The organism is Streptomyces sp. NBC_01471 (assembly GCF_041438865.1).
Taxonomy (GTDB): domain Bacteria; phylum Actinomycetota; class Actinomycetes; order Streptomycetales; family Streptomycetaceae; genus Streptomyces.
In genome coordinates this window covers 5,875,532-5,990,874 of the sequence record NZ_CP109450.1, presented here as the reverse complement: position 1 = coordinate 5,990,874, position 115,343 = coordinate 5,875,532, and the positions used below count along the sequence as shown (strand labels likewise).

Genomic DNA, 115,343 nt, shown 5'->3' with positions numbered 1-115,343 from the left:
TTTCCACACCTGCCGCAAGGACATCACCGACTACACCAACCGTGAGAACGTCCAGACCTGCGAACTGGTCGGGCTGGCCGACCTCGACACAGGCAGCGACTACGTGCGGTCCACCATCGCGGCCTACCTCACCGGACTGCGGAAGACGGGCGTCGACGGGTTCCGTATCGACGCGGCGAAGCACATGGCCGCCGCCGACATGCAGGGCATCAAGAGCAAGATGGCCGACCCCGGGTTCTGGGTCTCCGAGGTCATCTACGGCAGCGGCGAGGCGGTGCAGCCCGAGGAGTACACGGGTCTCGGCGACGTCGACGAGTTCCGCTACGGCACCCACCTCAAGAGCGCCTTCCAGGGAGGCGACCTCGGCGGTCTGCAGAACGTCTCCGACGGAAAGCTGGCCGGCGACAAGGCCACCACGTTCGTCGACAACTGGGACACCGAGCGCAACGGTTCGACACTCAGCTACAAGGACGGCGACACCTACAAGCTCGCCAACGCCTTCATGCTGGCGCACCCCTACGGCTCGCCGAACGTCTTCTCCGGCTACGAGTGGTCCGACAAGGACGCGGGACCGCCCAGCGGCAGCGACGGCTGGACCAATATGCACGCCGACCCCGAGATCACCGGAATGGTCGGATTCCACAACGCCGTTGGCGACGCGGCAGTCACCGACTGGTGGTCGCAGGGCAGCGCCATCGCCTTCGGACGCGGCGCCAAGGGCTTCGTCGCCCTCAACAACGGTGACGGCGACCTCCAGCAGACGTTCGCCACGTCACTGCCCGGCGGCACGTACTGCAACGTCGCCAAGGCGACACCGGACAACTGCGCGGGCAACACCGTGACGGTCGGCGACGACGGCAAGGTCACCGCGACGGTCCCGGCCAAGGGCGTGCTCGCCCTGGACACCGCCGCCACGTCGTAGGCCACAACAGGGCGGCGCGACCGGTGCGGCATGAGCGGCCGGGGCGCCGCCTCCGTCGCCGCCTTCGTCCAGAGACCGGCCAGGGGCCAGGGGCTGGGGAGCCGGCAGTCCGCTCATGTACTGTTGCCCCTCCCCACGCCCGTGGACCGTACCGAGGAGGTGAGCCCCATTACCGCTGCAGCAGGCCGGGCGCTCCCCCTCACGACCGTACGGTTCATCTGACCCCAGGTGACCGAGGGAGCCCCACAGGTATCCCGAAAGGCTCACATGCCGGTCCCACCGTCACATCAGTCACCACCGTCACATCAGTCACCGCTGTCACACCAGTCACCGCTGTCACACCAATTGCCTCTGCCGCTCTCCGCCGTCGTCACCCGGCTGCGGGCCGCGGGCTGTGTCTTCGCCGAGGACGAGGCGGAGCTCCTTGTCTCCGCCTCGTGCGACTCCGCCGAGCTGGCCGCCATGGTCGACCGCCGTGTCGCGGGTCTCCCGCTCGAACACGTGCTGGGCTGGGCCGAGTTCTGCGGCCTGCGCATCGCTGTGGACGCCGGTGTCTTCGTACCCCGCCGGCGCACCGAGTTCCTGGTCGAGCAGGCCGTCGCCCTCGCTCCGCCGCGGGCCGTCGTGGTCGACCTGTGCTGCGGCTCCGGGGCCCTGGGCGCCGCGCTCGCCTCCGCGCTGGACGGAGCCGAGCTGCACGCGGCCGATGTCGACCCCGCCGCGGTGCGCTGCGCCCGCCGCAACGTCGGCGGTGCCGGGGGGCGGGTGTACGAGGGCGATCTGTACGGCCCGCTGCCGCGATCACTGCGCGGACGCGTCGACATCCTGCTGGCCAATGTGCCGTACGTCCCCACCGAGGAGATCGAACTGCTGCCCGCCGAGGCCCGGGTGCACGAGGCGCGCCTCGCGCTCGACGGTGGTGCGGACGGCCTCGACGTACTGCGGCGGGTCACCGCGGCCGCGCTGCCCTGGCTGGCGCCGGGCGGGCACCTGCTGTTCGAGACGAGTGAACGGCAGGCGCCCGCGGCCGTACGGACGGTCACCCGGGACGGGTTGTCCGCGCGGGTGGCCGGCTGCGCGGAGCGGTACGCCACGGTGGTCATCGGAACGCGCGAGACCGGCTCACGCGAGATCGGGACCCGCGAGATCGGGACCAGCGGCGCCCGCTGATGGGCGGGCCGGGGTGCGGGGCCCGGATCCGCGTCCCGGGCCCCGCTCGGCAGGTCGGTTCTCCTGGTGGGACGGGGTGCTCAGCGCCCGAAGCGGATCAGGACGCGGACCATCCGGCAGGTGGCGTCGGACGGCGGGTGGATGCCCGCGAGGGCGGCTGTGGAGCGTATCTTCCGGTTCGGTGCCTGATCGGGACGGTAGACACCGGTGTCGAGCAGGGCGATGGCCAGGCGCATCGCCTTCAGCCTGCGGTTGTGCGAGACGTACCAGTCACGTGGCTTTCCTGCGGGCAGCGGCTTCTTGACCAGGGACTCCGTCGGGAACACGGCTACGGCCATCGGCGACCTCCAGATGCTGGTGACGGGGCCCTCGCGGACCCTCACGAACTGCCTCCATTTTACTGCCGGGCACTGACAGAAGACCTGGCCAGAAGGGGTCCGGACCGCCTCTCACGTACCTTTGGCCCCATGGAGATCTGGATCAATCCCGCGTGCTCGAAGTGCCGGAGCGCGGTGGCCCTGCTGGACGCGGAAGGTGCTTCGTACACCGTCCGCAGGTACCTGGAGGACGTGCCGGGTGAGGACGAGATCCGGGCGGTGCTCGGCCGGCTCGGGCTCGAACCGTGGGACATCACCCGGACCCAGGAGCCGGACGCGAAGGCGCTCGGGCTGAAGGAGTGGCCGCGCGACGCTGAGGCGCGGGACCGGTGGATCACCGCGCTCGCCGGGCATCCGAAGCTGATCCAGCGGCCCGTCATCACGGCGGACGACGGCACGGCGGTGGTGGCGCGTACGGAGGAAGCCGTACGGGACGCTCTCGGACGGTGAGTTCCCCGGCCCACCGGGCGGCGCGGTCAGCGGTGCGGTGACCGGGCGCCGCGGAGCGCCGTCCGGTCAGTCGTCTCCCTGCCTCCGCCCGGCCAGTTGCCTCTCCGCCTCGGCCAGGATCTCGGTCAGCCGCAGACCGAACCGCACGTCGCACGGGTGCGGTTCACCGGTCCTTACGGCCGCGAGCAGCGCGTCGACCGCTGCGGCGAACGGCGCCCCCGCACCGCCGCCACGGCCCTCCGGCAGCACCGCCACCCCGTGGGCGCCGCGGAACTCGACGGTCGCGCCGGCCGCTGCGGCGGGGGCGCTCAGGCTGAGCGTCGCCGAACTGGAAGCGCCCGAGGTGTGGCGCAGGGCGAGGTGGACGGTGTCCTCGGCGCCACCGGCCGCGGTGACCTCCGTCGCGTCCCCGAGCACCGGCAGCAGAACGGAGAGCGCGTGCGGCCCCACGTCCCACAGCCCGCCCTTCTCCCTGCGCCACGGGGACGCCGCGTACGGGCTGTCCGCTCCGGGTGAGAAGAGCGCTCCGAGCCACTCCGCCCGGCCGGTGAACCAGCCTTCCGTCGCGGCCTGTCGGGCGGTCCACGCGGCCACCCCGGGGGTGAAGCGCAGCGTGCAGAAGACCACGGACGCGACGCCGGAGCGCTCGGCTGCGGCCACGACCTCGTGCGCGCCGGCGACCGTCGTGGCGACCGGTTTGTCGAGCAGCAGATGGCATCCGGCCGCCGCGGCACGGGCCGCGAGCGGTGCCTGGATGTCCGGCGGCAGAGCGACCGCGACCGCGTCGCTCGCCGCGAACAGCGCGTCCGCATCGTCGTACGCGGTCGTCCCGTGCTCGGCGGCGAGCGCGGCCGCCGCCTCGGGCCGTCTGCCCCAGACCCCGCTGAACTCGATGTCCGGGTGGGCGGCGAGCGCCGGTGCGTGGGTGGACCGCGCCCAGGGGCCGGTGCCGAGCAGACCGATGCGCGGCTTCGTACGGGATGGTTTCGTCATACCGAACAGTGTCGGCCACCGGATCCGAGCACGGGGGTGCGCCGCTCCAGCGCGGTCCCACGGGGGGCGTCCGCCGCACCGGCCGGTGCCTCCTGGTCCGTTCCTTTGCCGGCAGCCCCTGCTGCTGCCCCGCCGCATCTGGTTCAATGGGCACATGGCCCGCCATCAGAACACCTCGACCGGTCGCTTCGACCTCGAACCGTTCTGGCCGTCCCGTCAGCATCACGACTTCGACCGAGTGTGTTGCCGTGCGACACAGGCGCCGGCCCTCTAACGCCTCTCCGTTTCGAAGCCTTCGGCCGGCGCGCACGACGTACGTCCCTCGACGACCTCTCCGCGCGAAAGAGCTGACCACTCATGGCTGACACCCGTTCCTTCTCCGCCGCGACCGCATCGACCACCACGCCTCTCCCTTCCCACCGGCACCGGCTGCGGTCCGTGGACCGTGACGAGGTGGTCCCGGTCGCGGACTTCCTGCCGCCGGGGGCCACCTGGCTGCCCGCGCCCCAGCACACCCTGCCCACCGTGCCGGGCCAGCCGCCGATGATCGGCTATCTGGTGCTCGTGCCCGCCGACCACCGGCCGGGTGCGGTACCGGCCCCCGCCGCTCCCGAGGGGGCGGTGCAGATCGACAGCGAACAGCGCACCGCTTCGGTGGACGGCCGGGCGCTGGATCTGACGTATCTGGAGTTCGAGCTGCTCGCGCATCTCGTCGCGCACCCCCACCGCGTGCACAGCCGCGATCAGTTGGTGACCACCGTGTGGGGGTACGGGCATGTGGGCGACGGCCGGACCGTCGATGTCCATGTGGCCCGGCTGCGCCGCAAGCTGGGCGCCGAGCACCGGCACACGATCCGTACGGTACGACGCGTCGGGTACAAGTACGCGCCCTGATGCGCACGGAGCGCCCTCCCCGGCTGTCCCCACGGCCCGGGAGGGCGCCGCGCTGTCGTGTCCGGTCGCGTGCGGTCGTGCGCGTACGGTCGGATGCCTGCCGGGGACCGTCGGCGCAGCGTCGTGAGCGAGGCCGGGCAACCGGGAAAGCCCCCTGGGCGTAAGCCAGTTGCGCTCGCCCAGCAGTGTCAGCACGGCGGGCAGCAGCACCATCCGCACCACGGTCGCGTCCAGCGGGACCGCCACCGCGAGGCCGGCGCCCCGCCCATCTGCCGCGTGTCCTGCGTCGAGAGGGAGCCGGAGACCGAGAACACCGCGACCATGGTCACGGCTGCGCCGGTCACCGCGCCGGAGCCGTAGGGCGAGAGGCGCGGGGTGGTGCCAGGTACACCCCGGGCCGGGTGCGGAACCCAGTGTGGCGGCAACCGGTCGCCGCCACACTGGTGTCCAGGCCGGCGGTCACCCGGCCAGGGACGAGAGGGACGTCAATGATTGCGACGAAGGCACGCGACGCGGGGGTGGCGGCCGTACGGGGCCTGGCGCTGGCCGGGATGTCGCTCATCGGCTCGATCACGCTCTTCACGCTGGCAGTCACATCGATCGCGCTGATCCCGGCCGGGGTCGGTGTCTTCACCACACCGGCGCTGCTGGACCTGGTCCGCTCGCACGCCGACCGGCGCAGGCTGCTGGCGGCCAAGTGGGCGGGTGTCCGCATTCCGGTGGCGCGCCGGCCGCACCCGCGGTACCCGAGGTCCGGCCTGGCCGGTCAGGTGGAGCGCTGCGCGGTGCTGGTGAAGTCCCCCGCGACCTGGCGCGACATACGCTGGCTGCTGGTCGACATGACGGCGGGCACGATCACCGCGCTGCTGCCGCTGTCGCTGCTCGCCGAGGGGCTCTTCGGCATCCTGCTGCTGCTCGGTTTGTGGAAGCCGGTCGTCCGGGCGGGCGGCGGGTACTGGTACGAGTTCGTCCGGGTCGACAGCTGGACCACCGCGGCGTGCGCGGCCCTGGTCGGCGTCTGCTGGCTCGCGGTCGGGCTGCGTTTCGGACCGGCTCTGATCCGCGGCCACTTCACCCTCACCGGGGCGGCGCTGGCCCCCACCAGGGAGGCCCGGCTGGGCGAGCGGATCGACCGGCTCACCGAGACCCGGCACGACGCCGTGGACAGCTCGGCCGCCGAACTGCGCCGCATCGAGCGCGATCTGCACGACGGCGCGCAGGCCAGGCTAGTGGCGATGGGCATGAATCTGTCCACCATCGAGATGCTCATCGAGAAGGACCCGGCGCAGGCGAAGAGGATGCTGTCGATGGCCCGCGAGTCGTCGGCGGAAGCCCTCACGGAGCTGCGGGACCTGGTGCGCGGTATCCACCCACCGGTACTCGCCGAGCGCGGACTCGGCGACGCGGTCAGGGCCCTGGCCCTGCGGCTGCCGGTGTCGGCCGAGGTCGAGGTGGACATGGCGGGCCGCACGGAGGCCCCGGTCGAGTCGGCGGCGTACTTCGCGGTCAGTGAAGTCCTGACGAACGCCGTCAAGCACGCGGGGGCGGACCGGATCTGGGTCGACATCCACCATGCCGGTGGGATGCTGCGGATGTCGGTCACCGACGACGGCCGCGGGGGTGCGTCGGCGGACAAGGGTTCGGGGCTGAGCGGAATCGAACGCAGGCTGGGTACATTCGACGGCGTACTGGCCGTCAACAGCCCCGTGGGCGGCCCGACCATGGTGACGATGGAGATTCCGTGCGCGTTGTCCTCGCCGAAGACCTCTTCCTTCTGAGAGACGGCCTGGTCCGGATGCTGGAGGCGTACGACTTCGAGATCGCCGCAGCGGTCGAGACCGGACCCGAACTGACGCGGGCCTTCGCCGAATTGCAGCCGGACGTCGCCGTGGTCGACGTCCGGCTGCCGCCGTCCCACACGGACGAGGGCCTCCAGTGCGCGCTCGCCGCCCGCCGTGCCCGCCCCGGGCTGCCGGTCCTGGTCCTGTCGCAGCACGTGGAGCAGTTGTACGCGCGTGAGCTGCTGGCGGACGGCACGGGCGGGGTGGGATACCTGCTGAAGGACCGGGTGTTCGACGCCGACCAGTTCATCGACGCGGTACGCCGGGTGGCGGCGGGCGGCACCGCGATGGACCCGCAGGTGATCCAGCAGCTGCTGTCGCGGCGCTCCCGGGACAAGCCGGTGGGCAGCCTCACCCCGCGCGAGCTGGAGGTCATGGAGCTGATGGCGCAGGGGCGTTCCAATGCCGCCATCGCGGGCCAGCTCGTGGTGACGGAGCGGGCGGTGGCGAAGCACACGTCGAACATCTTCGGCAAGCTGGGCCTGCCGGTGTCGGACGACGACAACCGGCGGGTGCTCGCAGTGCTCGCCTATCTCGACCGGGGGTAGGGCCGCCTGTCTCGACCGGGCCGCCGCCGATCCCTACCGCTGCCGCCGGGCGACCCGTACTCCGGTGACTCCCAGCAGCCCGGCCAGCGGGACCCGGGCCGACGTCTGGTCCGGGTCCACCGCGAAGTCGCCGGCCCGCAGCAGATCGAGCAGGCGCTCGGCCAGGGGCATGACCATGTGCCGTCCCCAGCAGCGCTCGTTGGCGTGGCCGAAGGGGAGATATCCCGGGTGGTCGTCGGGGTCGGCCCCGGCCCACCGGTCCGGGCGGAACGTGTCGGGGTCCTCCCAGATCGCGGGAGAGCGGTGGGTCAGCAGGGGCAGCATCAGCACGTCGTCGCGCTCGCCGATCCGCTCGTCCAGCGCGGCGAACTCCGGGGACGCCACCCGCAGCAGGTTCCAGGACGGCGGCAGCAGCCGGAGGGTCTCCAGCAGGATGTCCCGGTTGGACACGTCGTCGCCGAAGGGCGAGCCGAGCCAGAGGGCGTTGGCGACGAGCGTGGACACCGTGAAGCAGACGGGCGCCGCCGCACGCCGGTACATGCCCATGGCGTGGCGCCGCTCCGCGTAGGTCCCGGCTTCCGCGGTGAGCGCGGCCAGACGGGAGACCGGCGCACCGGGGCCCGGACTGCCGGGCAGCGCGGCGCCCGTTCCGATGACGGTCCAGGTCATCGCGGTCGTCCACTCAAGCCTGCGGTCCATGAGGACGCGGTACCGGCGGGGATCGGAACCGAAAACGAGATCCCGCAGATAAGCATGGCCGACCTGCGGCCATTCTCCGGAGAGATCGACCTTTTCCGGATCCGTCTTTTTCAGTGCGACTTTGACATCCTGGGAAACAGCACGCATGAGCGCGGACGATTCCGGACGCGTGATGGACCGTCCTTTGAGCGGCTTGAATGTGGGCCGTTCGAATTCATTGGCCGGTCTGCTGCGCAGTATTTCGTCGATCAGTTCGGGCCCTGCGACGCCCACGGTTCCGGGATCCAGACGAAATGCGTCCGCGCCGCGGTGCGTGCGCAGCAGATCGTCGATTCTCGGTGTGAAGACCGTGGTCCGGGCACCCCTGTCCGTACCGGAAATGTTCATCGGAGATCTCCCAGAGCAAGAGGCCCGGCGCCCGGCGGGACCGCTGAACGGTCCCACCGGGAACGGGGTGAACAATTCGCAGGTCAGTACCAGATGTACCAGGCGTACGACTTCAGGCTCTTCTCGGGCCTGATCTTGTTCTTGATGGAATGAATGAGCTTCATGACAGCACCTCCGATTGACGGCGAACTGACCGAGCCGGACATAAAGACCCGGCGGCAGAAGTGAAACCCAGCAGAAAAGGTACGTCAATGTAATGCAGATCACGCACCGGTCGGCCACTTTACATGTTTCATCGGCCACGTACCCCGAACAACGGCTGACAGAACGAAATCAGCCCGTTTAGGACCGCCGTGATACCCAGATCCGCAGGCCGCCAATCCTGGAGTCGGGCGGGCCGAAAGGTGGAACCGGGCCCCTTTTGCGCAGACATACCTGTGCGCCCCATTGCTCCGCATCCTCCGCGTCATTACCGTGCGCATCGCACGCATCTGTCATCGCACGGACCGTCAGCAGCAGTGACGCGCAACACGAGGAGTGCCGATGCACGAGCTGTCCAGACGTACCCTGCTCAGCACCGCGGGCGTGATCGGCGCCGGGGCCGTGATCGGCGCGCAGACCCCGGCCGCAGCGGCCGGCGGACCGGCCGCCCCCCTCCGGAGCCTCTCCGCCGCCGCACCGGAGCCACTCGACGCCGGACCGGCCCGCGCGGCGCTGAAGCGTCTGCTGCCTTCGCACGCCGACCAGTTCACCCTCACGCCCCTCACCGGCAGGGAACGCTTCCGGGTCACCGGCTCCGCGGGCCGGATCGAGGTCGCCGCCACCGGCCCGGCCGTGGCACTGACCGGCGTCCACTGGTACCTCAAGTACGTCTGCCGGGCGCACATCTCGTGGAACACCTCGCAGCTCGACCTTCCCCGGCGGCTGCCCGCCCCCGGCAGGGCCGTCCAGCAGTCGGCGACCGTCCCGCACCGCTTCGCGCTCAACGACACCCACGACGGCTACACCGCGCCGTACGCGGACTGGCCGCACTGGGAGCGGACGATCGACGTCCTGGCCCTGCACGGCTGCAACGAAGTCCTCATCACGACCGGTCAGGAAGCCGTCTACCACCGGCTGCTCCAGGACTTCGGGTACTCGGACACCGAGGCCCGCACCTGGCTGCCCGCCCCCTCCCACCAGCCGTGGTGGCTCCTCCAGAACATGAGCGGGTACGGCGGCCCGCTGTCCACCGCGCTGATCGACCGGCGTGCGGCGCTGGGCCGGCGGATCGCCGACCGGCTGCGCGAGCTGGGCATGCACCCGGTGTTCCCCGGCTACTTCGGGACCGTCCCGGACGGGTTCCCCGACCGCAACCCCGGCGCCGACGTCGTCCCGCAGGGCACCTGGAACGGGCTGCGGCGCCCCGACTGGCTCGACCCGAGGTCCGAGGTGTTCGACCGGGTCGCCGCGGCCTTCTACCGGCACCAGTCCGAACTCCTGGGCGATGCCGCCCACTTCAAGATGGACCTGCTCCATGAGGGCGGCACCCCGGGCGACGTCCCGGTCGCGGACGCCGCCCGCGCCGTCGAGACCTCGCTGCACACCGCACACCCCGACGCGACCTGGGTCATCCTCGGCTGGGGCGTCAACCCGCGCGCCGAGTTGCTCCGGGCGGTCGACACCGACCGGGTGCTGATCGTCGACGGACTCTCCGACATCGACACCGTCACCGACCGCGAGAAGGACTGGGGCGGCGTCCCGTACGCCTTCGGTTCGATCCCCGACTTCGGCGGCCGTACGACCATCGGCGCCGACACCGACCGCTGGACGGCGAAGTTCACGGCCTGGCGCGACAAGCCGGGCAGCGCGCTGGCCGGCACCGCGTACATGCCCGAGGCCGCCGAGCGCGATCCGGCCGCCTTCGAGCTCTTCAGTGAACTGGCCTGGCGCACCGAGAAGATCGACCGTGCCGCGTGGTTCACCGGCTACGCCGGGGTGCGCTACGGCGGCGAGGACCGCGCCGCGCGGACGGCGTTCGCCGCGCTCGCCACGACCGCCTACCAGCTGACCACCACCGACGGCCGCCCGGTCGACTCGCTCTTCGCCCGCCGCCCCAGCCTCACCGCGTCGGTGAAGTCCGCCTTCGACACCGCCGGTTTCGACACCGCCTTCGCCGCGCTGCTGGACGTCGGCGCGCCGCTGCGCGGATCGGACGCGTACCGCTACGACCTCGTCGATCTCGCCCGGCAGGCGCTCGCCGACCGGGGCCGGATCCTGCTGCCGCAGCTGCGCGCCGCCTACACCGGCAAGGACGCGGCCGCCCTCAGGACGCTGTCCGTGCTCTGGCTGAAGCTGATGCGGCTCGCCGACAGCCTGGCCGGCTGCCACCGGGCGTTCCTGCTGGGCCCGTGGCTGGAGGAGGCCAAGCGTTTCGCCACCAGCCCGGCCGAGGTGGTGCAGCTGGAGTGGACGGCCCGCACCCTCATCACGACGTGGGGCGACCGCGCCGCCGCCGACCACCTCAGCAACTACGCGAACCGCGACTGGCACGGGCTGCTCAGTGACGTCCACCTCCCGCAGTGGCAGGCGTTCCTGGACGAACTGGCGGCCGCGCTCGCCGACGGCCGGGACGCCAAGACCTTCGACTGGTACCCGGACGAGGAGGCCTGGACCCGCCGGACGGACGCGTATCCCGTGGCAGCGACCGGCGACGCGTACCGCATCGCGCAGCGGGTGCACGACACCCTGGCCACCGCCCCGTACCAGGGCGCCGCCACCGTCTCCGCCCAGCCCGTGGCCTTCACCCCCGGCAGCACCGGCACGGTCACGGCCGGGTTCCGCAACCTCAACGGGCTGCGCGCGACCGGCCAGGTCGATTTCACGCTGACCGGCCTGACCGCGGCGCCGAAGGGCGCCACCTCTCTGAAGAGTGTCGGCCCGGGTGCGTCGGGCTCGGTCTCCTGGCAGGTCACCGCCCCCTCCGAACCGCTGACCACGCCGCTGCGCCCGATGCCGTACACCCTCGTGACCCGGTTCGGGCCGCAGGGCGAGAAGCAGGTGGACCTACGGGAGCGGAGCTCGGTGTACGTGGCCGCCCCGCTCGCCGCCGGGTGGCGTACGTACACCGGCAACGACGCCGTGTTCGGTCAGCTGGACGGGCGGCTGGCGATCAACGGCGGCGGACAGGACCTGTGGAAGGGCACCACCCAGTTCGGCACCGCGTTCCGCGCCGGGGCGATGACGGACGGCACGACGGCGACCGTACGGGTGGACTCGCAGGAGAACACCGGGAGCTGGGCCCGGTGCGGGATCGCCGTGCGCAACAGCCTGGCGACCCCGGGCTCGGCCGGCTTCCTGAACCTGGCGGTGACACCGGGCCAGGGCGTCGTCCTCTCGTACGACACGAACGGCGACGGAGCGCTGGACACCTACAAGCGCGTCACCGGGGTCAAGGCGCCGGTGGTGCTGCGCCTCTCCCGGGCGGGCACCGCGTACACGGGGTCCTTCTCGACGGACGGCGGGACCAGTTGGCGCACGGTCGCCACCGTCACCGTGCCGAGCGCGGCGGGCAGCCAGGACACGGGGATCTTCATGAGTGCGACGAACGGCGGGAACGGAGTGCGCGGGACCGTGGACTTCAGTGAGTGGTCCCTGGGCTGAGCGGTGCCCGGGCCCCGCCGCGGTGTACGGAGCTGCGGGGCCCCGGGTGACCATGCCACCATTCGCTCGTTCTGCTGAATGTGCCGTCAAAGGATCTCACCCGCCGCTCCGTGCCCGACTCCGCTGCCGATGTCGATGCCGGGCAGGCCGGGGCCGCGCTCGTCGAGCACTACCCCCGGCTGGTCCGGCTGGCGTATCTGATCCTGCCGCCCTCGCTCGGCCGCAACCGCCGGGTGCTGACCGCCCACTCGCTCGCACAGCGGGCGCTGCCGCGCGGACGCCGGTCCGGGGCGGCCGAGTCCCTTCCGTCGCCCCGCCGGGCGGACGGCTGCGACCCGGCCTACGCCTATGTGCGGGGCCGGGTGGTCGCGGCGGCGCTGGAGGTCGCACGGCCCCGGCGGTGGAACGCCTGGCCCCGCCGCTCCCAGCTGCCGCCGCTGCTGCCCCAGGTCTGGGGGCTGCGGCTCTTCCCACGGTCCGGGGGCGCCGATGAACTCGCCCTGGACCAGCGGCTCTCCGCCCTCTCCGGACCCGCCCGCGCGGCGTACGCGCTGCGCGGGCTCGAAGGGCTCGACGACACCCGGGTACGGCGGGTGCTGGAGGCCGCCGGAGTGGCCGACCCCCGGACGGCGCTCGACCGGGCGGACGGGCCGTCGGCGCAGTACGGGCTGCTCGCGTCCGCCGCGTTCGACCCCTGCTCGCTCCAGGCCAGGCCGACCGACCTGCTGCGGCGCAGGCGCCGCGGCAGGGGCGTGCTGGCCGCGGCGGCCGCCGTTCTGGTGTGCGGGGCCCTGCTGGCGCTGCCGGACGGCGGCCTGCGCTCCGGGCCGGCCGCGGCGCCCGCGCACACCGGCAATCCGGTGTCCGAACAGGCCCTGAATCCCGCGAAGCTGACCCGGGTCGCGGGGAGCGCGTGGCACGCGTCGGCCCGTACCGACTTCTCCGTGTGGCCGGTGCGCGGCGACCGCACGGGCGACACGGCGCTGCTGCGGCGCGCGCTCGCCGTCTGGGCCCTCCCCGGCGATTCCGTACAGGTCTCGGCGACCCCGGGCACGCCCGCCGGGCCGCCGATGGGTGCGCCGCAACTGCTCTACGCGGGCACGGTGGACGACGCCGTGGTCGTGCTGTTCTACGACGGTCTGCGGGTGGTGCGGTACGCCGAGGCGAAGGACGGCGGCGGAGGCGCCGCACTGGATTTCGCGCGGGTGGACGGTGCGGACGAGGCCGCTTCGGACGCGGTGGTCGTCGGCAGGACCGACGGCAACGTCCGCTATCTGACGGCGCCCTGGGTGCACGGCGCCGGTGTGCGGGACCTGCTCGCCCCGACGGCCGGGTCGCGGCCGCTGGCCCGCTCGGCCGACGGCGTCACCGACCCGGTGCCGGGCCCCGGTGTCTCCCGCGCCTGCACCTCCTGGAACGCGCTCGCGCTGCGCGACGGCTCGGGCGCCCGACTGCTGACCGACCTGGGTGAGCTGACCCCGGCCCGGCTGCTCGCGGGTCCGCCGACCGGTCCGCACGACGCGAGGGGCGCGGCGGACCTGGCGGGCTGGGCGCACACCGCCTGTCTGCTCCCCGCGGTCCGCTCGCACGGCGTACGCGCGGTGAACTCCTGGCAGTTCGCCTCCCAGCAGCTGCCCGCGGAGGGCGGCCGGGCGGCCTGGGTCTGCACCCGCGCGGAGACCTGGCGCGGCGCCGGGGGCCTGGTGCTCGCGCAGTTCCGGGCCCCGGTGCCGGGCGACGGGCCCCGGCCGGATCCCGACACGGTGGTGGCCCGCGCGGAGAACTCACCGGCCTGCGGGAAGCGGCAGCCGCGGGTGCTCGCGGGAGTGCTGTGGAAGTCGCGCGGCGGGCAGTGGTACGTGCTGGCGGCGGGCAGTACGCAGTTCGCCTCGCTGGCCACGACGGGCGGGGTGACGGGCAGCGCGACCGGTCCGCTGCTCGCCGTGCCCGCGAAGCAGGGGGCGAAGGCGCGGCTGACCGGACGGCTGGGGGACGGGACCCGCGTCGGCGCACTGCGGTGACCGGGAGAGCGCTGCGGTAACGGGGACCGACAGCTGCGGCCTCGGCGCCCGCGCCCGGTCGAACAGCTGCGTGCAAGGGCCTGTTCCTCGGGCGTACCCGTCGGTACATTGACGCCATGTCTAATACGCAGCCCGCCCCGGTGGCTTCGGAGCACATAGCACTCAAGGCCCGCAAGGTCTCCTTCGACTGGGCGGACACCCCGCTGCACTGGGTGCCCGGTGACCCGTTCACCACGCACACCATCAATGTGCTGCATCTGCTGCTCCCGGCAGGGGAACGCTGGTTCGTGCACGTCTACAAGCAGGTACTGCCGCTGATCCGGGACGAGCGGCTGCGCGAGGACGTCATCGGGTTCATCGGCCAGGAGGCGATGCACTCACAGGCGCACGACGACGTGCTTCCCCATCTCGCGGCGCAGGGGCTCGACCCGGCCCCGTACACCGCCCAGGTCGACTGGCTCTTCGAGAAGCTGCTCGGCGACCGGACGCTGCCGCCCGGCCGGGCGAGCCGCTGGTGGCTCAGGGAGCGGGTCGCGACGATCGCCGCGATCGAGCACTACACGGCGTTCCTCGGGAACTGGGTGCTCAACGCGGAGGCCCTCGACCGGCGCGGGGCCGACCCCACCATGCTGGATCTGCTGCGGTGGCACGGCGCCGAGGAGGTCGAGCACCGGTCGGTCGCCTTCGAGGTCTTCCAGCACATCGACGGCGGGTACCGCCGCAGGGTCCGCACCTGGGCGACCGCCTTCTCCGCGCTGGTCTTCCTCTGGCAGCGCGGTGTCCGGTTCTTCATGGAGAACGATCCGCTGCTGGTGGACGGCCGGGCGACCCTGCGGGCGTACCACCGGCGCGGCAAGCAGGGGCTGCTGCCCACGACCGGGGCCATCGCCCGGTCCGTACCCGGCTACCTGAGCCGTACGTACCACCCGTCGCAGGAGGGCAGCACAGCGCAGGCCGTGGCCTACCTGGCGAACTCCCCCGCCGCGAACTCCGCCCCCTCGGACCACCCCACCGCGAACGGAGCCCACTGAGATGGGCCCTTCCCTGCCCCGCGTCCGTACGGTCGTCCTGGTCGCCGGCGCGGCCCTGCTGGCCAAGCGGGCCCTGCACCGGCGCATCTCCGCGTCCCCGCTCTGGCCACTGCCCGCGCTGGAGACCCCGGTCTCCGGCCGTGGCCGCCACCGGACGGTCAGCCGGCGGTTGTTGATCACCGAGCGCACCCCGGAGGCCGACGGCGTGGTGCGGCTCCGGCTGGAGAGCGCGTCCGGCGAGCGGCTCGACGCCTGGACACCGGGCGCCCATCTGGATCTGGTGCTGCCGTCCGGTCTGGTCCGCCAGTACTCGCTGTGCGGAGACCCGGCCGACCGGGAGGCGTACACGGTCGCCACCCGGCTGATCGAGGACGGCCGGGGCGGCTCCCGCGAGGTCCACGAACAGCTCCACGCGGGCGCGGAGATCGAGGTCCGCGGGCCCCGCAACCGCTTCCCGCTGGTCGAAGCCGCCTCGTACGTCTTCGTCGCGGGCGGCATCGGGATCACCCCGGTCCTGCCGATGCTCCGGGCGGCCGAAGCGGCGGGCGCGCGGTGGCGGCTGGTGTACTGCGGGCGTACGCGCGCCTCGATGCCGTTCCTGGCGGAGGCCGTGGAGCTGGGTGGCGGTGACGCCGGCCGTGTGACGGTGGTCCCGCAGGACGAACTGGGCCACCCGGAGCTCGATTTCGGGGCCGACCCGCCGGGGACCGTGTACTACTGCTGCGGCCCGGAAGGGCTGCTCGGAGCGGTGTCGGCGGCGCTCCCGGACGGCGGCGCGCTCCATCTGGAACGATTCGCACCGCAGACCGGTACGGCGGACTCGGCGAGCTTCGACGTCGAACTGCGCCGCTCCGGGCGGACGGTGACGGTCGCGCCCGGCGCGACGGTACTGGCCGCCGTCCGCGCGGAGGTGGCGAACGTGCCGTACTCCTGCGAGCAGGGATTCTGCGGGACCTGCCAACAGCGCGTCGTCGAAGGCGAGATAGACCACCGGGACGAGCTGCTGACGGACGCAGAGCGGGGCGACTCGATGCTGATCTGCGTGTCGCGGGCGCGGGGCGGGCGGCTGGTCCTCGACCTCTAGGGATCTCCAGGGTTTCCAGGCCTCTCCAGGGCATTCCCGGGCTTTCCGTCCGGATCGGGCCGGGCCCGCGCGGTCCGCGGAGCCTTGACACCCCGGACCGGCAGGAGGAGCATCCTCACGTCGTTGACAACGTTGTCTGACGGCGCGTCGCCCCGGAGTGGTCAACGGCGCTCCCGTTTCCGGCACGTTGGCCGTCCGTCACACACGAAGGGCAGGAACGGGTGTCAGACACGCACAACCGTCGGACGCGCACCGGGACGAGAGCGCTCAGCTCCGTCGTGGTGACCACCATGGCCGCCCTGGGGATGGCGGCCACCGCCGCCCCCTCCTCGGCCGCATCCCCGCACGGCACCGTGAAGGATCCGGTGGCGTACGTCCACCCGCTGATCGGTTCCGCCAACGCGGGCAACACCTACCCGGGCGCGGTGCAGCCCTTCGGGATGCTGGCCTGGAGCCCGCAGAACTCCAAGGGCAAGCAGGTCTCCACGCCCGCGCCCGGCGGCTATCAGTACGACGCCACGAAGATCCGCGGATTCAGCCTGACCCACCTCAACGGGGTGGGCTGCTCGGGTGCGAACGGCGACATCCCGATCATGCCGTACACGGGTGACGTCGACTCGTCGCCCAGCGCGGACACCACCGACGCCAAGTACGCCAGCACCTTCTCGCACGCCAACGAGAGTGCCTCGCCCGGCTATTACAAGGTGGGTCTGGACAGCGGCGCGTCCGCCGCGCTCACCACGACGGCACGGACCGGCTCCGGGCAGTTCGGCTTCCCCAAGGGCAAGCCCGCCAGCATGCTGTTCCGCACCTCGAACTCGGAGAGCGGCAGCACGGACGCCACCGTGAAGATCGACAAGAAGGCCCGGACCGTGACGGGCTCCGTCACCGCGGGCAACTTCTGCGGCCCGCAGAGCGCGAACAACCGGCACGACCTGTACACGCTGTACTTCACCGCGCACTTCGACAAGGCCTTCGCCAAGGTCGGCACCTGGAAGGACAGCACGGTCAGCCCCGGCTCCACCTCGGCATCCGGCGGTACGGGCTACAGCTCGTCCGGCAACGCCGTGGAGGGCAAGGGCTCGGGCGCGTACATCACCTTCGCCGACGGGACCACGAAGGCGCAGGCCAAGGTCGCCGTCTCCTACGTCAGCCCGCGGAACGCCGAGGCCAACCTCCGTGCCGAGAACGCGCCCCGCAAGAGCTTCGGCTCCGTGAAGTCGCAGGCGGCCAGGGCCTGGAACAAGGTGCTGAAGTCCGTCGAGGTGGGCGGCGGCACCGACGCCCAGCGCTCGACCTTCTACACCGCGCTCTACCACTCCATGCTGGAGCCCACGCTCACCAGCGACACCGACGGCCGCTATCTGGGCGCCGACCGCAGGACGCACCGGCTGGCCAAGGGGCAGAAGGCTCAGTACGGCACCTTCTCCGGCTGGGACCAGTACCGCGCCCAGGTGCAGCTGATGACGCTGCTCAACCCCCGGGCGGGCAGCGACTACGCGCAGTCGCTCTACAACTACGCGGGTCAGCGCGGCGGCGAGTGGGACCGCTGGCTGCTTGAGAACGGCAAGACGAGCGTCATGTCGGGCGACCCGTCCGACGCCGCGCTCGCCGGGATCTACGCGTTCGGCGGTCATGACTTCGACGTCAAGGGCGCGCTGAAGTCGCTGGTCAAGGCGGCGACCGTACCGACGGCGAACGACTCGGACAGCGCGGGCTGCAACGTCGAGTGCGTGGGCCAGCGCCCCGCGCTCGACAAGTACCTGGACCTCGGTTACGTACCGTCCGACAACTGCCACTGCTGGGGCGGCGCGGCCGAGACGCTGGAGGACGCGGCGGCCGACTACGGTCTTTCCGAGCTGTCCCGGCAGGCCGGGAAGAGCGCCGACGCGAAGAAGTTCCTGGACCGCTCGGGGAACTGGACGAACGTCTTCGACGCCAACGCCACCCCGCAGGGCGGCTACATCCGCGACCGCAAGGCGGACGGCACCTGGGCGGGCACCTTCACGCCCGGCACCGGCAGTGGCTTCGTCGAGGGCACCAGCGCCCGCTACACCTGGATGGTGTACTCGGACGTGGCGGGCCTCGCCTCCGCGATGGGCGGCGACGACACCGCGGTGAAGCGGCTCGACGCCTTCTTCCGCACGCCGGACGGCAAGTTCGACTTCTCGGCGAAGGACGACACACGCTACGACGCGACCAACGAGCCGGACATCAACACGCCCTATCTGTACGACTACCTGGGCGCCCCGTACAAGACGCAGGAGACCGTCCGCGCGGAGATGGACCAGCTGTGGACCGACGCCCCGGGCGGCATTCCCGGCAACGACGACGCCGGGACCATGTCGTCCTGGTACGTCTTCTCGGCGCTCGGCATGTACCCGCAGAACCCCAGCCGCGCCGACATGACACTGTCGGCCCCCCTGTTCCCGCACGCGGTGGTGCACACCGGGCGCGGGCGGACCATCACGGTCAACGCTCCCGCCGCGTCGGCGGACAACACCTACATCCAGGGCCTGAAGGTCAACGGCCGGACATCCGGCAAGCCCTGGGTCCCCGCCTCACTGGTCACCCGCGGCGGCACCCTCGACTACACCCTGGGCGCCAAGGCGGACACCTCGTGGGGCAGCGCGGCGGCCGACGCCCCGCCGTCCTTCCCGGGCGGCGGCGTGAAGTACTTCACCGGCGCCACCCCCGAGCAGCTGAAGATCGAGCCCGGCTCGGCCGGTGCGGACACCACGGTCAAGGTGCAGACGCTGGAGAAGAAGCCGACCACGGTGCACTGGACGGCGACGCCGCCGGCCGGTGTCACGGTGGAGCCCGCGCAGGGCGACTTCACGGTCCCGGCGGGCGGTGCGGTGAGCGCGAAGCTCTCCGTGTCGGCCGCCTCCGGTACGGCGGAGGGCCGCTACACGGTCCCGGTCACGCTGAAGTCGTCCACCGGCACGGAGCTTCCGAAGACGTCGGTCGCCGTGACCGTCGCGGCGAAGAACAGCATGCTCTGGAACCGGAACAGCACGGCCATCTCCACCGACGACGACAACCCGCAGGCCAATTTCGACGGCGAGGGATGGAGTTACTCGGGCAAGGCGCTGGCCGCCGCGGGCGCGGCGCCGGGCGGCACGGTCTCGTCCGGCGGCTTCGACTTCACCTGGCCGAAGGTGACCGCCGGTGACCCCGACAACATCGAGGTGGCCGGGGACACCCCGCAGGTGCTGAACGTCCCGGCGGCGCGGGGTGCCACGAAGCTCGGCCTGCTGGGCAGCGCGGCGGAGGGTTCGGCCAGCGGCACGGCGACGCTGACGTACACCGACGGCACCACGCAGAAGGCGGACATCGGCTTCAGCGACTGGACGCTGGGCGGCGGAGCGGACAAGCCGTCGTTCGGCAACACGGTCGCGGTCCACACCGCGTACCGCGATGTCCAGGGCGGCGGCACGGACCCGGTCGGCACGGAGGTCTTCGCGACCGCGCCGATCACGCTCCAGGCCGGCAAGCAGCTGGCGAGCGTGACGCTGCCCTCCACCACGGACGGCGGCGTACTGCACGTCTTCGCGGTGGCCACCGGCTGATCCGGATCAGCCTGCCGGGCGGGCCGCCGGGGCACGGATTCCGTGCCGCGGCGGCCCGTTCGCCGTCCCCACTCCGCCGGGCGGGACCGCGGCGACCGGTTTCCGGCAGACTGCTCCGATGAACGCCGACCTCCAACGGTTGCCGCACGAGCGAGCCATCCGCCATGTGGCGTCCCTCTCCGCCGGACCGCCTGTCGACCCCGCCCTGCGCGTGACGCTCAACTTCCACCCCGACCGCCCTGTGGGAGGCGGCCCCCTCCTCCGGGCGCTCGCCAGTGACGGCGTCTACTACTCGCAGTTCGTCACCGGCACGAGCAACGGGGGCCTCACCGCCCATCCCGGTGGTGACAGGTGGCGGTGGGAGAGCCGGATCTTCGGGGGAGTCTACGACGACGCGCATCCCCGGCAGCGGCCCGTGTACGGAGCACTGAACTACCGGCGCCACCTCATCGGCGGTGCTCCACGATTCGGCTCCGCGCATCTGCGGCTGGTACCCCGGGCACTGCCACGTATCACCTTCTGCTATCCGGACAGCGCTCTGGAACCCGCTCACTTCGGCGTCGCCGGTGCGCTCGACCTGGTCGGGCGGGCCGAGGCCGAGGGGGCGGACCCGCTCGACGACTGCGTCGAGGCGCATGTGCACGGGCCCCTCGTGCTGGGCCGGGACGTCGAGGCGCTGGTCCTCGACCCCAGCTTCCGTGGCACGGCGGTGGAGGAGGCAGCCGCGCGGCTGCCGTTCGCCGTCGAGTGGCACCCGGGCTTCCGGCTGCCGGTCGACGAACTGCGGCGGCACCCGGAGTACCGCGGCCCCGAACATGTCGCGCTGGGAGCCGAGATCGCACGGGACGGGCTGCTCACACCCCGGATCATCGGCGAGGCCGTACGCACGGGCGGCCACGATCCCCAGGCGCTCAAGCGAGTGTGGCACTGCCTCGCCCGGTTCGGGTGGGACTTCGGGCCGTGACCACCCGGGTACCCGCAGGCGGGACACCGTACCGGATCGCTGTGTGACGCAGCCGACCCCGGTACGGCCAACGCCCGGCGGCGACGCAGTCGGTACGCTGTTGCCATGACGACCGGGGTACGCCGCAGGATGGGCGTCGAAGAGCGCAGGCAGCAGCTGATCAGCGTCGCCCTCGAACTGTTCAGCCACCGCTCCCCCGACGACGTCTCCATCGACGAGATAGCCGCGGCCGCCGGCATTTCGCGGCCGCTCGTCTACCACTACTTCCCCGGCAAGCAGAGTCTGTACGAGGCGGCGCTGCGCCGCGCTGCCGACGAGCTCGCCGAGCGGTTCGTCGAGCCGCACGAAGGGCCGCTGGGGGCGCGGCTGCTGCGGGTGATGGAGCGGTTCTTCGGCTTCGTCGAGGAACACGGACCCGGCTTCTCGGCGCTGATGCGCGGCGGCCCGGCCGTGGGTTCCACCACCACCAACGCGATGATCGACGAGGTCCGCACCGCCGCGTATCTCCAGATCCTGTCCCACCTGGACGTCCAGGAGCCGCCCGTCAGGCTCCAGTTGGTCGTCAGGTCGTGGGTGTCGCTCGCCGAGTCGACCGCCCTCATCTGGCTCGACGGGCGGAGCATTCCGCGGGCCGAGCTGGAGCTGCAGCTGGTGCACGACTTCGCCGCGCTGGCCGCGGTGAGCGCCGCCTACGACACGGAGATGGCGGCGGTCGTGCGGCGGATACTGGCCGAGGAGCCCGCCGACGGGCCGTTCGGGGACCTGGTCGGCAGGCTGCTCTCGCTCGCGCCGCTGCCCGCGACGGAACTCCCCGCCCAGCGGACCGGCTGACGGTCGCCCGGGGGGGGTGGGGGCCGACGGGCTGGGGGGCTGGCTGAAGGCACCGGCTGCGGGCGCCGCCTCAGGAGGTTCCGTAGACCACCGTGACCTGCTTGAACCCCAGCGAGTGCAGCAGCCCCTGGAGCATCGCGGTGGTGTTCTTCTCCGCGCGTGCCACCAGCCCGCTGTCCTTGGCCGCCTCACCGATGTGCTGCGCCGCGAGCTTCTGCACCGCGTGCTCGTTGTTGGGGTTGTCCGAGAAGAAATCGCCGAGCCGGTCCAGCAGTCCGCGCTGCTTCGAGACGGCGTACGAGCGGTCCGGGTCGATGGCGGGCTTGGCGAGCACCGCGTGCGGCAGCCGCAGGGTGGCAGCGGTGCGGTCCTTGTTCACGGTCACGCCGCCCTTGCCGGTCCTGCCGAGGTCGACGTAGGAGCCGACCGTGCCCGCTCCGACGTACAGCATCCGGGAGCCGCGGATCGCGTCCGGCAGGAACTTGGTGTCCTTCTCCAGGTCGACGACGACCTGGAAGTTCCCCGAGGCGGCCTCGTACCGGCTCATGTCCTGGATCGACTTGAGGAGTGCGGGGCCCGACCGGTCCTGGGTCTTCTCGCCGAACACGTCACCGAGGCCCGGCAGCAGGTCGAGCCTGCTGCCGAGCAGCAGCAGCGCCAGTACCAGGACCAGGCCCACCGGCGCTTTGATCCACCAGGAGCGACGGGGGTTCCGGCGCTCCTGCTTCACCTCTGCTTCGGTCAGCGTCATGGGGTCCGGATGCCCCCGTATGCCATGAACACTCGGGCGTGGCACGGCCGTTGCTCAGCCCTTGCGGTAGGAGGCGTCCAGATCGCGGATCTCGGCGGAGAGGTGCACCGTGCTCCCGGCGGGCTTCAGATGCTGCCGGACGACGTCGAGCACCGCCTCGCTCAGCCGCGCCTTCGCCTCGTCGGTACGGCCGGCCAGCAGCGCGATCTCCACGTGCACCACGGCGTCGTCGCCCGCGCCGTCGCCCGCGACGAACCCGGCCGTCCTGACGAAGCGCGTCTTGCAGGCGGGCAGCCCGGCGGAGACCGTCTCCACGACGACCGGGTGCAGGCCGAGCGCGAAGCCCCTGCGGTCGAAGGCGTCCTCCAGGGACTCGGAGTAGTCGACGGTGATCTGCGGCATGGCGGTGTCCTCCCGGCGGGCTTCTGGTCCGGAACGGACGGCGTCCGCTCCGGTCGGCAGGGCGGAGCGGCGCGCTGCCACCGCTCAGCCTCGCACGCCGGTGCCGCGACCGGTCGGCGGGGAGCGGTCCCGCCGCTGGTCAGCCGGTATGGCGGGCCGTGGAGCCGCGTACCACCAGTTCCGGCTGGAAGACGAACTCGGTGCGCTGGACCGGGTTCCCGCCGATCTCCTCCAGGAGCGCGCCCACCGCCGCCGCGGCCATCGCCTGGACCGGCTGGCGGACCGTGGTCAGCGGCGGGCTGGTGAAGGCGATCAGCTGCGAGTCGTCGAAGCCGACCACCGAGACGTCGTCGGGGACTTCGAGGCCGCGTTCGCGGGCCGCCCGGACGACACCCAGCGCCATCATGTCGCTGCCGCAGACCACGGCGGTGCACCCCTGGTCCAACAGCGCGCCCGCCGCGGCCCGGCCGCCCTCGACGCTGAACAGGGTGTGCTGGACCAGGGCCCCGGCCTCCTCCGCGGACTGGCCCAGCCGGCCCGCCACCGCCTCGATGAACCCCTCGCGCTTGCGGCGCGAGGGCACATAGCGGGGCGGGCCGACCGCCAGACCGATCCTGCGGTGCCCGAGGTCCGAGAGATGGCGCACGGCCATGTGGACCGCCGCATGGTCGTCGGGCGAGACGAAGGGCGCGCTGATCCGTTCGTTGTAGCCGTTGATCAGGACGAACGGCACCCCGCGCTCAGTGAGACCGGCGTACCGCGCGGGGTCGGACGAGGTGTCGGCGTGCAGCCCGGAGAGGAAGACGATGCCGCCCACCCCGCGCTCCACCAGCTGCTCGACCAGTTCGTCCTCGGTGGCGCCGCCCGGCATCTGCGTACACAGGACCGGGGTGTAGCCGTGGCCCGCGAGCACCTGCTCCACCGCCTGGGCGAAGGCCGGGAAGATGGGGTTGGTCAGCTCGGGGGTCACCAGGCCGATCAGGCCCGCGCTGCGCTGGCGGAGCCGTACCGGCCGCTCGTAGCCGAGGACGTCGAGCGCCGCGAGCACCCGCTGGCGCGTGGTGTCCGCGACGCCCGGCTTACCGTTGAGCACCCGGCTCACGGTGGCCTCGCTGACGGCGGCCTGCGCGGCGATGTGCGCGAGCCGGGGAGGTGCGGTCACACCGACCACCAGACGGTGCTGTCCGCAGGCAGCTCGAACTCGGCCTGTTCCACGCTGACTTCGGCGCTGGCCAGCACCGGCCGGCCCGGCACGGGCAGCCGTACGGCGCGGCCGGTGGTGTTGACCGTGCAGCGGAAGCCGGGCCGGGCGAAGGCCAGCACTCCGCCCGGGGTGCCGGGGAGCCATTCGACGGAGTCCCCGGCGCCCAGGCCCGGCAGCTCCCGCCGTACGGAGAGCGCGGCGCGGTACAGCTCCAGGGTGGAGGCGGGGTCGCCGGTCTGCGTCTCGACGCTCAGCGCGCCCCAGTCCGCGGGCTGCGGGAGCCAGCTGCCACCGCTCCCGAAGCCGTACGAGGAGCCGTCCGCGGTCCACGGGATCGGCACCCGGCAGCCGTCGCGGAACCCGTCCTGGCCGGCCGCGCGGAAGAACGACGGGTCCTGCCTGACCTCGTCGGGCAGGTCGGTGACGTCCGGGAGGCCGAGTTCCTCGCCCTGGTAGAGGTAGGCGGAGCCGGGCAGCGCCAGCATCAGCAGCGTCGCCGCGCGGGCCCGCCGCAGGCCCAGCTCCCGGTCGCCGGGGGTGCGGATCTGCGTGCCGGCGGGCGGGTTGCCGAAGCGGGTCGTGTGCCGGGTGACGTCGTGGTTGGAGAGCACCCAGGTCGCGGGCGCGCCCACCGGACGCATCGCGGCCAGCGAGACGTCGATGACCTCGCGCAGCTCGGCCGCGTCCCAGTGGGTCGCCAGGTACTGGAAGTTGAACGCCTGGTGCAGCTCGTCGGGGCGTACGTAGTGGGCGGTGCGCTGCACGGTCGGCGTCCACGCCTCGGCGACGGCTATCCGCTCGCCCGGGTACTCGTCGAGGATCGTGCGCCAGGACCGGTAGATCTCGTGGACACCGTCCTGGTCGAAGAACGGCATGACGTCATTGCCGAGCAGCCGCAGCTGGTCGGTGCCGCCGAGGTCGGGCAGGCCGGGCGCCTTGACGAGGCCGTGGGCGACGTCGACCCGGAATCCGTCGACTCCCATGTCCAGCCAGAACCGCAGGATCGAGCGGAACTCGTCGGCGACGGCCGGGTTCTCCCAGTTCAGGTCCGGCTGCTCGGGGGCGAAGAGGTGGAGGTACCAGGCGCCGTCGGCGACCCGGGTCCAGGCGGGGCCGCCGAAGATGGACTCCCAGTCGTTGGGCGGGAGTTCGCCGTTCTCGCCCTTCCCCTCGCGGAAGTGGTAGCGGTCACGCAGCGGTGAGGCCGGGCCGTCGCCGATGGCTCGCTTGAACCACTCGTACTGGTCGGACGTGTGGTTGGGCACCACGTCCACGATGATCCGCAGGCCCAGGCCGTGGGCGTCGCGGATCAGCGCGTCGGCGTCCAGGAGCGTGCCGAACATGGGGTCGATGGCCCGGTAGTCGGCGACGTCGTACCCGGCGTCGGCCTGCGGGGACGCGTAGAACGGCGAGAGCCAGACGGCGTCGACCCCGAGGTCGCGCAGGTACGGCAGCCGGCTGCGGACACCTTCGATGTCCCCCATGCCGTCGCCGTTGCTGTCGGCGAAGCTGCGCGGATAGACCTGGTAGATCACCGCGTCCCGCCACCAGCCGGTGCGGGCGGCGGCCGACGGGGCGCCGGCGTGGTCGGCGGGGGCGGCGGAGTGCTGAGTCATGTCTTCCCTGGATGTGTCAGATGCGTCATGGGACATACGGAAGCGGGTGCGGCGCTCAGCCCTTCGTCCCGCCCGCCGTCAAGCCTGTGACCAGGTGCTTCTGCACCAGGTAGAAGATGACGGAGACGGGGATGGCGATGAGGACGGCGGTGGCCGCCATGTAGTTCCACTGGGCGTCGTGTTCGCTGACGAAGCTGGAGAGGCCCACCGCGAGGGTGTACTTGCTGTCGTCGAGCATGAACGTCGAGGCGAAGGCGACCTCGCCCCAGGCGGTCAGGCAGGTGTAGAAGCCGGCCACCGCGAGACCGGGCCTGGCGAGCGGCAGGATGAGCCGCCAGAAGGTGCCGAAGGGGCTGAGCCCGTCGACGCGCCCCGCCTCGTCGATCTCGTACGGGATGGTGTCGAAGTACCCCTTGAGCATCCAGGCGCAGTACGGCACGGCGGTGGAGCAGTACACGAGGATCAGGGCGCCGAAGGTGTCGATGAGGCCGAGGTCCGCGAGGATCACGTACATCGGCACCATCAGGACGGCGACCGGGAACATCTGGGTGACCAGCAGCAGCCACATCAGCTTCTTGTGCCCGGGGAACCTCATCCGGGAGACCGCGTAGCCGGCGGTGGCGGCCATGAACACCCCGATGACGCTGGTCGCGACGGCGATCAGGGCGGTGTTGCCGAGCCAGGTGAAGAAGCGGGTGTGCTCCAGGACGAACGAGTAGTTGGCGAACGAGATCTTGGACCAGATCCGGCCCGGGTGCAGATAGTCGCTCTTGTCGGGGCCGAGCGAGAGGAAGGCCAGCCACGCGATCGGGAAGAGCGCGATCAGGCTGGCGATGCTCAGCGCGGTGTGCGAGAGCACGGTGGCCCTGCGGCCGGGCCGGTCGCGGCGGACCGGTCGGGCGGGCCGCCGTGCGGCCGGCGGGGTTTGCTCGGCGGGTGAGGTCCCGGTGGTGAGGGTCATCGGGGTAGTCGGTGTCGACGGGGTCGTCGGGGTCGTCATCTGGGGTTCTTCCTGCCTTCGTGCCTTCTGGTTGCCGGCCGGTCTCAGCTGTTGGCCTTCTCGCTACGGGCCAGCCAGCGCCGGTAGAAGGAGGTGAAGACGATCAGGATGGAGAGCAGCAGCACGCCGTACGCGGCGGACTGGGCGTAGTCCCTGGGCTGCTGGCCGAAGCCGAGGCGGTAGGCCCAGGTGACGAGGATCTGGGCGTCCGGTGCGCCGTTGCCGAACAGCAGGAAGATGATGGCGAACTGGTTGAACGTCCAGATGATGCCGAGCAGGACGACGGTGGAGCTCACCGAACGCAGACCGGGCAGGGTGACGTTGAGGAAGCGCTGCCAGGGGCCGGCGCCGTCCATCTCGGCGGCCTCGTACAGGTCGGCGGAGATCGACTGGAGTCCGCCGAGCAGCGACACCATCATGAAGGGCACGCCGCACCAGGTGTTGACGATGATCGCGGCGAGCTGCTGGAAGTGCGGCTCCTCCAGCCAGGCGGGCTGGGGCAGATGAAGGCTGCCGAGCACCGAGTTCACGATGCCGGAGTCGCCGAGCATGATCCGCCAGGAGAAGACGGTGACGAACGTCGGGACCGCCCAGGGCAGGATCAGGAGCATCCGGTAGAAGGTCCGGCCGCGCAGCTTCTGGTTGAGCAGCAGGGCCAGGCCGAGGCCGATGCAGTAGTGCAGGGCCACACAGGCGGCGGTCCAGACGACGGTCCAGAGGAAGTGCGACCAGAAGCGGTCCCAGGCGGTCGGCCCCCAGAGGATGTCCGCGTAGTTGTGCAGACCGATGAACTTGTAGGTGGCGGCGATGTGGTTGACGCCGATGGTGCGGGCCGAGTTGAGGCTGTTCGCGTCGGTCAGGGTGAGGTAGAGGCCCTGGACCAGCGGGTAGCCGACCAGGACGCCGAGGACGACGACGACCGGGGCCGCCATCGCGTAGGCGTACCAGTGCTTCTGCCAGGACTGCTTGAAGCGCTGCGCCGGCCCACGACGCTTCGGGCCCGCGCCTGCGACGGCAACGGTCATCTTGACACCTTTTCGGGGGAGTTCGGTGGTACGCACGACGACCGGCCGCCGGGTCCGCGGTGCGCGGGCCCGGCGGCCCGCTGATCACTTGGTGAAGTCGGGGACCAGCTTGGCCATGGCCTCGTTCAGGGCCTTGACGCCGTCCTGGAGCGATTCCTTGCCGTCGGCGACCTTGGGCAGCTCGGTGTCCATCGGACCCCAGAGCGAGCTGTACTCGGGCAGCTCCGGCCGCGGCTGCGAGGCGCCGAGCACCTTCTGGAACCCGGCGATACCGGGGTCGGCCGTGACCTTGGCGGTGTAGGCGTCGGAGCGGGTCGGCAGCGTGGAGTTCCGGAGCGCGATCTGCTCCTGGCTCTTCGCCGAGGTCATGAACTTCAGGAACTTCAGCGACGCGGCCTGGTGCGCCTTGTCCGAACCCGCGTAGACGGCGAGGTTGTGGCCGCCGGTCGGGGCGCCCGCCCTGCCGGTGGAGCCGGCCGGGACGGTGGCGATGCCCAGGTTCTTCTTGTCCTTGAAGGCCGAGCCCTTGTAGAAGTTCGTGATCTCCCAGGGTCCCTGGATGATCGAGGCGACCTTGCCGTTGACGAACGCGTCCTGCTGGTGGGCGTAGGCGTCGGCGGTGGTGTCCGCCGTGTGCAGACCGGGGCCGCTGAAGAGGCCCTTCCAGGTCTGCAGGCCCTTGACCGCCGGGGCGCCCGCGATGGTGACCTTCTTGTGCGCGAGGTCGACGGTGTCGGTGCCCTCGCCGTACAGGAAGGGCTGCGCGTAGTACCCGGCGGTGCTCGCCCAGTAGCCGTCGACCTTCGCCTTCGACTTGACCGCGGCCGCGTCGCTCTTCAGCTCGCCCCAGGTGGCGGGGGCCTTGGTGATGCCGGCCCTGGCGAAGAGCGCCTTGTTGTAGACGAAGGCGAGGGTGTCGGTGACCAGCGGGACACCGTAGGTCTTGCCGTCGAACCGCGCCTGCTTCAGCAGGTTGGGCTCGAAGTGCGCCTTGTCGGTGAGGGCTTCGGTGCCGTCCAGCGGGAGGAAGTAGCCCTTCTTGGCGAAGGCGGGGGTCCAGCCGACCTCGGAGCGCAGCACGTCCGGGGCGCCCTTGGCCCCGGCGGCGGTGTCGAACTTGTTCTGCGCCTGGTCGAAGGGGACGTTGACGTAGGTGACCTTGATGCCCTTGTTGGCCGCTTCGAACTGCTTGACCAGCGCCCGGTAGGTCGGGGCCTCATTGGTGGCGTTCGAGGTGTCCCACCAGGTGATGGTGGTGGGGCCGTCCGCCTTGCCACTGCCGCTGTCGCCGCCGCAGGCCGTCGCCGCGAGCGCCAGGGCCGCAACCAGGGCGGTGGCCGCTATGCCACGTCGCATGTGAACTCCTTCGAGGGGTGCCGTTCCATCACGGCTCCGGGTCGTCGAGGAACGTAACAAGGATGAAAGAAGACCGAAAGACCTTGCGGAGATTTTCTGCAAGGAGCGGTCTTCGTTACCTCGACGTGTCCGCACGGTTGCCGTGATGACCCTTGTCAAACGGGTCATTGAGGCTCACCGGGACCCGGCGCCGGGGCATCGGCGGCCTTCGCAAGCCCTTGCAAGGCTGTTACTTTCGGGGTGCACCGGCGTTGTTCCCGTACATTGCAGGACTTCCGAAAGGGATCACCCCATGACGCAGCAGCTCACCGGCGTGGCCACCGCATCCGGGGCGGGTACCCGATGGTGGCGGGACGCCGTCATCTACCAGGTGTACGTGCGGTCCTTCGCGGACAGCGACGGTGACGGCATCGGCGATCTGCGGGGCATCGAGGAGCGGCTGCCGTACCTCGCGGAGCTGGGCGCCGACGCGGTCTGGCTCACCCCCTTCTACGCGTCGCCGCAGGCGGACGGCGGCTACGACGTCGCCGACTACCGGGTCGTGGACCCGCTGTTCGGGACACTGGCCGACGCCGAGTCGCTGCTGCGCACCGCGCACCGGCTGGGACTGCGGGTGATCGTGGACGTGGTTCCCAACCACACGTCGGACCGGCACGTGTGGTTCGCGGACGCACTGGCCGGCGGACCGGCCCGCGCGCGCTACCACTTCCGGCCCGGACGGGGCGCCGAGGGTGAACTGCCGCCCAACGACTGGCAGTCGGTGTTCGGCGGCCCGGCCTGGACCCGGGTGCCCGACGGCTCCTGGTACCTCCACCTCTTCGCCCCCGAACAGCCCGACCTCAACTGGGAGAACCCGGAGGTGCGCGCGGAGTTCGAGTCGGTCCTGCGGTTCTGGCTGGAGCTCGGCGGGCGCGGTGTGGACGGATTCCGGGTCGATGTGGCACACGGCATGGTCAAGGCCGCGGGGCTGCCCGACATCGGCACCGACGAGCAGGTGCGGATGATCGGCTCCCAGACGCTCCCCTTCTTCGACCAGGACGGGGTGCACGAGATCCACCGCTCCTGGCGGAAGTTGCTCGACTCCTACCCGGGCGAGCGCATCGGCGTCGCGGAGGCATGGGCCCCGTCCGCCGGGCGCCTGGCCCTGTACGTGCGCCCCGACGAGCTGCACCAGGCCTTCAACTTCCAGTTCCTGCGGTGTCCCTGGGACGCGGCGGCGATGCGCATGGTGGTGGACGAGTCGCTGGCGGCGACGGCCTCGGTGGGGGCGCCCACCACCTGGGTCCTCTCCAACCACGATGTCGTACGCCATGCGACGCGGTACGGGGGCGGCGCGGCCGGGCTGCGCAGGGCCCGCGCCGCCGCGCTGCTGATGCTGGCGCTGCCCGGCTCCGCCTACCTCTACCAGGGCGAGGAGCTCGGGCTGCCCGAAGTCACCGACCTCCCCGACGAGCTGCGCGAGGACCCGTCGTTCTTCCGCGGCGCCGGACAGGACGGGCTGCGGGACGGCTGCCGGGTACCGATCCCCTGGGCGGGTGAGGGCCCGTCGTACGGATTCGGCCCCGGCCCGGGATGGCTGCCGCAGCCGGAGAGCTGGGGGGAGCGTTCCGTGGAGGCGCAGACCGGGGACCCGGGATCGACACTGGAGCTGTACCGTGCCGCGCTCGCGCTGCGGCGCCGGCTGGACGGCCTGGGCGACGGCCCGATGAGCTGGCTCGAAGGGCCCCCAGGAGTACTCGCCTTCACCCGGCCGGGTTTCGTCTGCACCGTCAACACCCTGCCGGGCACAGTCGAACTGCCCGTACCGGGAAGGCCGCTGCTCTCGTCGGCGGCCCCGGACATCTCCGGTGAATCGGTGCGCATTCCCGGCGATTCCTGCACCTGGTGGGCAATCTGACACGCGCCCGGTACAGTCCCTTCCCATGACCGCACGGCTTGCCGACATCGCAACCCAGGCGGGGGTCAGCGAAGCGACGGTCAGCCGGGTCCTCAACGGCAAGCCGGGGGTAGCGGCGGCCACCCGCGAGTCCGTACTCGCCGCACTCGACGTACTCGGCTACGAACGTCCGGTACGGCTGCGCCGCCGCAGCGCCGGTCTCGTCGGTCTGATCACGCCCGAGCTGGAGAACCCGATCTTCCCGGCGCTGGCGCAGGTCATCGGCCAGGCCCTGACCCGGCAGGGGTACACACCGGTCCTGGCCACCCAGACGCCCGGCGGCTCCACCGAGGACGAACTCACCGAGATGCTGGTGGAGCGCGGGGTCGCGGGCATCATCTTCGTCTCGGGACTGCACGCGGACACCACGGCCGACATGCGGCGCTACGAGCAGCTACGCGCCCAGGGCGTGCCGTACGTCCTGGTCAACGGCTTCTCACCGAAGGTGCAGGCGGCCTTCATCTCGCCCGACGACCGCGCGGCGATGCGGCTCGCCGTCACCCACCTCGCCTCGCTCGGCCACACCCGGATCGGGCTCGCGCTCGGGCCGCGGCGGTTCGTGCCGGTGCTGCGCAAGACGGAGGGCTTCCAAGCCGAGATGCGGGCCCGGTTCGGGCTGCCGGAGGCGGAGAGCGCGAAACTGATCCAGCACTCGCTGTACACGCTGGAGGGCGGCCAGGCGGCGGCGTCCGAGCTCATCGCGTCGGGCTGCACGGCGGTGGTGTGCGCCAGCGACATGATGGCACTCGGTGCCATCAGGGCCGCCCGCCAGCTGGGTTTCGACGTTCCGCGCGACATCTCGGTGGTCGGCTTCGACGACTCCCCGCTCATAGCGTTCACCGACCCCCCGATGACCACCATCAGGCAGCCGGTCACCGCCATGGGGCAGGCAGCCGTCCGCACCCTGCTCGAAGAGATCGGCGGCACCCCCGCACCGCACAGCGAATTCGTCTTTATGACCGAGCTGGTGGTCCGTGGTTCCACCGCCGCCGGTCCGGGATCCGCGCCCGGCCCGGTATCCCGGGCCGGGGACGTCAACAAGGCGTAGCGGGTGCGGGCGCGTCCCTCCCGAGGGATGATCTGGGGGAAGCCGAGTTTCTGGCAGACTCTTCCCCTATGGGTGAAACGACCGTGAAGACACTGGACGGCCATCAGGCCACCGCGTCACCCGTCGTGGCCAAGAAACCTCACATCTCAGTCATCGGGCGTCTGCGTGCACCCCGACGCCCCCGCATCTGGTTCGAAGTACTGCTGATCGCGGTGAGTTACTGGGGTTACTCCCTGATCCGCAACGCGGTGCCCGAGCAGAAGGCGGAGGCGCTGCGCAACGCGGACTGGATCTGGCGCGCCGAGAACTTTCTCGGTATCTCGGTCGAGCAGAACATCAACCACGCCGTGAATTCGGTGACATGGCTGATCGTCGGGATGAACTACTACTACGCGACGCTGCACTTCATCATGACCATCGGCGTCCTGGTCTGGCTGTTCCACTTCCATCCGGGGCGCTACGCGGCGGCCCGCCTGGCGCTCTTCGCGACGACCGCGGTGGCGCTGGCCGGCTACTACCTGTTCCCGCTGGCACCGCCGCGCCTGATGAACAACAGCCACTTCATCGACACCGTGCTGGTGCACCAGACCTGGGGTTCGATGGCCTCGGGCAACCTGAAGAACATGTCGAACCAGTACGCGGCGATGCCGTCGATGCACATCGGCTGGTCGCTCTGGTGCGGCCTGATCATCTTCGCGCTGGCCCGCGCCCCCTGGGTGCGGATCCTGGGCCTGCTGTACCCCGCCCTGACGCTCCTGGTGATCGTCTCGACGGCGAACCACTTCTGGCTGGACGCGGTGGGCGGGGTGCTCTGCCTGGCCTTCGGGACAGGTCTCTCGTACGCCTGGTACGGGGCACTGCCGCACAAGCTGCCCCGGGTCCCGGAGAAGGTCAGAGCGGGCGGCACGTTCACACAGGGCATCCACGGCACGCTGAAGCCGGTACCCGCGACCCCGGCCCCGTCGCCCGCACCAGGCCCCCCGACCGCTCCGGCCCGAAGTTCAAGCCGGTCCGGCGACTGAGGACCGGGGTCCGGGGCGGAGCCCCGTGCGGACGGCACGCGGCACACCGCACCGGGACCACGCCGGGCGACCACCCCGCTACCCCCCGTAGAACCGCTCCTCCATGACCCCGCGGGCCCGCCTGGTCGCGCGCCGGTAGTCGTCCAGCATGTCCCCCACGTGCCCGGTCTCGTACCCCAGGTACCGCGCCATCGCGGCCAGCTCCCGCCCGTCCGACGGAAACGTGTCACCGGCCCTCCCCCGCACCAGCATCACCGCGTTGCGCACCCGCGAAGCCAGCACCCACGCCTCGTCCAGCGTCTGCGTGTCCTCGGTCGAGAGCAGCTCCGCCTCGTGCGCGGCGGCCAGCGCGGTCCGGGTGCGGGTGGTCCGCAGCCCCGGCACCTCCCAGGCGTGCTGCATCTGCAACAGCTGCACGGTCCACTCCACGTCGCTGAGCCCGCCCCGGCCCAGCTTCGCGTGGAGCGTCGGGTCGGCCCCGCGCGGCATCCGCTCGGACTCCATCCGCGCCTTGAGACGGCGGATCTCGCGTACGGCGTCCTCACCGATGCCCTCGGGGGGATACCGCAGCGGATCGACGAGCTCGATGAAGCTGCGACCCAGCTCCGCGTCGCCCGCCATCGGCTCGGCGCGCAGCAGCGCCTGGCTCTCCCAGACGCCCGACCAGCGCCGGTAGTACGCGGCGTACGAGGCCAGCGTCCGCACCAGGGGGCCGCTCTTGCCCTCGGGCCGCAGATCGGCGTCGATCAGCAGCGGCGGGTCCGCGGTCGGGAGCTGGAGGAGCCTGCGCATCTCGGCCACGACGGCGTTCGCGGCACGGGCCGCCTCCTGGTCGTCCACGCCGTCGCGCGGCGCGTGCAGGAAGAGCACGTCGGCGTCCGAGCCGTAGCTCAGCTCGTGGCCCCCGAAGCGGCCCATGCCGATGACCGCGAACCGGGTGGGCAGGGTGTCGCCCCACTGTGCCCGTACGGCGGCCCGCAGCGCGCCCGCGATGGTGGCGGCGTTCAGATCGGTGACGGCGTTGCCGACCCGGTCGACCAGCGCCCCGGGGTCGGACTCCGCCGGGTTGTCCTCGGTGCCGTACGAGCCGATGAGGTCGGCGGCCGCGGTACGGAACAGTTCACGGCGGCGCACCCCGCGCGCGGACGTGACGGCGCCCTCGGGGGTCTCGGCGCGGCCGACGGCCGACAGGACCTCCTGCTCCAGGATCTCGCGGGGGCGCGGTTCGAGCCCGCCGCGGGCGCCGAGCAGCGCGACCGCCTCCGGGGCACGCAGCAGCAGGTCGGGGGCGAGCCGGCCGGCCGAGAGGACCCGGGCCAGATTCTCGGCGGCGGCGCCCTCGTCCCGCAGCAGCCGCAGGTACCAGGGGGTCTTGCCCAGCGCGTCGGAGACCTTGCGGAAGCCGAGCAGCCCCGCGTCCGGGTCGGCGGAGTCCGCGAACCAGCCGAGCAGCACGGGCAGCAGGGTGCGCTGGATGGCGGCCTTCCTGGAGACCCCGGAGGACAGCGCCTCCAGATGCCGCAGGGCGCCGGCCGGGTCGGCGTAGCCGAGTGCTTCGAGGCGCTGGCCGGCCGCCCGCGGGCTGAGCCGGATCTCGCCGGGCGCCAGCTGGGCGACGGCGTCGAGGAGCGGCCGGTAGAAGAGCTTCTCGTGCAGCCGCCTGACGACCGTCGCGTGCCGCTTCCACGCCTTGGTGAGCTCGGCGACGGGCTCGGTGCGCAGTCCCAGCGAACGTCCGAGCCTGCGCAGGTCCGCCGGGTCGTCCGGCACCAGGTGGGTGCGGCGGAGCCGGTACAGCTGGATCCGGTGCTCCATGGCCCGCAGGAAGCGGTAGGCCGCGTCGAGCTGCGCCGCGTCGGTCCTGCCCACGTAGCCGCCGGCCGCCAGGGCCTCCAGGGCCTCCAGGGTGTTGCCGCTGCGCAGGGTCGCGTCGTTGCGGCCGTGCACGAGCTGGAGCAGCTGGACGGCGAACTCCACGTCCCGCAGCCCGCCGGGCCCGAGTTTCAGCTCGCGCTCGACGAGGGCCGGGGGGATGTTGTCGATGACCCTGCGGCGCATCTTCTGGGCGTCGGCGACGAAGTTCTCCCGCTCGGACGCCTGCCACACGAGGGGCCCGACCGCTTCGGTGTACTCCGCGCCGAGCTCCGGGTCACCGGCGACCGCGCGGGCCTTGAGCAGCGCCTGGAACTCCCAGGTCTTGGCCCAGCGGTCGTAGTACGCGAGATGGCTGGAGAGCGTACGGACCAGCGGTCCGTTGCGGCCCTCGGGCCGCAGGTTCGCGTCGACGGGCCAGATGGTGCCCTCGATGTTGGTGTCGGAGCAGATCCGCATCATGTGCGCGGCGAGCCGGGTGGCGGCCTGCATGGCCCCGGCCTCGTCGGCGCCCGCCCCGGTCCCGGTGGGCTCGATGGGCTCGGCGACGAAGATGACGTCCACGTCGGACACGTAGTTGAGCTCGTGGCCGCCGCACTTGCCCATCGCGACGACGGCGAGGCGGCAGAGCGCGGCGTCCTCGGGGGCCGCTGCCGACGCTATGGCGAGCGCGGCGCGCAGGGTGGCGGTGGCCAGGTCGGCCAGTTCGGCGGCGGCCTGCCGGACGTCGGTCGTGCCGCAGACGTCCCGGGCGGCGATGGCCAGCAGACACCGCCGGTAGGCGATCCGCAGCTCCACGGCGTCGGCGGCGTCGGCGAGTCCGTGCTCGAACTCGGGAACGCCGGGATGCAGATCGGCCGTCTCGTACGTGACGAGGGCGTGCCAGTCGTGCGGGTGCCGCGCCAGGTGGTCGCCGAGCGCCTCGGACGCACCGAGCACCCCGAGCAGCCGGTCGCGCAGCGGCTTGGCCGCGATCAGCGTGTCCAGCAGCGTCTGCCGCTCGTCGGGCTGCTGGGCCTCGGCCATCCGGACCAGACCGAGCAGGGCGAGGTCCGGATCGGCGGTGGCGCCGAGCGCGTCGAGCAGGACGGGGTCATGGCGTACGGAGGCCAGCTCCGGGGCGTCGAGCAGCCGCTCGGCCGCGGCGGGGTCGGTGAAACCGTGCCGGAGCAGCCGGGTGAACGTACTGCCTCTGCGTCCCGGCACGCTCATGCTGCCGCCTCTCGTCACGTGGCACCCGGCTGTCCGGAACACCGGTTGATCGAAGTCCGGTTCCGAGCGTAGTCGCAGCGGGCGGCCGTGGCGCTGCCGCATCGCACGGCGGCTGTCAGCCGGGTCCCTCCCGGGGGGGGGACCCGGCTGCCCGCGGGTGCTGTGGTGGCCGGGCGGGTACGGCTACTGCCCGATGCCGTTCTCCTCCGTCGCCCCGGAGGCACCGAGGGTCACCTTGGCGATGGACTGGCAGGTGTCACTGAGACTGGACGAGTTGTAAGTCCCTTTGCCCGCGCTGGTGGTGGGGATGCCGAACAGCAGCTTCGAGTACTTGGCGTCGGCGCAGACGGTGGCCGGGTTGTTCCAGTCGAAGTACTCGGTCCAGCTGTTGAAACTGGAGCCGGCCATCGGGTGGTCGCCGTCGATCTTGATGGTCCCGAGGACCGTGGTGGTGCCCGCGGTCCTGTCGACGATGGAGTACTTCCAGTACGAGCCGGACTGCTGCGCCGCCTCCATCGCGTACTGGTGCCCCTCGACGGGGCGCTGGTCGAGACGGCAGGTCTTGCCGGTGCCGCTCTCGTCGAAGTCCTGGCAGTAGGTGCCGGAGCCGCCCGCGGTGGCCTCCGTACCGTTCCAGATCGAGACGAGGAACATCCCGCCGCCGTCCGCGTGGGTCTGGAACCCCATGTAGCCGGAGGCCCCGCTGCCCGCGAAGTCGAACTGGGTCGACCAGTAGGCGTTGTAGTTGCCGGGCGAGTGCTGGAGCGTCATCGGGATCGAGACCGATGTGACGTCGGACGGCGCGCTCCAGTAGGCGTACGTACCCGGGGTCTGCCCGGTGTCCGCGGCCTGGACGGGGGCCGCGGGCCCCATGAGCAGCACGGCGGCGCCCGCCGCCGTGGCCAGTGTTCCGGTGGTGAGCAGGTGCCGCATCCGCATGGGTGTCTCCTGTGTGGGGGTGGAGTTCACTGATGGGTTCGCTGAGGCGTTCATGTGGCTTGTGCTCCAGCCCGGTGAGCGGTTCTGCTCAACGAGGGCTTTGGACAAGCACGTTCACGCACAACTGATGTTGCGTCAACGGCTGCTGACAAAAAGACAAGCGCTGCACCACCAAAGTCCAAGAGCCACTGGGCGGCTACTCGGCAGGCTCGGAGGCTCCCCGGGCCGACGCCGGTTGGCGGCTCCGTGAAGGCGACATGCGGGACGGCCGGTGCGCTCTCCGGCGCCTTCCAGTTTCGGCCGGCCATCTACGGCGGCGGTGAAAGCCGTTGAGCTGCCCGCCGGGCTTCAGGCATGATCCGCTCCGTGGATACCTACCTGGAGACCGAGCGCCTGGCTCTGCGCCACTTCGCTCCCGACGACGCGGACCTGCTGATCGAGCTGGACAGCGACCCGGCGGTGATGCGCTACCTGACCGGCGGCGATCCGACCGCGCCTGAGGTCATCCGCGAGCGCCACCTGCCGAACATCCTCGCCGGCTACGAGAAGTGGCGCGGCGAACTCGGCCTGTTCGCCGCACAGGAGAAGGACGGCGGTGCGTTCATCGGCTGGTTCATCCTGCGTCCCGAGCCGGAGGGCCCGCTGGACGAGGTCGAACTCGGCTACCGGCTGCGGCAGGCGGCCTGGGGCAAGGGGTACGCCACCGAGGGCTCGCGGGCTCTGCTGGGCAAGGCGTTCACGGAGCTCGGTGTGCGCATGGTCTGGGCCGAGACGATGACCGTGAACCACGGTTCGCGCAACATCATGGAGAAGCTCGGAATGTCGCTCGCGGACACCATTCCCACTCCCCCCGACATGGAGGAGATCGAGGGCTCCGAGCACGGGGACGTACGGTACGAGATCACCAAGGAGCAGTGGGAGCGGCAGTAGCGGCGGCCGACGGGCTCTTGTCGAGCGCCGACGGACCACAGACGGCCCAGGGCTTCCGACACGGCTCCGGGTCCGACGGCACACCGCCCGGGCCAGTGGCACACCGCCACCGGCCCGGATCGCCCGTCAGTCCGTAAGGGAGCACTGACCCGCCCCTACAGCACCGGCAGGTTCTTCCGCAGCTCAAAAGCCGTGACCTCGCTGCGGTACTCCTCCCACTCCTGCTTCTTGTTGCGCAGGAAGAAGTCGAAGACATGCTCGCCGAGCGTCTCGGCGACCAGTTCGCTGCGCTCCATCAGCTCGATCGCCTCCCCCAGGTTCTGCGGCAGCGGCTCGATGCCCATCGCGCGCCGCTCCGAGTCGGTGAGTGCCCACACGTCGTCGTCGGCGCCGGGCGGGAGTTCGTAGTTCTCCTCGACACCCTTGAGCCCCGCGGCCAGCAGCAGCGCGTACGTCAGGTACGGGTTGGCCCCGGAGTCGATGGAGCGGACCTCGACCCGCGCCGAGCCGGTCTTGCCGGGCTTGTACATGGGGACGCGGATCAGGGCCGAGCGGTTGTTGTGCCCCCAGCAGATGTACGAGGGCGCCTCGCCGCCCGCGCCCGCGCTGCGCGCCGAGCCGCCCCAGATGCGCTTGTAGGAGTTGACCCACTGGTTGGTGACCGCCGAGACCTCGGCGGCGTGCGTCAGCAGGCCCGCGATGAAGGACCGCCCCACCTTGGAGAGCTGGTACTCGGAGCCCGACTCGTAGAAGGCGTTGCGGTCGCCCTCGAAGAGCGAGAGGTGGGTGTGCATGCCCGAGCCGGGGTACTCGCTGAACGGCTTCGGCATGAAGGTGGCCTGCACCCCCTGCTCCAGCGCGACCTGCTTCATGACCAGCCGGAAGGTCATGATGTTGTCGGCGGTCGACAGCGCGTCCGCGTACCGCAGATCGATCTCCTGCTGGCCCGGCGCGCCCTCGTGGTGGCTGAACTCGACCGAGATGCCCATGGATTCGAGCATGGTGATCGCCTGGCGGCGGAAGTCCATGCCGACGTTCTGCGGAGTGTGGTCGAAGTAGCCGGAGTTGTCGGCGGGGGTGGGGCGGGTGCCGTCGAGCGGCTTGTCCTTCAGGAGGTAGAACTCGATCTCCGGGTGGGTGTAGAAGGTGAAGCCCAGGTCGGAGGTCTTGGCCAGGATCCGCTTCAGCACATAGCGGGGGTCGGCGAAGGACGGGGAGCCGTCCGGCATCAGGATGTCGCAGAACATCCGGGCGGTACCGGGAGCCTCCGCACGCCACGGCAGGATCTGGAAGGTACTGGGGTCCGGCTTGGCGATCATGTCGGACTCGTAGACCCGCGCGAAGCCCTCGATGGCCGACCCGTCGAAACCGATGCCCTCGTCGAAGGCCTGCTCCAGCTCGGCGGGTGCCACGGCGACCGACTTCAGGAACCCGAGGACGTCGGTGAACCACAGGCGCACAAAGCGGATGTCGCGCTCCTCCAGCGTACGGAGTACGAATTCCTGCTGTTTATCCATACCGTTCCTACCTATCCTTGCTGGTCAGCCACCTGCTCCCATGCCTCCGGGGTCACCGGGGCTCATGAGCATCCCACCACACGATTTCCAGCTTGTTGCGAACCGTCGTCCGAACATCTCACCCCGCTCGGGTGTACCGCAGCCTCCATTGTGAGTCACGTGGAGGCTGTGAACGAGTCAGGGTGGCCGCCCTTCCGGGCGGCTGCCAGGGGGGCGGTGAACACGGCGAACACCTGCGTACGGTGTTGATGTCGCGCGGGCTTACCAGCGGACCAGCGCGCCGAGCAGCGACGCCCCCGCGGCCAGCCACGCGACGTAGTCGCCGACGTGCCCCGAATGGAGCCGGCGCAGTGGCCGGAAGAGGTCGGGGCCGCCGGCCCGGCCCGGCCGCCGTACGGCCACGGTGGCCAGGGCCACGGCGAGCAGCGTGGACAGCAGCCCGATGAGCACACCGGGAGCCGACCACTGCGGCGCGTGCGCCGCCTTTCCCGGGATCGCCTCGTCCAGCGCATGGCCGACCGCGCCGGCGATGTCCGGCACCAGACCTGCGGCCAGTGCCCCGGCCAGCAGCACCGCCGGTACGACGAGCATGGTGTCGGGGACGCGGGACAGCGGCCGCCGGCCGGTCTCCGGCTCCTCGTGCTCACCGCTCGTCTCGTACGGCCGGCTGCCCTCCGGGGGGCGGCCGAATCCGCCGAAGACCCGCGCGGCGACCCGCAGTACCGCTCCCCCGGTGAGCGCGGACACCACGACGCAGAGCACCGTGAGGGGTGTGCCGGCCGACTCCTCGATCACCGCCTTGCCCAGCGCCGTGCCGAACGGCGGCAGCCCGGCGAGGGCGAGGCCACCGGCCGTGAACAGCACGCCGACGAAGGGGAGTCCACGCGCCCGGCCGTGCAGTTCGTGCTCGTCGATGGAGCCGTAGCGGTCGAGGAGGATACCGGCGCAGGCGAAGAGCGCCGCCTTCACGCCCGCGTGCCCGAGCACGTACAGCGCGACCCCCGCCGACGCCTGCGGGGTGAGCAGTCCGAGGCCGACGAGGAAGAGGCCGGTGTGCGCGACGGTCGAGAAGGCGAGCAGGCGTTTGAGATGGCGCTGGTACCAGCACATGACGGCCCCGAGCAGGGCGGTCAGCACACCGAGGGTCACCAGGGCCCGCTCGGCGTCGTGCGCCGGGACCCCGCCGGGGCCGCCGAAGACGGTCCAGTAGACCCGCCCCGTCCCGTACACGCCGAGCTCGACCATCACACCGGAGAGCAGCATGCAGACGGGGGTGGGGGCGACGGCGTGTGCGTCGGGGAGCCAGAAGTGGAAGGGGACGGCGGCCGCTTTGACGAGGAGGCCGGTGAGGATGAGCACGAAGGCCGTGAGGACCAGGGCGTCCGGTCCGCCCTGCTCGTCGAGGCGCCGCCCGATGGCCCGCATGCCCAGTTCACCGGTGCGGGCGTAGAGCAGGACGATTCCGGTGAGCGTGGCGTACGCGCCGAGTGAGTTGACGATGCCGAAGGTGAGCGCGCCCTGCACCGCTTTCGCCTCCTCGACCCGGTAGCCGGTGAGGGCGTAGGCGACCACGCTCATCAGCTCGAAGAAGACGAAGGCGTTGAAGAGGTCACCGGTGAGGACGAAGCCGCACATACCGGCCTGGAAGAGCAGGACGAGCGCGGGGAAGGCCCCGGCGTGCCGCAGCGGCGGCTCGTCGAAGTACCGCCAGGAGTAGGCGAGTACGGCGACGACCAGGAAGGAGGTCAAGGTGGCGAGGCCCAGGGCGAGCGGGTCGCCGGCCAGGACGATGCCGACGCTCCGGCCCTGCTTCGGGGTCCAGCCGCCGACCCATTCGGCGGCGTGGTCCGCGCTGCCCGCGAGCAGGGCGACGGCCAGCGCCGCGGTGCCCGCGGCGAAAGCGGCGCCGACCACCTCCGCGGCGATCCGGGGCAGCCTGCGGCCGGCGGCGACCAGGACGACGGCGCCGGTGAGCGGCAGCGCCACGATCAGCGGAAGCAGCTGGTTCAGCTGCCCGGACCCGGTCATCCGCGCAGCTCGGAGAGTTCGTCGGGGTCGACGGTGCCGTGCCGTTTGTCGACCTGTACGACGAGGGCGAGCAGCAGTGCGGTGAGGGTCGCCCCGACCACCACGTCGGTCAGGGCGAGGGCCTGTACGACGGGGTCCACCAGGGGCCGCGAGCCGGGCTTCAGATCGGAGAAGACCGGGGCGGTACCGCCGTCGCGATAGCCGACGGAGAGCAGCAGGACATAGGTGGAGGACTGGCAGACGGCGAGGCAGCCGACGGCGTGGATGAGGTTACGGCTGGTGGCGAGGCCGTAGACACCGATGATGAAGATCCACCCGGCGGTCGCGTACGGCAGCACGGACATCATTCCGCCGTCGCCTCCTCGATCTCCAGTGCCTGGTCGAGGAAGCCGGCGAGCAGGACGACCACCGCGCAGGCGACCTCCACTCCGATGGCCGCGTTGAGCAGCGGGACGGTCCCGCCCGACGCGAGGGTGTTGAAGGTGCCGTACGGCAGGAAGTTGGCGAGGAACGAGGTCCCGCAGAGGAGCCCCGCGAGCCCCAGGACCAGATAGGCACCCTCTCCCGCCGCGTCACCGATGTGGTAGATGCCGATGGGACGGACCCGCTCCAGCGCCCGGTAGTCGACCGCGATGTAGAGCAGGTGCAGGGCGGTGGCCATGACGACGCCGCCCTGGAATCCGCCGCCGGGGCTGAGCTGGCCGTGCGCGACCACGTACGCCCCCGCGAGCAGGGTGACGGGCAGCGCCACCAGCGCGTAGCGGCGTACGGACCGCAGGACGGGGGCGGGCTCGGGGCGGTACTGCCGCTCGCCCCGGGTCTGGCGCAGCAGTACGACCGTTCCGAGGACCGCGCCGAAGAGGATGCTCTCCTCCCCCAGGGTGTCGAAGGCGCGCTGGTCGAAGTTGACGGAGGAGATGACGTTGGCGGTGTGCCGGCTCAGAGAGGCCCGCACCGCGCGGTCGCCGTACGGGTGGACGTCACCGCCGAAGTGCGGGAGCAGCCGGTAGGCGCCGGTGAGCATGGCGGCGAGTCCGGCCACGCCGACGGCGAGTACCCACAGGCGCAGGCGTCGGCTCATCCGCTGTGCTCCTGCCGCTCGCCCCGGCGCCTGCGGCGGACCTTGCGTACGGAGAGGAGCACCAGCAGCGGGGTGAGCGCCGAGCCCACCGAGAGCTGGGAGAGCGCCACGTCCGGGGCCTGGAGGACGGTGAACAGTACGGCCAGGGCGAGGCCGAGGAGCGAGAGGACCAGCGCCTGCCGGGCGGGGTCCCGGACCAGGACGGCCGCGGTGGCCGCAGCCGCGACCAGCAGCAGGGAGATGACGATCAGTGCGTCAGTCATGGGGCGCCGCCTCGGGGACCGGGTCGTCGAGTGCCCGTGACGCGACGACGTTCCCCGCGATCAGCAGGGCCCCGATGACGAGCAGCTTGGCCGTCGCCCGGGCCGGGCCGGTGACCACGCACAGCGGCAGGACGACCAGCACGGTGGCGGCGACCGCCGGCCAGGTGGTTCTGGAGCTGTGCGGCGGGTCGTCCGCCAGGTCGTCGGCGAGCAGCCGGGCGTACACCAGGGTGCCGACCGGGCCGAGGACCGCCAGGACGAGGGCGAGATCGGTGTACGCGGAGGAGCGGCCGAACCCCTGGGCGAGCAGCAGCAGGGCGAGGCAGACCAGCAGGGTCGCCTGGTTCTGCGCGACGACCCGGCGTCGCAGCGGGCCGGTGGAGACCCCCCACAGGGCCGGTGCCACTCCGCACACCAGCAGCGCGGCGGCAGCGAAGAGCCAGCCGTTCACCGCTGCCTCACCGCTGTCCGTGCCGCGCGGGCGGCGACCGCGGTGGGCAGCGCCAGGGCCGCTCCGACCGCCGTTTCCAGTACGTCCACGGTGCTGATGAAGACCAGCCACAGTGCCGTCAGGGCCACCCACCAGAGCAGCAGTTCCGCCGCGATCGCATACTTGTGCACCATTCGCCCGCCTCCGCATGCCAGTGCCCCGGCCACAGTGCCGTACTCCGGCCGTCCTGGCCCTGTGCCATGCCGCATGCCCCGCCATTACGATCTGAGCCCCCGGAACGTCCGTATCCCACAAGGACTTGAGGACTCATCGATGGCTTCGACGCAGAGCTCGAAGAACGATCGCAAGACCCGCATAGAGGAGATGCGCCGCGCCGAGAAGTCGCGCGAGCGCCGCGTCCGTATCGCCTTGATCACGGTGGCGGCGGTCGCCGTGGCGGGGCTGGTCGGCTTCGGCACGTATCTCGTCAGCAACAGCTCGTCCGCCTCGCAGTCCGACAGCACCGCGTCCGACAGCAAGGCGGACGGCGGGACGACAGCCGGACCCATCAAGGGTGAGAAGGACTGGGACATCAAGAAGCTCGGCCGCACCCACGTCACCACGAAGGTGAACTACCCGATGACACCGCCGGTGGGCGGGAACCACAACCAGGTCTGGATGAACTGCAACGGGAACGTCTACACCAAGCCGCTGCCCGACATGAACGCCGTCCACTCACTGGAGCACGGCTCGGTCTGGGTCACCTACACGGACAAGGCCCCGGCGGCCGATGTGAAGAAGCTCGGCGCGAAGGTGGCGAGGACCCCGTACTCGCTGATGAGCCCGTATCCGGGCCAGTCGGGCGCGATCATGCTCAGCGCCTGGGGCAAGCAGATGACGGTGGACGGCGCCGACGACCCGAGGGTGAACCAGTTCTTCACCAAGTACGTGCAGGGCCCGCAGACCCCGGAACCGGGTGCGGCGTGCACGGGCGGGCTGGACGGCCGGTGAGCAGGAGCACGCGGCTGATGACCGTCGCCGCCGTCGTCCTCGTCCTGCTCTGCGCGGCCGCCGCGACCATGGCCTTCACGACCGGTCACGACCGGCGTACCGCTCCCGCCGCGCGGACGCCGACCGCGGGCTCGGCGGACGCGGGCTTCGCGCGTGACATGTCGGTCCACCACCAGCAGGCCGTGGAGATGTCGTTCATCGTGCGGGACCGTACGGACAACGCCGATGTGCGGCGCCTGGCGTACGACATCGCCAACACCCAGGCCAACCAGCGCGGCATGATGATGGGCTGGCTGAACCTCTGGGGGCTGCCGGTGAGCGACGCGGACCGGCTGCCGATGCAGTGGATGGGCATGGGCGTGGAGCCGTCCACCGACGGGGCGTTGATGCCCGGTATGGCCACCACGGCCCAGCTGGACACCCTGCGGAAGCTGAGCGGCAAGAAGGCGGAGATCCTCTACCTCCAGCTGATGACCGCCCATCACAAGGGCGGCATCCATATGGCGGAGGGGTGTGTGCAGCTCTGCGGGGTCGGCGCGGAGAAGAAGCTGGCGCAGGGCATGGTGGCCGCCCAGCAGTCCGAAGTGCAGCTCATGGCCGATCTGCTGAAGGAAAGGGGCGCTTCGCCAACAACGGGATCAACTGCCCGTTCATGACCGTTCCTTGAGTTCTTCTTGGTCATCGCATGCCCCTGGCATGAGCAGTTCATCGGGCAGGGTGTGGCGTACACGCGTACCTGCGACGAACCGCACCACAGGGGGTTCCATGAGATCCAGCCGCTCGAAGATGCGCGCCGGGCTGAGCGTGGCAGCGACACTGCCTCTGCTCGCCGGCGCGCTGGCTCTGTCCATACCCAGCGCCAACGCCGACTCCGGTACGGGCAGCCGCCACGCGCTTCAGGGCACCAAGCCGCAGTGGGCGAAGGCCTCCGCCGACCGCGGGGCCAGCGCCGGCTCCAGCGCGGTGAACGCGCGCGTCTACCTGGCCGGGCGCGACGCCCAGGGCCTGACGGCGTACGCGAAGGAGGTGTCGGACCCGCGGTCCGCCTCCTACGGCAAATACCTGAGCGCGAAGCAGGCCACGGCCCGCTTCGGCGCGACACCGGAGCAGATCAAGCAGGTCACCGCCTGGCTGAAGTCCTCGGGCCTGAAGGTCACCGGGTCGAACCAGCACTACGTCTCGGTCAGCGGTGACGTGAGCGCGGCCGAGAAGGCGTTCTCGACGCAGCTGCACAACTACCGCAAGGGCAGCAGGACCTACCGGGCCCCGACGGCGACGGCCTCCGCGCCCGCGTCCCTCCGGGGTGCGGTGCTGACGGTCGTCGGCCTCGACAACGCCCCGCACAACGTCAAGCACGACACGACGACGCTGCCCCCGCCCAGCGCGGTCTTCAAGAACGCCGGGCCGATGTCGTCGTACTACGGCCAGAAGGTCAACAAGAAGCTTCCGAACGCGTACGGCGAGAAGGCCCCCTACGCGGTCAAGGGCTACACGGGGAAGCAGCTGCGCTCCGCCTACGGCGCGGGCAACAAGACCGGCAAGGGCGTCACGGTCGCCATCACGGACGCCTACGCCTCGCCGACCATCGCGCAGGACGCGGCCAAGTACGCGAAGCGCAACGGCGACAGCGCGTACGCCAAGGGTCAGCTCTCCCAGGTGCTGCCGAGCGACTACACCGACATCGACGAGTGCGGTGCGGCCGGCTGGTACGGCGAGGAGACCCTCGACGTCCAGGCCGTGCACGCGGTGGCGCCCAAGTCGGACATCGTGTACGTCGGCGCCGCGTCCTGCAACGACGACGCGCTGCTCGACTCGCTCGGCAAGATAGTGGACAACCACCTCGCCGACATCGTCTCCAACTCCTGGGGCGACATCGAGGCCACCCAGACGCCGGCCTCGGCCGCCGCCTACGACCAGGTCTTCCAGCTGGGCGCCGTCGAGGGCATCGGCTTCTACTTCTCCACCGGCGACAACGGTGACGAGGTCGCCAACACCGGTACGAAGCAGGTCGACACTCCGGCCAACTCCGCCTGGGTGACGGCGGTCGGCGGCACCTCGCTCGCCGTCGGCAAGACCGACAAGTACCAGTGGGAGACCGGCTGGGGCACTCTGAAGTCGAGCCTCTCGGCCGACAACAAGACCTGGTCGGCCTTCCCCGGCACCTTCAACGGCGGCGCGGGCGGCGGCACCAGCAAGACCGTGGCGCAGCCGTTCTACCAGCGCGGTGTGGTGCCCGGGAAGCTCGCCACGTCCAACGGCAAGACGCCCATGCGCACGATTCCGGACATCTCGGCGATCGCCGACCCCAACACCGGTTTCCTGGTGGGCCAGACGCAGACCTTCCCGGACGGTTCGCAGCAGTACAGCGAGTACCGCATCGGCGGCACCTCGCTGGCGGCTCCGGTCATCGCGGGCATCCAGGCGCTGGCACAGCAGGCGCAGCACGGGGTTCCGATCGGGTTCGCCAACCCGTCGATCTACTCCCGCTACGGCACGTCGGCGTACCACGACGTCACCGACCACCCGCTGGGCGCGGGCCGCACCCAGTCGGTCGTCCGGGTCGACTTCGCCAACAGTGTCGACGCGAGCGGCGGTCTGCTGACCTCGCTGCGGACGCTCGGCGCGGACTCCTCGCTGGTCGCCACCGTCGGCTACGACGACGTGACGGGTGTCGGCAGCCCGGGACGGACGTACATCAGCTCGTACGCCCGGCGCTGACCCGTACGCGCAGCACACGGCCGCGGTGACCTCGCGTCGCACGCGCTAGCCACATCCGCCGCCCCGTCCCCGCCCGCACCACGGGTGGGGACGGGGCGGCGTCGCAGTGACATACCGCGCACCCGCCCAGCAGGACATCGCGTCAGAGAGACGATTACACTGGGCCCGTGCCTCAACTACGCCTCGCACTGAATCAGATCGACTCGACCGTCGGCGACCTCGCCGGTAACGCCGAGGCGGTCGTCCACTGGACCCGGCACTCCGTCGAGCGGGGCGCCCACCTGGTGGCGTTCCCCGAGATGATGCTGACCGGATACCCCGTCGAGGACCTGGCCCTGCGGTCGTCCTTCGTCGACGCCTCCCGGGCCGCGCTGCGCGCGCTCGCCGCACGGCTGGACGCCGAAGGGTTCGGTGAGGTCCCCGTCGTCGTCGGCTACCTCGACCGCACCGAGAAGGCCCAGCCCCGCTACGGGCAGCCCGCGGGCGCCCCGCGCGACGCCGGGGCCGTGCTGCACCGCGGGGAGGTCGCGCTGACCTTCTCCAAACACCACCTGCCGAACTACGGCGTCTTCGACGAGTTCCGCTACTTCGTCCCCGGCGAGACCCTCCCGGTGATCCGGGTGCACGGCGTCGATGTCGCACTCGCCATCTGCGAGGACCTCTGGCAGGACGGCGGCCGGGTCCCCGCGACCCGGTCCGCGGGGGCCGGGCTGCTGGTCTCGATCAACGCCTCGCCGTACGAGCTGAAGAAGGACGACCAGCGCCTTGAGCTGGTCCGCAAGCGGGCCAGGGAGGCCGGCTGCACCACCGCGTACGTCGCGATGACCGGCGGCCAGGACGAGCTGGTCTACGACGGCGACTCGATCGTGGTCGACAAGGACGGCGAAGTCGTCGCACGGGCGGCACAGTTCACCGAGAGCTGTGTGGTGGTCGACCTGGAGCTGCCCGCCGCGGGGCAGGTGCCGTCGGGTGTGGTGGCCGACGGGCTGCGCATCGAGCACGTCACGCTCTCCGACGAGCCGGTTCCGGCGTACGCGGCCGAGCTGCCCGGCGGTTACGCCGACCGGCTCGACGACGACGAGGAGCTGTACACCGCGCTGGTCGTGGGCCTGCGGGCGTACGCCGCCAAGAACGGCTTCTCCTCGGTGCTGATCGGGCTCTCCGGCGGCATCGACTCGGCGCTCGTCGCGGCCATCGCCTGCGACGCCCTCGGCGCGAAGAACGTGTACGGCGTCTCCATGCCGTCCAAGTACTCGTCGGACCACTCCCGGGGCGACGCGGCCGAGCTGGCCCGGCGCACCGGGCTGAACTACCGGACCGTGGAGATCGCGCCGATGTTCGACGCGTACATGGAGTCGCTCTCGCTCACCGGTCTCGCCGAGGAGAACCTCCAGTCGCGGCTGCGCGGCACCACGCTGATGGCCATCTCCAACCAGGAGGGCCAGATCGTGCTCGCGCCGGGCAACAAGTCCGAGCTGGCGGTGGGGTACTCGACGCTCTACGGCGACTCGGTCGGCGCGTACGGGCCGATCAAGGACGTCTACAAGACGTCGATCTTCCGGCTCGCCGAGTGGCGGAATCGGGCGGCGGCCGAGCGGGGCCAGACCCCGCCGATCCCGGAGAACTCGATCTCCAAGCCGCCCAGCGCCGAGCTGCGCCCCGGCCAGGTCGACACGGACTCGCTCCCGGACTACGAGGTGCTCGACGCGATCCTGGCCCGGTACGTCGACGCCGACCAGGGCCTCGACTCCATTGTCGCGGCCGGGTACGACCCCGAGCTGGTGGCGAAGACGCTCCGGATGGTGGACACCGCGGAGTACAAGCGCCGTCAGTACCCGCCGGGCACCAAGATCTCCGCGAAGGGGTTCGGCAAGGACCGGCGGCTGCCGATCACGAACCGCTGGCGCGAGACGAGCTGAGCGCACGCTCCGTACGGGGGCTTTCCGCGACCACGCGGGAGGCCCCCTTCGGCGTACCGCGGTCGAGCAGCCCCGCGGTCACCGCGACGGCCAGGCCGATCACGGCGAGCCCCGCGCCCACCAGGGTCGGCGACATCCAGCCCCAGCCCGCCGCGATGGCGACCCCGCCGAGCCAGGCGCCGCCGGCGTTGGCCAGGTTGAACGCGGAGTGGTTGGAGGCCGAGGCCAGCGTCGGGGCGGAACTGGCCTTCTTCATCACCAGCATCTGGAGCGGTGTCGTGGTCATGAAGCCGACCGCGCCCAGGAGCACCACGCTGACCAGCGCGGCCCACTTCACATGGACGGTGAAGTCGAACGCGACCAGCACGACGGCCAGCCCGGCCAGCGAGCCGTAGACCGTGGGGCGCAGCGCCCGGTCGCTCAGCGGTCCCGCGGCCAGCGCGCCCAGGGTCATCCCGATACCGAAGAGGGCGAGCACCAGGGTCACCGACGACTCGGAGAAGCCCATGACCTCGGTGGTGATCGAGGCGAGGTAGCTGTATACGGCGAAGACCCCGGCGAAGCCGAAGACCGCGGTCAGCAGCCCGAGGAGCACCTGCCGGTTGCCGAGGGCGCGCACTTCGTGGCGCAGGCCCTGGTGCGCGTCGACGGGGACGTACGGAACGAGCCTGGCCAGCGCGGCCAGCGCCACCAGACCGATGACGCCGACCACGACGAAGGTGGCGCGCCAGCCGAGGTGCTGGCCGAGCAGGGTCGCGGCGGGGACGCCGACGATGTTGGCGATGGTCAGGCCGAGGAACATGGTGGCGACGGCACGTCCGCGCCTGCCCTCGTCGACCAGGCCGGAGGCGACGACCGCGCCGACCCCGAAGAAGGCTCCGTGCGGCAGCCCGGCGAGTACCCGCCCGGCCAGCAGCCAGCCGAAGCCGGGCGCGAAGGCGGATGCCAGGTTGCCGACGGTGAACAGGGCCATCAGGAGCAGCAGCATCCGCTTGCGCGGGATGCGGGAGCCGAGGGCGGTGAGCAGCGGCGCGCCGACGACGACGCCGATCGCGTAGGCGGAGACGAGATAGCCCGCGGTGGGCACGGAGGTGCCCAGGTCGTCGGCGACGTTGGGCAGCAGGCCCATCATCACGAACTCGGTGGTGCCGATGCCGAACGCGGAGATGGCCAGCGCGAGCAGGGCCAGGGGCATGGAGGGAGACCTTCTCTTACGAGAGCGGGAACAGGGGAACGGAAGAACGGCAGCGGGCCGTAGGACCAGCTTAAGTTCTCCTGCTGAACAAAGTCTCCCCGCCGTGTTGTTCCGGCAGGTGAATGCCCCGTTAAGTGATGCGTATCTCCCGGAGCCCGATGTGCGGGTCTCCCGAGCCCGATGCGGATCCCTAGAGTTTGATGCGGGCCGCGATCGGCAGGTGGTCGCTGCCGGTCCTGGGCAGCGTCCAGGAGGAGACCGGGTCGGCGCCCCTGACCATGATCTGGTCGATGCGCGCCATCGGGAAGCGCGCGGGCCAGCTGAAGCCGAAGCCGTTGCCCGCGGCGCCCTGGGTGGAGCGCATCTGCGACGTGACGGCGCCCAGCGAACGGTCGTTCATCGTCCCGTTGAGGTCGCCGAGGAGGACCACGTCGCGCAGCGGCTCCTTCCTGATGGCCGCGCCCAGCGCGTCCGCGCTGTTGTCGCGCTGCGACGCGGTGAATCCGGCGTCGAGCTTCACCCGTACCGAGGGGAGGTGCGCGACGTAGACGGCCACCTTGCCCTTGGGGGTGGCGACCGTGGACCGCATGGCGCGGACCCAGCCGAGCCTTATGTTGACGGGCTCGGTGGCGCTCATCGGGTACTTGCTCCAGAGCCCGACCGTGCCCTCCACCGCGTGGTACGGGTAGGTGGCGGCGAGGGCGTCGGAGTACGCGGAGACCTTGCCCGCGGCCAGCTCCTCCAGGGCGACCACGTCGGCGCCCGAGGCGGCGACCTTCTTCGCGGTGCCCACCGGGTCGGGGTTGTCCGCGTTCACGTTGTGGGTGGCCACCACCAGGTCGCCGCCGGAGGCCGACTTGTCGGAGATCAGTCCGCCGAAGATGTTCAGCCAGACGATGACGGGCAGCAGCAGGACGATCAGCGCGGTGGCCGAGCGGCGCAGCAGGGCGAGCACGAGCAGCACCGGGACACCGACCAAGCCGAACCACGGCAGGAAGGTCTCGGTGAGGCTGCCGAGGTTCCCTATGTCGTTGGGGATGTGGGCGTGGAAGAGCATCGTCAGCGTGAGCAGGACGGCGAAGCACGCGAGGACGATGCCGCGGCGCCAGATGCCGCGGTCACCCCGCCAGCGCCCGCCGAACAGACGCCGGGCACCGGATTCGGAATGCCCGTACTCCGAGCTGCCGTGTTCCGTGTCCGTGAAGTGCGCCTGCGCCATACCGTTGCCCTCGCTGCCTTGCCGTGCACGCCGTCCCGCCCTTGACACTAAGCGATGGAACGGCACTTTCCGCGCCGTGGGGACACGGCCGTACTGTCACGAGGACGTGGCAGGTACCACGCAGAGTTCCGGTTGTGACGGAACACGCACATTTCAGGCGTCCTGCCCCTGGTCCCGGCGCGGTGCGAGCCCCGCCAGGAGGGCGTCCACGACCCGCGCGGCCAGGTCGTCGTCGAGCCGCGCGTCGGGGCGGAGCACGGTGCGCAGCAGCATCGGCCCCACGAAGAGGTCGTTGACCAGGTCGGGGGCCAGGTCGGAGCGGATCTCGCCCGCGGCGATCCCCCGGCGCACGATGTCCACCCCCATCAGGCGCCGGGCCTCGACGACGGTGTCGTGGTAGGCCCGCCAGAGCTCCGGATAGCTCTGCATCTGCGCGAAGACGTTGTACAGCAGCGCCGACGAGCGCTTGGCGAGGCCCCGCCGGCGCAGCGATTCGAGCATGGCGATCAGATCGTCGCGCACCGAGGTGCCCGGCAGCTCCGGGTCGATGGGCTCGATGTCCTTGAGCACGTCGATGAAGAGCTCCTCCTTGCCCTTCCAGCGGCGGTAGATGGTGGCCTTGCCGACACCCGCCGTGCGGGCGACGCGCTCGATGGACACCGCGGTGAGCGGGACGCCCTCCTCCAGCAGCTTCACCACGGCCTCGACGATCGACCGTTCGACCGCCTCCGAGCGCGGCCGGCCGCGCCGGTGCCCAGCCGGCCTGTTCTGCTGTTCCGTCGGGGGCACGCCCGCTCCGCCTCTCACCGTGCGTTCAGTCCGTACTGATTGTCGCCGACGCGGGTACGGCCTCCGCCGCCGCTTCCGCGGCGGCGCCGTCGCGACGGCCTCCCGGCCGGCCCGGCAGGAAGACCGCCACCACGACGGCGCCGAGCAGCGCGACCCCGGCCGAGCCGAGGGCCGTCACGTGCATGGCGTGCAGGAACGCGGTGTCCGCCTGGCCGGCGAGCGCCCGGCCCGCGGGGCCGAGCTTCTCCGCGATGCCCAGGGTCGCCTCGATCGACTCCCCCGCCGCCTTGCGCGCGCCGGGCGGCACCGCGCCGAGATGATCCTCGATGCCGTCCCGGTACGAGGCGGACAGCACGGACCCCAGGACGGCGACACCGAGCGCCCCGCCCACCTGGCGGAAGGTGTTGTTGATCGCGGAACCGGACCCGGCCTTCTCGCGGGGCAGGGACTGCATGATCGAGACGGTGACCGGCGGCATGATGTGGGCCATTCCCGTGCCCATGACGAAGTAGACGACCTCCATCACCCAGACGGGAGTACCGGCGCCGAAGAACGCGAAGCACCCGAGCCCGGCGGCGACCAGCACCATGCCGGCCGTGCAGACGGCGCGGGCGCCGAACCGCTCGACGACGAGCCTGGCCCGCGGCGAGAAGATCATCTGGGCCGCGGCCAGCGGAAGCAGCAGGACGCCGGACTCCAGGGCGCTGTAGCCGCGGACGCTCTGCATGTAGAACGCGGAGAAGAAGGTGACGCCCATCAGCGCGAAGAAGACCAGCGCGATGGCGGCGACGGCCGCGGAGAACGCCGGGTTCTTGAAGTAGGTGACGTCGATCGCCGGGTGGCTGCTGCGCTTCTCGTACACCACGAAGCCGACCAGCACGGCGAGGCCGCCGAGCGTGGTCAGCAGCGCGGACGGCGCGGTGAAGTCGGCCAGTTCGCCGCCGCGGATGATCCCGTACACCAGCAGCACCAGGCCGATGACGGACAGGCTCACGCCCACCGGGTCGAGGTGGCCGGGGGCGGGGTCCTTGGAGTCGGGGACCAGCAGCACCATCGCGATCAGCGCGACGACCACCACCGGGACGTTGACCAGGAACACCGAGCCCCACCAGAAGTGTTCGAGGAGCACACCGCCGGTGATCGGGCCGATGGCGATGGCCAGGCCGACGCCGCCGGCCCAGATACCGATGGCCTTGGGCTGCTCCTCGCGCTCGAAGACGTTCATCAGGACGGCGAGCGTGGCGGGCATCACGAAGGCCCCACCGAGACCCATCACGGCCCGGAACGCGACGAGTTCGGCCGGCGAGGTGGAGATGGCGGCGAGCACCGAGCCGATGCCGAAGACCGCCAGTCCGAAGAGCAGGATCTTCTTGCGGCCGAGGCGGTCGCCGAGGAGGCCCGCGGTGAAGAGCAGTCCGGCGAAGACCAGCGTGTAGGCGTTGATCGCCCATTCGAGCTGGCTCTGGGTGGCGCCGAGCCCGCTCGGCGCGGGGGCGGCGATCGTCTTGACCGCCACGTTGAGGATGGAGTTGTCGAGCACCACGATCAGCAGGCTCAGCATCAGCGCGGCCAGGATCGCCCAGCGGCGCCGGTGCACGGCTTCGGGTATGCGGGGCGCTGCGACTGGCCCCGTGGAGTTGGTCATGGCGACAGCGTAGAGCAAATCCGATACGGCACCGTCTCGTATCGTAAAGATTTTACCCGTGGGCCCCGGGCGGGCCGGGAGCCCACTTCCGCGCGGCGGCGGTGTGGTGCAACCATGGAGGCGGTCCGGGGACGCCGTCAGGGCGCCTCGAGATGACGAACAGGAGCGTTGCGATGACGCGCGCGTTGAACCCTCTGAGCTCCACCCCCTCGGCCGGTGACCCCGCAGCCGGGCAGTCCGCCTCCCCCGGCAAGCCCGCCGACAGCAGCAAGGCGCTGTACGGCGGCCGGAGCAGCAGGCGCATCACCGTCCATGACATCGGCGGCGCCAAGGAGCGCGGCGAGAAGTGGCCCATGCTCACCGCGTACGACGCGATGACCGCGTCCGTCTTCGACGAGGCGGGCATCCCGGTGATGCTCGTCGGGGACTCGATGGGCAACTGCCACCTCGGCTACGACACCACGGTCCCGGTCACCCTCGACGAGATGACGATGCTCTCCGCCGCCGTAGTACGGGGCACCTCACGTGCGCTGATCGTCGGCGACCTGCCCTTCGGCACCTACCAGGAAGGCCCGGTCCAGGCGCTGCGCAGCGCGATGCGGCTGGTCAAGGACGCGGGCGTGGGCGCGGTGAAGCTGGAGGGCGGCGAGCGCTCGCACCAGCAGATCGATCTGCTGGTGCGGTCCGGCATCCCCGTCATGGGCCACATCGGGCTGACACCGCAGTCCGTCAACTCCATGGGCTACCGGGTGCAGGGGCGCGGCGAGGAGGCCGCGCAGCAGCTGCTGCGCGACGCCAAGGCCGTACAGGACGCGGGTGCGTTCGCGGTCGTCCTCGAACTCGTACCCGCCGAGCTGGCCGCCGAGGTCACCCGCATCCTGCACATTCCGACGGTGGGCATCGGCGCCGGGCCCGAGTGCGACGCGCAGGTACTCGTCTACACCGACATGGTCGGTCTGACCGGCGGCAAGGTGCCGCGCTTCACCAAGCAGTACGCGGACCTGCGCCGGACGCTCGGCGACGCGGCGAAGGAGTTCGCGGACGAGGTCGTGGGCGGGACCTTCCCGCTGGAGCAGCACACCTTCCACTAGGGTCGCCGGCCCTTCCCAGGCCACTGCCGCACGGACCGACAGCCCGCCGACATCCCCCATCGGCGGGCTGTCGGCATTCTGTCGGTGAGCTGTCAGTGGCTGCTGGTCTGATAGTCGGCATGACGCGAATCGACAAGAACCCCGGGAACGGCGGACCCGCCGTACAGGTGCGGGGGCTGGTGAAGCACTACGGGGACACCAAGGCCCTGGACGGCGTGGACCTGGACGTCCGGGAGGGCACGGTCCTCGGTGTACTCGGGCCCAACGGCGCCGGGAAGACCACCCTCGTGCGAGTCCTCGCCACCCTGCTGCAGCCCGACTCCGGCACCGCCACCGTGGCCGGCCTCAACGTCCTGACCCAGCCCCGGCAGCTGCGCCGGGTCATCGGTCTCACCGGGCAGTACGCATCGGTCGACGAGAAGCTCTCCGGCTGGGAGAACCTCTACATGATCGGCAGGCTGCTCGACCTCCCCCGCAAGGACGCGAGGCGCCGCGCCGACGAGCTCCTGGAGCGGTTCTCGCTGACGGAGGCGGCCAAGAAGGCCGCGATGAACTACTCGGGCGGGATGCGCCGCAGGCTCGACCTGGCCGCTTCGATGATCGGCAGCCCGTCGGTGCTCTTCCTCGACGAGCCGACGACCGGTCTCGACCCCCGTACCCGCAACGAGGTCTGGGACGAGGTGCAGAGGATGGTCGCGGAGGGGGCGACCGTGCTGATCACCACCCAGTACATGGAGGAGGCCGAGCAGCTCGCCAACGAGCTGACCGTCATCGACAAGGGCAGGGTCATCGCCAACGGCAAGGTGAACGAGCTGAAGGCGAAGGTCGGCGGCCGGACCCTCCAGATCGAGCCGAGCGACCGCGCCCAGCTGCCCGCCATGGCGCGTGCCCTGGCCGAGGCCGGGCTCGACGGTGTGGCGGGGTCCCAGGCGGTGCCCGACGAGGGCCTGCTCAACGTACCGATCCTGAGCGACGGGCAACTGACCGCGGTGGTCGGCCTGCTGGCCTCGCGCGGCTTCGGCATCACCAACATCGGCACCCATCTGCCCAGCCTGGACGAGGTGTTCCTGGCCATCACCGGCCAGAAGCCCACGGCGCAGGACGGCTCCGGCGAGAAGACAGCACAGGTTCAGGAGGCCGCGGTATGAGCACGGCGACGATCGAGAAAACGGCACCCGTCGTGGCGGCCCCGGCCGCCGCCGAGGGGCGGATCGGGCTGCGGGGCAATCTCCGGCACATCGGAGCACTGGCCCGGCGCAACGCGCTGCAGATCAAGGCGGACCCGGAGTCGATGTTCGACGTCCTGCTGATGCCGATCATCTTCACCCTGCTGTTCGTGTTCGTCTTCGGCGGCGCCATCGCGGGCAAGGGCAACCAGACGCAGTACGTCGACTACGTGGTCCCCGGGCTGATGGCGATGATGGGCATGAACATCGCCATGGCCGTCGGCTCCGGGGTCAACGACGACTTCAAGAAGGGGGTGATGGACCGGTTCCGCAGTATGCCGATCGCCCGGTCGTCCGTCCTCATCGCGAAGATCGTCGTGGAGATCGGCCGGATGCTGGTCGCCATCACGATCCTGCTGACCGTGGGCTTCATCCTGGGCCTGACCATCCACACCTCGGTGCTCTCGCTCTTCGCCGCGATCGGCCTCTCGCTGGCGTTCGGCGCCTCACTGATGTGGATCTTCATCCTGCTCGGACTCACCATGAAGACGGTCCAGGCCGTCCAGGGGATGGCCATGCTGGTCCTGATGCCGCTCCAGTTCGGATCGTCGATCTTCGCCCCGCCCGCCACGATGCCCGGCTGGCTCCAGGCGTTCACCGACTACAACCCGCTCTCCAACCTCGCGGACGCGGCGCGGAACCTGATGAACGGCGGCCCGGTCGCCCACTCCGTGCTGATGACGCTCGGCTGGTCGGTGGCGATCACCGCGGTCACCGCGCCGCTGGCGATCCGGAAGTTCCGCAAGAAGACCTGACCCGGCCGCCGGGCCCGGTGGACCCGGCGGTCCCGTTCAGCGTTCGCGTCGCTCCACCAGGGCGGTGGCCTCCTCCGGGGTGAGGCTGCCGCCCTCGGCGTACGCCCTGTCGTAGTCGGCGTCCCCCAGGACGGCGCGGGCGGCCGACTCGGCCTTCTCCCGGTTGGTGCGCTCCGTGGCCGCGTTGAAGTGGCCCGGCGGCAGCTGCCCGTCGGACGCGGCCAGCAGTCTCACCGCGTCCCGGGCATCAGCCGGCACGCCGGGACCCGCCAGCGCCCAGGCGTACGTCACCAGATGGGTGGCGGGCATCTGCGGGGCCACCATCAACGACAGCGGGTCCTGGGTCCTGAGCAGCGCCTGCCGCGCCTTCGCGCGGGCTTCGGCGTACAGGCCCTCCTCGTTGTCCAGCCAGGCCACCAGGCCGAGCAGGATGCCCTGGAATATGGCCAGTGGGCCCAGCTCGAACTTCTCCTGCAACGGGGTGAGTTCGGCTCGCGCCTCGGGCAGCCGGCCACTGCGGCCCAGCCACGTGGCGAGGAGTATCCGGGCCATCGGCCAGACCTCGTGCCCGATGTCGGGCCCCTTCTCCTCCTCCAGGATCTCCCGCAGGATCGCCTCGCCCTCGTCGCCCCGGCCCGCTTCGAGCAGCACCCCGGCGTATCTGGCCCGCAACACCGCGACCTGGTTCCGCGCGCCGAGCCGCTCGGCGTAGCCGAACGCCATCCGGTAGTCCTCACCGGCGAGCAGGCAGTCGCCGCGCCGCTCGCGCGCCTCACCCCGCGCCGAGAGGGCCTCGGCGGCGCCCCAGGCGTCGCCGAGCCGGATGAAGATCTCCAGGGCCTCCTCGGCGTCGCCCGCCGCGTCGCCCGCCCAGTCGCTGCGGTTGGCGAGGACGTTGGCCCGCATCTGCAGGGCGGAGGCCAGCTCCCATGCGTAGCCGAAGTCCCGGCAGGACCGAACCGTCTCGTCGAGCACCTCCCGCAGCCGGTCGGGGGAACCGGTGAGCATGATCGCGAAGAACCAGAGCGAGGCAGGCGACCGGCAGGTCTGCGGCAGCCCGGGGCCGTAGGCCTCCACGACCCGGCTGAGGCGCTGCTTGCTCTCCGGTGTGGTCCAGTCGTCGAAGTCGTGGTCGGCGGAGGACAGATGGATCAGCCGCACCCCGCGCCGCGCCTCTTCGAGCAGTTCGGGGCTCATCGGCGGCGGGGCGTCCGTGCACCGCGCGTGGAGCGGAGGGGCCTTCGCCACCGGCGGCTCGAACGGGTCGGGGCCGAGACCCGCGGCAGCGGCTGCCCAGTGTCTGGAGTCGCTGCGCAGATCGCGCATCTGCCAGAACCAGGCGAGGGAGTGCACCAGGATCAGCGCCTCCTGCTCGTCGCCCGCGGCGACGGCCCGGCGCAGCGCGGTACGCACGTTCTCGTACTCGCGCACAAGCAGGTCGATCGCGGCGAGCTGCCCGTGTCCGCGCAGCTCGGGGTCGGCCAGCCGGGCCAGCTCCCGGTAGTGCACCAGGTGGCGGTGTTCCGCGTCGGGGCGGTCCCCCGCCTCGTCCAGCCGCTCGGCCGCGTACTCGCCGACGGTTTCGAGGAGCCGGTAGCGCATCTCGTCCTCGCCCGAAGGGACGGCCACCACCAGGGACTTGTCGACCAGCGAGCCCAGTACGTCCAGTGCGTCGGCGCCGCACACCGCCTCCACCGCCGTGAGCCCGCAGCCCCCGGCGAAAACGGAGAGCCTGCGCAGTACGGTGCGCTCCGGCTCGTCCAGCAGGTCCCAGGACCAGTCGACGACCGCGCGCAGCGTCTGCTGGCGCGGCAGGGTGGTCCGGGCGCCGCCGGTCAGCAGCCGGAAGCGGTTGTCCAGCCGGTCAGCGATCTGGCGCGGGGAGAGCATCCGCAGCCGGGCCGCCGCGAGTTCGATGGCGAGCGGGAGCCCGTCGAGGCGGCGGCAGATCTCGGTGGCGGCAGCCGGGTCGTCGTCGATCCGGAAGCCGGGTCTGGCGGCGCTCCCGCGCTCGGCGAACAGCCGCAGCGCGGACGGCTGGGACAGCGGCTCCAGCGGGCGTACGACTTCGCCGGGCACCCCGAGCGGTTCCCGGCTGGTGGCCAGGATCGTCAACTCGGGGCAGCGCGCGAGGAGTTCCTCGGCGAGGGTGGCGGCGGCCCCGATGACGTGCTCGCAGTTGTCGAGCAGGAGCAGCATCCGGCGCCGGGAGCAGTGCTCGGCGAGCCGGGCGAGCGGGTCGTCCGCGTGCCGGTCGGCGGCGCGTATCTCCTCGGCGCCCGCGCCGCGCAGCACCGTCTGGCGGGCACCGAGCGCGCCGAGTACCGCTTCGGGCACGGTCTCCGGGTCGTCCACGGGGGCGAGTTCGGCCAGCCACACCCCGTCGGGCCAGGACCCGGCGGCGGCCTCGGCCGCCTCCTGCGAGAGCCGGGTCTTCCCGGCCCCGCCGGGGCCGAGCAGCGTGACGAGACGGGCCGACCCGAGGTCGCCGCGCAGGGCGTCGATGTCGCTCTCGCGTCCGACGAAGCTGGTCAGCCGGGCCCGGAGGTTGCCGGGGCCGCGCCCGCCGGAACCGGGGGCCGGGGTCTCCCGCGCGGGGGCGGAACGGCCGGCGGCGGACGGGTCCTGCCGGGCCGCATCGGGCCCACCGGGAGACAGCAACCGCGCGTGCAGCGAGCGCAGTTCGGGCCCCGGGTCCGCGCCGAGCCGCTCGACGAGACCGCGCCGCACCTCCTCGTACGCCACGAGCGCCTCCGCCGTCCGCCCCGCGTCCCGCAACGCCCGGATCCGCAGGGCCTGGAGCGGTTCGTCGATCGGATGGTCGGCGCAGAGGGCGGCCAGTTCCGGCAGCGTCGCCTCGGCCCGGCCGAGCGCGAGCGCGGCGGCGAGCGCCGTCCGGCGCGCGTCCAGCCGCCGGGCCTCCCAGCGGGCCGCCACGGCCTCGCGGTCGGGGAGATCCGCGAGCACCATCCCCCGCCACAGCGCCAGCGCGTCCTCCAGGAGACCGGCCGCCTTGGCCGGGTCACCCTCGCCCAGGGCCCGTGCACCCTCCCCCGCGAGCCGCTCGAACCGGTACAGATCGACATCGTCCGGATCGGCGCACAGCCGGTACCCGCCGTCCACCGAGATGACGGCCGCATGCCCGAGCGCCCGCCGCAGCCGGGCCACCAGCGCCTGGAGCGCACCCGTGGCATCGGCGGGCGGTTCGCCGTCCCACACCTCGCCGACCAGCACGGCCGCCGGGACGGTCCGCCCGACGCGCAGCGCCAGTACGGTGAGGAGAGCACGCAGCCGCGCCCCGCCGAGGGCGACGGCCGTGCCGTCGGGGCGGAGCGCCTGCGTCGTGGAGAGGATCCGGTAGCGCACCGGCCCATTGTCCGTCACCCCGCGCACCTCAGCCGCCCGGTCTCGCCGGCCCGACCGGCGGCACACCGGCCGCACACCGCTCGTGACCCGGCCCGCCGGCCCCGTCCGGTCCGTCCGCCTCGCCGCTGAGCCATACCGTCATTCCCCCACCCTGCCCGGTACCCACGCCCGGACGCGAGACGTTTACCGCGTGTCACCTGTACGGTCGGGTCTCTTGAGACCCGGCCCCCCACCCATCAGGAGCTCAGTCCATGACCACCGCCTCAACCCGCCGCAGCGAACGGCGGATCAGTCCGGTCTTCCTGGGGATCGTCGCCGTCATGGCGGTCACCGGCTGGGCGGTGTGGGCGGACTTCGCGAAGATCCCCGGCTTCTCGGTCTTCCTGTTCGTGACGTCGGCCTGGGTGGTGTCGCTCTGCCTGCACGAATACGCGCACGCCCGCAGCGCCCTGCACAGCGGCGACATCTCGGTCGGCTCGAAGGGCTATCTCACCCTGAACCCGATGCGGTACACGCACGCGATGCTGTCCATCGTGCTGCCCCTGGTCTTCCTGGTGCTGGGCGGTATCGGCCTGCCGGGCGGCGCGGTCTTCATCGAGCGGGGCCGGATCAGGGGCCGCTGGCGGCACAGTCTGATCTCCGCGGCAGGACCGGTGACGAACGTGTTGTTCGCGTTCGTCTGCACGGCGCCGTTCTGGCTGCACGCGCTGGACGGCGTACCACCGCTGTTCCGCTACGCGCTGGGATTCCTCGCGCTGCTCCAGTTCACGGCGGCGATCCTGAACTTCCTGCCGGTGCCGGGTCTCGACGGGTACGGCGTGGTCGAGCCCTGGCTGCCGTACAGCATCCGCCGCCAGGTCGAGCCGTTCGGGCAGGTGGGGATGTTGGCGGTCTTCGCGCTGCTGTGGATCCCGTCGGTCAACCACGCGTTCTTCGACCTGATCGACACGATCCTGCGCGGCGTCGGGGTCAGCAGTCAGGACAGGTACTGCGGGCAGAACTTCTACCGCTTCTGGTACGGCAGGCCCGACGGGTTCTTCTGCCCGGCCGGGTAGCGGCCGGGCAGCGGAGGCGGCCGGACCCGGTACGTCCGGTCAGCGGGTGGCGGTTCCGGTCAGCGGGTGGCGGGGGCGCCCGCCGACTTCGCGGCGCGGCTCTTGCGCAGGTAGAACCAGGCCATGTTCGAGGACAGGCCCGCCAGCAGGATCCAGACGATCCCGATGAAGCTGCCCTGGACGAAGGAGACCACGGCCGCTGCCACGGCGAGGGCGCAGACGACGAGGGCGTACAGAGCGAGGCGGGGCATGGGGGCGGCTCCTGTCCGGGGGCAAAGTCTTTTCGCCCCCCAGTGTCCCCCATGCCCCGGTCGCACTCACACGTCGGTGACGCGCAGCCCCGCGTGCGCCTTGTAGCGGCGGTTGACCGAGATCAGGTTGGCGACCAGCGACTCGACCTGATGGGCGTTGCGCAGCCGGCCGGCGAAGACCCCGCGCATCCCGGCGATCCGCCCGGCGAGCGCCTGCACGGTCTCGACGTCGGCGCGCTCCTCTCCCAGCACCATCACATCGGTGTCGATCTCCTCGACCTCCGGGTCCTGGAGCAGTACGGCCGACAGATGGTGGAAGGCGGCGGTCACCCGGGATCCCGGCAGCAGGGCGGCGGCCTGCTCGGCGGCGCTGCCCTCCTCGGGCTTCAGGGCGTACGCGCCCTTCTTGTCGAAGCCGAGCGGGTTGACGCAGTCGACCACGAGCTTGCCGGTCAGCTCCTCGCGCAGCGACTCCAGGGTCTTGGCGTGCCCGTCCCAGGGCACGGCCACGATCACCACGTCGCTGCGGCGGGCACACTCGGCGTTGTCCAGGCCCTCGACGCCGTGCCCGAGCTCTCCGGCCGCGGCCTGTGCCCGCTCGGCGGCGCGCGAGCCGATGATCACTTTCTGGCCCGCCCTGGCCAGCCGGTAGGCGAGCCCGCGCCCCTGGTCGCCGGTCCCGCCGAGGACGCCGACGACCAGGTCCGAGACGTCGGGGAGGTCCCAGGGGTCCCGGGCGGCCGGCTGCTGTGCACTGTCGGTGGAAGTCATGGCCCGACCCTACTTGCTGGTACCCGTTACCCGTACGGATGAGGACCGGCCCAACGGGCCGTGCCGGACTGTGCGGTGCGGCATGATGCCCGCCCATGGATGCCGTACGGGTCGCACTGCTCCGGGAAGTACTCGCCGGGACCGAGTGGCCGCGCGCCGCCCGCCGGTTCGCCACCGCGCTGCGCTCGTCCGTGGTGCCGCACGGCGGAGGGCTGCTCCTGGTGGGGACCGAGAGGTACGAGCCGTGGCATCTGGCGGCCCATCTCGTGGACGAGGCCGCCTGGTCGGGGCTGCCCGAGCTGGCGCCCACGCTGGTACGCCACCGGGTCGGGGGCGGTGAGCCCGCGCATCTGTCCGTGGGGCTCGGGCGGATCGAGGCTGCGGGGCGGGGCGAGACGCTGCTCGTCGTCGCGCCGGGGCTGCCCGGCGAGGGGCTTCTTGAGCGCGTGCACGGGGCGCGGCGGGCGGGAGCCACCGTGCTGAGCCTGGACGGCGGGGATCCGGAGGTGCACGGTCTCGCGCACGAGACGCTGACCGTGACAGAAGGCGACGAGGTGGACCTCGACACCGTGCAGCACCTGGTCAGCGCGGCCGCCGGGGAGAACAGCCTCCCCGCGCAGCGCGGGAAACCGCGCTTCCGCGACCGTCTTTCGCGCCTCGCCGACCAGCTGACCGCGCCCCCGCCGAGCCGCTGGTAATCCAGTTGCGGCCGGGACACGGAGCGACCGACCATGACCTCTTGTGGCTCCTCGCACGCGGCTCGGCGCGATCCTCCCCGACCTCACCCCCTGGCGCTCGTCCCGGGAGTTCCGGCTGCTCTGGGTCCAGGGCCTGATCGCCTTCTTCGGCAGTTCGATGGCGCTGATCGCGCTCCCGCTCCAGATCAAGGACCTCACCGGATCCCCGGCCGCCGTGGGCGCGATGGGGGCGGTCGAGCTGGTGCCGCTGGTCGTCTTCGGCCTGTACGGCGGCGCGCTCGCCGACGCGGCCGACCGGCGCAAGGTCATCCTGGCCACGGAGGCGGGGCTCGGGCTGCTGGCCGTACTGCTGCTGGTGAACGCGCTGATCTCCACACCGATGCTCTGGCCGCTGTACGTCGTGGCGGCCGGGGTGTCGGCCCTCGCCGGGCTGCAACGGCCCGCGCTCGACTCGCTGCTGGCGCGGATCGTGCCGCACGACCAGCTCACCGCGGCCGCCGCGCTGAACGCGCTGCGCTGGCAGACCGGTGCCATCGCCGGCCCGGCGCTGGCGGGCGTGGTGGTGGCGTACGCCGGGTACCCCACCGCGTACGGCGTCACGGTGCTGGGTTTCACCGTCTCGGTCGCCATGTGCACACGGCTGTCGCCCGCGCCGCCCTCCCACGGAGCGGAGCGGCCCTCGCTGCGCGGGATCGTGCAGGGCGCACGGTACGCGTGGAGCCGCCCGGTGCTGCTGGGGACGTACGCGATCGACCTGGCCGCGATGTTCTTCGCCTATCCGAACACGGTCTTCCCCTTCCTCGCCGACGATCTGCACGCCACCTGGGCCCTGGGCCTGATGTATGCGGCGGGGTCGGTGGGGTCCGTGCTGCTCAGCCTGACCAGCGGCTGGACGTCGCGGGTCAGACGGCACGGGCTCTTCGTGGTCTTCGGGGCGGCGGGCTGGGGCCTGGCGATCACGGCGGCCGGCTGGTTCGCCAACGTCTGGCTGGTGCTGCTCTGCCTGGTGTTCGCGGGCGCGGGCGACATGCTCAGCGGCCTGGGCCGCTCCACCATCTGGAACCAGACCATCCCGGAGGAGCTGCGGGGACGGCTCGCGGGCATCGAGGTGCTCTCGTACAGCGTCGGGCCGCAGCTGGGCCAGGTCAGGGCGGGCACCCTGGCCGGCTGGACCGGGACGCGGACCGCGATCTGGAGCGGGGGGCTGGCGTGTGTCGCCTCGGTGGGCCTGCTCGCCGCCGTGCTGCCCAAGCTGCTGACGTACGACGCGGACACGGACGCCGACGCGCAGCTGCGCCGCTCCCGCAAGGAGGAGGCGGCGGCTGCTGCGACGGCTGTCTGATCAGAGCGCCCGGGCAGCCGGGTCGGGCCGGGCAGCCCGGTCGAGCCGGTCCCAGGCCCGTCCGGCCCGGTGCGGTGGCGCCGGGACGGTCAGTCCTCCTCGTCGGTGGGGGCGCTCTTGTCGTGCCACTTGGGGTCGGTCTCCCACTCCAGGTTGCGCTCGGCCGCCGTTTCCATGGCGTGGGTCGCCTCCTCGCGGGTGGCGTACGGGCCGAAGCGGTCCTTGGCCGGGCACTCGGGCCCCTCTTCGACCTTTCTGTGCTGGATGCAGTAGTACCACTCGCCCGGCTTCGCGGCCGCGCGCTTCTTGAACAAAGCCATGGTCGGCTCCTCTCTCATACACTCGCTGGCATGTCTGGCCAGTCACTTCTCGTACCAGGGGAGCTCTCTCCCACCCGTTCCGTACCCGGAAACATCCGGCGTCCCGAGTACGTGGGCAAGCCCGCGCCGACGCCGTACACCGGTCCGGACGTCCAGGACGCCGACACCGTCGAGCGTATGCGCGTCGCGGGCCGTATCGCCGCACAGGCGATGGCGGAGGCCGCCAAGCACATCGTGCCCGGTGTGACGACGGACGAACTCGACCGGGTCGCCCATGACTTCATGTGCGACCACGGGGCCTACCCGTCGACCCTCGGCTACCGCGGGTTCAAGAAGTCCCTCTGCACCTCCGTCAACGAGGTCATCTGCCACGGGATCCCGGACTCCACCGTGCTCCGGGACGGCGACATCGTGAACCTCGACGTCACCGCCTACATCAACGGTGTGCACGGGGACAACAACGCCACCTACCTCTGCGGGGACGTCGACGAGGAGTCCCGGCTCCTGGTGGAGCGGACCCGGGAGTCGCTCGACCGGGCCATCAAGGCCGTGCGGCCGGGCCGCCAGATCAACATCATCGGGCGGGTCATCGAGTCGTACGCCAAGCGCTTCGGCTACGGCGTCGTGAAGGACTTCACCGGGCACGGCATCAGCACGTCGTTCCACTCCGGCCTGATCGTCCCGCACTACGACAGCCCGTACGCGACGGAGCTGATCCGGCCCGGCATGACGTTCACGATCGAGCCGATGCTCACCCTCGGTTCGTACGAGTACGACATGTGGGAGGACGGCTGGACCGTGGTGACCAAGGACCGCAGGCGGACCGCGCAGTTCGAGCACACGCTCGTGGTGACGGAGACCGGGGCGGAGATCCTGACGCTGCCCTGAGGCGGATTGGCCGGGGACGGGAACGGGTACAGGCGTTACCGACAGAACGTCGGGAAACCGTTGACTTAGGTAAGCCTAAGCATAGAAGATCGAGTCAGGTTCCCGTCCCCCTCGGCCCCGGAGGTCCGCCATGGACGCCTTCTCGACGCTCATCCGCACCGCCTCGCACGAGCAGCACAGCACGGTCAGGTCCGTGACGTTCATGAGCGACCTGCTGGGCGGCCGGCTCGGGGTGGACGCCTACGCCCGCTACACCGAGCAACTGTGGTTCGTCTACCGGGCGCTGGAAGAGGGCGCCGAGAAACTGGCCGGGGATTCCGTGGCCGGTCCCTTCATCCGGCCCGAGCTGATGCGCACGGCCGCGCTGGAGCAGGACCTGGCGCATCTGCGCGGCCCCGGCTGGCGCGCCGGGCTGTCGCCGCTGCCCGCCACGGCGGCCTACGCGGAGCGGGTGACGCAGTGCGCGCAGAGCTGGCCCGGCGGCTATGTCGCGCACCACTACACCCGCTATCTCGGGGACCTGTCCGGCGGTCAGATCATCCGCGGCACGGCGGAGAAGACCTGGGGCTTCGCCCGCAAGGGCGACGGTGTGCGGTTCTACGTGTTCGAGGAGATCCCCAACCCGTCCGCGTACAAGCGTGGTTACGCGGAGCTGCTGGACGCGGTGGCCGCGGACGACCTGGAGAAGCGGCGCATCGTGGACGAGTGCAAGCAGGCGTTCGGGCTCAACAACCAGGTCTTCCGCGAACTGGGCCGGGAGTTCGCGCCGCTCAGCGCCTAGGGCGGACCCGGTCTAGGAACGGCCGGCAGCACGTGGCGGGGCCGGGGCGCGCGAGCCGGTGAGGAGCCGGCGGGCGGCGTCCCAGCCCGCGTACCGGGCGGACGCGACACTCTCCTCGTCGTCCCCGAGCACCCGCAGCCACGCGCCGCAGTCGTGCGGCAGCACGCTCACACCGAACGGCAGGCCCAGGCCGTCGAGCGCGGCATGCAGGGCTTCGGCCACCTCGTCCGCGGGGGACCGGCCGGTCACGACGTACAGCGAGACCAGCTGGGTGTGTCCGGCGAGCACGCCAGGGCCTGCCACCTCGTCCCGGCCGGGGCACAGCCGCACCGCGTCGAGAGCGAGCAGCCTGCCGTGCGGCCGTCGCACCTCCAGGTCGAGGCCGAGGACGTCGTACCCGGGGCGCCCTCCGGGTCCCGGCCGGCCCGCCGCCACGGTCTCGCCGATGACGACGGTGGCGGCCGGGTCCGCGGTGATCACGGTGCGCTGGTAGAGCCGGGAACCGGGGAGGGGGAGCAGCGGTTCCGGCAGGTACTCCAGATACGCGTCGGGGCCCGCCGAGACGTTGACGAGCCGGGTGGCGTAGCCCTCCTCCATCGGACGGACCTCGGTCGCCGCCCCCGTCGAGAGATGCACCTCGGTCTCGGCACCGCAGCAGACGTCGACGCGCTGGCGGTCCTCCTGGACCAGGCCGCCCGCGACGGGCGCCATCCGGACGAACGCCATCTGCGGCCGCAGCGGGTCCGGGTACTGCGGCCGGCCGATCCGCAGCGGCATCCTGCTGTACCGGCGGACCAGCTCGGTGCGTCCGCTCAGCCGCTCGAACCCCATTTCCAGCAGACCGACCCGGGTGGACGGCTCCGCGGCGGATTCACCGGAGTCCGGTGCGTGCCGGGCCACCTCGGGCGGCACCCGGCCGGGGGTGTGGTGGGCGGCGGAGAGCCGCGACTCCCCTCGCGGGCGTCCCGTCCCCGACGTCTCGGGGGCCTCGTCCGTGACAAGAGCCATGTCAGACCACCGCCCCGTGCAGGACACCCGGCAAAGAGAGTTCGGCGCGGCGGCGGACCGCACGCGACGCCCTGTCGTTCATGGTGATTCCTTCCGGTCGCTGGCGGCCGGTGGGCCGGCAGGTCGTGCGCTCCGTACCCACTCAGCCGGCGGACGCTGGTACCGGCGTACGGCCGGGGAGCCCCGACAGGGCTTCGGCCGCGGGGACGCAGCCGCCCAGGTCCGCGAGTTCACGGCGGAGGGCATCCGCCGTCGCCTCCCCGACCACCGGGGCCGCGCCGCGCAGCAGCAGCTGCGCCGCGCCGTGGTCGGCCGCCCCCGTCCGCCGGGCCGCCCCGGCGAAGGCGGCGCAGAAGGCGAACAGGTCGGCTGCTACCGCCTGTTGGCGCGGTACACCCGCACCGGCCTGGATGACCGCGGCGACCACCGCCCGGTTGCCGGGCGCCTCCCTGCGCGCGACCAGAGCGGCGTACTCCTCCACGGCCTCGCTGGGGAACACGGCCCGGCCCAGGCCGAGCATCCGCCGGCCCGTCCGGATCGAGGCCGCTCGCTGCTCCCGGCCGAGCTTGACGGCGTGGAGCCGTTCGTCGATCTCGGCCAGCTCGCCCCAGCTGCCCTCCGAAGCGGCGGCGTGGGCGAGGGCGAGGGCCGTCGCGTCGGAGGGTCCGGCACCACGGCGGAGCAGAGAGTGGAGCAGCGGGCCCAGCCCCGCCCGGTCCACCCGGTCCGGCCGGACCAGGCAGTCCCACTCGTACGTGGGGTCGCATCCGCCGCCCGGGAAACCGGGATCCATCAGCTGGAGGCTGACCAGCAGGGACGCGTGCGGGCCCGGGGCGACCGGGTCGGCGGGCGTCACCGGATGCGGGGGCAGGGCGGGCAGCACGGCACGCGGCGCACCGGGCAGGCGCCGGGCGGACCGTCGGCACGTGCGACGACCGGTGGGTCATCTCCGTACGGGTACACCGGCTGGCCGACCATGGTTGCCTCTTTCGGCAGTTCGGGCAGATCACTGAGTGGAGTCGGGCACGGCGAAGGCCGCGCTTCCGACGCTACGAGAGCCCGGCGGACCTGCCACTCCAGACGGCCCGATGGAGTGAGCGGCGCGGGACGGGCCGGCGCACCCCGTCAGGGGTGGGTACGGCGCCTGCGGGCCACGGTCACCAGTGCCGCGCCCGCCGCGGAGACGGCACCCCCGGAAGCCCGTTCTTCTTCTGGCTGCTCCGCAGGACGCGCCGCCGCACCGGGTGGATGTAGGCCCTGTCCCCTCCCCCCTGCCCACCCCGCTCCCCGACTCCGTACCCCCGAGGCGACCGTGCTCAGAGCCCTCTTCCAGAACCGTCCGGGCCGGTGAACTGCTCGCCCTCGTCGGCCCGAACGGCGCCGGGAAATCCACTCTGCTCGCCGCCCTGGCGGCCGGCCTTCCCGCCACGGAGGGTGCGGTACGGGTCGACGGGCGCCCCGCGGCGTCCTGGCCGGCCGCCGAACTCGCCCTGCGCCGCGCCGTACTCCCCCCGTCCGCCGATCTCTCCTTCCCCTTTCCGGTCGAGGAGGTCGTCCGGATGGGCCGCGCCCCCTGGGCGGGAACGGAACGCGCGGACGACGACGACCAGGCCGTCACCGACGCGATGGCCGCCACCGAGGTCGGCGGTTTCGCCGTCCGCCCCTTCCCCTCGCTCTCCGGGGGCGAACGCGCCCGGGTCGCCCTGGCCCGGGTCCTCGCCCAGCGGGCCCCGCTGCTGCTGCTCGACGAGCCGACCGCCGCACTCGACCTGCGCCACCAGGAACTGGTGCTGCGGATCTGCCGGGAGCGGGCCGCCGCCGGGTGCGCGGTCGTCGTGGTGTTGCACGACCTCGGGCTGGCCGCCGCGTACGCCGACCGGGCCGCCGTACTGCACGAGGGACGGATCGCCGCCGACGGCCCGCCGTCCCGGGTGTTCACCGCGGAGCTGCTGAGCCGGGTGTGCCGGCAGCCGGTCGAGGTACTGCCACATCCCGGTACCGGAGCGCCGCTCGTCATCCCGGAACGGCCGCCTTCAGGAGCGGCTTGACCATGACATGGCCAGGCTGTGATGCCGCCGTGACCGGTCTGCCGGAATGAGATCTGAATCACGACACAGGGGGGTATAAGTCAGGTAAGCCTCGGTTAAGTTAGGGCTGCCTCACTCGACCATTCACCCAGCGTGGAGCCCCTATGCGACCCGTCCGACTCTCCGTCGTCACCGCCGCCACGGCCGTGGCCGCTCTGACCGCCGTCACGGGCTGTGCCGAGAAGAGCGACGCCAAGGCGGGTGGCAGCGGCACCGTCTCCGTCACCGCGAGCGACTCCTCCTGCAAGGTGTCCAAGACCGAGTTCCCGGCCGGGCACGTGCAGTTCGCCCTGGAGAACAAGGGGTCCAAGGTCACCGAGGTCTATCTGCTCTTCCCGGACGACCGCATCGTCGCGGAGCGCGAGAACATAGGCCCCGGCCTGAAGCAGACCCTGACCGCCGAGGTGAAGGCCGGTTCGTACGAGATCGCCTGCAAGCCCGGGATGAAGGACAACGGCATCCGCCAGAAGGTCACCGCCACCGGCGGCCAGGCCGTCAAGCGCGACCCGAAGCTGGACGCCGCGGTCGCCGCGTACCGCAAGTACGCCCAGGAGCAGGCCGACGCGACGCTGCCCAGGGTGAAGGTCTTCACCGACGCCATCCGCAAGGGCGACCTGGAAACCGCCAAGAAGGCGTACGCCCCCTCGCGCATCGGCTGGGAGCGCACCGAGCCGGTCGCCGAGTCCTTCGGCGACATCGACCCGAAGACGGACACCCGCGCGGACGGCCTGGAGAAGGGCCAGAAGTGGACCGGCTGGCACCGCCTGGAGAAGTCGCTCTGGCAGGACAAGAAGATCGGCGCCACCGAGAAGTCCCTCGCGACCGAGCTGGACACCGACCTGGCCGACTGGCAGAAGCGCGTGGGCACGGCCGCGATCACCCCGACCTCGATGGCCAACGGCGCCAAGGAACTGCTCGACGAGGTCGCCACCGGCAAGATCACCGGTGAGGAGGACCGCTACAGCCACACCGACCTGGTCGACTTCAAGGCGAACGTCGAGGGCGCACAGCAGGCGTACGAACTGCTGAAGCCGGTCGCGTCGAAGAACCAGCCGGCGCTGACCAAGGAGCTGGACAAGCAGTTCACCGCGCTGAACTCGCTGCTCGACCACTACCGCAAGGACAAGACCTCGTACGACTTCACGCCGTACGACAAGGTCTCCGAGGCGGACCGCAAGCAGCTGTCGGACGCCGTCAACGCCCTGGCCGAGCCGCTGTCGAAGCTCGCAGCGGCCGTGGTCACCAAGTAGATGTCCCGCACGGACAAGGCGGCCGGGCAGCAGACGGCCGGGCAGGAGAGGCAGGAGCACGTCATGGCTGACGAGAGCAGCGTCCCTTCCCCGACCGTCCCTTCCCCGACCAGGCGTTCCCTGATCGGCTGGGGCGGTGCCGGACTGGCGGTCGGGGCGGTGGCGGCGGGCGGTGCCGTCGCCGCGCTGCGCACCGGCGACAGCACCGCTCCGGTGGCGGAGTCCGGCGCGGCCGTGCCCTTCCACGGCGCGCACCAGGCCGGTATCGCCACCGCGGTCCAGGACCGGCTGCACTTCGCGTCGTTCGACGTGACGACGGACGACCGCGCCGAGCTGATCCAGCTGCTCAAGGACTGGACGGCGGCGGCGGCCCTGATGACGCAGGGCCACACCGTGGGCGACGGGGCGTACGGCGGTCTCGCCGAGGCCCCGCCGGACGACACCGGTGAGGCGCTCGGTCTGAAGCCGTCCCGGCTGACGCTGACGGTGGGCTTCGGCCCCAAGCTCTTCGAGAAGGGCCGGTTCGGCCTGTCGGACCGGCGCCCCGAAGCTCTGGTCGATCTGCCGGAGTTCCCCGGTGACAATCTCGAAGCGACGCGCAGCGGCGGGGACTTGTGCGTCCAGGCATGCGCGGACGACCCGCAGGTCGCGGTGCACGCGATCCGCAACCTGGCCAGGATCGGCTTCGGGAAGATCGCGATCCGCTGGTCGCAGCTGGGTTTCGGCAAGACCTCGTCGACCACCCCGGACGCCCAGACCCCGCGCAACATGATGGGCTTCAAGGACGGCACCCGGAACATCTCGGGCACCGACACGGCCGCGCTGAAGCAGCATGTGTGGGCGGCGGAGAAGGGCGGGGCGGCCTGGATGACCGGCGGCTCCTATCTGGTGGCCCGCCGCATCCGGATGCACATCGAGACCTGGGACCGCGCCTCGCTCCAGGAGCAGGAGGACGTCTTCGGCCGTGACAAGGGCGAGGGCGCGCCGGTCGGCAAGGCCAAGGAGCGCGACGCGCCGTTCCTGAAGGCGATGCTGCCGACCTCGCACGTGCGGCTCGCCCATCCGGACAGCAACCACGGGATCCGGATCCTGCGCCGCGGCTACTCCTTCACCGACGGCACGGACGGCCTGGGGCGGCTGGACGCGGGGCTGTTCTTCCTGGCGTACCAGAAGGACACCCGCCAGGGGTTCATCCCGCTGCAACGTGGCCTGGCCCGCCATGACGCGCTCAACGAGTACATCCAGCACGTGGGTTCGGCGCACTTCGCCGTCCCGCCGGGTGTCCGTGACAAGAGCGACTGGTGGGGCCGTGCGCTGTTCGCCTGACCGTGCTGCCCGTGCTGCCCGCCTGACAACAGCCACAGACATCCCGTCGTTCTCGTAACCCGGTTCTTGCAACCAGAAAGGACCCGACGTGTTCGGCAACTATCTGATCGGTCTGCGCGAGGGGCTCGAAGCGAGCCTGGTCGTGTGCATCCTCATCGCCTATCTGGTCAAGACCGGCCGGCGGGACGCGCTGCGCCCGGTGTGGATCGGTATCTCCACCGCGGTCCTGGTGGCGCTCGCCTTCGGCTTCGCGCTCGAATTCGGTTCGCAGGAGCTGACGTTCAAGGCCCAGGAGGGGCTCGGCGGTTCGCTGTCGGTCGTCGCGGTGGGCCTGGTGACCTGGATGGTCTTCTGGATGCGGCGCACCGCGCGGCACCTCAAGGCCGAACTCCACGGCAAGCTCGACACCGCGTTGCAGATGGGCACGGGCGCGCTGGTCGCGACGGCGTTCCTGGCCGTGGGCCGGGAGGGCCTGGAGACCGCGCTGTTCATCTGGTCCTCGGTGCACACCTCGACCGACGGCGCCCAGGGGCCGATGATCGGGGCCCTGCTCGGCATCCTCAGCGCCGTGGTGCTCGGGTGGCTCTTCTACCGGGGCGCGGTCCGCATCAACCTGTCGAAGTTCTTCACCTGGACCGGCGGGATGCTGGTGGTCGTGGCCGCGGGTGTGCTGGCGTACGGCTTCCACGACCTCCAGGAGGCCGACTTCCTCCCCGGCCTGCAGAGCCTGGCGTTCGACATCAGCTCGGCCGTGCCGCCGGACAGCTGGTACGGGACGCTCCTGAAGGGCGTGTTCAACTTCCAGCCCGACCCGACGGTGCTCCAGGCAACGGTATGGGTGCTGTACCTGGTCCCCACGCTCGTGTTCTTCTTCGCCCCGGTAGGGTTCACCACGTCCTCGAAGGCAGCGGGATCGCAGGAGCAGAAGGCAACTCATGGGCAGGCTGGGGCGGCTGACAGCGGGGCTCGCGACGACGGCGGCGATGTCGCTGACGGCGAGCGGGTGCATGACGGTGCACGGCGAGCTGGAGGTCGTACCGTCAGCGACGAAGGCTGAGGCGGCGCAGGCGCTCGCCGCCTTCACCGTCGCGTACAACAAGGCGGACAAGGCGTACGACCCGGCTCTCGACCAGGGCCGGGTCACCGGTCCGCTCGGAGCCATCAACCAGGCGGGGCTCAAGGCACATCACGTCACCGCTCCGGCCGGGAACGCACAGCACTCGGAACTGAAGCTCACCGACGCGAAGTTCGTCATACCGAAGAAGGCCGGGTGGCCGCGGTGGTTCGTCGCGGACACGGACTCCAACCGGGACCAGGACGGCGGCGGCAGGCTGGACACCCGCTGGCTGGTGGTGTTCGTACGGGACGCGGCCGACCAGTCGTGGCAGGCCGCCTATCTCTCGGTCCTCCGCCCGTCGGCGGTCCCCGACTTCGCCACGGACAAGGACGGCTGGGCACAGCCCGCCGAACCGGCCGACTCCTCGCTCGCGGTGGCTCCGGAGAAGCTCAGCGGCGAGTACGCCGGGTATCTGAAGAACGGGAGCCCGGACCGCTTCGCCCCCGGCAACGACACCACCGTGTGGCGCGCGTCACGGGCGAAGAACGCGAACCTGCCGGGGCTCTCCACCCAGTACGTGGACCGGGCGCTCACCGACGGCGACTACCGGCCGCTGGGGCTGGCCATCCGGGGCGGCGGGGCGCTGGTCTTCTTCTCCACCCGGCACTTCGAGCAGCAGACCGCCGCGAAGGGCCTGCATCTGACGGTGCCCGCGGACGTGAAGGCGCTGATGACCGGTGACGCGAAGAGCACGATCACCAAGGAGCGCGTCTCCAGCCAGGTCGCGCTGGTCCCGGCGAAGGGACAGGTCACGATCCTCAACCGGCTCGCCGGGCTGACGGCGGCGAAGGGCTCCTGAGCCTTACGGGGCCCCGCGGGCCAGGGTTCCCGTGGGATCCGGGGACGCTGTCTGCCGCCGTGTACGGGTCGCGCGCCGGCCCGCCTCGGGCGGGCCGGCGCGGTGCCGGTCAGCGGCCGAGGGGCCACGCCACCGCGTGCGCGTCCTGATCGCCGTCGGCATGGCGTGCGCAGGCGTCGGTGAGCGTCTCCAGCAGGGTCAGCGGGTCGGGCAGCGGATGTTCGAGTCCGCGGACCCAGTCCACTCCGGCGCCTCCGGGCAGCCGGGCGGGCGGTACGAGCACATAGCTGCCGCGGCAGTGCCAGCGCAGGCCGGGGTGCTCGTCCATGGTCTCCGGGTGGCAGTCCAGCTCACACGGCCACCACTCGTCCTCGTCCTCGGGCGTACCCCGGGTGGCGGTGAAGAAGAGCATCCGGTCGCTGCCCGACTGGGCGACGGGTCCCACCTGGATCCCGTCGGCGAGCAGTCGCTCCAGCGCGCTGCGCCCCGCGTCGAGCGGCACGTCGAGGACGTCGAGGACCATGCCGGTCGCGGTGATGAAGTTGGCCTCGGGCTGGTTGCGGACCCAGCGCTCGACCTGGGCGCGGTCGGTCGTGGACTGCGTCTGCCAGGCGAAGGAGAGGGGGTGCCTGGCCGGGGTGGGACAGCCCACCCGGTCGCAGGAACACCGGTATCCGACGGGATGGGCGGCAGGCGACAGCGGCAGCCCGGCTTCGGCGGCGGCGACGAAGAGCTTCTCGCGGTTGAGGGGGTCGTCGGGGGACTGTTTGGGGCGGCGGCGCAGCCACTGGGTCATCCTGCTCGCCGGGCCACGGTCTCGGCCGAACTCTGTTCCCATCTATCCCCTCACCTCGCCGCTTCTGCTCATGCTCCACGGACCCTCCATGCTGCCACCATCCTGCGCCCCGGGTGACCACACTTACCGGCCGGGGTGGTTCAGCCACCGTCCGGACGGGCCCCGATGCCGCGGAGCACCTGGTCCACACAGGTGTCGGCGAAGGCGTGGGTGAGCGGAGCGGTGCGCTGGAGCCAGCGGTGGGTGAGCGGCCCGACCAGCATCTCCACGGCGATCCTGAGGTCCACGTCCGGACCGATCTGCCCGGCCGCGACACCGGACCGCAGCCGCTCCTCGTACAGCCCGAGGGCCGGTTCGAGCAGCTCGCGGGTGAAGCGCCTGCCGAGTTCCGGATCGGTGGCCCCGGCCGCGGTCAGAGCGCGGGCGGGGGCCTCGTACCTCTCGTCGTTGAACTGGTCGACGGTGAGCCGCAGCACATGCTTGAGGTCGGCGGCGATGTCCCCGGTGTCGGGGAAACCGCCCCACTCGCCCTCGGTCTCGGCGTCCCCGGCGAGGGCGACCGACGCGTCGAGCAGGACGGCCGCCTTCGACGGCCACCAGCGGTAGATCGTCTGCTTCCCCACTCCGGCCCGGGCGGCGATGGACTCGATGGTCAGCTTGTTGTAGCCGACCTCCCCGACCAGGGCGAGCGCCGCGTCGAGGATCGCCCGGCGTGAGCGTTCGCTGCGGCGGGTGGCGTCCGGTGCCCTGCCGGGCCGCTTCACTTCGGGGGACGGGTCGGGGGACGGGGAGTCGGCCATGGAGGGGAATCTAACATCGGCGGATCCGATACGTATCGTCTCGATTTCCGGGTGATGTGCCGCCTCCGTACCCCATGCCGCGCGTGCCCTGCGGGCGGGCCCCCGGCCACGCTGGGTGAACCACCCGATCGGTGCACAGCGCGCGGGCCCCGCAGGGCGGACCATGGCAGCAGCCGGCTGCACACCCGCAGCCCATGTCCGCCGTGAGGAGCCCTCATTGCCTCGTGACGCCAGACCCCGGCGCTATCTGATGTGCCCACCGGCACACTTCAGGGTGACGTACTCCATCAACCCGTGGATGGACCCTTCAAAACCGGTCGAACTGCCCCTGGCCCTCGCCCAGTGGGAGATCCTGCGCGACCGCTACCGCTCGCTCGGCCACACGGTCGAGATCCTGGACCCCGGGCCCGGCCTGCCCGACATGGTCTTCGCGGCCAACGGCGCGACGGTGATCGACGGGCGCGTGCTCGGCGCCCGCTTCGCCCACGCGGAGCGCGCCGATGAGGCCGAGGCGCATGTGGAGTGGTTCCGCGCACACGGCTTCACCGGGATCCACCGGCCCGCTCATGTGAATGAGGGCGAGGGCGACTTCGCCGTCACCGCCTCGTACATCCTGGCCGGGCGGGGCTTCCGCTCCAGCCCGCTCTCGCACGACGAGGCCCAGGAGTTCTTCGGCCGCCCGGTGATCGGCCTCGATCTGGTCGACCCGCGCTACTACCACCTCGATACGGCGCTGAGCGTCCTGGACGACGCGGCGGACGAGATCATGTACTACCCGGACGCGTTCTCACCCGGCAGCCGTTCCGTCCTGGCCCGGCTCTTCCCCGACGCACTGATCGCGGCCCCGGAGGACGCCGCGGCGCTGGGGCTCAACGCGGTGAGCGACGGCCGTCATGTGCTGCTGCCGCAGGCCGCCGTCGGCCTCTACGCACCCTTGCGGGCCCGCGGGTTCGAGCCGCTCGGGATGGATCTGAGCGAGCTGCTCAAGGGCGGCGGCAGCGTCAAGTGCTGTACGCAGGAGCTGCGTTCGTAGGCCAATCCAGCCGAAGCCAGTGCCGCATCAGGCGTGGGGCGGCGGCCAGGCGTCGCCCCACGCCGTGTCCCTGGCCGCGCGGTAGAGATCGCCGTGGCGCTTGGAGACGGTCTCGCGGGTGAGGCCGCCCGTCTCCGTGCACAGTTCCAGCTGGACCAGGCCCTTACGGATCTGCGGTTTGCGTACGACCCGGGCCGGGACGGTCGCCACCTCGCCCCGGAACGCGGCGACATAGCTGAACTTCTCGTCCTCGTACGCCAGCGAGCCGCCCTTGACCTTCCGGTGCAGCGAGGACCTGCTCACCCGGGCCGAGAAGTGGCACCAGTCGGTGCCGCGCTCGATGGGGCAGGCGTCGCTGTGCGGGCAGGGTGCGGCGGTCCGCAGTCCGGCCGCGGTCAGCCGGTCCCGGGCCGCCATGATCCGCAGATAGCCGTCGGGTGTGCCGGGTTCGACCACGACGACCGCCTGGGCCGCCTGCGCGGCCGCGTCCACCACGGCGGTGCGCCCGGCCTCGGTCAGCTCACCCAGGACGTACGAGACCGTCACCAGATCAGTGCTCTCCAGTGTGAGTCCCGGTCCGATACGAGAGCGCTGCCAGTCGGCCGCGCGCAGCGCGGACGAGCCGGAGCGCTCGGCGAGTTCACGGCCGAGCACGAGCGCGGGCTCCGCCCAGTCCAGCACGGTGGTACGCCGGGTCCCCGCGCTGTCCACCCCGTCCGGGCCGTCCCCCGCGCCGCGCACGTCCGGGTCGTCCCAGGCCCCCGCCACCGCCCAGCTCGCCGCACCGGTGCCCCCGCCGACATCCGTGTGCCGGGCGGGCACCCACCCGGGCACGGCGGCCCGGAAGGCGTCGAGAGCCGACCGTACGGCTTCGAACGTGGCGGGCATCCGGTACGCGGCGTACGCGGCGACGTCCGAGCGGTCGCGCAGGAGCGGGGTTCCGGTGGGGGTGGTCCCCCGGTAGTTGGCGATCAGCCGCTCGACGGCCTGGGCGGCCTGTTTGGGCGGCAGCCCGTCGAGGAGCCCGGCGAGGGCGGTGCGCAGGGCTTCGGCGGTGGGGAGGGAGTCGTTCACCGGAGGAGTCTAGGCCCGAGTCGGCCCGCGTCAGCACGGACCGGCACCACCGCAGGGCCTGCGGAACCCTGCTCCTGGGAAGCCCCGACTCCGTCAGGCGCGCTGGAAGGCGAGCACGGCGTTGTGCCCGCCGAAGCCGAAGGAGTGGCTGACCGCGCGCGACACCCGTACCCGGCGGGGCTGTTTGGTCACGCAGTCGATGTCGAACTCGGGCGCGGGGGCGGTCAGATTGGCGACCGGCGGGACGAGTCCGTGCTGAAGAGTGAGGACGGTCAGCCCGGCCTCGATGGCGCCCGCCGCACCCATGCAGTGACCGAGCACACCCTTGGGCGCGGTCACCGGGGGCCGGTGCGGATAGGCGCGGGCGATCAGCCCGGCCTCGGTGGCGTCGTTGAGCAGGGTCGACGTGCCGTGGGCGTTGACATGGCCGACGTCCGCAGCGCACCAGCCCGCGTCGCGCAGAGCCGCGTCCACCGCGGCCCGCGCGACGGAGCCGTCGGGCCGGGGGCTGGTCGGGTGGTACGCGTCGGTGGTGGCACCGGTCCCGGCCAGCAGGGCGCGCGGGGCGACGTTCCGGGACAGTGCGTCGGCCTCGCGCTCCAGGACCATGACGGCCGCACCCTCCCCCATCACGAGCCCCCGCCGGTCGGCGGCGAACGGGCGGCTGATGGCCGGGGGTTCCTCCCCGGCCCGCACCGCACCGGCCCCCGACCGTGCGAAGCCCGTCACGGCCAGCCGGTCGATGATCGATTCGGTGGCACCGGCGACGGCGATGTCGCACTGCCCGGTGACCAGCAGATCGCGGGCCACCGAGAGCGCGGTGGCCCCGGACGAGCAGGCGGTGCAGGGCGCCAGACTCGGCCCGGTGGTCCGCAGCCGGATGGCGACCTCGGCGGCCGCCATGTTGGGGACCGTGAGCAGGGTGCCCAGGGGCGAGATCCCCTCGGGCCCCCGGCGCTCCAGGGCGACCGACTGCTCGTACAGTCCGGTCGAGCCCGCGCTGCTGGTCCCGATGACGACGGCGACCCGGGTGCCGTCCCAGTCGGCCGGGGAGAGTCCGGCGTCGGCGACGGCCTCCTCGGCGGCGAGCACCGCGAGCCTGACATAGCGCCCCATGCGGTAGACGGTCCGCCCGCCGACGGCTTCCGCCAGGTCGATTCCGGTGACCGGGCAGGCGAAGTCGATGGCGCAGCCTTCGAGTCCGGGAACGGTACGGGCGGTGGAACGGCCCGCACACACACCGAGCCAGGTGGAGTCCGTGTCGTTGCCGGCCGGGGTGATCATGCCCAGACCGGTGACGGCGACAGGAGGGAACGTCATCGGGCGCCGGCCGCGGTGGCTTCGGTCAGGAACTCGCTGATCCGCCCGAGCGTGGCTCCCTTGTAGGCGGAGTCGGCGTCGGCTTCGACACCGAGCGTCTCCTTGACGATGACCCCGAGCTCCGCGACGGCGAGGGAGTCCATCTCCAGGTCGTCCATGGTGGCCTCGGGACGGAGTTCGACGGCGGGGACCTTGAAGGTGTTGGTCAGGACATCGACAAGGGTCGGGTGCAGCTCGGACATGACATTCCCCTTCAGACAAAACGGACGGACTGATAAAGCCGACGCGCGGGCCGGGCTGACAAGGCGAACTTACAAAGCAGACTGAATACGGATGAATCGCATCTCATGGACATCAGTCCAACGGCTGAATGATCTTCTGGTTACGCGGTGAGGGAAGGTTTTTTCACCCGGCGGGAACCGGCACCGGACGCCGTACCCGAAGCTCAAGCGGCGCCGGGCCGCCCCTCCGGGCGGCACCCCCGGTCCGGACGGCACAGACGCGACAGCACATGGACGGTGCCCCAGTACCCGAACAGAACCGCGCGCAGCATGAACCGGTTCACCGCCGCACCTGCCCGGCCGTACGGTGCCAGGGGCCCTCGGGGTCGTCGTACACCGACGCGTACCCGGCTTCCGTGACCGGCACGTCCGCCAGCCACTCGTCCGGCAGGTCGAACGCCCCGGTCAGCACCTGCGCCTGCCTCGCGACCCGGGCAGTGAGCCGGTCGGCCTCGGCCGGGAGTGCGCTGATGTGGCGGCCCTCGACGAAACCCTCGTTCAGCAGATCACCGCTCCGGGGCGCGATGCGCTCCAGGGCGAACAGCCGACCCAGGGTGTGCAGCAGTTCCCCGGCGGCGGAGCCCGGCGGGAGCGCGTCCGCGGCCTCCGCGACAGCCTCGGCCGCCCGGAGCTGGATGTGGGCGGTGGCAGCCCGCAGCGCGGCGGTCGCCCCCGCGTTCCACCGGCCGAGCGCGTCCCCCGGCGCGGCCTCGCGCATCGCGGCGCGGGCCCGGTCGAGTTCGACGCACTCGACGGCCGCGAGCAGCTCCCGGAGGAAGACCGGATCGGTCAGTTCACGGCCGGCCGGGTCGGCGGGCGGCCGCGCCGGGCGGTGGCCCGACACCATCCCGGCCGCCGCCTTCGCGTGGATGGCGAGGTTGTCGCCCTCGGCGGTGATCGCGCCTTCGATGCCGGTCACCAGCGCGGCGAGACCGTTGTTCTCCAACAGCCCCTGCGCTCCGCACCGTTCGCGGCACTCAGTGATGACAGCGCGCGCCTCCCAGGTGATCCACGCCTTGGCGAGAGCGACCAGCCGCTCGGCCTCCGCCCGGCCGGCCCCGTCGTGCCGCGCCCCGTCGTGCTCCGTCCAGGTGCGCAGGACCGTGCGGTGCAGCAGCGTCATCGCGTACGCCGTGGCCAGCGCGCCCGAGAGGGGGGCGTAGTGGCTGCGGTGCGCCATGACGGACACCCGCTCGGGTGCCCGTACCCCGCCGATCAGCCGGTGCGAGCCGTGGCGGACCGCCACCGCCAGGGCCGCCCGTGCGGAGCCCACCGCGCAGGCGCTCATGCTCAGCTTTCCCGCGGTGACCCGGCCGATCGACAGCAGGAAGCGGCTGCGCCGGTTGACCACGTCGCTGCTGAAGACGCCCTCGGCGTCGAACCGGCCCTGTACCCCGGAGAGCAGCGCATCGCGCGGGACGAAGACACCGTCGAAGGAGGTCAGGCAGTGGTCGATCACGCTGCCCATGCGCCGGGGCAGTCGCCTGACGCGTACGCCGGGCAGCGGCCCCCGCGCCCCGGTCAGCGCGGTCAGGAACAGGAAGACCCCGAGGTCCCTGCCGTCGACCAGCAGCCGGGCCGCCACCACTCCGCTCTTGGGGCCGCCCGCCGTACTGGTGTTGGGCATGAACTTCTGCGCGCCCGCGTGCGGGGTGCGCAGCAGGAATCCGTCCCTGGCCCGGTCGTATGCGGCGGTCGTCTCCAGCGCCGTCGCGTCGTTGCCGTGGTCGAGCTCGGTGCAGAGGAAGGTCCCGACCCGGGTCAGGTCCGCGAAGTCGGACAGATCCCGCCGTACCTCGCCGTCATGGTCCAGCAGGCTGCCGAGGAACAGGTTGTAGTGGATGCCGGCGACCGTGGTCAGTTCGGTGTCGACCGGGCTGAGCCACTCGTGCAGGTTGGCCAGGGACACCGGGTCGGCGGCCAGCCGGAAGGCGCTGTCCAGCGTGGAGTTGAGGGTGCGCAGCCGCTCGTACGCCAGCCGCAGTTGCGCATCGGGTGCCAGACCGGACCTGCGCCGGAAGGGCTCCGTGGTGAGGAGGGCGCGCCAGGGGCCGTGGGCGGCCCGGTGGTCGTCGCCGAACAGCGCCCGGACGAGGTCACCGCGTACGGCGGAGCCACCGTCGCCGGCTCCGGTGCGGGCGGCCACAGGGGTCGTGGTCAGGGTTTCGGCCGTCATTGCCTCACGCTCCACGCTGGAAGGCCAGCACCACGTTGTGTCCGCCGAAGCCGAAGGAGTGGCTGACGGCCCGCTCCACGGGCTCGCGGCGGGCTTGCTTGGTCACACAGTTGAGGTCGAACTCGACAGCGGGGGCGTCCAGGTTGGCGATCGGCGGGATGACGCCCTCCTCCAGGGTCAGTACGGTCAGCGCGGCCTCGATGGCCCCGGCCGCCGCGAGCGAGTGCCCGAGGACGCCCTTGGCCGAGGTCACCGGCGGCCAGTGCGGGAAGACCCGCGCGATCATGGCGGCTTCCATCGCGTCGTTGAGCGGGGTGGAGGTGCCGTGCGCGTTGACGTGTCCGACGTCGTACGGACTCCAGCCGGCGTCCCGCAGCGCCTCCTCGACGGCTCTCTGCGCGCAGCGGCCGCGCGGGTCCGGGGCGGTGGGGTGGTGCGCGTCGGTGGTGGCGCCCACCCCGGCGAGCAGGGCCCGTGCCCGGTGCCCGCGGGCCGCCGCGTCGGCGGACCGCTCCAGGACCAGCACCCCGGCTCCCTCGGCGATGACGAACCCGTCCCGGTCCCCGGCGAACGGCCGGGACGCCCCCGCCGGGTCGTCGCAGCGCCTGGACACCGCGCCCATCTGCGCGAATCCGGACACCACGAGCGGCTGAAGCACCGACTCCGCTCCCCCGGCCACCACCACGTCGCACTGCCCGGAGGCCAGCAGATCACGGGCTACGGCGATGGCCGTGGCACCGGACGCGCAGGCGGTGGCGGGCGCCAGGCTCGGTCCGTACGCCGACAGGGCGATCGCGACCTCGCCCGCGGCCGCGTTGGGGATCATCATCGGCACCAGCAACGGGGAGACCGCGCCCGGCCCTTCGCTGTCCAGCCGCAGAGCGTTGTCGGTGAGTGCGGAGACTCCGCCCACGCCGACACCGATGACAACCCCCACCCGGCCGCCGTCCCAGCCCGCCGGGTCGAGCCCGGCGTCGGCGACGGCCTGCCGGGCGGCGATCACCGCCAGTTTGACGAACCGGTGCATCCGCCAGGTCTTCCGCCCGCCGATCTCGGCGTCCAGGTCGACACCGTCCACCGGACAGCCGAAGTCGACCGGCAGGCCGCGCAGTTCGGGCAGCCGGCGGGCAGTGGGACGGCCGGCGCAGACCTCTTCCCAGGTCTCGGCCGCGCCGGCGCCACCCGGGGTGATCATCCCCAGTCCGGTCACAGCGATCTCGGGTGTCCTCATGAGAGCTCCTCGGAGAGTGCGGCCGCGGCGGGCCGCACGGCGGTGGTACGGGAAGCGGGGGAACGGGAAGCGGTGGCCCGGACAGCGGCGGGGGCGGCGGGGGCCACGGGTGGACCGGCCCAGCGCAGCGCGGCCGACCCCCAGGTCAGGCCGCCGCCGAAGGCGGTCAGCAGCACGCGGTCGCCGGTCCGCAGGGCACCCCTGGCGTCCGCGTCGGCGAGCGCGAGCGGAATGGAGGCGGCGCCGGTGTTGCCGACGCGGTCCAGGTGGATCACGCACCGGGCGGGGTCGATGCCCAGCCGCTCGGCGACCGCGCTCAGGATCCGGCCGTTGGCCTGGTGCGGTACGAAGTGGTCGACCTGTCCGGGGTCCCAGCCCAGCTTGGCGAGGAGGGCCCGGCAGGAGCCGGTCATCCGCTCGACGGCCTGCTGGTAGACGGCTCCGCCGCGCATCCGGAAGTAGCCGTCGCCCGGTGCGGCCTGCTCCTGCGACGACCGCGCCCGGGAGCCGCCGCCCGCCACGCTGATCAGGTCGTGTCCGGCGCCGTCGCTGCCCAGGTCGAAGCCGAGCAGCTCGCCGGGCGCTCCGGCGGGGCCCGCGGCGACCAGTGCGGCGCCCGCGCCGTCGCCGAAGACGACCCCGGACCTGTGGTCGTCCGGGTCGAGCCAGCCGGAGTACGTGTCGGCGCCGGCCAGCAGGACCCGCTCGGCGATTCCGGCGGCCACCAGGCCCTGGGCGCAGGCCAGCCCGTAGATGAAGCCGCTGCACACCGCCGACACGTCGACCGCGCCGACGGAACCCAGGCCCAGCCGGGCGGCGACGGCGGGAGCCGTGGCCGGACACGGGTGGTCGGGGGTGGCCGTCGCCAGGACGAGCGCGTCGACCCGCGGATGGCCCGCGCGCTCCAGGAGCAGCCGGGCCGCTTCGTATGCCAGGTCCCCGGTGGAGACGCCGGGTCCGCTCCGGTGGCGGGCCGTGATCCCCGTCCGGCTCCGTACCCAGTGGTCGTCCACACCCCAGTGCGCGGGTAATGCGTCGTTGGTCACGCGCCACGGTGGCACCCACCCGGCCACCGACTCGACCAGAGCCACCCCGTCCCCCCTCATTTCGTACGCTGTCTGCGGCAGCAGAACGGCGTACGGGGGGCAAGAGTTTCGCAGCACGGGGCCGAACGGGTGGCCCTTGTTCATTCGTTCGAAGTGTGGGTCCGTACCGTCATGACCTGCGACGCTGCGGCGCGGAGCGGCCGGGCGGCGGACGCGGGCGCGCCGCCGCTCCGGACCGTCTACCGCGTGGTGGCCACCGCGGGTGCCCGGCGCCGCCACGGCCGGCACAGCACCAGGAAGGAGGTCGTCGCACCCACCCCGCACACCAGCTGGACCACGGCCATCGGGGCGGCCGTCGCCTCGCCCGCGATACCGACCAGCGGGGACGCCACCGCGCCGAGCAGGAAGGTGGAGGAGCCGATCAGCGCCGAGGCCGAGCCTGCGGCGTGCGGGGTGCGCATCAGCGCCTGCGCGTTGGTGTTCGGCATGGCCAGGCCCATCGCCGACATCAGGACGAAGAGCGCCGCGGCGATCGGGAAGAGCCCGACATGGCCGAAGACGCCGGCCGTCATCAGCAGCAGCGCCGTGGCGGCGAGTGTGATGACGGTCAGCCCGAAACCGAGCGCCTTGTCCAGGCTGACCCGGCCGACGAGCAGCTTGCCGTTGATCTGGCCCACCGCGACCAGCCCGACCGAGTTGATCCCGAAGAGCAGGCTGAACATCTGCGGCGACGCGCCGTAGATGTCCTGGACGACGAAGGGCGACGCGCTGATGTAGGCGAAGAGCGCCCCGAAGGCCAGACCGCCGGCGATCAGATAGCCGGTGAAGACCCGGTCGGCGAGCAGTGAGCGCATCGTCCGGAGCGCGTGCCCGACACCGCCGGTGTGCCGCCGCTCGGGCGGCAGCGTCTCGTGCAGCCACTTCCACACCACGAGGGTCAGGAGCGTGCCGACCACGGTGAGTACGACGAAGACTCCGCGCCAGTCGGTGATCTGGAGGATCTGGCCGCCGATGAGCGGGGCGACGATCGGGGCGACCCCCGAGATCAGCATCAGGGTGGAGAAAAACCGCGCCATCTCCATGCCGTCGTAGAGATCGCGCACCACCGCACGGGCGATGACGATGCCCGCGGCGCCCGCCAGACCCTGCAACAGCCGGAAGGCGATGAGCAGTTCCACGCTCGGCGCGAAGGCGCAGACCGCGGTGGCGGCGACGTAGACGGCCATGCCGATGAGCAGCGGCCGCCGCCTGCCCCACTTGTCACTCATCGGCCCGACGACGAGCTGGCCGAGCGCCATACCGATCAGGCAGGCGGTGAGGGTGAGCTGAACGGTGGCGGCGGGCGAGTGCAGCGCGTCCGTGACCTGGGGCAGCGCGGGGAGGTACATGTCCATCGAGAGCGCGGGCAGCGCGGTGAGCCCGCCGAGGACGAGAGTGACCAGGATTCCGGTGGTGCGGGCGACGGCAGGGGTGGGGAGCCCGGTGCGTATGTGCTCCGGGGAAGAGGTCTTCGGCATCCCCCCATGCTCTCAGCTCACAGCGTGTGGTAAAGACGGCCCGGACCTGGACGGGCGCACGCACCGGACCTGCCCTGTCGTAATCTGCGCCCCCATGAACACCAACACATCTCGCAGAACAGCAGTGGTCACCGGCGCGGGCTCCGGCATCGGCCGCAGTGTCGCCCTCACCCTGGCCGATGCGGGCTGGTCGGTGGCGCTGGCCGGGCGCCGCACGGAGAAGCTGGCCGCGACGGCCGCACTCACCGGGGGCGAGACCTTCCCCGTGGTGACGGACGTCACGTCCCCGGACGAGGTGGGGGCGCTCTTCGGTGCGGTGCGGGAGCGCTGGGGACGGCTGGACCTGCTCTTCAACAACGCGGGCATCTCGGGCCCCGGCGGGGTGCCGGTGGAGGACCTTCCGTACGAGGCGTGGCGGCAGGTCGTCGACACCAACCTGACGGGTTCGTTCCTGTGCGCGCAGGCCGCCTTCCGGCTCATGAAGGAACAGGACCCGCAGGGCGGCCGGATCATCAACAACGGCTCCATCTCCGCGCACGCCCCGCGCCCGGACTCGATCGCGTACACCGCGACGAAGCACGCCCTGACGGGCCTGACCAAGTCCCTGTCCCTGGACGGCCGTCCGTACCGCATCGCCTGCGGGCAGATCGACATCGGCAACGCGGCCACCGAGATGACCGAGCGGATGCGCAGCGGCATCAAGCAGGCCAACGGCGAGCTGCTGGCGGAGCCGGTGATGGACGTGGCGGACGTGGCGCGCACGGTGCTGCACATGGCGGAACTGCCGCTGGAGGCGAACGTGCAGTTCGCGACGGTGCTGGCGACGGCGATGCCGTACGTGGGACGCGGCTGAGCCGGGCGGCGGGGCCGGGTCCGGGGTGCGATCAGCTGGGAAGTCCGGGGAGTTGGCGGAAAGGGGACGCAGCGGTCCCTCCTGCCCTCTACACTCCGGTACTTCAAAGCTTCTTCACATTTCCCACACCAGGAGCGCACCTTGCGCATACGTTCCACGGCCCCCGCCGCACTGCTCGTCACCGCCCTCGCGGGGGCGCTGCTCGCCACCGCCCCGAGCGCTTCGGCGGCCACCTCGCCCGTACAGATCAGCAAGGTCCAGTACGACTCGCCGGGCAAGGACACCCGCAGCAACAAGAGCCTCAACGGCGAGTGGGTACGGCTCCAGAACCGGAGCAGGTCGACCGTCAGCATCAAGGGCTGGAAGGTGACCGACGCGAGCCGGCACACCTACACGTTCGGCAGCGTCACCCTCAAGCGGAACCAGTCGGTCACCGTGTACACGGGCAAGGGCACGAACACCACGGCGTCCAAGTACCAGGGGCGTGGCGCGTACGTGTGGAACAACGACCGCGACACCGCGACGCTGACCGACTCCAAGGGCAAGAAGAAGGACAGCGTCTCGTGGACGCGCCCCGGCAAGGGGTACGTCACCAGCTGACCGCCGCACCGGCATGACAGGGTGCCGTTCATGGACGAACACGCCTGGACCACCGTCGCTCAACTCCACGCCTGGCTGGCCGAGTCGGCCTCCCGGCCCCCTCATGAGGAGACCCTGCTCCGGATCCTCAAGCTCTCCGAGGAGGTCGGCGAGGTCGCCCAGGCGGTCATCGGCGCCACCGGCCAGAATCCGCGCAAGGGCACATCGCACAGCTGGCAGGACGTGGAGGCCGAGCTCTGCGATGTGATCGTGACGGCGATGGTGGCCCTGCGCACCCTGACCCCCGACGCGGCCGGGGTCTTCGCCGGTCATCTGGAGCGGGTCGCGGACCGCTCCCTGAACCGGCCGGAACCCGCCGGGGAATGACCGCGGCGGCGCGGCGGTTGGCGACGGACATGACATCACGCGCCCAGGACCGCCCCGAGGTACTCCGCTACACCGCGTTCTCGGCCGACCCCGCCGGAGGCAACCCCGCCGGGGTCGTGCTGGACGCGGCCGGTCTCGACGACGCGGCGCAGCTCGCGATCGCGGCGGAGCTCGGATACAGCGAGACCGCCTTCCTGACCGCGCCGCCGGCGGGACTCGGCGGGGAGCAGGGGCGGGCCTTCACCGTCCGGTACTTCAGTCCGCGGGCCGAGGTCCCCTTCTGCGGGCACGCGACGGTCGCCGCCGCCATCGCCTTCGCCGAACGGCACGGCCCCGGTGATCTCCTGTTCGCCACCCCCGCGGGCACGGTGCCGGTCACCGTGGCCGAGGTGGACGGCGCGCTGCGGGCGACCCTGACGAGCGTCGAGCCCGCCGTCCTCGATGTGAAGGACGACGACCTCGACGAAGCACTCGGCGCGCTCGGCTGGCAGCGGTCCGAGCTCGACCCGGCCTTCCCGCCCCGGATCGCCTACGCGGGCGCGCGCCATCTGGTGCTGGCCGCCGCGACCCGGTCCAGGCTGGCGGACCTCGCGTACGACTTCGACCGGCTGACCGCGTTCATGCACAGCCTTGACCTCACCACGCTCCAGCTGGTGTGGCGGGAGTCGGAGACGGTCTTCCACGTCCGGGATCCGTTCCCGGTGGGCGGGGTGGTCGAGGACCCGGTGACCGGGGCCGCAGCCGCGGCGTTCGGTGCGTACGCGCGTGAGCTGGGTCTCGTGGCGGAGGACGCGGTTCTCACCCTCCACCAGGGCACGGACCTGGGCCGCCCGGGCGAACTGGCGGTCGCCCTGCGGGCGGGCGACGCGCGAGTCCGGGTGAGCGGCACCGGCACCCGTATCCCGGAGGACGGCTGACCGGGGGCGGCCGGGCACAGTGCCCGGCCGCCCCGGTGGGCGGCTCAGTGCTTGCGGGTGCGGCGCGGCCGGCGGTTGCGCAGGGCCACCGTGCCGACGGCGAGCAGTGCGGCCGCCCCGCCGCCCGCGCCGAAGAGCGGCCATGAGGACGAGGAGCCGCCGGATCCACGGGATCCGGCCTGCGCCGCGTTCGGGCCCGGCGCCGGGGCGGCCGAGGGGCGTCCGCCCTCGCTGACCGGGGCGACGAGCGTGCCGACCGGGGTGACCCGGCCCGCCGCCCGGAAACCCCAGTCGAGGAGCGCCGACGTGTCCTTGTACACCTGGTCGTACCCGTTCACCGGATGCATGACGGTGACCAGCAGGGTGCGGCCGTCCCGGGTGGCGGCGCCGGTGAAGGTGTTGCCCGCGTGCGTGGTGTAGCCGTTCTTGACGCCGATCATGCCCTTGTACACGCCGAGCAGCCGGTCGGTGTTCTGGATCTGGAACTTCTTGCCGCCCCGGGCGGGGAACTCGGCGGTCCGGGTCGCGCAGTAGCCCCGGAAGTCAGTGTTCCGCAGCCCGTGCCGGGCGAACAGCGACAGGTCGTACGCCGATGACACCTGGCCGGGGTGGTCGTAGCCGTCCGGGCTGACCACATGCGTGTCGAGGGCCTGCAAATCGACGGCTTTCGCCGCCATCTCGCGCACGGTGGCGGGCACCCCGCCGTTCATGGCGCTGAGCACATGGACTGCGTCGTTGCCGGAGCGCAGGAAGACCCCGTGCCACAACTGGTCGACGGTGTACGACGTACCGGCCTCGACGCCCACCAGGCTGCTGCCCTCGGGTATTCCCGCCAGATCGGCAGCGGTGACCCGGTGTTTCAGCGCCTTGCCGAACTTGGGGAGCACGGTGTCCGCGAAGAGCATCTTGAGCGTGGAGGCGGGCGGCAGCCGGCGGTGCGCGCGGTAGGAGGCCAGCACCTCCCCGTTCTCGTAGTCCGCGACGAGCCACGACTGGGCGGCAAGGTGCGGAAGCCGGGGTGCGCCGCCGAGACTCACCTGTATCCCGTCGAGGCCGAGCCGCTCACCGCCCACGGCGGTGGCAGCCGAGGCCGGTGCGGCCCCGGTGGCAAGAAGAGCGGCGGGCACGGCAGCAGCGGCAAAGCCGAGCACCGCGCGCCGGGAGGGCGAAGCGTCGCTGGTCACTGAGGGATCGTACGAACCGGAGCTGTGCGTGGGTGCGCCGGGGGGTGCGGATCACCCGAAATGCGTCACGCGGTCGAACGGGGCCTGCGACCGCACCACCGCGGTCTCCGGCCCTCCGGTCACTCGCGGGCGGCCTGGCGTGCGCGCGGAAGGAGGTTGCCCGGCGCGGTCCGGACCTGCGAGGATGGGTCGGTTCGGGGCGCGGACAGGACATCCCAAGCTGTGCAGTACGAGGGAGATTTGTCTTGTTGTCCGCGCTGGACATCGACGAGCGCGCCGAGGCCACGTACCGGCCCGTGCCCGATCGATCAGAACCGTGCGCCACCCGGATCGCCACTGCGCAGCCGCAGTTCGCCCGGGACAGGCAGCCGCCGTGCGACTCCTCGATGAGTACGCCGCCCACGGGGGCGTCCCGTCACGACCACATGGATCGCGTGGATCGCGTGGATCCCGTACAGAGGGAGTCGTGATGCAGGAGCTGGAAACGTCTGTGACACCGGTACCGGCCGAGGGGGCCGGGGAGCGCCCGGCCCGCGCGGTGGTGTGGCTCGGACCGGTCCTCGCGACCCTCGCCACGCTCATCTGGTCGGGGAACTTCGTCATCGCCCGCGCCCTGCACGAGGACGTCGCCCCCGTCCAGACCGCGTTCTGGCGGTGGATCATCGCGATGCTGGCCGTGCTGCCCTTCGCCGCGAGGGCCGTCTGGCAGCAACGCCACCTGATCCGCACCCACTTGCGGTATCTCTGCGCGGCCGCGCTGCTCGGCGTCACCTTGTTCAACACCCTGATCTACCAGGCCGGACGGTCCACCAGCGCCACGAACCTGGCGCTGATCGCCGCCGCTTCGCCGGTGCTGATCGTGCTGTTCGGGATGATCGGCCGCGGTGGCGAGAAGGTCACAGGACGGCGCGCCGTCGGCATGGTGGTGGCGCTCGTCGGCGTGATCGCGCTGGTGTCGAAGGGGTCGCTGTCGGTCCTGCTGCACATGGACTTCGCCGTCGGCGACCTGTGGATGCTGGCCGCGACCGCCACCTTCGCCGGATACACCGCGCTCCTGCGCCGCAGGCCGGAGGGGATATCCGGCATCTCGTTCCTGTTCACGACGTTCTTGCTGGGTACGGTGCTCCTCGCCCCCGCCTATGCGGTGAGCCTGGCCGTGCAGGGCGGGTTCACCCCGTCGGGCGGCACGGTCGGCGCCCTGCTCTACATCGGTGTGGCCTCGTCGGCCATCGCGTACTTCACCTGGAACAAGGCCATCGACCTGATCGGTGCGGCGCGCGCCGGCATCATCTACTACCTCCAGCCCGTCTTCGTCGCGATCGTCTCCTACCTGGCCCTCGGCGAGGCCACCAGCGGGATGCAGGTCGTCTGCATGGCGCTGATCATCACCGGTATCGCACTCGGCGCCGGCAAGAAGAAGTGAACCACCGGGCGGGCCCACACCGAGGGGAGGACGCGTCGCTGACGGGTTGCTGACGGGCCGTTGAGGGGAAGGCTGGGCAGGCGGGGCGCGCCCCGGCCCGCCGCCCGCCAAACCCCTTCCCACCAGGGAGAGTTCAACGAAGTGTTGAATCGAACCCGTCAACGCCGGAGCCTTGACAGGGATCCGGCACCGACGGCTACGCTCGACCATCCGGAAAGATCATTCCGCATAGTGGAATAACACGCGCTCACCACTACCCCGGGACGACCCCATGCCCCCTGTGCCCAAACCCCGTCCGGTTCGCGGCGCCCTGCTCCCCCTCATCGGGACGATCCCGTTCATCGGGATCCTCGGCGGAATCTGGTTCGCCGACCGAGTCACGCCCTACGTCCTCGGAATGCCGTTCATCCTGTTCTGGATCGTCCTGTGGGTGGCCCTGATCTCGGTGACCATGGCCGTGGTCTACAGGCTCGACCCCCGCAACCGGGAGGAGCACTCGGCATGACCGCACTCGTCGTCATCCTCGGCTTCCTCCTCGTCGCGATCTGCCTCGGCCTGCAGGCACGCCGCGGCAGGGACATGGACCTCGAAGAATGGTCCGTCGGCGGCCGCAGCTTCGGAACGACCTTCGTCTTCCTGCTGCTCGCGGGCGAGATCTACACCACCTTCACTTTCCTCGGCGCCTCCGGCTGGGCGTACGGGAAGGGCGGCCCCGCCCTCTACATCCTGTGCTACGGCGCACTGGCCTACGTGATGTCGTACTGGCTGCTGCCGGCGATCTGGCGTTACGCCAAGGAGCACCGCCTCGTCTCCCAGTCCGACTTCTTCGCCAGGAAGTTCGACAGTCCCCTGCTCGGCGCGCTGGTCGCCCTGGTCGGAGTCGTGGCGATGGTGCCGTACCTCGTCCTCCAGCTGACCGGCATGGGCATCATCGTCTCCGAGGCCTCGTACGGTCACATCTCCAAGACCCTCGCGGTGATCATCGGTACGGTCGCCCTGACCGTGTACGTGACCATCTCCGGTATCCACGGCTCGGCCTGGACCGCGGTCCTCAAGGACATCCTGATCCTCTCCGTGGTCCTGTTCCTCGGCATCTACCTGCCGTGGCACTACTCCGGCGGGGTCGGCCACATGTTCCACACCATCGACACCGCGAAACCGGGCTTCCTGACGCTCCAGCACAGCGGCCTCAGTCCGTCCTGGTTCGTCTCGACGGTGCTGCTGTCCACGCTGGGCTTCTACATGTGGCCGCACTCGTTCAGCGCCTCCTACAGCGCCCAGAACGAGCGGGTGTTCCGCCGGAACGCCATCTTCATGCCGCTCTACCAACTCGTCCTGCTCTTCGTCTTCCTGGCCGGATTCGCCGCGCTGATCACCGTTCCCGGGCTGAAGGGCGCCGACGCCGACCTGTCGCTGCTGCGGATCTCGGTCAAGTCGTTCGACCCGTGGTTCGTGGGCGTCATCGGCGGCGCCGGTGTGCTCACGGCGCTGGTCCCCGGCTCGCTGCTCCTGCTGACCTCGGCGACCTGCCTGGCCAAGAACGTCTACAAGCTCGCCCGCCCGGCGACGACGGAGCAGTCGGTGGGCCGGCTCGCCAAGCTGCTGGTGCCCGTACTGGCACTGATCGCGCTGTTCTTCACCTTCAACGGCGGCAGCAGCATCGTGAACCTGATGCTCATGGGCTACTCGCTGGTGACCCAGCTCTTCCCTGCGCTGCTGGTCAGCCTGGCACCGCGCAAGATGGTCAGCAAACAGGGCGCGGCTGCGGGCATCGTCGTGGGCGTCCTGATCGTCGGCGCGGTGACCGTCACCGGCGCGACCGTCGGCAGCCTGCTGCCGGAGCTGCCGCAGGCCGTCAAGGACCTCAACGTCGGGGTCGTCGCCCTCGCGGTCAACACCCTGGTGATGTTCGCGGTCTCGGCGGTCACGCGCACGGCGGCGAGCGGAGCCACCGCGGAGACGGCCCCGGAGGACGGGCTGACAGCGGCCCACTGACCGCGCCCACATCCCTGCGCACCCGCGTGCGCGCCGGGAGGCCGGGGGCGTTCACCTGCTGAATGCACTGCGCGCCGGGCGGCCGGGACGTTCACCGTCCTCGGCCGCCCGGCTGTTGTGCCCGCAGAACGCGCGCTCCCCTCCCGGCCCTCAGACCGCGGCACGACCGCCGATCGACGCGAGAGCCGTCTCCACCGTCGCACCGAGCACCTCGGCGGAAGCTCCGGCACGGAGCGGGGCTTCACCTCGTACGCGAACAGAGCCATCAGGTCGGCGGCGGCCGGTTGAGGATCAACCCTCACCGGTCGCGGCGTGCCACGCCGCGGTCCGGCACACCCCCTCGTCGCACTCCTCTGCGGGCACCTCCCCCGAAGCTCGGAAACCGGACAACTTACCGCAGAGGCGAGGGTACGGTCGTGCGGTGGGCGCGACCTGGTATCACCTGGCCAACTACAGCCGGTGCAAGGCAAGTAGGAGAACATGATGGCTGTTGACGACGGCGAGTTCCGCAAGAAGATCCGGTCCGACATACCGCATTCCGCGCGGGTGTGGAATGCATGGCTCGGCGGGAAGGACAACTACCGGGTGGACCGCGAGCTGGCCGACGCGGTGACCGCCGCCTACCCGCAGATGGCCGGTATCGCGCGGGCTTCGCGTGGCTTCCAGGCTCGGGCGGTCCGCCACCTGACCTCCCTGGGCGTGCACCAGTTCCTGGACGTGGGAACGGGACTGCCGGTGGAGAACAGCACCCACGAGGTCGCTCAGTCCCTCGCACCGCAGGCCCGGATCGTCTACGTGGACAACGACCCCATCGTCCTGGTCCACGCCGCGGCGCTGCTGGTCGGCAGTCCCGAGGGCACGACGGACTACGTGGAGGCGGATCTGTCCGACCCGGATGCCGTGGTCGACGCGGCGGCGAAGACGCTGGACCTCTCCCAGCCGGTGGCCGTGCTCCTGCTGTCGACCCTGGGACACCTGACCCCGGCCGACGGGATCAAGGTGGTTCAGCGGTACCTGGCCCGCATGCCGTCTGGGAGCTATCTGGTGCTCTGCGACACCGTCAAGACACCGGAGACGCTGGCGGCGCAGGAGGCATACGACTCGGGCGACAACCCTCCCTATCTCGTACGGGAGCCGGAGGAGATCACACGCTGCGCCGAGGGCCTGGAACTGATCGAACCGGGCTTCGTGTCCATCGCGTTCTGGCGCCCGACGGAAGAGAACCCCACAGCCGTCGACCAGTGGGGACTGGTCGCCCGTAAGCCCTGATCGGGACGGGTGAACAGCCCGAACAGTCAGCTGCTGTGGCCGCGCCGAGCGCGGCCACAGCTCCCGGCACAAGGGTGCCCCCCTCAGAGAGAACAAGCGCCGGCGCCCGCTTCGCTCAGGGCCTCCACCACCCTCCGGGAGCGGCCGACCCCGCTGCGGCCGGCTTCGCCGTGGCGGCGTACGGCTGGCCCGTACCCGGGGAGGCCCGTACGCCGAGGAGGTCTCCTCTCCTCCACCTCGTCCGCGCCACTGACCACTTCGCCGACACCATCCCGGCCCCCGACCGGCACCCGCCGCCGCCCGTGGGAGGGCAGGCCCACGTCGTTCGGCTGGAATACGGGCGCGGCGCGACTGCGGGAACCCGCTCGACCTGTATCCATGACAGCAGCCTGGATCGCAGGTGGCACCCGAGCCCGGTGCCCGCAGCTCCAGGAGAGGCAGGGCCCTGGGTAACCGCCGCGATCGGCAGCACAGTGACGTGCGTCAGCAGGGCATACCCCGCACCACCGCCTCGGGGAGCATGTCGCACGAGCTACGACAACCTCGCAGGCGCCGGGCGGTGGCCTCCCCCATGCCACTGGCGGCTCCGGTAAGAGCTCAGAACGGCCTACAGCCCTGCCGACGCCGTGTCTGTGCTCCCTCGAACAGCACCGCGACCGACAGCGCAAGGAACGCGAGGCGGCGGGGACGGGCTGGAAGGACAGCGGCTACGTCTTCACCCGCCTCGACGGCGCCCCGATCGAAGGGTCCACCCTCACCCGGCACTTCAACATCCTGCTCCGCCGGGCCAGACTCCGCCGCATCCGGTTCCACGACCTCCGCCACTCGGCGGCCACCCTCCTCCTGGAGCAAGGAGTGGAAGTCGTCGTCATCAAGGAGCTGTTGGGTCACGCCCACATAGGCGTCACCGCCACCGTCTACGCCCACGTCCGACTCCGCCTCCAGCGCGACGCCATCGACCTCCTCGGCCACGCGCTCCGCAACCCCAGCGAGATCACCAGCGGGCCCGACGACGGCGACGAACCACCCCTCGCCGGGGCCCTCGTCCGCTGACGTTGCCGTCAACTACTGCCGTCAGACACCCCAGAGGCCCCACCGGAACATCATTCCGGTGGGGCCTCTGGATTCATCGCCGGCCGTTATCAACGGGGAATTCCCCCGCTGGGCGGCCACGCTTGGCGTCAGAGATCAGCTTTCCATTTGGAGAGACGGAAAGATCGCCGACTCGACCTGCAAACCGCTCCGCCAATGGTTGACCATTGATGGATCTCGCTATTTCTTCGATACCATCGAAATCCCGCCGCTCGCAAGGGAGAATATCCGCGCAAATGCCTCCCGAGCTTCCGGGTCTCGATCAAGCCGCTCCAACGATTCGAACCTTTCCGGATCAAGATCGATCGTGGCAATTCCGCCAGCTTCCTTGCCATCCGCGGCCGAGAACAACACGAGACACCGGTATGCCCACACAGCCCCCCCTCGCTCCTCGCGCATCAGCGACTGGAGGACGACGGCGCGATCCCTGACCTGGCTACGGAGCGCATCTACTGAGGACCATCGAGTCGCCCAGCCTCGCCTCTCCGCCTCCAACTGGATCGCGAGCAGCGTACCGAAGCTGATCTGACACACGCGAAAGTCGGGGTCAGTCGAATGAATCAGAGGCATCAAGCACTACTCCGGGTCGTAGACGTCAACTCGTATTGGCGTATCCGGGTCAATTCGCCCGTCCCTGACCCTCGTTTGGAGTTCATCCCAACGGTGATGACCCCCAAGGATCGTGCCGTCGCGCGAGACGAGGAGTCCGTCCCCTTTACCAGGATTGTTGATCCCATCCAGAAGTTCCTCATTGCTCAGTTCCTCGTGATACCACTGCGACGCTGGATCCCGGGTCTTCTGCCCCTCGGTGTATTTACCGATATCACCAGCCTTCTCGGTTCGCGTCGAGATTCCGCACGGCCCGGAATTGTGGACGAGTACTGGCGTGGCCCCCGCCAGCACATAGTACGTGTGCAGCTCGTCCACAGTCAGGTTGTACGTGCGAGCGTGCTTCGTAAACGCCTTGTTTGCCGTGACGATGACTGTCGAGCCGTCATCGCTCAGCAGCGTCATGCCGGGAGCGAGGTCTCCGGCTTCCACCCACGCGTGTTCCGAAGGAGACCAGAACGGGTGCTCGTCCGTAGCCGTGACCGAGGTGATGCCATCTTTTGCGGCGATGGAGATCTTGTTGAAGAACTTGTCGCCGTTGGTTCTGATGAGGCGCGTCACCTTGCGGGCGCGAGTCTTCCCGGTCACCGGGTCGGTTGCCCGGACCTTGTCGCCTACCTTTACGTCCTCAATGTCCTGGGTCGAACCGTCAGCCATGAGGACGTCCGTGCCGGCCAAGAAGCATTTGCAGTGTTTCGCGACTTCCGCGACCCTGCCCGCCTTCTCGAGCTTGGCCACCTTCGCGATCTTCCCGACGGGGAGATCAGCTAGCAACCAGCCGCATTCCGCAGTGATCTCATCGGCGCACTTCGAGGCCAGCTTGGTGTCGAATACCAGGAAATCGAAAGTGTCTCTCAATATCCTAAGATAACGGTTCCCGCGTTCGGGCAGCTTTCCGTAATAGATCTCCCCCGACTCACTGACCGTCAAAAACTGCTTGGCCACGACCTTTCCATTTACGTAGTGGTTATTGGTGTATTCAGTGCTTCCATCGTTCCGGGATTTCTGATGTGTCGTGGTCAGTTCCTGAGTCCACACTCCGGAATCATTGACCTTGAAGTGTTCCCTTGTGCCGTCCGGGCAGATTCCGGCAGGCCCGCACATGCCAGTGGGCTTCAATCCATCGGGATCGCTCTTCGTGACCGGGTTGTTGTTGCCGTAGGTGTAGCCGTTCATCTGCTGCGGATCGGTCAGATCCATGACCGGGTCGACGGAGAGGAAACGGCCGGTGGCGGGGTCGTACTCGCGGGCACCCAGGTGCTGGAGGCCGGTCGTGCCGCTGTCGTCGGTGCCTCCGACGAATCCCTTCGATCCCGGCCAGTCCGCGGGCGCGCTGCCCCGAGCACCACCGAAGGGGCTGGTGCGGCGTTGCTGGATGGCAAGGTTCGTGGCGTCGACGGCGAGCAGGCCGGTGCCCTGGTGGTCCGGGATGGTGTAGGAGAAGGTGCGGTCGTCGTCCTGGACGGCTGTGTTGCCGCCGCCGAGGTCGGTGTAGCGAGTGGCTCTGGGCTTGTCGGCCCCCTTGGCCAGGGTGAGTTCGGTCCCGCCCAGGTACAGCGTGGTTCCGGTAGGTGCCCGGGCGATGAGCCGGTTTCCGTCCGGGTCGTACAGATACTGGGTGGTCTTGCCGCCCTCGGCCACGGATGCGAGATGACCCTCGGCGTCCCAGGTCAGGGTCTGACCAGGACGGGTCTTGGTGTTGCCGGCCTGGTCATAGGTGTACTTGTCCGTCGACGTGCCTGCAGGCCCGGACGTGGTCACGGCGCCGAGACTGTGCGCCTGCGATGTTCCGGCAGGCGGATAGCTGTACTCGTGACGGGTGTCCTTACCCACCCGGTGGGCCGGATCGTGATCCGTCTCGGCGGTCCGGTTGCCGGTCAGGTCATAGCTGTAGCTCTGCCAGTACGGGGCGGCTCCCCCGATCGCCGCAGCGCCCGGAGTGGCGCTGCAAGCAGTTGACGCCTGGCTCCAGGCATCCGTGAGGCGCCCCAGGTAGTCGTAGCCGTAGCACTGGTTGTCCGCGCCGGTGCGGGAGGTGTCCGCGACAGAGGTGACGTTGCCGGCCTCGTCGTAGTGGTAGACCGCACTGCGGTCGATGCCCGGCTGCTCCATCCGCGAGACCACGGACGAGGCGAGGCGGCGGGTCCCCCATTCGTAGCCGTTCTTGATCTCGGTCGTCCGGGTGCCCCCGGACAGGCCGAGCGTCACGGTGTCAGACAGTCCGACGTGCGTGTAGGTGGTCTTCCCGGACATGCCGTCCGTCGTGACACCGGTCGGCCAGAGCGTCGTGTCGTCGTAGCTGTAGACAGTGGTTGCTCCCGGCAGAGCCCCCGCGGGCGAGGACGAGGTACCGGCCACCAGACCGGAGGGCTTGTAGAGGGTGCCGGACTGGTAAGTACCGGCCAGCGCCCCTTCCACCGCCGGAATGACGACCGCGGTCCGGTAGGGACGGCTCAGTGCGTCGTAGGCGGTCACCTTCGAGGTGTACGGCTGCCCGTCCTCGTAACGGGTCGATTCAGCCGGGAGCCCCTTTCCGCCAGGCACCGTGTCGTACGTCCACTTCGCCCGCAGAGTGCCTCCAGGGGTCCCCTCGTGCAACTCGGTCTTGCGGCCCTGGTTGTCGTAGCCGGTGTAGAGGAGAACGCCTCGGCTGTCCTTGGTGTGATCGACCTGCCCACGGTCGTCGTAGACGGTCTCGGTAGCCCCCTTGTCCGGATCTGCCGCCTTGGTCTGGCGGCCCATCTGGTCGTAGGCGTAGGTCCAGTTGTTACCAGCCGGGTCGGTGACCGATTTCAGGGACCCCCGTGCGTCATACGCGTAGCGCGTCGTGTCCGCGGCCGCACCGAGGGCGCGCTGATGCAGCGTCTGGAGTTGAGTGGTGTGCCCCCTCGCATCCGTCACGGTGGTGGTGGCGGTCCCGCCGGCCGGTGGTATGACCGTGGTGCGGTCACCGCCGTACACCGTCTTCGTGGTGTTGAGGACCGCCCCGCCGTCCCCGTTGCCGGCGATCTGCTTGCTCTGGACGGATCGTCCGAGCCCGTCGTAGTCGGTGCGGGTCTGCGACTCCACCGCGAGGGCGTCCTCGGGTTGGAAGATCTTCTTCGCCGGTCCACCGGTGGTGAAATACGGCGCGAACGTCTTGGTACTGAGGCCGCGTTCGTCGTAGAAGACGTCGCTGACGATGCTGCCGCCGTCCGGACCTGGATCCTGAGTCTGCCTTTCGCGCAGCAGGCCGTCGTAGAGGGTGTAGGCCGGGGCCGTCTGCCCGTCGTTGTTGTTGACCTTCCGTGTTCCTACGACCGTGGGCTGTCCGTCCGCGACCTGATAGGTGAACTGATAGCTCGGGACCCTGGTGGTGGCGCGCCCTGGTTCCCACACCTCGGTGGTCCGCCCCGCGGCGTCGTAACGCGTCTCCGCGGTGTTGCCGTTGGGATCCGTCTCCTTGATCACCTGGCCCCTGACCGGGTCCAGTTCCTGGACGGACGTGAGACTCGTGGTGCTGTCCCCGGCCTTCGCGGGCGGACTGGTGGTCCTGACCTGAGTGGCCCTGCCGGTTGCGGGGCTGTAGGCGGTCGTGGTGGTACGGCCGTCGCCCCGTGCGGTACGCACGGGGGCTGATGCCCCGTCTACGGTGACATCGGCTGTCAGGTCGTTCACTGCCAGCGGGCGGCCGTAGGCGTCGTAGGTCGTGCCTGTCTCCAGGTACGTGGCCTTGGTCCCGGTGTGGCTCTTGAGCCCGGCGGTCCCCGTGGGATCGCCCTTGACGGGCTCGGCGCCGTAGGCGCCGCCGTCGTAGGCCGTACGGACGTCGGAGATGACGTCCTTGGTGCGGTCGGGTGTCTGGGTGCAGGCTTTCGCGACGGTTTCGATGCGGCCGACAGTGTCGAGGATGTTCGCTGTCGCGTTGGTGGCGTAAGTGGTTCGGCTGCACTGGTCGTCGTCGGGCGTAGACGTGTCGCCGAGGTCGTTCACCTCGGTGACGCGGCCGGCCACGGTGTCCTGTGTGGTCTCGGTGTTCGTCGTCCGCCATTTGACGCCTGCGCCATCATCGAGGCTGGTCCAGGTACGTGCCTCGGCGGTGCCGATGAAGTCGGCCGTGACCGTGCCCCAGGCACGGACCTTCTTGGCTGTCTCGTGGTGCCAGGGGCGGCTCACGGACTTGGTGAGGATCTTCCCGTCGGGCTTGTCGTACGTGGCGGACTTGTAGGCGAAGCCGGCGAGTGCCTCATGGTCGGTGATCGGGTCACCCTCGCCTGTGCCCAGAGCTACGCTCACCGGCTTGGTGCCACCGCTCTTGTCCTTGCGATCTCCGTCCATGCCACGCAGGAAGAAGCTGTCCTGCTGCGACTTCATGGAATCGAGGCCACCGCTCCTGACGTGGACCTGTCCGTAGCCGCGCCACTGCGACCAGGTGCGGTACTTCTCCTTGGTGAGACCGTCGTCATCCGCGTAGTGCCAGGCCGCAGGACCCTCGTACGCGTAGCGGGTGATCTGGTCGGGTGCGCCGCCGGTGCGGTCCGAGACCGTCACGGCCGTGGTCACGTACTTGTTGAACCACTGCACGTCCGGTGCGTCAGCGGTCTGTTCCTGGTCCAGGACCTGTGGGAAGCAGCGTGTGGTGTTGCTCTCCGGTGCGGGCAGAGTCTTCCAGTCGCACACGGGATCGGAGTACTCGACGTCGGTCCTGCTCCCCGTCTCCCCGTCGACGCTGGTGAGCCGGTCCTTGATGAAGGGTGCGTAGCCGTCGCCGGTCTTGTCCAGCCGGTTGGCCAACTGGCCGTAAGCGAAGGAGGTCTTGGGCAGGGTGACCGCGGGCGAGGCGGACTGCCCCGTGTGCTGCACGCTCTCCAGCAGCAGCTGGTAGTCCGTGTCGGCCATGCCCCAGCGGTGACTGAACGCCCAGGAGTCGCTCCTGTCATAGCCGCCGGCTGTGTTCAGCACCTGCGTCGTGATCCCCGTCAGGCGCTTGCGGGTCCAGAACGTCGGTGCGAGGCGCCCCTTGTCGCACGTGGCCCCGGAGTCGCAGTTGAGGTCCCAGGGCGTGTCGTACCAGTAGAACGACTTGTCGTTGACCGTCGACGCCGCACAGGTGACGCCGGTCTCCGGCAGGCACCGTTCGGCGCTGGTGAACACCGCCTGCGCCATCGGCTTGTCGGCGAACATCCGGTTCGACTTCAGGCCGTAGTCGATGCGCGTCAGGTAACCGCCGCGCGTGTAGGAGGTGTCGTCGTCCTCCTTGAGATTGCGACCGTAGGAGTTGGACTCCTTCTCGTAGTGGTAAGCCATGGCATTGCCATGGGTATCCACCACGTAGTCCAGGTTCCAGCGCCATGCCTGCTGGCACCAGGACGAGGCGAAGTCGTCCTGGTGGCACTTCTCACCGGCGTTGTTGCCGAAGACGGGCACGTTGAACGTCGAGTTGGTCTCGTCCTTGCCGGCGGCCCAGCCGGGCAGGCGGTTGTATCCGAAGTAGTAGCGCACGCCGCTGGGGTCGGTCAGCCTCCAGTACTCACCGTCGGCGTCGCCGTTGCCCCGCGCCGTCGAGTACAACCGGTCGATGCGCGTTCCGTCGTCCTGCTTGAGTTTGAACTCGTCCTTGCTCACGGGGACGAGTTCGCCGCCCTTCCCGTTGAAGCTGAGGAAGGCGTTGTCGTAGGCCCAGCACAGGTCACCGGGTTTGCTGCCGTCCGCGTTCTTCACTCCGTCGTCGGAACACGGCTTGTAGCGGCGCTCGATGGAACCTGTCCCGAGATCGAACCCGTCCCCGACCCAGGCACCCTGGTTGTTGGTGTTGGTGGTACGGCCGTCGATGGCCCCGGAGGAGTAGGAGAGTTTCAGATCGGGCTGGAGGTCACCGGGGGTGTCGGGCACGGTGATGTCGTAGGACCAGTTGAAATCACCGGAGTTCAGGCTGGTGGACCAGGAACCCGAGTCCGACAAGGAGGTGGCTTTGTAATCTCCCTTGTCCCCCGCCGGCGCGGCGGCGGCCGCGAGGACCGTCGGCCCGCCGCTTCGAAGAGTCATCGCCGGGACGGTGAGCGTGTGTGCCGTCGTGTCGTTGTCGGCCGCGAGCGGGGTCGCGGTACGGCAAGACCGCTTTTCCGGACTGGTGAGGAGGCACGCCGGGTAGCGCACGAACCGAAGCCGGGAGGAGTAGGCACCGCCGTACGCGCCGGAGAACGTGTCGTAGTCCACCGAGACGGATACAGGTCCCTCGCCGACGCCGCCCTTGTCCATGGGCGTCAGCGCGAACACGAGTCCTTCGACGCCCGCCTTCCGCGCCTGGCCCCGGCTGAGGACCCGGGCGTTCACCCGCCCAGGAGCCCCGGGAGAGGCACTGCCCGTCTGCTTCCCCGCGAGGCGACCTTTCGCCCCGTGCGGAGCCACCGGAGCGACCTTGATCAGGCCGCCGTCGGCACTGTTCGGCGGCTTGGAACCGGCGCCGCGCCCTGTCGTGGGAGCGAGGATCTTCGTGGTGGCGCCTGGCCACGAATGACGCGGGACTCCTGCGGGGGTTCGTGGCCCCTTGGTGACCGCGCGCGGCTCAGCTTCGCTGCCCCTCGTGCCCTTGACCGGGCTGTCCGAGGACACCCGAGCCTTGGCCGATTCCACCGCTGCCACTTCCTCGGTCAGGGCGGTGGCCTGCAGGAGGCCTGCCGCCAGGGCGCCACACAACACGAGGGATATCCGCTGCCGCGAAGCGCGGAAGAACCGGGGTGTTCGCTTTCTCATATGGGTGGGTCTCTCAACTGCCGGGCGCACAGACGGCGCGGGAGGGCGGGAGTCAGAAGTACGGCTGCCGGTCGCTGGACCGCTCTGCCGGGCGATCAGTCGATGGGAGGAACCTCGGTGGGAACGCCGAACCAGGAGGCGGCCAGATACTCGACCTGACTGTCACTCAGCGCTCCCTGGAAGGCCCACACGTCGTCGATGGTTCCGGGGAAGAACCGGGCACTCTTGCCCGCTGTGACGGCGGCCCCGACCTGGAAGCCCTTGGTCGCCTTGTGCGTCAGGACGTTCTCGCCCCACGCGATCAGGTCTGCGCAGCCGGACGTGTCGGACGTACCGTCGCCGTCGTCATCGGCACAGGCCACTTCCTGGAGTACGCCATTGACGAAGAGGCGGGCCTCCTTGGCAAAGCCGTCGTAGACAACTGCCAGGTGGTTCCAGGAGGTCACGTCATCAAAGGAGGTCGACGAGACCCTCGACACTCCGGCGTCCGAACTGTCCTTGTCCGAGAGGGTCATCTCCCAGCTCCCCTGGCTCCCGGGGTTTTTCGCGTCCGGCACGTAGTGGACGTCCAGGGCGCTGTGGCTCGCGCTTTCGGCACTCAGAGCGGTGACTTCCTTCGACGGTTGCGCCGCTGCCCGCACCCAGGCCGTGACTGTGAAACTCGTGCTGGTGTCCACAGGCATGGCGGCCGTGGATGCATAGGCGTCGGTTCCGTTCAGCTGAAGGCCGTGGTCGCCGACCCAGCCCGCACCGAGCCCCGCACCGCCCTTCAGCGCCATGGGCCGGTTCTCTTGGGAGGCATCCGGTGACGTGGCAGGTGTGGCCGTCGTGGCCTCCTCGAACTGCCAGCGCCCCTTCAGCAACGGGTGCTGCTTGAACATCTGCGCGACTTCCTCCGCCGAAACCGGGCGGTCGTACAGACGTACGTCATCGATCTGTCCGGGGAAGAAGGAGCGTGGCTTCCCCTCGAAGGACCCGGCTCCGATCTGCACAGGGCCACCCGCATACCAGGTCGTGGAGAGGCTGGTGCTGCCCGCCTGCGCACCGTTGACATACAGCGTGAGCTTGTCGGCGACGGTGTCGTGGACACCGACGAGGTGAACCCAGTCGCCACCGTGCGCAGTGACGCCGTCGGCCTGGATGGCTCTGACCGGAGTGGCATCGGATTCGTCTGCGGAGTACTGGTTGAAGGCCCACCGGTCATAGGCGGAGGAGTAGTAGAGCTCGAAACCCGCGGTGTGGGCTCCTGCCTGAGTGGCGACCATCGCCGCGTGATCGGGTTTCTTCTCGGGGAGCTTCACCCAGGCCGAGACAGCGAACCCGCGCTGGTTGTTGACGTGCGGCGAGACCGTGGTGGCGTAGTCGTCGGTCCCGTCAAGGGCCAACGACCGTCCGTTGACTCCGGGCTGACCGCTGCTGGCACCCCCCTTGAGGTCCATGGCATCCACGTCGGCGTGACCCGTGACATGGACAGCGTCGGCGGGCTCGTCCAGCGGGAAGATCGCACGGGCCTGACGGCCAGGTGTGGTGAGGGGTTCGTGGTGGTAGAGGTGAGCGACATCCGCCCCCGTCAACGGCTTGTCATAGATACGCAAGTCGTCGATGGTCCCCGGGAAGAAGGACTTGGGCGTCCCGTCGTAGGACCCGGCACCGATCTGCAGGCCGCGCCGGGCGTCCCAGGGGGTGTCATAGGTGGTGCTGCCGGCTGGTTGTCCCTGGACGTAGAGGATGAGCTGCCCGGTGCCGGTGCTGTAGGTACCGACGAGGTGTGTCCACTGCCCGGCCTTCGCTCCACCGGGCGCGGCCTGCATGGCCCGGGCGATGGGGGCGTCGAGGGTGTCGCTCTTGTACTGGTTGAACGCCCACCGGTCGTAGGTCTTCGAGTAGTACAGCTCGAATCCTGGGGAATGGTTGCCGGGCTGGGCGGCGATGACGGCAGCCGTCGCCGGCAGGGCCGACAGGTTCACCCAGGCAGAGACCGAGAATCCTGCGTCGGTGGCGACGACGGGTACGTCGGTGTCGGCGTAATCGTCGATTCCGTCGAAGGCAACGCCCGTCTTGGTCACACCAGGCGCGCCCGGAGCGGCACCGCCATGCAGAGTGGCCTCACGATCGGGGGTGCTGCCCCTGGCCTCGCTCGCGCCGGCCTGTTCGTCCAGCTGCCAGGTCGCACGCTCCGGCTGCCCGGCCCGGACCCTGAAGAGGTAGGTACGAATCTCACTGCCGTTGCCCGCGCTGTCGAATGCCTGCGCCGTGACAAAGTTCAGACCGGGCTTCGAGGGGAGCATCCTGACGGCCTGTGCCGCACCCTTTGACGTGCTGACCTTGTTCTTGGACGTCGGGTCCGTATTGATCCCGTACCAGTAGGAGGTCACATCCGTATCGGCCGCGGTCACGTCGAAGGTGCCGTACTTGCCGACGCCGTCGTACCAGGGGTCCTCCGCGTCATCGGGATCGAGCGCGGGGTAGTCGCCGGATACCAGCCCGGGCGCCTTCGGAACCTTCGTGTCGTAGTTGAAGTAGCAGGCTTCCGGGTCGCCGGTGGACGACCAGGGGGAGTACTGAGCCCCGTCCCATACACGTACCTGCCAACTGATCTTCTTGTTGGCCGGCAGCGAGGAGGGCAGCGCCACGGCGAACGCCGAGCCTGATTTCTTTGCCGGTGTACGAGCGGGAGTCCAGTGCGGGGAGTTGCCCTTGCCGTCCCCCGAGTCCCAGGAAACCTGGAACTGCACCGCGACCGAGTCCCCGTCCGGGTCGGTGATGTTGTTCGCGTAGATCTTCCCGAGGGTGCGCACGGGGGCTGCGAGAGCCGACTTCTTGCAGACGCCGCCGTACTCCATGGTCAGCTGCGAAGACCTCACCTGCGCGGGCGGACGGTTGAACTTGACGCGCAGATACGCCTTGTCGGAGAAGCGCTTCCAGCCCAGACCGTCCGATTCGCTGCCCGCCTTCAGGCCGAACGTCATGCTGGATTGCTTGCTGTTGGCCGCCGACTGCACGGCCGACCTGACGTCGAACTCGGCGTCCTTGGCCGCGCAGCCCGTATACCCGTAGGCGAAGCTGGCGGACTTGAGGTTCTTGATCCAGAACCCCGAGGCGTTCTGGGAGTTCCATGTCGTGGACGCGGAGATGCCCTTCGTCTGCCACAGCTCGACGGTGCGCTTGTCGCAGGAGGCCGACCAGGTGTTACGCACGACGAACTCTGCCGACAGGATCGACTTCCCCGCGAATTTGGAGACGGGGATCTGGTAGAAGAGCCGCTTCGTGTCATGGGGCTGGCAGTAGTTCCAGTCGCACAGCCCCAGACCGGCGTCCGAGTCACCGTTGAACTTCCACTGCGGTGACGACGCCCAGTACTTCGACGCCATGGTCCACGACGACGCACGCGGTGAGTACCACTGCGGATCGATGAAGACCGGGTATTGCGTGTCCTCGCCGCGCAGGAGGTCCTGATCCGGAGTCAGAACCAGTTCGTGGCCGTCGGCCGGTACCGCTACATCGACCGGTGCGAGCTTGCCCGACTCTCCAGCCCCGGGCTCGCCCTGCACACCAGCGCTTCCCACACGGGCGTTCTTCGCCTGGACGCCGGCGGGGCCGACGCTGGAGTCCCACATCTGCGGAGTCGGCGCCTCGAATACGGCGCTGCCCGCGCCACGGTCGACAGCTTCCAGGCCCCCCTGCTCGGTCTTCCGGACGTCCACACCGTCTGCCGCAAGCTTCAACCGAAGATTCGTCAGCTCCTCGCTCCGCGCCGCCTCCGCGCTCTTGACCACCAGGAGCTGAGTGAAGCCGTCTTGCTGTGCCTCCATCCTGAGGTCCACACCGGGAAGCACATCGTGGTAGGAGGCCGTGGCTCCCTCGATCTCCGGCTTCGGCAACGGTTGCGGCCAGGAGAGGGCCAGTTCACGACCGCTCTTCTCCATCCGTACCAAGGGCTGTTGCCCGCCCGCGGAGAACACGAGCTCTGACGCGGTGGCCTTTGTCTTCACACCGTCAGGCGTCAGCGTCAGGTTCGCGTCGACCGGCTTCCATTCGCCGCCGATGCGGGTACGGACAGGGCGCAGATACTCCCGCGCCTCCAGATTCCCGTCGGCCGTCGCATAGACATCGCTCGACTCGCCCCTCATCGAGGGGATTTCCACGGGTTCACCGGACTGCTCGGCCTCGGCCAGAGCCTGTTCCGCCGTGCGGTTCGCGGTGTCGGGCACCCCGGCCTCGGCAGCCGCAGCACTCGGCGCACCTGTGTTCATGGGGGCAGCGTGCGCATCCGGCGCGGCCAGGGGCAACAGGCCAACCGTGACAGCCGTCCCCAGCGCGGCCACCACCCATCGACGGCCCCTTGTGGCGTATGGCCTCCCCAGCGACGACACAACTTGGTCACCGCATCTGCCAGCTCTCCCCACAACCACCCCTACTTCACAGGAAACTCACAAACACGCAGAGTTAACGTGTCACCACACGTCAACGTCAAGGGGTGTCTCGGCAGTAAAGAACCCGATTCGCCCCGCGAACGGCGCATCTCGTCATGAAAAGGAATCAGCCAACTACGCGGCCGAAAGCGCGTACGGGCATGGGGTCACCGGGTGCACAGCTGCTGTCCGCCGGGTCCACCGACGGGGCATGCGGGAAATCGTCCGGAGGACGATGCGCGTGAGGGCTTCGGGGAGATGAAGTCCCACCCGATTCAGGCCGGCGCCCCCTTCAAGGGCACACCGGGCAAGTGGCGGCAGACGAGCCGGCCTGTACGCCGGGTTCTGTCGCCCGGAGACCTCGCGGTCGCCGGGGAGACGGCCATCCATCTACGACCGGCATTGCTGCCGGCCTCCTGCGGTCTACCCGCGGACTCGGGCGGGCAGCCCTCGAACGTCCGCGCAAGGCCGTCTCGCGACGGCCTCTCTTGACCTTGCTCCAAGTGGGGTTTACCTAGCCGCCTGAGTCACCTCAGGCGCTGGTGGTCTCTTACACCACCGTTTCACCCTTACCGGGGGCCTTGCGGACCCCGGCGGTCTGTTTTCTGTGGCACTGTCCCGCGGGTCACCCCGGGTGGCCGTTAGCCACCACCTTGCCCTGTGGAGCCCGGACGTTCCTCGGGAAGATCCGAGGATCTTCACGCGGCCGTCCGGCCGACTCGTCTGCCGTACCGGTCATGCTACCCGGCGAGCCGGGTCGTCCCGGCCGCCCGGGACGTCAGACGAAGTCGGCGGTCTCCAGCTCGAAGGAGAAGGGCTCCGGGAGGGCCAGGGCCTTACCGAACGGGATGGTGCAGCGCTGCCGGTAGTCGTCGCCCTCCGGATCGCTGAACAGCGTCACCGAGGACTCCTCGCGGTCGACAAGAAGGTAGAGAGGGATGGCGCCCCGGGCGTAACAGCGACGCTTGGCCTCCCGGTCGGCCTGCGGCTTGCTGGAGGTGACCTCGGCCACCAGGGCCACCCCGTCGCAGGGCATCCACGGTTCGGCGCCACGGAACAACCGCATCTCCGTGGGGGCGAAGGTGGCATCAGGGATGACGTGGTTCTTGGGACAGCCCCCGCCGCTCTTCAGCTTCAGGCCTTTGTTCCCGGAAAAGTCCATGTCTGTCCGCGAACGTCTGGACACCTGCTTCGCCACCAGATTGATGTAGTCCTCATGATCCCCGTCCGGCGGCGGCGTCACGACAATCTCCCCCTCGATCAGCTCGGCCCGGAAGCCCTCCGGCGTTTCCAGCGCCAGGAAGCCCTCCAGCAGGACTTCCGCCTGCGTGAGCGGTTCATGCGGCATGGCAGTCATGTCACGCCCCCTCCTCGGTCGCTCGCCAGACTGGGTCATGAGCGGGCTCCACCGTCCGTGAAATGGGAGATTTTCCCTCGATCGTGGCACACGTCGACACGAGCGGAGCGCTGTCGGGGGGTTCCTGGCCCGGAGGCGTCGGACATGACGGGCGGCGGGGCCGTCGCAAGGGCCCCCTTACCCTGGCAGTCGCTGTTGTCCGTACGTGAGGAGACCTGCCGTGCTCGTGCTCTTGCCGCCGTCCGAGGGAAAGGCCGCGAGCGGCTCCGGTGCCCCGTTGAAGCCGGAGTCGCTCTCGCTGCCCGGGCTGGCCGGTGCACGGGCCGCCGTGCTGGACGAGCTCGTCGAGCTGTGCGCGGCCGACGAGGAGAAGGCGCGCGAGGTCCTCGGGCTGAGCCAGGGGCTGCGCGGTGAGGTCGCCAAGAACGCCGGGCTGCGGACCGCGGCCGCCAGGCCCGCCGGGCAGATCTACACCGGGGTGCTGTACGACGCGCTCGACCTCGCCTCGATGGACGCGGCGGCGCGGCAGCGGGCCGAGGAGTCGCTGATGGTCTTCTCGGGGCTGTGGGGCGCGGTGCGGATCGGCGACCGGATCCCCTCGTACCGCTGCTCGATGGGCGTGAAGCTGCCGGGGCTCGGGGCGCTGGGCCCGTACTGGCGCGGGCCGATGGCCGAGGTCATGCCGGAGGCCGCGGGCGACGGTCTTGTGCTCGATCTCCGGTCCGCCGCGTACACCTCGGCGTGGAAGCCGAAGGGCGAGGTCGCCGACCGTACGGCTTCGGTGCGGGTGCTCCACGCGCCGACCCGGAAGGTCGTCAGCCACTTCAACAAGGCGACGAAGGGGCGGATCGTACGGGACCTGCTCCTCGCGGGCGCGGCTCCGGCCGGGCCCGACGAGCTGATCGAGACGCTGCGGGGACTGGGTTACGAGGTGGAGACCCCCGCTCCGGTGAAGCCGGGGAAGCCACGGGAGCTGGATGTGCTGGTGTCCGAGATCCACTGAGCGGGACACGGCGCGCGTTGCACGGTGCGCAACGCGCGTTGCGCATGGCGTGTGTGCCGGGGCAGGATGCCGGTATGACTTCCGTGCTTGACCTCGCCCCCGTCGTTCCTGTTGTCGTCATCGACGATGCCGCCGATGCCGTACCGCTGGCGCGGGCCCTGGTCTCGGGCGGGCTGCCCGCGATCGAGGTGACGCTGCGGACGCCCGCCGCGCTCGACGCCATCCGCGCCATCGCCGCCGAGGTGCCGGAGGCCGTGGTCGGCGCCGGCACGGTGATCTCCCCCGAGGGGGTCACGCAGGCAGTGGCCGCGGGGTCCCGGTTCCTGGTCAGCCCCGGCTGGTCGGACCGGCTGCTCGGGGCGATGACCGAATCCGGTGTTCCGTTCCTGCCGGGGGTCTCCACGACGTCCGAGGTCGTGGAGCTGCTGGAGCGCGGGATCACCGGGATGAAGTTCTTCCCCGCGGAGGCCGCGGGCGGCACGGCCTATCTCAAGTCGCTGGGCGGCCCCCTGCCGCAGGCCAGGTTCTGCCCCACGGGCGGTATCTCGCTGGCGTCGGCGCCCACGTATCTGGCGCTGCCCAACGTGGCGTGCGTGGGCGGTACGTGGATGCTGCCGGCCGACGCGGTGGCGGCGCGGGACTGGGACCGGGTGGAGCTGCTGGCCCGGGGCGCCGCGGCGCTGCGCGGCTGAACCGCCGGGGGCCGGCCCCGCACGGCCGGCCCCCGGCCCCGGCCCTCTCAGCTCTCAGCCGGCCCGCTCGGCCCTCTCGGAGCCCGCTCCCACTCTCTCGGAGCCCAATCGGAATCCGGTCGTCCGGAAGCCGCTCAGCGCAGGTGTGACGTGTCGTTCAGCAGCCGTACGGACGCGTTGCCGTCGGCGTAGTACGCCACCGTCGACACCGAAGCCGCCGACAGCTCCATCCGGAACACGGACTCCGGGGGCGCGCCCAGGGCGAGCCGTACCAGCGTCTTGATCGGGGCGACGTGCGTGACCAGCAGCGCCGTCGTACCCCGGTGGTGTTCGATCAGGCGGTCGCGGGCCGCGGCGACCCTGCGGGCCACCGTCGCGAAGCTCTCGCCGCCGCCCGTCGGCGCCGCCTTCGGTGAAGCGAGCCAGGCGTCCAGGTCGGCCGGGTGGCGTTCGCGTACCTCGCCGAAGGTCAGCCCCTCCCAGGCGCCGAAGTCCGCCTCGCGCAGGCCCTCTTCGATCCGTACCTCCAGACCCAGCCGGTCAGCGACCACCCGGGCCGTCTCACGGCAGCGGCGCAGGGGGGAGGAGACGACCGCCTGGATCGTGCCGCGGGCCGCGAAGGCGGTCGCGGCGTCGGCCGCCTGCCCGCGGCCGATCGCGGAGAGTTCGGGGTCCGTGCCCCCGCTGCCGGAGAACCGCTTCTCCGGAGTGAGCGCCGTCTCGCCGTGACGCAGCAGGACGAAGGTCGCCGGAGCACCCAGATCGGCCGGGCCCGCCCAGCCGACGGAGGGTGCCGCGGCGGCGCCCCGTGCGGCCTCGTCACGGGCCGTGGCGCCCCGGGCCGTGAGTTCCGCCGTGGAGTCGGACGGCTCCCACTGCTTGCCGTCCCGGCCCGCGTCCATCGCCTCGTTGGCGAGCCGGTCCGCGTGCTTGTTCTGCGCGCGCGGGATCCACTCGTACGTCACCTGCGGCCGCGGCAGCACCGCCGCCGCCTCTGCGGCCAGCGGCTTCATGTCGGGGTGCTTGATCTGCCAGCGCCCCGACATCTGCTCGACGACGAGCTTGGAGTCCATCCGGACCCGGACCCGGGCCGACGGGTCCAGCGCGGCGGCGGCGCGCAGCCCGGCGATGAGGCCCCGGTACTCGGCCACGTTGTTGGTCGCGATGCCGAGGTACTCGGCGGCCTCGGCGAGCGTCTCCCCGCTGACCGGGTCGAGCACGACGGCGCCGTAGCCGGCCGGCCCCGGGTTGCCCCGGGAACCGCCGTCCGCCTCCACCACGAACTCCCGCATCAGATGCCCGAGTCGGCCGTACGCACCAGGATGCGGCGGCAGTTCTCGCACCGCAGCACGGTGTCCGGGGACGCCGCCTTGACCTCGTTCACCTCGGTGATGTTGAGCTCCAGGCGGCAGCCCTCGCAGCGCCGCTGGTAGAGCCGGGCCGCACCGACGCCGCCCTGCTGCTCCCGCAGCTTCTCGTAGAGCTTCATGAGGTCGGCGGGGACCGAACCGGCCACGATCTCGCGCTCCTTGGTGAGCGTGCCGGTCTCCCGGTCGATCTCCGCGGCGGCCACGTCCCGGCGCTCGGTGGCGTCGGCCACCTTGGCCTCGACGGACGAGACGCGCTCGGTGAGCTCGGTGGCCCGCTCCTGCGCGGACTCGCGGCGCTCCATGACCTCCAGGACCACGTCCTCCAGGTCGCCCTGGCGCTTGGCAAGCGAGGCGATCTCGCGCTGGAGGTTCTCCAGGTCCTTGGGCGAGCTGACCGCACCGGAGTCGAGGCGCTGCTGGTCGCGGAGCGAGCGCTGGCGGACCTGGTCGACGTCCTGCTCGGCCTTGGTCTGCTCGCGGGCGGTGTCGCTCTCCTCGGTCTGCACGGCGACGCGCAGGTCACGGAGCTGGGTGAGGTCCTTGGTCAGGGAGTCGATCTCGGCGTGCTCCGGCAGCGACTTGCGCTTGTGCGCGAGCTGCGACAGGCGTACATCGAGGGACTGGACGTCGAGGAGTCGGATCTGGTCGGCGTGCGCGGCGTTCAGTTGGGGGCTCCAGAATGATCGGTTGCGGTGGACGCCGCGTGGGCGGTCCAGGGGTCTGTGACGGTACGGGACACGTGGGTGCGCAGACCCCATCCGTTCCGGTCGGAAATCTCGTCGAGCTGGGCGGCGGCCTGGGTGCACCAGGGCCACTCGGTGGCCCAGTGCGCCGCGTCGAGCAGGGCGAGCGGCGACTGCTGCACGGCCTCGGACACCGGATGGTGGCGCAGGTCCGCGGTGAGGAAGGCGTCGACTCCGGCGGCGCGTGCCTGGCCGAAGAGGCCGTCGCCCGATCCGCCGCTGACCGCGACGGTACGGACGAGCGCGTCGGGGTCGCCCGCGGCGCGGACGCCCTGCGCGGTGGCCGGCAGCCGGGCCGCGGCCAGCGCGGTGAACTCCCGCAGCGGCAGCGGGTGGTCCAGCTCGCAGACACGGCCGAGGCCGCGGCGGCCGAGCAGATCGGTGGGGTCCGGTACGAGCGGCCCCACCACCCGCAGGTCCAGCGCGCCCGCGAGGGCGTCGGAGACCCCGGGGTCGGCGGTGTCGGCGTTGGTGTGCGCGACGTGCAGGGCGATGCCGTGTCTGATCAGGGTGTGGACGACGCGGCCCTTGAAGGTGCCGGCCGCGACCGTCGTCGTACCGCGCAGATAGAGCGGGTGGTGCGTGACGACGAGCTGGGCGCCCAGCCGCACGGCCTCGTCGGCGATCTCCTGGACGGGGTCGACGGCGAAGAGGACGCGGTCGACCTGATCGTCGGGATCGCCGCACACCGTGCCGACGGCGTCCCAGGATTCGGCCCGCTCGGGCGGCCACAGGGCGTCGAGTGCGGAGAGGACTTCAGACAGACGGGGCACGGTTACAGGTTACCCGCGCTCCGTACCCCGGCTGCCGGTCGGTCCCGGGGGACCTGCTGTCCTACTTGACGAGGTAGCTCTGGAGGTCGTCGAGGACCTTGTTGGCCGCCGTCACACCGAGGCCGAGGTACCAGGTCTCGTCCGGGACGTTCTTCGCCTGTCCGTCCTTGACCGCCTTGAGGTTCTTCCAGAGCGGGTTGGCCTGGACCGTGTCGCGCTTGGTGGCCTTGGGGTCCCCGTACACACCGGTGAAGATCCAGTCCGCGTCGGCCGAGTCGATCTTCTCGGGGCTGACCTCCACCGCGAGGTCCTTCACCTGCTGGCTCTTGGGCCGCGGCAGCCCGGCGTCCTTGAGGATCGTGCCGATGAACGAGTCCTCGGCGTAGAGGCGGATCCGGTCGGGCATGTAGCGGACCATCGAGATGGTGGGCTTGTGGGGGCCGACCTCGGTGCCCAGCTTCCTGGCGCGCTTCTCGTACGCGCCCAGCTCGGCCTTGGCCTGCGCGGTCCGGTCCAGGGCCGCGGCGTTCAGCAGGTAGTTCTGCTTCCAGGTGAAGCCGGGGCGGATGGAGAAGACGGTCGGCGCGATCTTCTTGAGCTGGTCGTACTTGTCCGCGGCGCGCAGCTGGCTGCCGAGGATCAGGTCCGGGTGGAGGTTGGCGATGGCCTCCAGGTTGAGGCTGTTGATGGTGCCGACGTTCTTCGGGTTGCCCGCGTTCTTCTTGAGGTAACCGGGGATGCCGTCGCTGCCCTCGGTGGGCGCGTAGCCGACCGGCTTGATGCCGAGGGAGACGACGTTGTCCAGCTCGCCGACGTCGAGCACGACGACGCGCTCGGGCTTCGCCTTGATCACGGTCTTGCCCATGGCCTGGGTGACGGTGCGCGGGAACTGGCCGGGCCTGGCGTCGGTGCCCAGTGCGGCGGTCTTCGTCGCGGCGTCGCCGAAGTCCTTGCCGCCGGTGGCCACGTCCTTCTTGGCCGCCGCGCCGGCCTTGCCCGAGCTCGAACCCCCGTCACCGCTGCCCCCGCCTCCGCAGGCGGTGAGGGCGAGCGCGCCGGTGAGCGCGAGGGCGGCGGCAGCGGCGCTGCGGCGACGTACGGACATGGTGATGCTCCTGACAGAAACCACTTAGGTGTGCCTTACCTTAACCATCTCCCGTTTCACCAGCACACCCACCCCCTCCCGCTCAGGCGAACACCGGGGCGGCCACCCGTATGTGTGAAGCGACCGGCCCGGGCCGACTCGGCAGGACGTGCGAAAACTAGCTTCGGTGTCCGGAGGTGACCGAAATATGACGGCCTTGGCCACGAAGACCGCGACAGCGACCGCCGTACGGACTGCCCCGCCGACCGCCCCGCCGACCGCCACGGAGCGCGGCGCGGAGGGCGGCGCAGTAGACGGCGCGGAGCCCGGTGCGCGGAGCGGCGCGCTGCCGGAGATGGACTTCACCATCGCCGACGACGGGTCCTACGCGGCCCGGCTGGCCCGCCGCACCGGGGACGCCTGGTTCCCCGAGCGCTGGACCCTGCACGGCCCGGAGCCGTACGCGGTGGAGCTGCCGGGGCACCAGCCCGAGGAACCCGGTTCGGACGTGCTGCCGATGGCCGACGGGCGGGTGCTGATCCGGCGCTCCGTGGACGGGCGGCACGCCTTCTCGCTGCTGTACCCGACCGGGCCCGGCACCGGCGAACTGCCGCTGGGCGGCGTCGAGTGCGAGCGGCTGACGCTGTTGCCGCCCGTACCGGGCGGCAACCGCGCGTACGCGCTGGAGCCCGGCGCGTACACGACCACCGTCTGGCTGGTGGCGGGCGGTGCCTTCGGGCCCGAGCACGTCGCCGACGTACCGGGGCGCTGCACCGGCGGGGTGTGGCTGGACCGCGTGGGCCGGATGCTGGCGCTGGACCGGGAGGAGGACGGCGTCACCAAGGCGGTCGCCGTCGATCTGGAGCGGGGCGGCGAGGTCACCCCGCTGCTCCAGATCGCCGACGGCAGCGACGACCGGCTGCTGCTCGCGGACCCGGACAGCGGTCTGCTGCTCGTACGGTCGGACGCGCCGGGGGACGACCGGCTGGGCTGGGGGGTGCTCGGGAGCAGGCGGCCCGTCCGGTTCCCGGAGTCCCTGCGGCTTGACGACGCGGTGCTGACCCCGTTCGCGGTGCAGCCGGGTCAGGTGCTCATGCCGGAGAGCTGCGGGGTCGCGCTGCGGATCGCGAGCGCGGCGGGGAGCTGGCTCGGGGTGTGGCGCCCCGCGGGACGGCGGCTGCTTCAACTGGCCGCCCCCGAGGGGTGGTTGGCGGGGACCGGACTGTGGAGCACGAAGGGGGTGCTCCGACTGCCCTGCGCCACCCGGGCGGCGCCCGTCGGCGTGGTGGAGATCGAACCGCTGGGCGGGCTGCCGCTCGATCTCCGGATGGCGTCGCCGGGCGGCCCGGCCACAGAACCCGCACAAACGGAAGTGGCTGGTCAGGAACCGTGCGGGGCCCTGGTGACTCCTGCTGTGTGCAAGCCCGTACCGTTGCAGCAGGCGCCTCTGACGAGCCGCCCGCAGCCTGGTTAGAATCGCGGGCCTGCACACGCAGGCAGTGATCGCGTACGCATGATCACCGCCTGCGCGGGAACAGCACGGAACAGCACCGAACAGCACGGCAAAGTAGCGATCACAGCGATTTGACGGGGGAGATTTCCCATCATGTCTGAAGCCAGGACCGACACCGCCCGGTCGCGCCCGCAGCCTGCGGCCGCCGGCCGGGGCGAAGCCGGAGGCTCCGGAAAGCACCGGGGGGGTGCGGCGCCCACCGAGGCGTCCGAGGCGGAGACCAACGGCCGCCACCGCCGCTCGGCGGAACAGCAGCAGTCGAACGCGGCCTGACGGTCCGCGCGCACCACCGTTCAGCACACCGGAAGGGCCGGTCCCCGTTCAGGCGGGGACCGGCCCTTCCGGTGTGCTCCGGAGATCTGCCCGTGGTCAGCCGTGTTTGAGACCCAGGACCTCC

General features: G+C 70.9%; 95 protein-coding genes, 1 other RNA gene and 2 pseudogenes (2 of these 98 running past the window's edge). 48 read left to right on the top strand and 50 right to left on the bottom strand.

Annotated elements, in window-relative coordinates:
• Positions 1–922, top strand: partial view of an alpha-amylase family protein gene (locus OG285_RS26815; protein WP_356825132.1) — the 3' portion only. 446 nt of this gene lie to the left of the window's left edge; only the last 922 of its 1,368 coding nucleotides appear in the window; its start codon lies off the left edge, out of view; it ends in the stop codon at positions 920–922.
• A 267-nt stretch (positions 923–1,189) separates the two neighbouring features.
• A complete protein-coding gene (locus tag OG285_RS26810; RefSeq protein ID WP_371792459.1) occupies positions 1,190–2,092 on the top strand; it encodes a putative protein N(5)-glutamine methyltransferase in 903 nt (300 codons plus the stop codon).
• An 80-nt stretch (positions 2,093–2,172) separates the two neighbouring features.
• Here the strand turns inward: OG285_RS26810 and OG285_RS26805 are convergent, their stop codons facing one another.
• Positions 2,173–2,430 (bottom strand): hypothetical protein, encoded by a 258-nt coding sequence (locus OG285_RS26805; protein ID WP_356825136.1) that lies wholly within the window; start codon positions 2,428–2,430, stop codon positions 2,173–2,175.
• Positions 2,431–2,559: 129 nt separating this feature from the next.
• Here OG285_RS26805 and OG285_RS26800 point away from each other — a divergent pair, with 129 nt between their 5' ends.
• The gene (locus OG285_RS26800; protein WP_356825138.1) at positions 2,560–2,919 is read left to right on the top strand and encodes an ArsC/Spx/MgsR family protein; all 360 of its coding nucleotides are present in this window, start codon (positions 2,560–2,562) and stop codon (positions 2,917–2,919) included.
• Positions 2,920–2,985: 66 nt separating this feature from the next.
• On the opposite strand, the gene OG285_RS26795 is transcribed toward OG285_RS26800, so the two are convergent.
• Positions 2,986–3,912, bottom strand: a complete 927-nt coding sequence (locus OG285_RS26795; protein WP_371792458.1) for a Gfo/Idh/MocA family protein — start codon at positions 3,910–3,912, stop codon at positions 2,986–2,988.
• A gap of 357 nt (positions 3,913–4,269) precedes the next feature.
• Between OG285_RS26795 and OG285_RS26790 the strand changes: the two genes are divergently transcribed.
• Positions 4,270–4,806, top strand: a complete 537-nt coding sequence (locus tag OG285_RS26790) for a winged helix-turn-helix domain-containing protein (protein ID WP_356825142.1) — start codon at positions 4,270–4,272, stop codon at positions 4,804–4,806.
• Between the two features lie 102 nt (positions 4,807–4,908).
• Here OG285_RS26790 and OG285_RS26785 read toward each other — a convergent pair.
• Positions 4,909–5,159, bottom strand: a pseudogene (locus OG285_RS26785) (MMPL family transporter); the annotation flags it as partial.
• A gap of 135 nt (positions 5,160–5,294) precedes the next feature.
• On the opposite strand from OG285_RS26785, the gene OG285_RS26780 reads away from it, so the two are divergent.
• Both OG285_RS26780 and OG285_RS26775 read left to right on the top strand, forming a co-directional pair.
• Positions 5,295–6,584 (top strand): histidine kinase, encoded by a 1,290-nt coding sequence (locus OG285_RS26780; protein ID WP_356825144.1) that lies wholly within the window; start codon positions 5,295–5,297, stop codon positions 6,582–6,584.
• Positions 6,548–7,195, top strand: coding sequence for a response regulator transcription factor (locus OG285_RS26775; protein ID WP_356825146.1), 648 nt, complete (start codon positions 6,548–6,550; stop codon positions 7,193–7,195). Before OG285_RS26780 ends, OG285_RS26775 begins: the two co-directional genes overlap by 37 nt.
• Positions 7,196–7,228: 33 nt before the next feature.
• On the opposite strand, the gene OG285_RS26770 is transcribed toward OG285_RS26775, so the two are convergent.
• Both OG285_RS26770 and OG285_RS26765 read right to left on the bottom strand, forming a co-directional pair.
• On the bottom strand, positions 7,229–8,281 hold the full coding sequence (locus OG285_RS26770) for a cytochrome P450 (protein WP_371792457.1): 1,053 nt from the start codon (positions 8,279–8,281) through the stop codon (positions 7,229–7,231).
• Positions 8,282–8,364: 83 nt separating this feature from the next.
• The gene (locus tag OG285_RS26765) at positions 8,365–8,445 is read right to left on the bottom strand and encodes a tryptorubin family RiPP precursor (RefSeq protein ID WP_371793633.1); all 81 of its coding nucleotides are present in this window, start codon (positions 8,443–8,445) and stop codon (positions 8,365–8,367) included.
• Between the two features lie 379 nt (positions 8,446–8,824).
• On the opposite strand from OG285_RS26765, the gene OG285_RS26760 reads away from it, so the two are divergent.
• From OG285_RS26760 to OG285_RS26730, 7 genes are all read left to right on the top strand, one after another.
• The gene (locus OG285_RS26760) at positions 8,825–11,923 is read left to right on the top strand and encodes an alpha-N-acetylglucosaminidase (protein WP_371792456.1); all 3,099 of its coding nucleotides are present in this window, start codon (positions 8,825–8,827) and stop codon (positions 11,921–11,923) included.
• Positions 11,924–12,003: 80 nt separating this feature from the next.
• The gene (locus OG285_RS26755; protein WP_371792455.1) at positions 12,004–13,944 is read left to right on the top strand and encodes a hypothetical protein; all 1,941 of its coding nucleotides are present in this window, start codon (positions 12,004–12,006) and stop codon (positions 13,942–13,944) included.
• A 116-nt stretch (positions 13,945–14,060) separates the two neighbouring features.
• The gene (locus tag OG285_RS26750; protein ID WP_371792454.1) at positions 14,061–14,975 is read left to right on the top strand and encodes a metal-dependent hydrolase; all 915 of its coding nucleotides are present in this window, start codon (positions 14,061–14,063) and stop codon (positions 14,973–14,975) included.
• 1 nt (position 14,976) lies between these two features.
• Positions 14,977–16,059 (top strand): 2Fe-2S iron-sulfur cluster-binding protein, encoded by a 1,083-nt coding sequence (locus OG285_RS26745; protein ID WP_371792453.1) that lies wholly within the window; start codon positions 14,977–14,979, stop codon positions 16,057–16,059.
• 290 nt (positions 16,060–16,349) lie between these two features.
• Positions 16,350–19,631: a GH92 family glycosyl hydrolase gene (locus tag OG285_RS26740; protein WP_371793632.1), complete on the top strand. Its 3,282-nt coding sequence runs from the start codon at positions 16,350–16,352 to the stop codon at positions 19,629–19,631.
• A gap of 118 nt (positions 19,632–19,749) precedes the next feature.
• Entirely contained in the window at positions 19,750–20,595 is an 846-nt protein-coding gene (locus OG285_RS26735) for a DUF3626 domain-containing protein (protein ID WP_371792452.1), read from the top strand.
• A gap of 105 nt (positions 20,596–20,700) precedes the next feature.
• Positions 20,701–21,426 (top strand): TetR/AcrR family transcriptional regulator, encoded by a 726-nt coding sequence (locus OG285_RS26730; protein ID WP_356825160.1) that lies wholly within the window; start codon positions 20,701–20,703, stop codon positions 21,424–21,426.
• Between the two features lie 70 nt (positions 21,427–21,496).
• Here OG285_RS26730 and OG285_RS26725 read toward each other — a convergent pair whose 3' ends face one another.
• The 7 genes from OG285_RS26725 to OG285_RS26695 all read right to left on the bottom strand — a co-directional run bounded on the left by OG285_RS26725 (position 21,497) and on the right by OG285_RS26695 (position 28,780).
• Positions 21,497–22,177 (bottom strand): DUF4230 domain-containing protein, encoded by a 681-nt coding sequence (locus OG285_RS26725; protein ID WP_356825162.1) that lies wholly within the window; start codon positions 22,175–22,177, stop codon positions 21,497–21,499.
• A gap of 54 nt (positions 22,178–22,231) precedes the next feature.
• Positions 22,232–22,579: a 5-carboxymethyl-2-hydroxymuconate Delta-isomerase gene (locus OG285_RS26720; RefSeq protein ID WP_356825164.1), complete on the bottom strand. Its 348-nt coding sequence runs from the start codon at positions 22,577–22,579 to the stop codon at positions 22,232–22,234.
• A 139-nt stretch (positions 22,580–22,718) separates the two neighbouring features.
• Positions 22,719–23,753, bottom strand: coding sequence for a LacI family DNA-binding transcriptional regulator (locus OG285_RS26715; RefSeq protein WP_371793631.1), 1,035 nt, complete (start codon positions 23,751–23,753; stop codon positions 22,719–22,721).
• Complete coding sequence (locus OG285_RS26710; protein ID WP_371792451.1) at positions 23,738–25,399, bottom strand: glycoside hydrolase family 13 protein; 1,662 nt, start codon at positions 25,397–25,399, stop codon at positions 23,738–23,740. Before OG285_RS26710 ends, OG285_RS26715 begins: the two co-directional genes overlap by 16 nt.
• Positions 25,400–25,454: 55 nt before the next feature.
• Positions 25,455–26,399, bottom strand: a complete 945-nt coding sequence (locus tag OG285_RS26705; protein ID WP_356825170.1) for a carbohydrate ABC transporter permease — start codon at positions 26,397–26,399, stop codon at positions 25,455–25,457.
• 44 nt (positions 26,400–26,443) lie between these two features.
• The gene (locus OG285_RS26700; RefSeq protein ID WP_371792450.1) at positions 26,444–27,424 is read right to left on the bottom strand and encodes a carbohydrate ABC transporter permease; all 981 of its coding nucleotides are present in this window, start codon (positions 27,422–27,424) and stop codon (positions 26,444–26,446) included.
• Positions 27,425–27,508: 84 nt separating this feature from the next.
• On the bottom strand, positions 27,509–28,780 hold the full coding sequence (locus tag OG285_RS26695; RefSeq protein WP_371792449.1) for an extracellular solute-binding protein: 1,272 nt from the start codon (positions 28,778–28,780) through the stop codon (positions 27,509–27,511).
• A gap of 292 nt (positions 28,781–29,072) precedes the next feature.
• Here OG285_RS26695 and OG285_RS26690 point away from each other — a divergent pair, with 292 nt between their 5' ends.
• The 3 genes from OG285_RS26690 to OG285_RS26680 all read left to right on the top strand — a co-directional run bounded on the left by OG285_RS26690 (position 29,073) and on the right by OG285_RS26680 (position 32,786).
• Complete coding sequence (locus OG285_RS26690) at positions 29,073–30,677, top strand: glycoside hydrolase family 13 protein (RefSeq protein WP_356825176.1); 1,605 nt, start codon at positions 29,073–29,075, stop codon at positions 30,675–30,677.
• Positions 30,678–30,702: 25 nt separating this feature from the next.
• Positions 30,703–31,764, top strand: coding sequence for a LacI family DNA-binding transcriptional regulator (locus tag OG285_RS26685; RefSeq protein WP_371792448.1), 1,062 nt, complete (start codon positions 30,703–30,705; stop codon positions 31,762–31,764).
• A 68-nt stretch (positions 31,765–31,832) separates the two neighbouring features.
• Complete coding sequence (locus OG285_RS26680) at positions 31,833–32,786, top strand: phosphatase PAP2 family protein (protein ID WP_356825180.1); 954 nt, start codon at positions 31,833–31,835, stop codon at positions 32,784–32,786.
• A gap of 78 nt (positions 32,787–32,864) precedes the next feature.
• On the opposite strand, the gene OG285_RS26675 is transcribed toward OG285_RS26680, so the two are convergent.
• Together OG285_RS26675 and OG285_RS26670 are read right to left on the bottom strand one after the other, a co-directional pair.
• Positions 32,865–35,870: a bifunctional [glutamine synthetase] adenylyltransferase/[glutamine synthetase]-adenylyl-L-tyrosine phosphorylase gene (locus OG285_RS26675; RefSeq protein WP_356825182.1), complete on the bottom strand. Its 3,006-nt coding sequence runs from the start codon at positions 35,868–35,870 to the stop codon at positions 32,865–32,867.
• Between the two features lie 183 nt (positions 35,871–36,053).
• Positions 36,054–36,809 (bottom strand): DUF3472 domain-containing protein, encoded by a 756-nt coding sequence (locus OG285_RS26670; protein ID WP_356825184.1) that lies wholly within the window; start codon positions 36,807–36,809, stop codon positions 36,054–36,056.
• A gap of 366 nt (positions 36,810–37,175) precedes the next feature.
• Here OG285_RS26670 and OG285_RS26665 point away from each other — a divergent pair, with 366 nt between their 5' ends.
• Complete coding sequence (locus OG285_RS26665; RefSeq protein ID WP_371792447.1) at positions 37,176–37,739, top strand: GNAT family N-acetyltransferase; 564 nt, start codon at positions 37,176–37,178, stop codon at positions 37,737–37,739.
• 155 nt (positions 37,740–37,894) lie between these two features.
• On the opposite strand, the gene OG285_RS26660 is transcribed toward OG285_RS26665, so the two are convergent.
• The 7 genes from OG285_RS26660 to OG285_RS26630 form a co-directional block, all read right to left on the bottom strand.
• Entirely contained in the window at positions 37,895–39,256 is a 1,362-nt protein-coding gene (locus OG285_RS26660) for a glutamine synthetase family protein (RefSeq protein WP_356825188.1), read from the bottom strand.
• Between the two features lie 261 nt (positions 39,257–39,517).
• Positions 39,518–41,266 carry a complex I subunit 5 family protein gene (locus tag OG285_RS26655; RefSeq protein ID WP_371793630.1) on the bottom strand — a complete coding sequence of 583 codons (1,749 nt, stop codon included), beginning with the start codon at positions 41,264–41,266 and terminating at the stop codon, positions 39,518–39,520.
• A gap of 14 nt (positions 41,267–41,280) precedes the next feature.
• Positions 41,281–41,628 (bottom strand): sodium:proton antiporter, encoded by a 348-nt coding sequence (locus OG285_RS26650; RefSeq protein ID WP_371793629.1) that lies wholly within the window; start codon positions 41,626–41,628, stop codon positions 41,281–41,283.
• Positions 41,628–42,365 (bottom strand): MnhB domain-containing protein, encoded by a 738-nt coding sequence (locus OG285_RS26645; RefSeq protein ID WP_371792446.1) that lies wholly within the window; start codon positions 42,363–42,365, stop codon positions 41,628–41,630. Before OG285_RS26645 ends, OG285_RS26650 begins: the two co-directional genes overlap by 1 nt.
• Positions 42,362–42,628: a hydrogenase subunit MbhD domain-containing protein gene (locus OG285_RS26640; RefSeq protein ID WP_371792445.1), complete on the bottom strand. Its 267-nt coding sequence runs from the start codon at positions 42,626–42,628 to the stop codon at positions 42,362–42,364. Before OG285_RS26640 ends, OG285_RS26645 begins: the two co-directional genes overlap by 4 nt.
• Positions 42,621–43,079 (bottom strand): monovalent cation/H+ antiporter complex subunit F, encoded by a 459-nt coding sequence (locus tag OG285_RS26635; RefSeq protein ID WP_371792444.1) that lies wholly within the window; start codon positions 43,077–43,079, stop codon positions 42,621–42,623. The genes OG285_RS26640 and OG285_RS26635 overlap by 8 nt, the downstream gene beginning before the upstream one ends.
• Complete coding sequence (locus OG285_RS26630; protein ID WP_371792443.1) at positions 43,076–43,252, bottom strand: hypothetical protein; 177 nt, start codon at positions 43,250–43,252, stop codon at positions 43,076–43,078. The genes OG285_RS26635 and OG285_RS26630 overlap by 4 nt, the downstream gene beginning before the upstream one ends.
• 139 nt (positions 43,253–43,391) lie before the next feature.
• On the opposite strand from OG285_RS26630, the gene OG285_RS26625 reads away from it, so the two are divergent.
• The 4 genes from OG285_RS26625 to OG285_RS26610 all read left to right on the top strand — a co-directional run bounded on the left by OG285_RS26625 (position 43,392) and on the right by OG285_RS26610 (position 48,706).
• Complete coding sequence (locus OG285_RS26625) at positions 43,392–44,069, top strand: DUF3105 domain-containing protein (RefSeq protein ID WP_356825200.1); 678 nt, start codon at positions 43,392–43,394, stop codon at positions 44,067–44,069.
• A 17-nt stretch (positions 44,070–44,086) separates the two neighbouring features.
• Positions 44,087–44,725 (top strand): DUF305 domain-containing protein, encoded by a 639-nt coding sequence (locus OG285_RS26620; protein WP_371793628.1) that lies wholly within the window; start codon positions 44,087–44,089, stop codon positions 44,723–44,725.
• Positions 44,726–44,834: 109 nt separating this feature from the next.
• On the top strand, positions 44,835–46,787 hold the full coding sequence (locus OG285_RS26615) for a S53 family peptidase (RefSeq protein WP_356825202.1): 1,953 nt from the start codon (positions 44,835–44,837) through the stop codon (positions 46,785–46,787).
• Positions 46,788–46,954: 167 nt separating this feature from the next.
• Positions 46,955–48,706: an NAD+ synthase gene (locus OG285_RS26610; protein WP_356825204.1), complete on the top strand. Its 1,752-nt coding sequence runs from the start codon at positions 46,955–46,957 to the stop codon at positions 48,704–48,706.
• Here OG285_RS26610 and OG285_RS26605 read toward each other — a convergent pair.
• The 4 genes from OG285_RS26605 to OG285_RS26590 all read right to left on the bottom strand — a co-directional run bounded on the left by OG285_RS26605 (position 48,678) and on the right by OG285_RS26590 (position 53,554).
• Positions 48,678–49,901, bottom strand: a complete 1,224-nt coding sequence (locus OG285_RS26605; protein WP_356825206.1) for an MFS transporter — start codon at positions 49,899–49,901, stop codon at positions 48,678–48,680. The genes OG285_RS26610 and OG285_RS26605 overlap by 29 nt on opposite strands.
• Before the next feature lie 190 nt (positions 49,902–50,091).
• The gene (locus tag OG285_RS26600) at positions 50,092–51,120 is read right to left on the bottom strand and encodes an endonuclease/exonuclease/phosphatase family protein (RefSeq protein WP_356825209.1); all 1,029 of its coding nucleotides are present in this window, start codon (positions 51,118–51,120) and stop codon (positions 50,092–50,094) included.
• 153 nt (positions 51,121–51,273) lie between these two features.
• Positions 51,274–51,909 carry a TetR/AcrR family transcriptional regulator gene (locus OG285_RS26595; RefSeq protein WP_356825211.1) on the bottom strand — a complete coding sequence of 212 codons (636 nt, stop codon included), beginning with the start codon at positions 51,907–51,909 and terminating at the stop codon, positions 51,274–51,276.
• Between the two features lie 25 nt (positions 51,910–51,934).
• Complete coding sequence (locus tag OG285_RS26590) at positions 51,935–53,554, bottom strand: MFS transporter (protein ID WP_371792442.1); 1,620 nt, start codon at positions 53,552–53,554, stop codon at positions 51,935–51,937.
• Positions 53,555–53,727: 173 nt separating this feature from the next.
• Here OG285_RS26590 and panB point away from each other — a divergent pair, with 173 nt between their 5' ends.
• From panB to OG285_RS26575, 3 genes are all read left to right on the top strand, one after another.
• Complete coding sequence (gene panB, locus OG285_RS26585) at positions 53,728–54,645, top strand: 3-methyl-2-oxobutanoate hydroxymethyltransferase (RefSeq protein WP_356825215.1); 918 nt, start codon at positions 53,728–53,730, stop codon at positions 54,643–54,645.
• A 119-nt stretch (positions 54,646–54,764) separates the two neighbouring features.
• On the top strand, positions 54,765–55,793 hold the full coding sequence (locus tag OG285_RS26580) for an ATP-binding cassette domain-containing protein (protein ID WP_371792441.1): 1,029 nt from the start codon (positions 54,765–54,767) through the stop codon (positions 55,791–55,793).
• Entirely contained in the window at positions 55,790–56,626 is an 837-nt protein-coding gene (locus tag OG285_RS26575) for an ABC transporter permease (protein WP_356825219.1), read from the top strand. Before OG285_RS26580 ends, OG285_RS26575 begins: the two co-directional genes overlap by 4 nt.
• A 36-nt stretch (positions 56,627–56,662) precedes the next feature.
• Here OG285_RS26575 and OG285_RS26570 read toward each other — a convergent pair whose 3' ends face one another.
• A complete protein-coding gene (locus OG285_RS26570; protein WP_371793627.1) occupies positions 56,663–59,992 on the bottom strand; it encodes a BTAD domain-containing putative transcriptional regulator in 3,330 nt (1,109 codons plus the stop codon).
• A 251-nt stretch (positions 59,993–60,243) separates the two neighbouring features.
• Here OG285_RS26570 and OG285_RS26565 point away from each other — a divergent pair, with 251 nt between their 5' ends.
• Positions 60,244–61,047, top strand: coding sequence for a site-2 protease family protein (locus OG285_RS26565; RefSeq protein WP_371792440.1), 804 nt, complete (start codon positions 60,244–60,246; stop codon positions 61,045–61,047).
• 59 nt (positions 61,048–61,106) lie between these two features.
• On the opposite strand, the gene OG285_RS26560 is transcribed toward OG285_RS26565, so the two are convergent.
• Both OG285_RS26560 and npdG read right to left on the bottom strand, forming a co-directional pair.
• Positions 61,107–61,298: a hypothetical protein gene (locus tag OG285_RS26560; protein ID WP_356825223.1), complete on the bottom strand. Its 192-nt coding sequence runs from the start codon at positions 61,296–61,298 to the stop codon at positions 61,107–61,109.
• Between the two features lie 66 nt (positions 61,299–61,364).
• The gene (gene npdG / locus OG285_RS26555) at positions 61,365–62,069 is read right to left on the bottom strand and encodes an NADPH-dependent F420 reductase (RefSeq protein ID WP_356825225.1); all 705 of its coding nucleotides are present in this window, start codon (positions 62,067–62,069) and stop codon (positions 61,365–61,367) included.
• Positions 62,070–62,164: 95 nt separating this feature from the next.
• Between npdG and OG285_RS26550 the strand changes: the two genes are divergently transcribed.
• Both OG285_RS26550 and OG285_RS26545 read left to right on the top strand, forming a co-directional pair.
• Positions 62,165–62,767, top strand: a complete 603-nt coding sequence (locus OG285_RS26550; RefSeq protein WP_356825237.1) for a hypothetical protein — start codon at positions 62,165–62,167, stop codon at positions 62,765–62,767.
• A gap of 43 nt (positions 62,768–62,810) precedes the next feature.
• Positions 62,811–64,109, top strand: coding sequence for an MFS transporter (locus OG285_RS26545; protein ID WP_371792439.1), 1,299 nt, complete (start codon positions 62,811–62,813; stop codon positions 64,107–64,109).
• Positions 64,110–64,198: 89 nt separating this feature from the next.
• On the opposite strand, the gene OG285_RS26540 is transcribed toward OG285_RS26545, so the two are convergent.
• Positions 64,199–64,429 (bottom strand): hypothetical protein, encoded by a 231-nt coding sequence (locus OG285_RS26540; protein ID WP_356825241.1) that lies wholly within the window; start codon positions 64,427–64,429, stop codon positions 64,199–64,201.
• A gap of 30 nt (positions 64,430–64,459) precedes the next feature.
• Between OG285_RS26540 and map the strand changes: the two genes are divergently transcribed.
• Positions 64,460–65,317 carry a type I methionyl aminopeptidase gene (gene map / locus OG285_RS26535; RefSeq protein WP_356825243.1) on the top strand — a complete coding sequence of 286 codons (858 nt, stop codon included), beginning with the start codon at positions 64,460–64,462 and terminating at the stop codon, positions 65,315–65,317.
• 130 nt (positions 65,318–65,447) lie between these two features.
• Positions 65,448–66,098 carry a biliverdin-producing heme oxygenase gene (locus OG285_RS26530; protein ID WP_356825245.1) on the top strand — a complete coding sequence of 217 codons (651 nt, stop codon included), beginning with the start codon at positions 65,448–65,450 and terminating at the stop codon, positions 66,096–66,098.
• A 12-nt stretch (positions 66,099–66,110) separates the two neighbouring features.
• Here the strand turns inward: OG285_RS26530 and OG285_RS26525 are convergent, their stop codons facing one another.
• Both OG285_RS26525 and OG285_RS26520 read right to left on the bottom strand, forming a co-directional pair.
• Positions 66,111–67,106, bottom strand: a complete 996-nt coding sequence (locus OG285_RS26525; RefSeq protein ID WP_371792438.1) for an urease accessory protein UreD — start codon at positions 67,104–67,106, stop codon at positions 66,111–66,113.
• A gap of 142 nt (positions 67,107–67,248) precedes the next feature.
• Positions 67,249–67,989: an urease accessory UreF family protein gene (locus OG285_RS26520; RefSeq protein WP_371792437.1), complete on the bottom strand. Its 741-nt coding sequence runs from the start codon at positions 67,987–67,989 to the stop codon at positions 67,249–67,251.
• Positions 67,990–68,350: 361 nt separating this feature from the next.
• Between OG285_RS26520 and OG285_RS26515 the strand changes: the two genes are divergently transcribed.
• From OG285_RS26515 to OG285_RS26495, 5 genes are all read left to right on the top strand, one after another.
• Positions 68,351–69,154, top strand: coding sequence for a heme ABC transporter ATP-binding protein (locus OG285_RS26515; protein ID WP_371792436.1), 804 nt, complete (start codon positions 68,351–68,353; stop codon positions 69,152–69,154).
• Between the two features lie 143 nt (positions 69,155–69,297).
• Positions 69,298–70,443: an iron uptake system protein EfeO gene (efeO, locus tag OG285_RS26510; protein WP_371792435.1), complete on the top strand. Its 1,146-nt coding sequence runs from the start codon at positions 69,298–69,300 to the stop codon at positions 70,441–70,443.
• 63 nt (positions 70,444–70,506) lie between these two features.
• Entirely contained in the window at positions 70,507–71,769 is a 1,263-nt protein-coding gene (gene efeB / locus OG285_RS26505) for an iron uptake transporter deferrochelatase/peroxidase subunit (protein ID WP_356825253.1), read from the top strand.
• 88 nt (positions 71,770–71,857) lie between these two features.
• A complete protein-coding gene (efeU, locus tag OG285_RS26500) occupies positions 71,858–72,826 on the top strand; it encodes an iron uptake transporter permease EfeU (RefSeq protein ID WP_356825255.1) in 969 nt (322 codons plus the stop codon).
• Positions 72,753–73,685: a hypothetical protein gene (locus OG285_RS26495; RefSeq protein WP_356825947.1), complete on the top strand. Its 933-nt coding sequence runs from the start codon at positions 72,753–72,755 to the stop codon at positions 73,683–73,685. Before efeU ends, OG285_RS26495 begins: the two co-directional genes overlap by 74 nt.
• A gap of 109 nt (positions 73,686–73,794) precedes the next feature.
• Here the strand turns inward: OG285_RS26495 and OG285_RS26490 are convergent, their stop codons facing one another.
• Together OG285_RS26490 and OG285_RS26485 are read right to left on the bottom strand one after the other, a co-directional pair.
• The gene (locus tag OG285_RS26490) at positions 73,795–74,523 is read right to left on the bottom strand and encodes a bifunctional DNA primase/polymerase (RefSeq protein WP_356825257.1); all 729 of its coding nucleotides are present in this window, start codon (positions 74,521–74,523) and stop codon (positions 73,795–73,797) included.
• Between the two features lie 98 nt (positions 74,524–74,621).
• Positions 74,622–75,281: a TetR/AcrR family transcriptional regulator gene (locus OG285_RS26485; RefSeq protein WP_356825259.1), complete on the bottom strand. Its 660-nt coding sequence runs from the start codon at positions 75,279–75,281 to the stop codon at positions 74,622–74,624.
• A gap of 163 nt (positions 75,282–75,444) precedes the next feature.
• Between OG285_RS26485 and ddaH the strand changes: the two genes are divergently transcribed.
• Positions 75,445–76,314, top strand: coding sequence for a dimethylargininase (ddaH, locus tag OG285_RS26480; protein ID WP_371792434.1), 870 nt, complete (start codon positions 75,445–75,447; stop codon positions 76,312–76,314).
• Between the two features lie 27 nt (positions 76,315–76,341).
• Here ddaH and OG285_RS26475 read toward each other — a convergent pair whose 3' ends face one another.
• From OG285_RS26475 to OG285_RS26445, 7 genes are all read right to left on the bottom strand, one after another.
• A complete protein-coding gene (locus OG285_RS26475) occupies positions 76,342–77,388 on the bottom strand; it encodes a small ribosomal subunit Rsm22 family protein (RefSeq protein WP_371792433.1) in 1,047 nt (348 codons plus the stop codon).
• Between the two features lie 93 nt (positions 77,389–77,481).
• Entirely contained in the window at positions 77,482–78,708 is a 1,227-nt protein-coding gene (locus OG285_RS26470) for a beta-ketoacyl-[acyl-carrier-protein] synthase family protein (protein WP_356825267.1), read from the bottom strand.
• Positions 78,705–78,950, bottom strand: a complete 246-nt coding sequence (locus OG285_RS26465) for an acyl carrier protein (protein ID WP_356825269.1) — start codon at positions 78,948–78,950, stop codon at positions 78,705–78,707. The genes OG285_RS26470 and OG285_RS26465 overlap by 4 nt, the downstream gene beginning before the upstream one ends.
• A gap of 319 nt (positions 78,951–79,269) precedes the next feature.
• A complete protein-coding gene (locus tag OG285_RS26460; protein WP_371792432.1) occupies positions 79,270–81,165 on the bottom strand; it encodes an acyl-CoA dehydrogenase in 1,896 nt (631 codons plus the stop codon).
• Positions 81,166–81,169: 4 nt separating this feature from the next.
• Positions 81,170–82,396, bottom strand: coding sequence for a beta-ketoacyl-[acyl-carrier-protein] synthase family protein (locus OG285_RS26455; protein ID WP_356825272.1), 1,227 nt, complete (start codon positions 82,394–82,396; stop codon positions 81,170–81,172).
• Positions 82,393–83,481 (bottom strand): beta-ketoacyl-ACP synthase 3, encoded by a 1,089-nt coding sequence (locus tag OG285_RS26450; protein ID WP_371793626.1) that lies wholly within the window; start codon positions 83,479–83,481, stop codon positions 82,393–82,395. Before OG285_RS26450 ends, OG285_RS26455 begins: the two co-directional genes overlap by 4 nt.
• Before the next feature lie 200 nt (positions 83,482–83,681).
• Positions 83,682–84,959 (bottom strand): multidrug effflux MFS transporter, encoded by a 1,278-nt coding sequence (locus OG285_RS26445; RefSeq protein WP_371792431.1) that lies wholly within the window; start codon positions 84,957–84,959, stop codon positions 83,682–83,684.
• A 94-nt stretch (positions 84,960–85,053) separates the two neighbouring features.
• Between OG285_RS26445 and OG285_RS26440 the strand changes: the two genes are divergently transcribed.
• The 4 genes from OG285_RS26440 to OG285_RS26425 all read left to right on the top strand — a co-directional run bounded on the left by OG285_RS26440 (position 85,054) and on the right by OG285_RS26425 (position 87,695).
• Positions 85,054–85,812, top strand: a complete 759-nt coding sequence (locus tag OG285_RS26440) for an SDR family oxidoreductase (RefSeq protein WP_356825278.1) — start codon at positions 85,054–85,056, stop codon at positions 85,810–85,812.
• A 141-nt stretch (positions 85,813–85,953) separates the two neighbouring features.
• Positions 85,954–86,412, top strand: coding sequence for a lamin tail domain-containing protein (locus OG285_RS26435; protein WP_356825280.1), 459 nt, complete (start codon positions 85,954–85,956; stop codon positions 86,410–86,412).
• A 30-nt stretch (positions 86,413–86,442) separates the two neighbouring features.
• Positions 86,443–86,778, top strand: a complete 336-nt coding sequence (locus tag OG285_RS26430; RefSeq protein ID WP_356825282.1) for a MazG-like family protein — start codon at positions 86,443–86,445, stop codon at positions 86,776–86,778.
• A 29-nt stretch (positions 86,779–86,807) separates the two neighbouring features.
• On the top strand, positions 86,808–87,695 hold the full coding sequence (locus tag OG285_RS26425; RefSeq protein WP_371792430.1) for a PhzF family phenazine biosynthesis protein: 888 nt from the start codon (positions 86,808–86,810) through the stop codon (positions 87,693–87,695).
• 44 nt (positions 87,696–87,739) lie between these two features.
• On the opposite strand, the gene OG285_RS26420 is transcribed toward OG285_RS26425, so the two are convergent.
• Entirely contained in the window at positions 87,740–88,879 is a 1,140-nt protein-coding gene (locus tag OG285_RS26420) for a serine hydrolase (RefSeq protein WP_356825286.1), read from the bottom strand.
• 469 nt (positions 88,880–89,348) lie between these two features.
• Between OG285_RS26420 and OG285_RS26415 the strand changes: the two genes are divergently transcribed.
• The 5 genes and pseudogenes from OG285_RS26415 to OG285_RS26395 all read left to right on the top strand — a co-directional run.
• On the top strand, positions 89,349–90,302 hold the full coding sequence (locus tag OG285_RS26415) for a DMT family transporter (RefSeq protein ID WP_371792429.1): 954 nt from the start codon (positions 89,349–89,351) through the stop codon (positions 90,300–90,302).
• A 271-nt stretch (positions 90,303–90,573) separates the two neighbouring features.
• Complete coding sequence (locus tag OG285_RS26410) at positions 90,574–90,807, top strand: DUF3311 domain-containing protein (RefSeq protein ID WP_371792428.1); 234 nt, start codon at positions 90,574–90,576, stop codon at positions 90,805–90,807.
• Positions 90,804–92,297 carry a sodium:solute symporter gene (locus OG285_RS26405; protein WP_371792427.1) on the top strand — a complete coding sequence of 498 codons (1,494 nt, stop codon included), beginning with the start codon at positions 90,804–90,806 and terminating at the stop codon, positions 92,295–92,297. The genes OG285_RS26410 and OG285_RS26405 overlap by 4 nt, the downstream gene beginning before the upstream one ends.
• Positions 92,298–92,780: 483 nt before the next feature.
• On the top strand, positions 92,781–93,566 hold the full coding sequence (locus tag OG285_RS26400; protein ID WP_371792426.1) for an SAM-dependent methyltransferase: 786 nt from the start codon (positions 92,781–92,783) through the stop codon (positions 93,564–93,566).
• Between the two features lie 591 nt (positions 93,567–94,157).
• A pseudogene (locus OG285_RS26395) lies at positions 94,158–94,619 on the top strand (tyrosine-type recombinase/integrase); the annotation flags it as partial.
• Positions 94,620–95,234: 615 nt separating this feature from the next.
• Here OG285_RS26395 and OG285_RS26390 read toward each other — a convergent pair.
• The 4 genes from OG285_RS26390 to OG285_RS26375 all read right to left on the bottom strand — a co-directional run bounded on the left by OG285_RS26390 (position 95,235) and on the right by OG285_RS26375 (position 107,759).
• Positions 95,235–101,999: a polymorphic toxin-type HINT domain-containing protein gene (locus OG285_RS26390; RefSeq protein WP_371792425.1), complete on the bottom strand. Its 6,765-nt coding sequence runs from the start codon at positions 101,997–101,999 to the stop codon at positions 95,235–95,237.
• Positions 102,000–102,094: 95 nt separating this feature from the next.
• A complete protein-coding gene (locus tag OG285_RS26385) occupies positions 102,095–106,252 on the bottom strand; it encodes a LamG-like jellyroll fold domain-containing protein (protein WP_371792424.1) in 4,158 nt (1,385 codons plus the stop codon).
• A 477-nt stretch (positions 106,253–106,729) separates the two neighbouring features.
• An RNA gene (gene rnpB / locus OG285_RS26380) (RNase P RNA component class A) lies at positions 106,730–107,133 on the bottom strand.
• A gap of 56 nt (positions 107,134–107,189) precedes the next feature.
• Positions 107,190–107,759, bottom strand: a complete 570-nt coding sequence (locus tag OG285_RS26375; protein WP_371793625.1) for a Uma2 family endonuclease — start codon at positions 107,757–107,759, stop codon at positions 107,190–107,192.
• Positions 107,760–107,988: 229 nt separating this feature from the next.
• Here OG285_RS26375 and yaaA point away from each other — a divergent pair, with 229 nt between their 5' ends.
• A complete protein-coding gene (gene yaaA, locus OG285_RS26370) occupies positions 107,989–108,771 on the top strand; it encodes a peroxide stress protein YaaA (protein ID WP_356825294.1) in 783 nt (260 codons plus the stop codon).
• A 74-nt stretch (positions 108,772–108,845) separates the two neighbouring features.
• The gene (eda, locus tag OG285_RS26365; RefSeq protein ID WP_371792423.1) at positions 108,846–109,463 is read left to right on the top strand and encodes a bifunctional 4-hydroxy-2-oxoglutarate aldolase/2-dehydro-3-deoxy-phosphogluconate aldolase; all 618 of its coding nucleotides are present in this window, start codon (positions 108,846–108,848) and stop codon (positions 109,461–109,463) included.
• Between the two features lie 134 nt (positions 109,464–109,597).
• On the opposite strand, the gene OG285_RS26360 is transcribed toward eda, so the two are convergent.
• The 4 genes from OG285_RS26360 to OG285_RS26345 form a co-directional block, all read right to left on the bottom strand.
• On the bottom strand, positions 109,598–110,755 hold the full coding sequence (locus OG285_RS26360; protein WP_371793624.1) for a bifunctional RNase H/acid phosphatase: 1,158 nt from the start codon (positions 110,753–110,755) through the stop codon (positions 109,598–109,600).
• Positions 110,755–111,498 (bottom strand): C4-type zinc ribbon domain-containing protein, encoded by a 744-nt coding sequence (locus OG285_RS26355; protein WP_356825953.1) that lies wholly within the window; start codon positions 111,496–111,498, stop codon positions 110,755–110,757. The genes OG285_RS26360 and OG285_RS26355 overlap by 1 nt, the downstream gene beginning before the upstream one ends.
• Positions 111,495–112,349, bottom strand: a complete 855-nt coding sequence (locus tag OG285_RS26350) for a Nif3-like dinuclear metal center hexameric protein (RefSeq protein ID WP_371792422.1) — start codon at positions 112,347–112,349, stop codon at positions 111,495–111,497. The genes OG285_RS26355 and OG285_RS26350 overlap by 4 nt, the downstream gene beginning before the upstream one ends.
• Before the next feature lie 61 nt (positions 112,350–112,410).
• On the bottom strand, positions 112,411–113,454 hold the full coding sequence (locus tag OG285_RS26345) for an ABC transporter substrate-binding protein (protein WP_371792421.1): 1,044 nt from the start codon (positions 113,452–113,454) through the stop codon (positions 112,411–112,413).
• 187 nt (positions 113,455–113,641) lie between these two features.
• Here OG285_RS26345 and OG285_RS26340 point away from each other — a divergent pair, with 187 nt between their 5' ends.
• Positions 113,642–114,907 carry a hypothetical protein gene (locus tag OG285_RS26340; protein WP_371792420.1) on the top strand — a complete coding sequence of 422 codons (1,266 nt, stop codon included), beginning with the start codon at positions 113,642–113,644 and terminating at the stop codon, positions 114,905–114,907.
• Positions 114,908–115,039: 132 nt separating this feature from the next.
• Positions 115,040–115,219 (top strand): hypothetical protein, encoded by a 180-nt coding sequence (locus tag OG285_RS26335; RefSeq protein ID WP_356825304.1) that lies wholly within the window; start codon positions 115,040–115,042, stop codon positions 115,217–115,219.
• A 96-nt stretch (positions 115,220–115,315) separates the two neighbouring features.
• Here OG285_RS26335 and OG285_RS26330 read toward each other — a convergent pair whose 3' ends face one another.
• Positions 115,316–115,343, bottom strand: partial view of a 3-oxoacyl-ACP reductase gene (locus OG285_RS26330; protein WP_356825306.1) — the 3' end only. 914 nt of this gene lie beyond the right edge of the window; only the last 28 of its 942 coding nucleotides appear in the window; its start codon lies off the right edge, out of view — the gene reads right to left on this strand; its stop codon occupies positions 115,316–115,318.

Bases quoted from the DNA above. Each gene is read 5' to 3' on its own strand.
- OG285_RS26810 (WP_371792459.1), top strand. From the start codon at position 1,190: ATGCCGGTCCCACCGTCACATCAGTCACCACCGTCACATCAGTCACCG.
- OG285_RS26805 (WP_356825136.1), bottom strand. From the start codon at position 2,430: ATGGCCGTAGCCGTGTTCCCGACGGAGTCCCTGGTCAAGAAGCCGCTG.
- OG285_RS26800 (WP_356825138.1), top strand. From the start codon at position 2,560: ATGGAGATCTGGATCAATCCCGCGTGCTCGAAGTGCCGGAGCGCGGTG.
- OG285_RS26795 (WP_371792458.1), bottom strand. From the start codon at position 3,912: ATGACGAAACCATCCCGTACGAAGCCGCGCATCGGTCTGCTCGGCACC.
- OG285_RS26790 (WP_356825142.1), top strand. From the start codon at position 4,270: ATGGCTGACACCCGTTCCTTCTCCGCCGCGACCGCATCGACCACCACG.
- OG285_RS26780 (WP_356825144.1), top strand. From the start codon at position 5,295: ATGATTGCGACGAAGGCACGCGACGCGGGGGTGGCGGCCGTACGGGGC.
- OG285_RS26770 (WP_371792457.1), bottom strand. From the start codon at position 8,281: ATGAACATTTCCGGTACGGACAGGGGTGCCCGGACCACGGTCTTCACA.
- OG285_RS26765 (WP_371793633.1), bottom strand. From the start codon at position 8,445: ATGAAGCTCATTCATTCCATCAAGAACAAGATCAGGCCCGAGAAGAGC.
- OG285_RS26760 (WP_371792456.1), top strand. From the start codon at position 8,825: ATGCACGAGCTGTCCAGACGTACCCTGCTCAGCACCGCGGGCGTGATC.
- OG285_RS26750 (WP_371792454.1), top strand. From the start codon at position 14,061: ATGTCTAATACGCAGCCCGCCCCGGTGGCTTCGGAGCACATAGCACTC.
- OG285_RS26745 (WP_371792453.1), top strand. From the start codon at position 14,977: ATGGGCCCTTCCCTGCCCCGCGTCCGTACGGTCGTCCTGGTCGCCGGC.
- OG285_RS26740 (WP_371793632.1), top strand. From the start codon at position 16,350: ATGGCCGCCCTGGGGATGGCGGCCACCGCCGCCCCCTCCTCGGCCGCA.
- OG285_RS26735 (WP_371792452.1), top strand. From the start codon at position 19,750: ATGAACGCCGACCTCCAACGGTTGCCGCACGAGCGAGCCATCCGCCAT.
- OG285_RS26730 (WP_356825160.1), top strand. From the start codon at position 20,701: ATGACGACCGGGGTACGCCGCAGGATGGGCGTCGAAGAGCGCAGGCAG.
- OG285_RS26725 (WP_356825162.1), bottom strand. From the start codon at position 22,177: ATGACGCTGACCGAAGCAGAGGTGAAGCAGGAGCGCCGGAACCCCCGT.
- OG285_RS26720 (WP_356825164.1), bottom strand. From the start codon at position 22,579: ATGCCGCAGATCACCGTCGACTACTCCGAGTCCCTGGAGGACGCCTTC.
- OG285_RS26710 (WP_371792451.1), bottom strand. From the start codon at position 25,399: ATGACTCAGCACTCCGCCGCCCCCGCCGACCACGCCGGCGCCCCGTCG.
- OG285_RS26705 (WP_356825170.1), bottom strand. From the start codon at position 26,399: ATGACGACCCCGACGACCCCGTCGACACCGACTACCCCGATGACCCTC.
- OG285_RS26700 (WP_371792450.1), bottom strand. From the start codon at position 27,424: ATGACCGTTGCCGTCGCAGGCGCGGGCCCGAAGCGTCGTGGGCCGGCG.
- OG285_RS26695 (WP_371792449.1), bottom strand. From the start codon at position 28,780: ATGCGACGTGGCATAGCGGCCACCGCCCTGGTTGCGGCCCTGGCGCTC.
- OG285_RS26690 (WP_356825176.1), top strand. From the start codon at position 29,073: ATGACGCAGCAGCTCACCGGCGTGGCCACCGCATCCGGGGCGGGTACC.
- OG285_RS26685 (WP_371792448.1), top strand. From the start codon at position 30,703: ATGACCGCACGGCTTGCCGACATCGCAACCCAGGCGGGGGTCAGCGAA.
- OG285_RS26680 (WP_356825180.1), top strand. From the start codon at position 31,833: ATGGGTGAAACGACCGTGAAGACACTGGACGGCCATCAGGCCACCGCG.
- OG285_RS26675 (WP_356825182.1), bottom strand. From the start codon at position 35,870: ATGAGCGTGCCGGGACGCAGAGGCAGTACGTTCACCCGGCTGCTCCGG.
- OG285_RS26670 (WP_356825184.1), bottom strand. From the start codon at position 36,809: ATGCGGATGCGGCACCTGCTCACCACCGGAACACTGGCCACGGCGGCG.
- OG285_RS26660 (WP_356825188.1), bottom strand. From the start codon at position 39,256: ATGGATAAACAGCAGGAATTCGTACTCCGTACGCTGGAGGAGCGCGAC.
- OG285_RS26650 (WP_371793629.1), bottom strand. From the start codon at position 41,628: ATGTCCGTGCTGCCGTACGCGACCGCCGGGTGGATCTTCATCATCGGT.
- OG285_RS26645 (WP_371792446.1), bottom strand. From the start codon at position 42,365: ATGAGCCGACGCCTGCGCCTGTGGGTACTCGCCGTCGGCGTGGCCGGA.
- OG285_RS26640 (WP_371792445.1), bottom strand. From the start codon at position 42,628: ATGACTGACGCACTGATCGTCATCTCCCTGCTGCTGGTCGCGGCTGCG.
- OG285_RS26630 (WP_371792443.1), bottom strand. From the start codon at position 43,252: ATGGTGCACAAGTATGCGATCGCGGCGGAACTGCTGCTCTGGTGGGTG.
- OG285_RS26625 (WP_356825200.1), top strand. From the start codon at position 43,392: ATGGCTTCGACGCAGAGCTCGAAGAACGATCGCAAGACCCGCATAGAG.
- OG285_RS26620 (WP_371793628.1), top strand. From the start codon at position 44,087: ATGACCGTCGCCGCCGTCGTCCTCGTCCTGCTCTGCGCGGCCGCCGCG.
- OG285_RS26615 (WP_356825202.1), top strand. From the start codon at position 44,835: ATGAGATCCAGCCGCTCGAAGATGCGCGCCGGGCTGAGCGTGGCAGCG.
- OG285_RS26605 (WP_356825206.1), bottom strand. From the start codon at position 49,901: ATGCCCCTGGCCCTGCTCGCGCTGGCCATCTCCGCGTTCGGCATCGGC.
- OG285_RS26600 (WP_356825209.1), bottom strand. From the start codon at position 51,120: ATGGCGCAGGCGCACTTCACGGACACGGAACACGGCAGCTCGGAGTAC.
- OG285_RS26590 (WP_371792442.1), bottom strand. From the start codon at position 53,554: ATGACCAACTCCACGGGGCCAGTCGCAGCGCCCCGCATACCCGAAGCC.
- panB (WP_356825215.1), top strand. From the start codon at position 53,728: ATGACGCGCGCGTTGAACCCTCTGAGCTCCACCCCCTCGGCCGGTGAC.
- OG285_RS26580 (WP_371792441.1), top strand. From the start codon at position 54,765: ATGACGCGAATCGACAAGAACCCCGGGAACGGCGGACCCGCCGTACAG.
- OG285_RS26575 (WP_356825219.1), top strand. From the start codon at position 55,790: ATGAGCACGGCGACGATCGAGAAAACGGCACCCGTCGTGGCGGCCCCG.
- OG285_RS26565 (WP_371792440.1), top strand. From the start codon at position 60,244: ATGACCACCGCCTCAACCCGCCGCAGCGAACGGCGGATCAGTCCGGTC.
- OG285_RS26560 (WP_356825223.1), bottom strand. From the start codon at position 61,298: ATGCCCCGCCTCGCTCTGTACGCCCTCGTCGTCTGCGCCCTCGCCGTG.
- npdG (WP_356825225.1), bottom strand. From the start codon at position 62,069: ATGACTTCCACCGACAGTGCACAGCAGCCGGCCGCCCGGGACCCCTGG.
- OG285_RS26550 (WP_356825237.1), top strand. From the start codon at position 62,165: ATGGATGCCGTACGGGTCGCACTGCTCCGGGAAGTACTCGCCGGGACC.
- OG285_RS26540 (WP_356825241.1), bottom strand. From the start codon at position 64,429: ATGGCTTTGTTCAAGAAGCGCGCGGCCGCGAAGCCGGGCGAGTGGTAC.
- map (WP_356825243.1), top strand. From the start codon at position 64,460: ATGTCTGGCCAGTCACTTCTCGTACCAGGGGAGCTCTCTCCCACCCGT.
- OG285_RS26530 (WP_356825245.1), top strand. From the start codon at position 65,448: ATGGACGCCTTCTCGACGCTCATCCGCACCGCCTCGCACGAGCAGCAC.
- OG285_RS26525 (WP_371792438.1), bottom strand. From the start codon at position 67,106: ATGGCTCTTGTCACGGACGAGGCCCCCGAGACGTCGGGGACGGGACGC.
- efeO (WP_371792435.1), top strand. From the start codon at position 69,298: ATGCGACCCGTCCGACTCTCCGTCGTCACCGCCGCCACGGCCGTGGCC.
- efeB (WP_356825253.1), top strand. From the start codon at position 70,507: ATGGCTGACGAGAGCAGCGTCCCTTCCCCGACCGTCCCTTCCCCGACC.
- OG285_RS26495 (WP_356825947.1), top strand. From the start codon at position 72,753: ATGTCGCTGACGGCGAGCGGGTGCATGACGGTGCACGGCGAGCTGGAG.
- OG285_RS26490 (WP_356825257.1), bottom strand. From the start codon at position 74,523: ATGGGAACAGAGTTCGGCCGAGACCGTGGCCCGGCGAGCAGGATGACC.
- OG285_RS26485 (WP_356825259.1), bottom strand. From the start codon at position 75,281: ATGGCCGACTCCCCGTCCCCCGACCCGTCCCCCGAAGTGAAGCGGCCC.
- ddaH (WP_371792434.1), top strand. From the start codon at position 75,445: ATGGCAGCAGCCGGCTGCACACCCGCAGCCCATGTCCGCCGTGAGGAG.
- OG285_RS26470 (WP_356825267.1), bottom strand. From the start codon at position 78,708: ATGACGTTCCCTCCTGTCGCCGTCACCGGTCTGGGCATGATCACCCCG.
- OG285_RS26465 (WP_356825269.1), bottom strand. From the start codon at position 78,950: ATGTCCGAGCTGCACCCGACCCTTGTCGATGTCCTGACCAACACCTTC.
- OG285_RS26460 (WP_371792432.1), bottom strand. From the start codon at position 81,165: ATGACGGCCGAAACCCTGACCACGACCCCTGTGGCCGCCCGCACCGGA.
- OG285_RS26455 (WP_356825272.1), bottom strand. From the start codon at position 82,396: ATGAGGACACCCGAGATCGCTGTGACCGGACTGGGGATGATCACCCCG.
- OG285_RS26445 (WP_371792431.1), bottom strand. From the start codon at position 84,959: ATGCCGAAGACCTCTTCCCCGGAGCACATACGCACCGGGCTCCCCACC.
- OG285_RS26440 (WP_356825278.1), top strand. From the start codon at position 85,054: ATGAACACCAACACATCTCGCAGAACAGCAGTGGTCACCGGCGCGGGC.
- OG285_RS26430 (WP_356825282.1), top strand. From the start codon at position 86,443: ATGGACGAACACGCCTGGACCACCGTCGCTCAACTCCACGCCTGGCTG.
- OG285_RS26425 (WP_371792430.1), top strand. From the start codon at position 86,808: ATGACATCACGCGCCCAGGACCGCCCCGAGGTACTCCGCTACACCGCG.
- OG285_RS26415 (WP_371792429.1), top strand. From the start codon at position 89,349: ATGCAGGAGCTGGAAACGTCTGTGACACCGGTACCGGCCGAGGGGGCC.
- OG285_RS26410 (WP_371792428.1), top strand. From the start codon at position 90,574: ATGCCCCCTGTGCCCAAACCCCGTCCGGTTCGCGGCGCCCTGCTCCCC.
- OG285_RS26405 (WP_371792427.1), top strand. From the start codon at position 90,804: ATGACCGCACTCGTCGTCATCCTCGGCTTCCTCCTCGTCGCGATCTGC.
- OG285_RS26400 (WP_371792426.1), top strand. From the start codon at position 92,781: ATGGCTGTTGACGACGGCGAGTTCCGCAAGAAGATCCGGTCCGACATA.
- OG285_RS26390 (WP_371792425.1), bottom strand. From the start codon at position 101,999: ATGAGAAAGCGAACACCCCGGTTCTTCCGCGCTTCGCGGCAGCGGATA.
- OG285_RS26385 (WP_371792424.1), bottom strand. From the start codon at position 106,252: ATGAACACAGGTGCGCCGAGTGCTGCGGCTGCCGAGGCCGGGGTGCCC.
- OG285_RS26375 (WP_371793625.1), bottom strand. From the start codon at position 107,759: ATGCCGCATGAACCGCTCACGCAGGCGGAAGTCCTGCTGGAGGGCTTC.
- eda (WP_371792423.1), top strand. From the start codon at position 108,846: ATGACTTCCGTGCTTGACCTCGCCCCCGTCGTTCCTGTTGTCGTCATC.
- OG285_RS26360 (WP_371793624.1), bottom strand. From the start codon at position 110,755: ATGCGGGAGTTCGTGGTGGAGGCGGACGGCGGTTCCCGGGGCAACCCG.
- OG285_RS26345 (WP_371792421.1), bottom strand. From the start codon at position 113,454: ATGTCCGTACGTCGCCGCAGCGCCGCTGCCGCCGCCCTCGCGCTCACC.
- OG285_RS26340 (WP_371792420.1), top strand. From the start codon at position 113,642: ATGACGGCCTTGGCCACGAAGACCGCGACAGCGACCGCCGTACGGACT.
- OG285_RS26335 (WP_356825304.1), top strand. From the start codon at position 115,040: ATGTCTGAAGCCAGGACCGACACCGCCCGGTCGCGCCCGCAGCCTGCG.